The 103,899-nt window shown below is 70.8% G+C and carries 87 protein-coding genes and 3 pseudogenes; 52 read left to right on the forward strand and 38 right to left on the reverse strand.

All coding sequences use genetic code 11. The features are described from left to right. The 4 genes from ACWDZ7_RS32385 to ACWDZ7_RS32400 form a co-directional block, all read right to left on the reverse strand. Nucleotides 1–285, reverse strand: a 285-nt coding sequence (locus ACWDZ7_RS32385; RefSeq protein ID WP_451801948.1) for a DUF742 domain-containing protein, incomplete at its 3' end; no start/stop codon positions are given. Then, a complete protein-coding gene (locus ACWDZ7_RS32390; protein ID WP_447041694.1) occupies nucleotides 285–689 on the reverse strand; it encodes a roadblock/LC7 domain-containing protein in 405 nt (134 codons plus the stop codon). The genes ACWDZ7_RS32385 and ACWDZ7_RS32390, both read right to left, overlap by 1 nt. Then, nucleotides 686–2,914 carry a sensor histidine kinase gene (locus tag ACWDZ7_RS32395; RefSeq protein ID WP_451801950.1) on the reverse strand — a complete coding sequence of 743 codons (2,229 nt, stop codon included), beginning with the start codon at nucleotides 2,912–2,914 and terminating at the stop codon, nucleotides 686–688. Before ACWDZ7_RS32395 ends, ACWDZ7_RS32390 begins: the two co-directional genes overlap by 4 nt. A gap of 404 nt (nucleotides 2,915–3,318) precedes the next feature. Next, a complete protein-coding gene (locus ACWDZ7_RS32400) occupies nucleotides 3,319–3,528 on the reverse strand; it encodes a DUF6243 family protein (protein WP_370266555.1) in 210 nt (69 codons plus the stop codon). A gap of 693 nt (nucleotides 3,529–4,221) precedes the next feature. Here ACWDZ7_RS32400 and ACWDZ7_RS32405 point away from each other — a divergent pair. The 21 genes from ACWDZ7_RS32405 to ACWDZ7_RS32505 all read left to right on the forward strand — a co-directional run bounded on the left by ACWDZ7_RS32405 (nucleotide 4,222) and on the right by ACWDZ7_RS32505 (nucleotide 32,015). After that, a complete protein-coding gene (locus ACWDZ7_RS32405; RefSeq protein ID WP_451801952.1) occupies nucleotides 4,222–5,700 on the forward strand; it encodes a sugar transferase in 1,479 nt (492 codons plus the stop codon). A gap of 70 nt (nucleotides 5,701–5,770) precedes the next feature. Further along, complete coding sequence (locus ACWDZ7_RS32410; RefSeq protein WP_451801954.1) at nucleotides 5,771–7,090, forward strand: nucleotide sugar dehydrogenase; 1,320 nt, start codon at nucleotides 5,771–5,773, stop codon at nucleotides 7,088–7,090. Next, the gene (locus tag ACWDZ7_RS32415; protein ID WP_451801955.1) at nucleotides 7,080–8,357 is read left to right on the forward strand and encodes a glycosyltransferase family 4 protein; all 1,278 of its coding nucleotides are present in this window, start codon (nucleotides 7,080–7,082) and stop codon (nucleotides 8,355–8,357) included. The genes ACWDZ7_RS32410 and ACWDZ7_RS32415 overlap by 11 nt, the downstream gene beginning before the upstream one ends. Continuing rightward, nucleotides 8,354–9,781, forward strand: coding sequence for a Wzz/FepE/Etk N-terminal domain-containing protein (locus ACWDZ7_RS32420; RefSeq protein WP_451801956.1), 1,428 nt, complete (start codon nucleotides 8,354–8,356; stop codon nucleotides 9,779–9,781). The genes ACWDZ7_RS32415 and ACWDZ7_RS32420 overlap by 4 nt, the downstream gene beginning before the upstream one ends. Next, a complete protein-coding gene (locus tag ACWDZ7_RS32425; protein WP_451801958.1) occupies nucleotides 9,778–11,415 on the forward strand; it encodes a Wzz/FepE/Etk N-terminal domain-containing protein in 1,638 nt (545 codons plus the stop codon). Before ACWDZ7_RS32420 ends, ACWDZ7_RS32425 begins: the two co-directional genes overlap by 4 nt. A 3-nt stretch (nucleotides 11,416–11,418) precedes the next feature. Further along, on the forward strand, nucleotides 11,419–13,347 hold the full coding sequence (asnB, locus tag ACWDZ7_RS32430; protein ID WP_451801959.1) for an asparagine synthase (glutamine-hydrolyzing): 1,929 nt from the start codon (nucleotides 11,419–11,421) through the stop codon (nucleotides 13,345–13,347). Nucleotides 13,348–13,403: 56 nt separating this feature from the next. Then, nucleotides 13,404–15,590 (forward strand): bi-domain-containing oxidoreductase, encoded by a 2,187-nt coding sequence (locus tag ACWDZ7_RS32435; protein WP_451801960.1) that lies wholly within the window; start codon nucleotides 13,404–13,406, stop codon nucleotides 15,588–15,590. A gap of 2 nt (nucleotides 15,591–15,592) precedes the next feature. Further along, the gene (locus ACWDZ7_RS32440) at nucleotides 15,593–17,575 is read left to right on the forward strand and encodes an alginate lyase family protein (protein WP_451802072.1); all 1,983 of its coding nucleotides are present in this window, start codon (nucleotides 15,593–15,595) and stop codon (nucleotides 17,573–17,575) included. Between the two features lie 12 nt (nucleotides 17,576–17,587). Beyond that, a complete protein-coding gene (locus ACWDZ7_RS32445; RefSeq protein WP_451801962.1) occupies nucleotides 17,588–19,114 on the forward strand; it encodes a right-handed parallel beta-helix repeat-containing protein in 1,527 nt (508 codons plus the stop codon). A gap of 1 nt (nucleotide 19,115) precedes the next feature. Continuing rightward, the gene (locus tag ACWDZ7_RS32450) at nucleotides 19,116–20,414 is read left to right on the forward strand and encodes an O-antigen ligase domain-containing protein (protein WP_451802074.1); all 1,299 of its coding nucleotides are present in this window, start codon (nucleotides 19,116–19,118) and stop codon (nucleotides 20,412–20,414) included. 8 nt (nucleotides 20,415–20,422) lie between these two features. Further along, nucleotides 20,423–21,643: a glycosyltransferase gene (locus ACWDZ7_RS32455; RefSeq protein ID WP_451802075.1), complete on the forward strand. Its 1,221-nt coding sequence runs from the start codon at nucleotides 20,423–20,425 to the stop codon at nucleotides 21,641–21,643. Continuing rightward, the gene (locus ACWDZ7_RS32460; protein WP_451801963.1) at nucleotides 21,640–22,893 is read left to right on the forward strand and encodes a class I SAM-dependent methyltransferase; all 1,254 of its coding nucleotides are present in this window, start codon (nucleotides 21,640–21,642) and stop codon (nucleotides 22,891–22,893) included. The genes ACWDZ7_RS32455 and ACWDZ7_RS32460 overlap by 4 nt, the downstream gene beginning before the upstream one ends. Before the next feature lie 28 nt (nucleotides 22,894–22,921). Next, nucleotides 22,922–23,719, forward strand: a complete 798-nt coding sequence (locus ACWDZ7_RS32465; RefSeq protein WP_451518472.1) for a glucose-1-phosphate cytidylyltransferase — start codon at nucleotides 22,922–22,924, stop codon at nucleotides 23,717–23,719. After that, entirely contained in the window at nucleotides 23,716–24,381 is a 666-nt protein-coding gene (locus ACWDZ7_RS32470) for a PIG-L deacetylase family protein (protein ID WP_451801965.1), read from the forward strand. The genes ACWDZ7_RS32465 and ACWDZ7_RS32470 overlap by 4 nt, the downstream gene beginning before the upstream one ends. A 3-nt stretch (nucleotides 24,382–24,384) precedes the next feature. Next, on the forward strand, nucleotides 24,385–25,410 hold the full coding sequence (locus tag ACWDZ7_RS32475; RefSeq protein ID WP_451801967.1) for an NAD-dependent epimerase/dehydratase family protein: 1,026 nt from the start codon (nucleotides 24,385–24,387) through the stop codon (nucleotides 25,408–25,410). Beyond that, nucleotides 25,398–26,681 (forward strand): DUF4910 domain-containing protein, encoded by a 1,284-nt coding sequence (locus ACWDZ7_RS32480; protein ID WP_451801968.1) that lies wholly within the window; start codon nucleotides 25,398–25,400, stop codon nucleotides 26,679–26,681. Before ACWDZ7_RS32475 ends, ACWDZ7_RS32480 begins: the two co-directional genes overlap by 13 nt. Then, a complete protein-coding gene (locus tag ACWDZ7_RS32485; protein WP_451801969.1) occupies nucleotides 26,678–27,970 on the forward strand; it encodes a hypothetical protein in 1,293 nt (430 codons plus the stop codon). Before ACWDZ7_RS32480 ends, ACWDZ7_RS32485 begins: the two co-directional genes overlap by 4 nt. Further along, a complete protein-coding gene (locus ACWDZ7_RS32490) occupies nucleotides 27,967–28,941 on the forward strand; it encodes a glycosyltransferase family 2 protein (RefSeq protein WP_451801971.1) in 975 nt (324 codons plus the stop codon). The genes ACWDZ7_RS32485 and ACWDZ7_RS32490 overlap by 4 nt, the downstream gene beginning before the upstream one ends. After that, complete coding sequence (locus ACWDZ7_RS32495) at nucleotides 28,938–30,134, forward strand: polysaccharide pyruvyl transferase family protein (RefSeq protein ID WP_451801973.1); 1,197 nt, start codon at nucleotides 28,938–28,940, stop codon at nucleotides 30,132–30,134. The genes ACWDZ7_RS32490 and ACWDZ7_RS32495 overlap by 4 nt, the downstream gene beginning before the upstream one ends. Next, nucleotides 30,131–30,682: a dTDP-4-dehydrorhamnose 3,5-epimerase gene (gene rfbC, locus ACWDZ7_RS32500; protein WP_451801975.1), complete on the forward strand. Its 552-nt coding sequence runs from the start codon at nucleotides 30,131–30,133 to the stop codon at nucleotides 30,680–30,682. The genes ACWDZ7_RS32495 and rfbC overlap by 4 nt, the downstream gene beginning before the upstream one ends. 7 nt (nucleotides 30,683–30,689) lie before the next feature. Next, on the forward strand, nucleotides 30,690–32,015 hold the full coding sequence (locus ACWDZ7_RS32505; protein ID WP_451801976.1) for a glutamate-1-semialdehyde 2,1-aminomutase: 1,326 nt from the start codon (nucleotides 30,690–30,692) through the stop codon (nucleotides 32,013–32,015). A 17-nt stretch (nucleotides 32,016–32,032) separates the two neighbouring features. Here ACWDZ7_RS32505 and ACWDZ7_RS32510 read toward each other — a convergent pair whose 3' ends face one another. Next, a complete protein-coding gene (locus ACWDZ7_RS32510) occupies nucleotides 32,033–32,695 on the reverse strand; it encodes a phosphatase PAP2 family protein (protein ID WP_451801977.1) in 663 nt (220 codons plus the stop codon). 382 nt (nucleotides 32,696–33,077) lie between these two features. Here ACWDZ7_RS32510 and ACWDZ7_RS32515 point away from each other — a divergent pair, with 382 nt between their 5' ends. The 4 genes from ACWDZ7_RS32515 to ACWDZ7_RS32530 all read left to right on the forward strand — a co-directional run bounded on the left by ACWDZ7_RS32515 (nucleotide 33,078) and on the right by ACWDZ7_RS32530 (nucleotide 37,326). Further along, the gene (locus ACWDZ7_RS32515; RefSeq protein ID WP_451801979.1) at nucleotides 33,078–34,217 is read left to right on the forward strand and encodes a cytochrome P450; all 1,140 of its coding nucleotides are present in this window, start codon (nucleotides 33,078–33,080) and stop codon (nucleotides 34,215–34,217) included. 21 nt (nucleotides 34,218–34,238) lie between these two features. Then, nucleotides 34,239–35,732 (forward strand): tryptophan 7-halogenase, encoded by a 1,494-nt coding sequence (locus ACWDZ7_RS32520; protein ID WP_451801981.1) that lies wholly within the window; start codon nucleotides 34,239–34,241, stop codon nucleotides 35,730–35,732. Between the two features lie 158 nt (nucleotides 35,733–35,890). Continuing rightward, entirely contained in the window at nucleotides 35,891–36,196 is a 306-nt protein-coding gene (locus ACWDZ7_RS32525) for a hypothetical protein (RefSeq protein ID WP_451801983.1), read from the forward strand. Between the two features lie 20 nt (nucleotides 36,197–36,216). After that, the gene (locus ACWDZ7_RS32530) at nucleotides 36,217–37,326 is read left to right on the forward strand and encodes a hypothetical protein (protein ID WP_451801985.1); all 1,110 of its coding nucleotides are present in this window, start codon (nucleotides 36,217–36,219) and stop codon (nucleotides 37,324–37,326) included. On the opposite strand, the gene ACWDZ7_RS32535 is transcribed toward ACWDZ7_RS32530, so the two are convergent. After that, nucleotides 37,292–38,101: a GNAT family N-acetyltransferase gene (locus tag ACWDZ7_RS32535; protein WP_451801987.1), complete on the reverse strand. Its 810-nt coding sequence runs from the start codon at nucleotides 38,099–38,101 to the stop codon at nucleotides 37,292–37,294. The two genes, ACWDZ7_RS32530 and ACWDZ7_RS32535, sit on opposite strands and share 35 nt — an antisense overlap. A gap of 16 nt (nucleotides 38,102–38,117) precedes the next feature. Beyond that, the gene (locus ACWDZ7_RS32540; RefSeq protein ID WP_451801988.1) at nucleotides 38,118–38,984 is read right to left on the reverse strand and encodes a class I SAM-dependent methyltransferase; all 867 of its coding nucleotides are present in this window, start codon (nucleotides 38,982–38,984) and stop codon (nucleotides 38,118–38,120) included. A 189-nt stretch (nucleotides 38,985–39,173) separates the two neighbouring features. Here ACWDZ7_RS32540 and ACWDZ7_RS32545 point away from each other — a divergent pair, with 189 nt between their 5' ends. Further along, nucleotides 39,174–40,652, forward strand: coding sequence for a N,N-dimethylformamidase beta subunit family domain-containing protein (locus ACWDZ7_RS32545; RefSeq protein WP_451801989.1), 1,479 nt, complete (start codon nucleotides 39,174–39,176; stop codon nucleotides 40,650–40,652). On the opposite strand, the gene ACWDZ7_RS32550 is transcribed toward ACWDZ7_RS32545, so the two are convergent. Beyond that, nucleotides 40,600–41,337, reverse strand: coding sequence for an HAD family hydrolase (locus ACWDZ7_RS32550; RefSeq protein ID WP_451801991.1), 738 nt, complete (start codon nucleotides 41,335–41,337; stop codon nucleotides 40,600–40,602). The genes ACWDZ7_RS32545 and ACWDZ7_RS32550 overlap by 53 nt on opposite strands. 5 nt (nucleotides 41,338–41,342) lie before the next feature. Then, nucleotides 41,343–42,506 (reverse strand): serine/threonine protein kinase, encoded by a 1,164-nt coding sequence (locus ACWDZ7_RS32555; RefSeq protein WP_451801993.1) that lies wholly within the window; start codon nucleotides 42,504–42,506, stop codon nucleotides 41,343–41,345. 239 nt (nucleotides 42,507–42,745) lie between these two features. Here ACWDZ7_RS32555 and ACWDZ7_RS32560 point away from each other — a divergent pair, with 239 nt between their 5' ends. The 4 genes from ACWDZ7_RS32560 (at nucleotide 42,746) to ACWDZ7_RS32575 (ending at nucleotide 47,004) form a co-directional block, all read left to right on the forward strand. Beyond that, entirely contained in the window at nucleotides 42,746–44,026 is a 1,281-nt protein-coding gene (locus ACWDZ7_RS32560; RefSeq protein ID WP_451801994.1) for an extracellular solute-binding protein, read from the forward strand. Next, entirely contained in the window at nucleotides 44,016–45,008 is a 993-nt protein-coding gene (locus ACWDZ7_RS32565) for a carbohydrate ABC transporter permease (RefSeq protein WP_451801996.1), read from the forward strand. The genes ACWDZ7_RS32560 and ACWDZ7_RS32565 overlap by 11 nt, the downstream gene beginning before the upstream one ends. After that, a complete protein-coding gene (locus ACWDZ7_RS32570) occupies nucleotides 45,005–45,841 on the forward strand; it encodes a carbohydrate ABC transporter permease (RefSeq protein ID WP_451801998.1) in 837 nt (278 codons plus the stop codon). Before ACWDZ7_RS32565 ends, ACWDZ7_RS32570 begins: the two co-directional genes overlap by 4 nt. A 65-nt stretch (nucleotides 45,842–45,906) precedes the next feature. Beyond that, a complete protein-coding gene (locus tag ACWDZ7_RS32575; protein ID WP_451802000.1) occupies nucleotides 45,907–47,004 on the forward strand; it encodes a radical SAM protein in 1,098 nt (365 codons plus the stop codon). Between the two features lie 47 nt (nucleotides 47,005–47,051). Here ACWDZ7_RS32575 and ACWDZ7_RS32580 read toward each other — a convergent pair whose 3' ends face one another. From ACWDZ7_RS32580 to ACWDZ7_RS32590, 3 genes are read right to left on the reverse strand one after another with little or no spacing between them, the layout of a single operon-like run. Continuing rightward, nucleotides 47,052–48,023 (reverse strand): mevalonate kinase family protein, encoded by a 972-nt coding sequence (locus ACWDZ7_RS32580; RefSeq protein WP_451802002.1) that lies wholly within the window; start codon nucleotides 48,021–48,023, stop codon nucleotides 47,052–47,054. Further along, nucleotides 48,020–48,514: an NUDIX domain-containing protein gene (locus ACWDZ7_RS32585; RefSeq protein ID WP_451802004.1), complete on the reverse strand. Its 495-nt coding sequence runs from the start codon at nucleotides 48,512–48,514 to the stop codon at nucleotides 48,020–48,022. The genes ACWDZ7_RS32580 and ACWDZ7_RS32585 overlap by 4 nt, the downstream gene beginning before the upstream one ends. 49 nt (nucleotides 48,515–48,563) lie before the next feature. Further along, entirely contained in the window at nucleotides 48,564–49,637 is a 1,074-nt protein-coding gene (locus tag ACWDZ7_RS32590) for an NAD-dependent epimerase/dehydratase family protein (protein ID WP_451802006.1), read from the reverse strand. Between the two features lie 191 nt (nucleotides 49,638–49,828). Here ACWDZ7_RS32590 and ACWDZ7_RS32595 point away from each other — a divergent pair, with 191 nt between their 5' ends. The 3 genes and pseudogenes from ACWDZ7_RS32595 to ACWDZ7_RS32605 all read left to right on the forward strand — a co-directional run. Continuing rightward, nucleotides 49,829–51,649 carry a hypothetical protein gene (locus tag ACWDZ7_RS32595; protein ID WP_451802008.1) on the forward strand — a complete coding sequence of 607 codons (1,821 nt, stop codon included), beginning with the start codon at nucleotides 49,829–49,831 and terminating at the stop codon, nucleotides 51,647–51,649. Nucleotides 51,650–51,828: 179 nt separating this feature from the next. Next, on the forward strand, nucleotides 51,829–52,524 hold the full coding sequence (locus ACWDZ7_RS32600; RefSeq protein WP_451802010.1) for a DUF4142 domain-containing protein: 696 nt from the start codon (nucleotides 51,829–51,831) through the stop codon (nucleotides 52,522–52,524). A 3-nt stretch (nucleotides 52,525–52,527) separates the two neighbouring features. Next, nucleotides 52,528–53,112: pseudogene (locus ACWDZ7_RS32605) on the forward strand (class F sortase); the annotation flags it as partial. Nucleotides 53,113–53,149: 37 nt separating this feature from the next. Here ACWDZ7_RS32605 and ACWDZ7_RS32610 read toward each other — a convergent pair. The 3 genes from ACWDZ7_RS32610 to ACWDZ7_RS32620 all read right to left on the reverse strand — a co-directional run bounded on the left by ACWDZ7_RS32610 (nucleotide 53,150) and on the right by ACWDZ7_RS32620 (nucleotide 56,373). Next, on the reverse strand, nucleotides 53,150–54,559 hold the full coding sequence (locus tag ACWDZ7_RS32610) for an FAD-dependent oxidoreductase (RefSeq protein ID WP_451802012.1): 1,410 nt from the start codon (nucleotides 54,557–54,559) through the stop codon (nucleotides 53,150–53,152). Then, a complete protein-coding gene (locus ACWDZ7_RS32615) occupies nucleotides 54,547–55,701 on the reverse strand; it encodes a polysaccharide pyruvyl transferase family protein (protein ID WP_451802014.1) in 1,155 nt (384 codons plus the stop codon). Before ACWDZ7_RS32615 ends, ACWDZ7_RS32610 begins: the two co-directional genes overlap by 13 nt. A 150-nt stretch (nucleotides 55,702–55,851) precedes the next feature. Next, entirely contained in the window at nucleotides 55,852–56,373 is a 522-nt protein-coding gene (locus ACWDZ7_RS32620; protein WP_451802015.1) for a hypothetical protein, read from the reverse strand. 181 nt (nucleotides 56,374–56,554) lie between these two features. Between ACWDZ7_RS32620 and ACWDZ7_RS32625 the strand changes: the two genes are divergently transcribed. Beyond that, nucleotides 56,555–57,511, forward strand: a complete 957-nt coding sequence (locus tag ACWDZ7_RS32625; RefSeq protein ID WP_451802017.1) for an ornithine cyclodeaminase family protein — start codon at nucleotides 56,555–56,557, stop codon at nucleotides 57,509–57,511. A gap of 39 nt (nucleotides 57,512–57,550) precedes the next feature. Here the strand turns inward: ACWDZ7_RS32625 and ACWDZ7_RS32630 are convergent, their stop codons facing one another. The 7 genes from ACWDZ7_RS32630 to ACWDZ7_RS32660 all read right to left on the reverse strand — a co-directional run bounded on the left by ACWDZ7_RS32630 (nucleotide 57,551) and on the right by ACWDZ7_RS32660 (nucleotide 64,277). Further along, entirely contained in the window at nucleotides 57,551–58,150 is a 600-nt protein-coding gene (locus tag ACWDZ7_RS32630) for a sugar kinase (RefSeq protein WP_451802019.1), read from the reverse strand. Beyond that, nucleotides 58,151–59,308 carry an ROK family glucokinase gene (locus tag ACWDZ7_RS32635; RefSeq protein ID WP_451519678.1) on the reverse strand — a complete coding sequence of 386 codons (1,158 nt, stop codon included), beginning with the start codon at nucleotides 59,306–59,308 and terminating at the stop codon, nucleotides 58,151–58,153. It abuts the gene before it with no gap. A gap of 99 nt (nucleotides 59,309–59,407) precedes the next feature. Continuing rightward, nucleotides 59,408–60,238, reverse strand: a complete 831-nt coding sequence (locus tag ACWDZ7_RS32640) for an ATP-binding cassette domain-containing protein (protein WP_451802021.1) — start codon at nucleotides 60,236–60,238, stop codon at nucleotides 59,408–59,410. Then, complete coding sequence (locus ACWDZ7_RS32645) at nucleotides 60,235–61,290, reverse strand: ABC transporter permease (RefSeq protein WP_451802023.1); 1,056 nt, start codon at nucleotides 61,288–61,290, stop codon at nucleotides 60,235–60,237. Before ACWDZ7_RS32645 ends, ACWDZ7_RS32640 begins: the two co-directional genes overlap by 4 nt. Beyond that, nucleotides 61,287–62,300, reverse strand: coding sequence for a sugar ABC transporter substrate-binding protein (locus ACWDZ7_RS32650; protein ID WP_451802025.1), 1,014 nt, complete (start codon nucleotides 62,298–62,300; stop codon nucleotides 61,287–61,289). Before ACWDZ7_RS32650 ends, ACWDZ7_RS32645 begins: the two co-directional genes overlap by 4 nt. 95 nt (nucleotides 62,301–62,395) lie before the next feature. Beyond that, on the reverse strand, nucleotides 62,396–63,412 hold the full coding sequence (locus ACWDZ7_RS32655) for a sugar ABC transporter substrate-binding protein (RefSeq protein ID WP_451802026.1): 1,017 nt from the start codon (nucleotides 63,410–63,412) through the stop codon (nucleotides 62,396–62,398). Between the two features lie 127 nt (nucleotides 63,413–63,539). Then, nucleotides 63,540–64,277, reverse strand: coding sequence for a GntR family transcriptional regulator (locus ACWDZ7_RS32660; RefSeq protein WP_451802076.1), 738 nt, complete (start codon nucleotides 64,275–64,277; stop codon nucleotides 63,540–63,542). A 188-nt stretch (nucleotides 64,278–64,465) separates the two neighbouring features. Here ACWDZ7_RS32660 and ACWDZ7_RS32665 point away from each other — a divergent pair, with 188 nt between their 5' ends. Beyond that, nucleotides 64,466–65,470 (forward strand): Gfo/Idh/MocA family protein, encoded by a 1,005-nt coding sequence (locus ACWDZ7_RS32665; protein WP_451802027.1) that lies wholly within the window; start codon nucleotides 64,466–64,468, stop codon nucleotides 65,468–65,470. Between the two features lie 32 nt (nucleotides 65,471–65,502). On the opposite strand, the gene ACWDZ7_RS32670 is transcribed toward ACWDZ7_RS32665, so the two are convergent. The 3 genes from ACWDZ7_RS32670 to ACWDZ7_RS32680 all read right to left on the reverse strand — a co-directional run bounded on the left by ACWDZ7_RS32670 (nucleotide 65,503) and on the right by ACWDZ7_RS32680 (nucleotide 68,698). Continuing rightward, complete coding sequence (locus ACWDZ7_RS32670; protein WP_451802029.1) at nucleotides 65,503–66,651, reverse strand: hypothetical protein; 1,149 nt, start codon at nucleotides 66,649–66,651, stop codon at nucleotides 65,503–65,505. Nucleotides 66,652–66,788: 137 nt separating this feature from the next. After that, on the reverse strand, nucleotides 66,789–67,466 hold the full coding sequence (locus ACWDZ7_RS32675) for a response regulator (protein ID WP_451802031.1): 678 nt from the start codon (nucleotides 67,464–67,466) through the stop codon (nucleotides 66,789–66,791). Beyond that, nucleotides 67,463–68,698, reverse strand: a complete 1,236-nt coding sequence (locus ACWDZ7_RS32680; protein ID WP_451802032.1) for a sensor histidine kinase — start codon at nucleotides 68,696–68,698, stop codon at nucleotides 67,463–67,465. The genes ACWDZ7_RS32675 and ACWDZ7_RS32680 overlap by 4 nt, the downstream gene beginning before the upstream one ends. 169 nt (nucleotides 68,699–68,867) lie before the next feature. Between ACWDZ7_RS32680 and ACWDZ7_RS32685 the strand changes: the two genes are divergently transcribed. After that, on the forward strand, nucleotides 68,868–69,089 hold the full coding sequence (locus ACWDZ7_RS32685; protein WP_451802034.1) for a hypothetical protein: 222 nt from the start codon (nucleotides 68,868–68,870) through the stop codon (nucleotides 69,087–69,089). 141 nt (nucleotides 69,090–69,230) lie between these two features. Further along, nucleotides 69,231–69,971 carry an SDR family oxidoreductase gene (locus ACWDZ7_RS32690; protein ID WP_451802036.1) on the forward strand — a complete coding sequence of 247 codons (741 nt, stop codon included), beginning with the start codon at nucleotides 69,231–69,233 and terminating at the stop codon, nucleotides 69,969–69,971. A 78-nt stretch (nucleotides 69,972–70,049) separates the two neighbouring features. Here ACWDZ7_RS32690 and alc read toward each other — a convergent pair whose 3' ends face one another. Beyond that, nucleotides 70,050–71,183 (reverse strand): allantoicase, encoded by a 1,134-nt coding sequence (gene alc / locus ACWDZ7_RS32695; RefSeq protein ID WP_451802038.1) that lies wholly within the window; start codon nucleotides 71,181–71,183, stop codon nucleotides 70,050–70,052. Nucleotides 71,184–71,187: 4 nt separating this feature from the next. Beyond that, on the reverse strand, nucleotides 71,188–72,516 hold the full coding sequence (gene allB / locus ACWDZ7_RS32700; protein WP_451802077.1) for an allantoinase AllB: 1,329 nt from the start codon (nucleotides 72,514–72,516) through the stop codon (nucleotides 71,188–71,190). Between the two features lie 388 nt (nucleotides 72,517–72,904). On the opposite strand from allB, the gene ACWDZ7_RS32705 reads away from it, so the two are divergent. Then, nucleotides 72,905–73,720, forward strand: coding sequence for an IclR family transcriptional regulator (locus ACWDZ7_RS32705; RefSeq protein WP_451519666.1), 816 nt, complete (start codon nucleotides 72,905–72,907; stop codon nucleotides 73,718–73,720). A 74-nt stretch (nucleotides 73,721–73,794) separates the two neighbouring features. Here ACWDZ7_RS32705 and ACWDZ7_RS32710 read toward each other — a convergent pair whose 3' ends face one another. From ACWDZ7_RS32710 to ACWDZ7_RS32720, 3 genes are read right to left on the reverse strand one after another with little or no spacing between them, the layout of a single operon-like run. Further along, on the reverse strand, nucleotides 73,795–74,505 hold the full coding sequence (locus ACWDZ7_RS32710) for a response regulator (protein ID WP_451802040.1): 711 nt from the start codon (nucleotides 74,503–74,505) through the stop codon (nucleotides 73,795–73,797). Continuing rightward, nucleotides 74,502–74,864, reverse strand: a complete 363-nt coding sequence (locus ACWDZ7_RS32715) for a sensor histidine kinase (RefSeq protein ID WP_451802041.1) — start codon at nucleotides 74,862–74,864, stop codon at nucleotides 74,502–74,504. The genes ACWDZ7_RS32710 and ACWDZ7_RS32715 overlap by 4 nt, the downstream gene beginning before the upstream one ends. Beyond that, nucleotides 74,824–75,765 (reverse strand): histidine kinase, encoded by a 942-nt coding sequence (locus ACWDZ7_RS32720; RefSeq protein ID WP_451802043.1) that lies wholly within the window; start codon nucleotides 75,763–75,765, stop codon nucleotides 74,824–74,826. Before ACWDZ7_RS32720 ends, ACWDZ7_RS32715 begins: the two co-directional genes overlap by 41 nt. A 309-nt stretch (nucleotides 75,766–76,074) precedes the next feature. On the opposite strand from ACWDZ7_RS32720, the gene ACWDZ7_RS32725 reads away from it, so the two are divergent. Next, nucleotides 76,075–78,282 (forward strand): MMPL family transporter, encoded by a 2,208-nt coding sequence (locus ACWDZ7_RS32725; RefSeq protein WP_451802045.1) that lies wholly within the window; start codon nucleotides 76,075–76,077, stop codon nucleotides 78,280–78,282. Nucleotides 78,283–78,317: 35 nt separating this feature from the next. Here ACWDZ7_RS32725 and ACWDZ7_RS32730 read toward each other — a convergent pair whose 3' ends face one another. Further along, the gene (locus tag ACWDZ7_RS32730; RefSeq protein WP_451802047.1) at nucleotides 78,318–79,061 is read right to left on the reverse strand and encodes an ABC transporter ATP-binding protein; all 744 of its coding nucleotides are present in this window, start codon (nucleotides 79,059–79,061) and stop codon (nucleotides 78,318–78,320) included. After that, complete coding sequence (locus tag ACWDZ7_RS32735) at nucleotides 79,058–80,158, reverse strand: ABC transporter permease (protein ID WP_451802048.1); 1,101 nt, start codon at nucleotides 80,156–80,158, stop codon at nucleotides 79,058–79,060. The genes ACWDZ7_RS32730 and ACWDZ7_RS32735 overlap by 4 nt, the downstream gene beginning before the upstream one ends. A gap of 184 nt (nucleotides 80,159–80,342) precedes the next feature. Here ACWDZ7_RS32735 and ACWDZ7_RS32740 point away from each other — a divergent pair, with 184 nt between their 5' ends. Then, on the forward strand, nucleotides 80,343–81,656 hold the full coding sequence (locus tag ACWDZ7_RS32740; protein ID WP_451802050.1) for a sensor histidine kinase: 1,314 nt from the start codon (nucleotides 80,343–80,345) through the stop codon (nucleotides 81,654–81,656). After that, nucleotides 81,653–82,321 (forward strand): response regulator, encoded by a 669-nt coding sequence (locus ACWDZ7_RS32745; protein ID WP_451802052.1) that lies wholly within the window; start codon nucleotides 81,653–81,655, stop codon nucleotides 82,319–82,321. The genes ACWDZ7_RS32740 and ACWDZ7_RS32745 overlap by 4 nt, the downstream gene beginning before the upstream one ends. 51 nt (nucleotides 82,322–82,372) lie before the next feature. On the opposite strand, the gene ACWDZ7_RS32750 is transcribed toward ACWDZ7_RS32745, so the two are convergent. Next, entirely contained in the window at nucleotides 82,373–82,879 is a 507-nt protein-coding gene (locus ACWDZ7_RS32750; RefSeq protein WP_451802053.1) for a universal stress protein, read from the reverse strand. Nucleotides 82,880–82,988: 109 nt separating this feature from the next. On the opposite strand from ACWDZ7_RS32750, the gene yczR reads away from it, so the two are divergent. Next, nucleotides 82,989–84,458: a MocR-like transcription factor YczR gene (gene yczR, locus ACWDZ7_RS32755; protein WP_451802054.1), complete on the forward strand. Its 1,470-nt coding sequence runs from the start codon at nucleotides 82,989–82,991 to the stop codon at nucleotides 84,456–84,458. Between the two features lie 325 nt (nucleotides 84,459–84,783). On the opposite strand, the gene ACWDZ7_RS32760 is transcribed toward yczR, so the two are convergent. Next, nucleotides 84,784–85,098 (reverse strand): DUF5955 family protein, encoded by a 315-nt coding sequence (locus tag ACWDZ7_RS32760; protein ID WP_451517631.1) that lies wholly within the window; start codon nucleotides 85,096–85,098, stop codon nucleotides 84,784–84,786. Between the two features lie 155 nt (nucleotides 85,099–85,253). On the opposite strand from ACWDZ7_RS32760, the gene ACWDZ7_RS32765 reads away from it, so the two are divergent. Together ACWDZ7_RS32765 and aceB are read left to right on the forward strand one after the other, a co-directional pair. After that, nucleotides 85,254–85,850 carry a nucleotidyltransferase family protein gene (locus tag ACWDZ7_RS32765; RefSeq protein ID WP_451802056.1) on the forward strand — a complete coding sequence of 199 codons (597 nt, stop codon included), beginning with the start codon at nucleotides 85,254–85,256 and terminating at the stop codon, nucleotides 85,848–85,850. 226 nt (nucleotides 85,851–86,076) lie between these two features. Then, complete coding sequence (gene aceB / locus ACWDZ7_RS32770) at nucleotides 86,077–87,696, forward strand: malate synthase A (protein WP_451802057.1); 1,620 nt, start codon at nucleotides 86,077–86,079, stop codon at nucleotides 87,694–87,696. A 179-nt stretch (nucleotides 87,697–87,875) separates the two neighbouring features. Here the strand turns inward: aceB and ACWDZ7_RS32775 are convergent, their stop codons facing one another. Next, nucleotides 87,876–88,781 carry a HipA family kinase gene (locus ACWDZ7_RS32775; RefSeq protein WP_451802058.1) on the reverse strand — a complete coding sequence of 302 codons (906 nt, stop codon included), beginning with the start codon at nucleotides 88,779–88,781 and terminating at the stop codon, nucleotides 87,876–87,878. A 388-nt stretch (nucleotides 88,782–89,169) separates the two neighbouring features. Here ACWDZ7_RS32775 and ACWDZ7_RS32780 point away from each other — a divergent pair, with 388 nt between their 5' ends. From ACWDZ7_RS32780 to ACWDZ7_RS32815, 8 genes and pseudogenes are all read left to right on the forward strand, one after another. Beyond that, nucleotides 89,170–90,924: an alpha-keto acid decarboxylase family protein gene (locus ACWDZ7_RS32780; protein WP_451802059.1), complete on the forward strand. Its 1,755-nt coding sequence runs from the start codon at nucleotides 89,170–89,172 to the stop codon at nucleotides 90,922–90,924. 279 nt (nucleotides 90,925–91,203) lie between these two features. Next, nucleotides 91,204–92,805 carry a PHA/PHB synthase family protein gene (locus ACWDZ7_RS32785; RefSeq protein WP_451802060.1) on the forward strand — a complete coding sequence of 534 codons (1,602 nt, stop codon included), beginning with the start codon at nucleotides 91,204–91,206 and terminating at the stop codon, nucleotides 92,803–92,805. A 144-nt stretch (nucleotides 92,806–92,949) separates the two neighbouring features. Further along, complete coding sequence (locus tag ACWDZ7_RS32790; RefSeq protein ID WP_451802061.1) at nucleotides 92,950–93,894, forward strand: aldo/keto reductase; 945 nt, start codon at nucleotides 92,950–92,952, stop codon at nucleotides 93,892–93,894. Between the two features lie 90 nt (nucleotides 93,895–93,984). Next, nucleotides 93,985–95,118, forward strand: a complete 1,134-nt coding sequence (locus ACWDZ7_RS32795) for a Leu/Phe/Val dehydrogenase (protein WP_451802063.1) — start codon at nucleotides 93,985–93,987, stop codon at nucleotides 95,116–95,118. Between the two features lie 326 nt (nucleotides 95,119–95,444). Beyond that, nucleotides 95,445–96,881: a 3-isopropylmalate dehydratase large subunit gene (gene leuC / locus ACWDZ7_RS32800; RefSeq protein ID WP_451802064.1), complete on the forward strand. Its 1,437-nt coding sequence runs from the start codon at nucleotides 95,445–95,447 to the stop codon at nucleotides 96,879–96,881. Nucleotides 96,882–96,940: 59 nt separating this feature from the next. Further along, nucleotides 96,941–97,540 carry a 3-isopropylmalate dehydratase small subunit gene (gene leuD, locus ACWDZ7_RS32805; protein WP_451802066.1) on the forward strand — a complete coding sequence of 200 codons (600 nt, stop codon included), beginning with the start codon at nucleotides 96,941–96,943 and terminating at the stop codon, nucleotides 97,538–97,540. A gap of 198 nt (nucleotides 97,541–97,738) precedes the next feature. Continuing rightward, the gene (locus ACWDZ7_RS32810) at nucleotides 97,739–98,764 is read left to right on the forward strand and encodes an isocitrate/isopropylmalate dehydrogenase family protein (protein WP_451802068.1); all 1,026 of its coding nucleotides are present in this window, start codon (nucleotides 97,739–97,741) and stop codon (nucleotides 98,762–98,764) included. Nucleotides 98,765–98,835: 71 nt separating this feature from the next. Then, nucleotides 98,836–99,271, forward strand: a pseudogene (locus ACWDZ7_RS32815) (IS110 family transposase); the annotation flags it as partial. A 37-nt stretch (nucleotides 99,272–99,308) separates the two neighbouring features. On the opposite strand, the gene ACWDZ7_RS32820 reads toward ACWDZ7_RS32815, so the two are convergent. From ACWDZ7_RS32820 to ACWDZ7_RS32830, 3 genes and pseudogenes are all read right to left on the reverse strand, one after another. Then, a complete protein-coding gene (locus ACWDZ7_RS32820) occupies nucleotides 99,309–100,679 on the reverse strand; it encodes a transcriptional regulator (RefSeq protein ID WP_451802069.1) in 1,371 nt (456 codons plus the stop codon). Nucleotides 100,680–101,862: 1,183 nt separating this feature from the next. Further along, the gene (locus ACWDZ7_RS32825) at nucleotides 101,863–103,578 is read right to left on the reverse strand and encodes a long-chain-fatty-acid--CoA ligase (RefSeq protein WP_451802070.1); all 1,716 of its coding nucleotides are present in this window, start codon (nucleotides 103,576–103,578) and stop codon (nucleotides 101,863–101,865) included. A gap of 210 nt (nucleotides 103,579–103,788) precedes the next feature. Beyond that, nucleotides 103,789–103,899: pseudogene (locus tag ACWDZ7_RS32830) on the reverse strand (3-isopropylmalate dehydratase small subunit); the annotation flags it as partial.

Genomic DNA, 103,899 nt, shown 5'->3' on the forward strand with positions numbered 1-103,899 from the left:
CAGCCCCCGATCGGCGAGTTCGCCGAGCAGCAGCGTCATGGGAGTGAGACGGATGCGCATGCGCGCCGCGATCTCGGCGACCGCCCGGCCGCCCGGAGGCGCGCACATCGCGAGGATGGCCTGCCACTCGCTGGGCAGGCCGCGGTGGCCGTCCGCGACGGCCACCGCCGTGATCGTGGTGTCCATGGTGAGGGCGGTGTGTGCAGCCGCCGTACGTCCATCAGTCAGCGCGTACAGCCGCGTCCGGCGGCGGCCTCCCTCTCGCGGCACGGGCTCGTCCGTCATTACGACGGCTGCGCCTGGCCGCGATCAGGCGTGCTCAGCCACTCACCGAGCGCCTGGGCGGTGCGCACGGCTTCACCGCCCAGCTCCCCAAGGCGTGCCTTGCGGGAGGTCACCACGATGAGCGTGCTGCCCTCACCGCACCCGACGATGCAGAGATAGCAGTCGTCCATCTCGACCAGCTGGCGGATCACCCGGCCGCCGTCGACCTCCCTGGATATCGCCTTCATCGTGGAAGCGATGCCGGAGGACGCGGCGGCTATGCGCTCCGCCTGGTCCCGTTCCAGCTCGTACGAGCTGAGCTTGATCCCGTCGTTGGACAGGAGTACGGCTCCCTGGATGCCGGCGATCCTGCTCAGGTTGTTGTCCAGGACGCTGTAGATCATGTCGTTCGTTGTCGTCGTCATGGCTGATCCTGTCGGAGTTCTGCTTCCACTGTCTGAGTCCCGTGTTCGTAGTCCGCCCAGGCGTCGGCCACTTCTTCGGGTGTCGCCGCGTCCTGATCGACGGCAGTCCCCGGTGCGCGAGGTGCGCGTGGCGCGCGGAGCTGCTCGGCGATGTGAGCCTGCGGGACCCGCTCGGGGAGGGCCGGCTTCGCGTCACCGTCCCGTGTCACGGAAGGGGCTTGCGGCTTGCTCTCCACCGGCCGCTCGGGGGAGCGCTCCGGCGTCCTACGGTCGGCCGGCCCGGTCTTCGCGTGCAGGACAAGCTCGGGCTTGCGTTCGTCGAGCGGCCCCGGTGCCGGGGCGGGCGTCGCCGCCGCACGCAGCGCTTCCTTTCCTGCCGAGGCCGGTTCGGTCGGCACAAGGAGCTCCCCGGGAAGGATCACCACGGCCGACGTCCCCCCGTACACCGAGCGGCGCAACGTCACTGTGGCGCCGAGCTGTTCGGCGATGTGACCGACCACGAAGAGTCCGAGCCGGTGCGCGTTCTGTGCCAGGACGGAGTACGGCGGGGCCGACTGCAGACGCCCGTTCATCTCCTCGTAGGTCGCGGCGGTCACCCGAGGCCCGCGGTCCTCGATGTCGACCAACAGCCCGTCCGTCACCAGTTCGGCACGGACGACCACCTTGGACTGCGGCGGGGAGAACCGGGTGGCGTTGTCGAGGAGTTCCGCCAGGAGGTGGCTGATCTCGCTGATCACCCGCGGTACGACGCTGATCTCGTCCAGGGCCTGGCGCTCGATCCGCCGGAAGTCCTCGACTTCCGCGGCGGCTTCGCGCAGCAGGTCGGCGACGCGCATGGGCTCGGTGTGCGGATCGGGGATCTCCCCACCTGCCAGGATGAGCAGGTTCTCGATCTGCCGGCGCATACCCACCGTCAGCTGGTCGGATCGCATCAACCCGGCGAGAAGCTCCTCGTCGTGACCGAAGGCGTCCTGCAGTTCGTCGGTGAGGCTCAACTGGCGGCTGACCAGGTTTCCGGTGCGCGAGGCGATGCCCGCGGCGAACATGCCGAAGCCCTGACGCTCGGCCGCCAGCCGTGCGTGCCCGTCGACGGATACGGAGACGACCCGGGCGAACGCGTCGCTGATACGTCCGACCTCGTCCTGGTCCCCGCTCACCGCGGGCAGCGCGTCGTCGCCGACGGGCTGCCCGCGCTGGAGCCGCGCGACGACATCCGGCAGCGTGTCCTCAGCCATGGCCACCGTACGTCGGTGCAGACCGCGCAGGCGGCGGAGCACGGACCGCGTGGTGAGCACGATGACGGCCGCGACGGCGAGGACGGCTGCGCCGTTTGCGGCGATCAGCCAGATGACCTCGTTCTCCAGCTGTGTGGCCTTGGCGTCGGCGTGCACGAGCAGTGCTCGCCCCTGTTCCGCGTCGAGCGCGGCAACGCGCCCCGCGAACTTGTCATACGCGGCCCGCCAGGCGTCGGCCTCCTTGGGCAGCTCGATGCCGGAGGCGGTGTTCCGGTGGTCGGAGATGACCGCGTCCTCGATGCGGACCTTCGTCTTCCAGCCGTCCGAGGCGAAGACACGGTCGTAGGCCGCTCTGTCCTCGGCCGTCAGATAGGGGGCGACCCACTCGTCGTACTGGTACCGCTGGGAGCCGACGGAGTTGACGAATTCGGCGAACGCGGAGGGGCTCAGACGCCTGGACGGCCCGGCCGTGGCGAGAATGGTGGTCTCGCGTGCCACCATCTCGGACACCGTGAACACCGTGACGACCACGCCGCTCTCCTGGATGAGCTCGGCGTCTTCCGCATGGCTGAACTCGTTCTGGTACACGCGGATGATGCGGTCGACGAGGTCGGAGTAGTAGCCGATCGTCCGATCCGCGCCCCCGCTGCGGGCGTCCGCGCGCTTGCGGTACGCGGCCAGATCCGCGAGGCCGTCCTTCAGCTCCGCGACGTAGTGTTCGTCCTCGCGCCCGTTCGCCGCCAGAGCTGCCTCCGCCGACCGGCGGAACTCGTCCGCGGCCCGGTCCGTGGCCGCGCGCCGCTCGCGCAGCTCTTTCTCGGACACGGAGCCGCCCGCCCACCGTGTGGCGGTCGTCGTCCGCTCCGCCTGCACTTTGGCCATCAGCCTGGTCAGGGGTACGTCGATCCGCTCACCGACCGCCACATCGGCGCGCAGTTGTTCCGACTGGTGCGCCAGCCGCTGTGCGGTCATGACCACTTGGGCGCTCATCGCCAGAATAGGCACGATTGCCAGCCAGATGAGCAGCGTACGCAGGCGCAGGGTACGCCGCCGACGTCTCGTCAACTGCCGTCGTGTGCCTTCGGGTTCTATGGGAGACATCAGTCCTCGGAGAGCGGGGAAACAGTGGGGACGGCTCAACAGCCGCGACCGGACGCAGTCCTGGGTTCAGGGCTGGGGGAAGTCCGGTTCGGCTCTGACGCGATGTGGGGGTGCCGATCATAACCAGCCGCACCGGAGAAACGGAGAGATGACTTCCGTTAACCACATGTGGTAGGAGCGACGGCTCGACTACCACGCACCCGCCCGATGCGCCCGGTACGGCAGCAGGGCCAGGACCGCGCGTCGCGGTCCTGGCCCTGCCCCATGCGGTGCCGCCCTGCGGCGGCGGTGCGTCAGCTCTGTGCGGTGTCGTCGCCCGTCTGTCCGGCGCCCTCGGCCGCGCCTGCCTTCTCGCGCATCTTGCGCACCAGCTCCGCCTTCTGGTCGGCGGCACCCTGGCGGTCGAGGTTGCGGTGCGGACCGTTGTTCTGGCGTTCGGCGCGGGACAGCTTCTTGCGCTTGCCGCCGCCCATGCCCACGGGGTTGTTGATGTTCTTGCTCATGGGTTCTCCCGGAATGGTGTGAAGTGATCTACGGATTCATCGGTGGGGGACGGGCGCGGCGACGTCGCAGGACGTCAGCAGGGGCCCATCACGCTCTCACTCGTAAATCGGCGTCTGGAAGAACATGACCTACACGTTACCCGGTTCCGTCGGCCCCGCACACCAAGTTTCCCGCCGCCCCGGCGTCGGCCGGGCCTTCGGCGAGCGCCCGGGGGGACGGTGCGGCGGGAACAGGCCGGCGTGCTGACGGACCGGAATTGAAGATCGAAATTATTGAAAATCGAATCGGCCGGCTCGTCCGTCGGGATACTGGTGATCATGGACCGGTGATCAGGACACCGATCGTTGAATTCCGTCTCAAAGCCTGTGCACAAGTTCCTCACATCCTCTCTTCATACCGGCCCCCATGGTCTAGATTGACCGTGCTTCAGCAGTTCGGGCACGAGGCGACCAATAATGATCTATGGGTCCGACGCTATGGGCAGTCGGCAGTCGCGTCCTCCGCGCCAGACGTGGGGGTGATCAATTCTTGGCCCGGGGGGCCTTGGGTGCGGGGAGCACCCGGGGTTTCGACGGGATTCCCGCGCACCAGCGCCGGAACAGCGGGATGTCATGTGCGGGGGGCGGGGGCCTTCCGGGGGGAGGGGCAGTGTTGGGCGAGCACGTCGAATCACTGGGGACCTGGGGGGTTCTGTGCGGCAGGGGGGATTAGTCAGCCCGTTTCCGTCGGCGCGCGGGCGTCTGGCGGACGGGGTAATCAGACGGCCCGCGATCGACTGGGAGCAGCGGTACCGCCGTACCGTGATCATTAGCGATACCGTGGCCACCGCTTTCGTGGTGGCGGCGATCGGCATCTTCTTCGGGGCCCGGGACGCGGCCAACTGGCACGAGAAGTGGGGAATTCTCGCATTCGGCACCGAGCTGCTGGTGCTGGGAGCGCTTGCGGTGAGCCGGGCGTGGGCTCCGGCCGTGCTCGGCGAGGGCGCCGAGGAATTCCGCCGGCTCGGACGGTCACTGTTCACGGCGGTCGTCGTACTGGCGCTCGGCGGGATCGCCCTCACCTCGCGCAATATCAAACTGTGGATCTTTGTCGCGATTCCCGCGATCACGCTCGTCACCATGACCGCGCGGTATCTGCTGCGCCTGTGGCTGCACAGACAGCGGAAAGAAGGACGGTGCCTGCGGCCGGTGCTCGCCGCCGGGAGCCTGGCCACCGTGCAGGACCTGATCACCCGGGCCCGTAAGTTCCCGCACCTCGGCTGGCGGGTGGACGCGGTGTGCACGACGGACGGTCTCGGGCTCGACGGTGACCAACTGGACGGCGTGCCGGTCGTCGGCCGGCTCTCGGACGTCGCGGGCCACGTCCGCCGCGACGGCTACCGTGTCGTCGCGATCACACCCGACCCGCACTGGTCACCGGACCGGTTGCAGCGGCTGGCCTGGAACCTCGAAGGCTGTGATGCCGAGATGGTCGTGGCCCCCGTGCTGATGGAGGTGGCGGGACCGCGGCTGCACGTCGACGCGGTGCTCGGGATTCCGCTGCTGCGGGTCAGCATGCCGACGTTCACCGGGGGCCGCCGGGCGGTCAAAGGGGTCGTCGACCGGCTGGGCGCGGTGATCCTGCTGATGCTGTTCGCGCCGCTGATGGTGCTCGTCGGGCTGCTCGTACTGATGGACAGTCGGGGTGGGGCGTTCTACCGCCAGCGCAGGGTCGGCAAGGACGGCCGCGAGTTCACCATCTTCAAGTTCCGCACCATGGTCGCCGGGGCCGACGGGGCGCGTGCCGAGCTGGCCGACCGCAACGAAGGCGCCGGCCTGCTGTTCAAGCTCCGCCGGGATCCAAGGGTGACCCGGGTGGGCGCGGTGCTGCGCCGGTACTCGATCGACGAGCTGCCGCAGCTGTTCAACGTACTCACCGGATCGATGTCGCTCGTCGGTCCGCGGCCTCCTCTGCCGGAGGAGTCCGCCGCGTACGGCCCGGACATCCGGCGGCGTCTCCTTGTCAAGCCCGGGCTCACCGGTCTGTGGCAGATCAGCGGACGCAGCGACCTGCCGTGGGAGGAGGCGGTCCGCCTCGACCTGCGGTACGTGGAGGACTGGTCGCTCGCCCTGGACACAGTGATCTTGTGGAAGACGCTGCGCGCGGTGGTCCATGGGCAGGGGGCCTACTGATGCGCGGGAGTCGGATACCGGCCGACGCGCGGACCGCGGGCCCAAAGGGCCCGCCTTGGGGGGACGGGTCATGAGGGTCAGCGTTTTCGGGCTCGGCTACGTGGGCTGCGTGTCGGCCGCGTGCCTGGCCGACATGGGTCACGAGGTCATCGGGGTGGACGTGAACCAGGTGAAGGTCGACCTGGTCAACCACGGCAAGGCCCCGGTGGTCGAGGAGCGGATCGGCGAGCTCATCGCCGAGGTCGTGCGGACCGGAGCGTTACGCGCCACCGGCGACGTCCGCGAGGCGATCATGGGCAGTGAGGTGTCGCTGGTCTGCGTGGGCACGCCGTCGGAGCCCAACGGCAGTCTGTGCACCACGTACCTGGAGCGGGTCACCGAGCAGATCGGTGCCGTGCTGGCCGAGCGGGGCGGGTGGCAGACCGTCGTGTTCCGCAGCACCATGCTCCCGGGCACCTGCCTGAACCTGCTGGTGCCGATCCTGGAGAAGTCCGTCGGCGGCACGGCCGGGGTGGAGTTCGGGGTCGCGGTCAACCCGGAGTTCCTGCGCGAGGGCACGAGCGTGCGGGACTTCTTCGACCCGCCCAAGACCGTCATCGGCGAGTTCGACGCGGCGAGCGGCGACGCGGTGACGGCGCTGTACGGCAGCCTGCCCGGCGAGGTGTTCCGGGTGCCGGTGCCGACGGCCGAGGCGATCAAGTACGCGGACAACGCGTTCCATGGCCTCAAGATCGGCTTCGCGAACGAGCTGGGCGCGGTGTGCCAGGCGCTCGGGGTGGACTCGCACCAGGTGATGGACGTGTTCCTGGCCGACCGCAAGCTCAACATCAGCCCCGCCTATCTGCGGCCCGGCTTCGCCTTCGGCGGCTCCTGCCTGCCCAAGGACCTGCGCAGCCTGGTCCACGCGGCGCAGCGGGCCGACGTCTCGGTGCCCATCCTCGCCCACGTGCTGCCCTCCAACTCCGCACATCTGCAACGCGCGGTGGAGCTGGTCGAGCGCACCGGCAAGCGCCGGGTGGGTCTCTTCGGGCTGTCCTTCAAATCCGGCACCGACGACCTCCGCGAGAGCCCGCTCGTCGAGCTGGCGGAGAGGCTCCACGGCAAGGGTTACGACCTGCGGATCCACGACGCCAACGTGAGCCTCTCCCGGCTCCTCGGCGCGAACCGCGAGTACATCGAGACCCGGCTGCCGCACCTCGCACATCTGCTCGCCGACTCCGTCGACGAAGTGCTCGACCACGCCGACGTGCTGCTGGTCGGGACCAGCGACCCGGCCGTGCTCGCGGCGCTGCCCCGTGGCGGCGACGGCCCGGTGCTGATCGATCTCGTCCACCTTCCCGACGCCGACGCGCGCCGGGCCGAACCGGGGTACGTGGGCCTTGCTTGGTGACACAACGTTCGATGACACGGTCGGCGGCGACCGGCCGGGCCGGCGCGCGCTGATCCTGGTGGAGAACCTGTCGGTGCCGTTCGACCGGCGGGTGTGGCAGGAGTGCACGACGCTGCGCGACGCGGGCTGGCGGGTGGACGTCATCTGTCCCCGTGGGAGTACGCGGGACACGGAGCCGGAGGCGGAGATCGACGGGGTGCGGATCCACCGCTACCCGTTGCGCGCGGCCACCGGCGGTCCTGCCGGGTACCTGCGGGAGTACGGCTCGGCGTTGTGGCACACGGCCCGCCTCGCCCGCAAGGTCGGCCCGGTCGACGTGGTCCACGCCTGCAACCCGCCCGACCTGCTGTTCCTGCCGGCACTGTGGCTGAAGCGGCGCGGCGCGCGGTTCGTCTTCGACCAGCACGACCTCGTACCGGAGCTGTACCTCTCCCGGTTCGACCGCGGCGAGGATCTGCTCTACCGCGCCGTGTGCGCGCTGGAGCGGCTGACGTACCGGGCCGCGGACGTCGTGCTCGCCACGAACGAGAGCTACCGGGACGTCGCGATACACCGTGGCGGTCAACGCCCCGCGGACGTCTTCGTGGTGCGCAGCGCGCCCCAGACGGACCGGTTCCAACCGGTGCCGCCGGAGCCGGAGCTGAAGCGCGGCAAGCCTCATCTGCTGTGCTACCTCGGCGTCATGGGCCCTCAGGACGGCGTCGACTACGCCCTACGGGCCCTCGCGAAGCTGCGCGACGAGCTGGGGCGGACCGACTGGCATGCGGTGTTCGTCGGTTCCGGCGACGCCTTCGACGCGATGGTGGAGCTGTCCCGGCGGCTCGGGCTCGATGAGCAGGTGCAGTTCACCGGGCGCGTCCCGGACGCCGACCTGGTGCGCTACCTGTCCACCGCGGACGTGTGCCTCTCCCCCGACCCGCGCAATCCGCTCAACGACGTGTCGACCATGAACAAGGTCCTGGAGTACATGGCGATGGGCCGGCCGATCGTCTCGTTCGACCTCCGGGAGGCGCGCGTCTCCGCCGGTGACGCCGCCGTCTACGCGCCCGCCGACGACGAGGCCGAATTCGCCAAGCTCATCACGGTGTTGCTCGACGATCCTGAGCAGCGGGCCCGGATGGGCGAGATCGGCCGGGAGCGGATCAGCGGGCGGCTCTCCTGGCGGAACTCGCAGGCGTCGCTGCTCGCCGCCTACGCCGCCGCCTGCCGTGACCACACTCCGGTGTCGGGCGGACCGGCCCGGGCAGGGAAGAGGCCGCGCCGTTGAGCGATGACCCGATACGCCTGGTCACGGTCGGGCGGATCCTCCGTCGGCGTTGGCGTCTTCTCGCCGTCCTCACCGTGGTGGGCGCGCTCGTCGGCTACGGCGCCTCGGTGCTCTTTCCGCCGCGCTACACGGCGTCGGCGTCGGTCCTGCTGCCGGGGCAGTGGGAGGAGCGCGAGCTGCTGACGCAGGTGGACATCGCGACGAGTTCGGCGGTGGTCGACCGCGCGGCCGCCAAGCTCGGCCGGCCGGGCGGCGGCGAGCTGCGGGACCGAGTGAGCGCCAAGGCCGCAGACGGGAACATCATCAAGATCTCCGGTACGGCCGAAACGCCGGAGCGCGCACAGCGGCTCTCCGACCGGATGGCCAAGGAGTTCGTCACCTTCGCCGCGCGGATCGCGGGCGACGGCACCGAGCCGGAAGCCGCCACGGGGCCCGAGGCACTGCGGGAGAAGGTCAGGGAGACCGACCGCCGCATCACCGAGCTGGCCGACGCGTCCGATCCGGGGCGGACCGTGGAGAGCGTGCAGGCCCGCACCTCGCTGGAGAAGCTGCGCACCGCGCTGGAGGAGGCCATGAAGAAGCTGGACCAGGCCGACCCGGCGTCCGACAAGGCCGGCATGGTCGTCATGGGTCCGGCGGCCCGGCCGACCGGCGAGGCGCCGCCGACGAGGACGCAGCTCGTCGGCGGCGGGGCGCTGCTGTTCCTCCTGCTCGCGATCGTCGGCCATCTGGCCGCCGCACGGATGAATCGCCGGCCGCGCACCGAACCGGAGATCGCCGCGGCGCTGGGCTCGACGCTCCTCGGCACCGTCGAAGTGCCTGGTGAACAGCGCGCCCACCGGCCGAAAGGCCATGGCCCGCGGGCCAGGATCCGCCGGCTCCTGGGCCTCGACACCCGGTGGGACATCCCGACCCCGCAGGCATCCGGCGACGAGGCCGGCAGGCGGATCCGCTACCGGCGGGTGTGCGCTCGCCTCCGGGACCGGCTGCCGACCCACCGGCGGCTGCTGGTCGTCGTACCGGACGGCGACGAGATCGCCCGCCGGGCCGCCGGGCAGCTCGTCGCCGAGGCCGGGAGCGGTCCTTCCCCGTCCTCTTCGAGTTCCCCGCCCTCTTCGAGTTCCCCGTCCCCGGCGAGCAGGAGATACCCCGTGCTGCGGGTGGTGGAAGTCCCGGTGTCCCGGCCGATGGTGCCGGACCGCGACACCGAGTCCGGTGCCCTGGTCGTGCTCAGCGCGGGCAGCTGGACCGCGGAGGAGCTCGCCGGTATCGCCGGGGCGTGTGCGGACGCCGGGCACGAGGTCGTCGGCGTCGTCGTCGCCGGCCCGGTCCGGGCCCGTCCGACGCGGTCCGCCGGCCGCCCTCCTGAGAACGCCACCCCGGCGCTCGCGGTCCGCGGCCACGCGACGGGAGGTTCGGTGTGACGACGAGCACGACTGCGGAGTCGCCGGCAGCCACTCCGCTCCTCGACCTTCAGGCGCTGGTGGTGGCGGTGCGCAGGCGCCGTCGCCTCTGGTGCTCCCTGGCGCTCCTGGGGCTGCTGGTCGGCGTGGCGGTGGCGGTGCTGCTGCCGCCACCACCGACCGCGGTGGCCAAGGTCCTTGTCGTACACAAGGAGGACCAGCCGAACGACACCGGAACGCTGATCCGCACCGACGTCGCACTCCTCGGTACCACCCGGATCGCCGGCGAGGCCCTGCGGTCCCTCGACTCCACGGAGAGCCCGGAAGACTTCATGCGGGACTACCGGGGCACCGGCTTGACCAACAACCTGCTGCGGATCGATGTGACAGGTGCCAGCGACGCGGAGGCGGTGGCTCGGGCCGAGGCGCTCGCCGACGCGTTCGTCGCGGACCATGTGCGGCGGATGCGGGAGACCGCGAAGGCCGAGGCCAAGGCGCTGCTCGACCAGCGTGACCGCATGCGTGAAGAGCTGGCCCAGGTCAACAAGGCGATCGGCGACCGGTCGCCGGAAAGCGACCCGAAAGCGTCGGCGAGCATCGAGTCGCTCTTCGCCCGCCGGGCCGAGCTGAACTCGCGGATCGCCGACTTCGACGAGCGCGCCGCGGAGGCGCGCACCGGCACGCCCAAGCTCGTCGCCGGCACACAGATCGTGGACGCCCCGCGCGCGGTGCGGCACTCCCTGCCCAGGGCCGCCGCCACCAACGCCGGGATCGGGCTCGTCCTCGGGCTCGTCCTCGGACTCGTGCTTGCCGCGGTCGGCTCGGTGGTGGCGGACCGGCCCGTGCTGCGCCGGGAGATCGCGGCGAACCTGGGCTCCTCGGTCATCGCGGAGCTGCGCAGCACGCCCCGCCTGTCGACCGGGCCGTGGCAGCGCCGACGGACCCGGGCGGCACGGACGAGGCTCACCGCGACTCTGGCCCGCACCGTGCGCGGCTCCGCGGAACCGGTGTCGCTCCTCGAACTGGGCTGTGCGCGCAGCACGAGCGTGATCGCCCTTGACGTCGCCGGGGCGCTGGCGGCGGAGGGGCCGGTGGTCGTCATCGACGGTCTGCCAGGACCGCAGCTCGCCGACAGCCGCCGGATACCGGAAGGCGTGACCGTGGTCGGCGACGAGCGTGCCGCGGCCGTGGCGCGTCAGGGGCGCCGGCTCGGCGTCGGCTCGGTCGCGCCCGGCACGGCGTGGACCGACCTTCGGTACCTCGGTGGCCGGACCGTGCTCGTCGTACGCGCCGGGCACGGCAGTGCCGCATGGCTGCACACCGTGGCGCGGCAGCTCGCGGACCAGCGCATCGCGGTGATCGGTGTGGTGCTGATCGACCCCGATCCGCGTGACCGGACCGACGGCACGCTGTGGGACGGGCCGCACACCGCGCCGCGCGGCCCTCACGAGCGGTCGGCCCGGCAGAGCGGTGGGGGTACCTCCCACGCCGTTGAGGCAGCGGGGGAGGGCCGGCCGCGCACGGAGCGGCTGCCCCGGCAGAACGGTGGGGGCACCTCCCACGCCGTTGAGGCAGCGGGGGAGGGCCGGCCGCGGACGGAACGGCCCTCGATGCCGGCCGCACGGGTCCCGGACAGCGACCAGGAGGCGCAGTAGAACATGTGTGGCATCGCAGGCACTTACCGATGGCCGGACGGGAAGGTCGTGACCGACCGGCTCACCGATGTCCTCGCCCACCGCGGCCCGGACGGGGCGGGCCGGTACGGCCACTCCGTCGGTGACGGCGAAGTACAGCTCGGGCACCGGCGCCTCGCCATCATCGACCTGTCCGGGACCGGCGCCCAGCCGATGGTCTCGGGCGGCCTCGCCCTGACGTACAACGGCGAGCTGTACAACGCGCCGGAACTCCGCGCCGAGCTGGCGGCCGCCGGGGTGCGCTTCCGCGGGACCTCCGACACCGAGGTGCTCCTTGAGGCCTGGCGGCGCTGGGGCACGGACTGCCTGCCCCGGCTGCGCGGCATGTTCGCGTTCGCGGTCTTCGACGAGCGGACCGGTGACCTGGTGCTCGCCCGCGACCAGCTCGGCATCAAGCCGCTGTTCTTCCTCCGGCGGGGCACGGGCCTGATGTTCGCCTCCGAACTCAAGGCGCTCGCCGCCGTGGCCGACGGGTCGCTGGAGGTGGACCAGGGGGCGCTGGTGGCCTCGCTGCTGTACTACTGGGTGCCCGACTCACGCTGCGCGTTCCGCGAAGCGGAGAAGCTGCCGCCGGGGAGCTGGCTGAGATGCCGGGCCGACGGCCGGGTGGAGCGCGGCCGGTACTGGAACCTGAAGGACGTCGCCGCCGAGGGCCATGAGCGGGCCCTGAGCGGCGAACAACCGGACCTGGCCGCCATCGTCGAGGAGTCGACGCGGCGCCACCTGCTCTCCGACGTACCCGTGGCGACCTTCCTCTCCGGCGGTCTCGACTCCAGCTACCTGACCGCGCTCGCGGCCCGCGACCGGCCTGGGATCTCCGCCTACACGATCGGTTTCCGCGCCGAGGACGCCAGGTTCGAGGCGATGCCGGACGACCTGCGCTATGCCCGGCAGGTGGCCGAGCGGTTCGGCGTCGACCTGCATGAGATCGAGATCGCTCCGAACGTGCTCGACCTGCTGCCGCGGATGACGTACCACCTGGACGAGCCGATCGGCGACCCCGCCGCGATCAACACGTTCCTGATCTGTGAGGCCGCCCGGGAGGCCGGGGTCAAGGTGATGCTGTCGGGGATGGGTGCCGACGAGCTGTTCGCCGGGTACCGCAAGCACCTGGCCAACCTGCTCGCGCTGCGCTACCAGCGCGTCCCGCGGCCCCTGCGGCGCGGTCTGTCCAGTGCCGTGGACCGGCTGCCGGTCGCCACGGCCCGCCGGGGGTACCGGTCGGTGCGCTTCGCGAAGCGGTTCCTCTCCTTCGCCGATCTGCCGGAGGAGACCGCGTTCCGGCGCAGCTACACCATGTACGACCAGGACGAGTTGCTCGCCCTGGTCAACCCGGACCTGGCCGGGACGGTCGACGACGTGCTGACCGAGCACGCGGACATCTACGAGGACAACGAACTCGACGACTTCGTGAACCGCATGTGCCTGGGTGATGCCCGGATGTTCCTGCCGGGCCTGAACCTCGCCTACACGGACCGCTCCAGCATGGCCGCGTCGACCGAGGTGCGGGTGCCGTACGTGGACGTCGAGGTGGTCAAGGCGGCGTTCGCCGTGCCCGGCGACCGCAAGATCGTCGGACGGCAGGGCAAGGCCGTCCTCAAGGAGGCGGCCACCTCCATCCTGCCCCGGGAGATCGCGTACCGGCCCAAGGGCCTGTTCAGCGCCCCGCTGCGGGCCTGGATGAGCCGGGATCTGGCACCGCTGGTGCGCGAGGTGGTGAACGACGGCGTGCTCGTCGGTTCCGGGATCCTGCGCCGCGACGCGCTGGCGCGGATGGTCGCCGAGGACGCCGCCGGGCAGCGGGACTTCTCCAAGCATCTGTGGCACGTACTGACCCTTGAGTACTGGTATCGCGAGGCGACCTCCGGCTCCGGCCGGAGCCAGGCGGCTTGACGTCAGGTGACTTGTCGGCTCGACGGCTTGACTGCGTAGAAACAAGAGGAGCTCGGGTGAAACAGGTTGTGCAGAACTACAAGAGTGGCGAGCTGGCGCTGCTCGACGTGCCGGTGCCGGGATGCAAGCCGGACGGCGTGCTTGTCCGCAGCGCCTACTCGCTGATCTCCACCGGGACCGAGCTGATGAAGGTGTCCGAGGCGGGCATGTCGATGGTGGGCAAGGCCCGCTCCCGGCCGGACCAGGTGGCCAAGGTCATGCAGAGCGTGGCCACCAACGGGGTGCCCGCCACCTACCGCAAGGTGATGGGCAAGCTGGACTCCTACACGCCGCTGGGCTACTCGCTGTGCGGGGTGGTCGAGCAGGTCGGCGCCGGGATCGACGATGTGGCGGTCGGTGACGTCGTGGCCTGCGCCGGCAATGAGCACGCGCTGCACGCCGAGTTGAACTGGGTGCCGAAGAACCTCTACGCCCGGGTGCCGGACGGCCTCGCGCCGCGGCACGCGGCCTTCGGCACCGTCGGGTCGATCGCGATGCAGGGCGTCCGCCGCGGCGAACCGCAGCTCGGCGACGTGGCGCTGGTCATCGGCCTCGGTCTGATCGGGCAGCTGGTGGTGCAGCTCCTCACCGCCTCGGGGGTCCGTGTCGTCGGGGCCGACCCCGACCCGGTGCGCTGCGAGCTGGCCGAGGGCCTGGGCGCCGCGGCCTGCGGCGATCCCGCGTCCGCGGCCGTGGAGGCCGCCGTCGCCGAACTCACCGGCGGTCACGGTGTGGACCAGGTGTACCTGGCCGCCGGCGGCGGCAGCAACCAGCCCGTGGAGCTGGCCGCCCGGCTGAGCCGGGACCGCGGCCGGGTCGTCGACATCGGCAAGTGCCGCCTGGACCTGCCGTGGAACGCGTACTACGAGAAGGAGCTGGACGTACGGTTCTCCCGCAGTTACGGCCCTGGGCGCTACGACCCGGCGTACGAGCTGGAGGGGCGCGATTACCCGATCGGCTACGTGCGCTGGACCGAGCGTCGCAACCTGGCGTGTTTCCTCGATCTTGTCGCCCGCGGCCGCGTCGACGTGGAACCCCTCATATCCCACATCGCCGACTTCGATGACGCCGTCAAGACGTACGAGCGTCTGAAGGACGGCGAGCTGAAGGCCGTGGCGGTGCTGTTCCGGTACCCCGAACAGGCCGCGGAGGCGGAGGCCCCGGCGGTGGCCGTGCCCGCGGTGAACGTGCGGCGGGGTCCGGCGCGGGCCGCCACGACGCCGGTGCGGCTCGCGTTCGTCGGCGCGGGGAACTACGCGACGTCGATGCTGTTGCCGCACCTGGCGCGGCGCGACGGCGTCGAGTTGTCCACGGTCGTCACCACGACGGCGCTGTCCGCCGCCAACGCGAAGCGGAAGTTCGGCTTCGCCGAGGCGAGCACCGATCTCGACGCCGTGCTCGGCGACAAGTCCATCGACGCGGTGTTCGTGGTCACGCGGCACAGCTCGCACGCCGAACTCACCCGGAGGGCCCTGCTCGCCGGCAAGGCGGTGTTCGTGGAGAAGCCCCTGGCGCTCACCGAGGACGACCTGGCAGGCGTGCTCGCGGCGGTGGAGGAGTCCGGCAACGACCGGCTCCAGGTGGGCTTCAACCGCCGGTTCGCGCCGCTGCTCCAGGAGGCCAGGAAGCGGTTCGGCGCCCGGACCGGCCCGGCGAACGTCCGCTACCTGGTCAACGCGGGCCGCCTCGCGCACGGCAGCTGGTACCTCCAACAGGGCAGCGAGGGCTCACGGTTCGCCGGTGAGGGCGGGCACTTCATCGACACGGTGAGCTGGCTGCTCGCCGCCGACCCCGTCTCGGTGTACGCGACCGCCGCGCCCGGCAACGAGGACCTGCAGGTCGTGCTGCGCTACCCGGACGGGTCCACCGCCACCATCAGCTACGTCACCACCGGCCCGGCCTCCTTCCCCAAGGAGACGCTGGACATGGTCGCGGACGGCCGCGCGCTGCGGCTCGACGACTTCGTCCGTGCCTCGGTGTTCTCGAACGGCACGGCCGGCAGCAAGCGGTGGGTCAGTTCGCGGCTGCCCAAGGCCCGGGACAAGGGCCAGTCCGCCGAGCTGGCCGCGTTCGTCAAGGCCGTGCGGACCGGCGGGCCGATGCCGGTGCCGCTGTCGTCCCTTGTCGCCACCACGGCGGCCACGCTCGCCGTGCGGACCGGCCTGGCCGGTGGCGCGCCGGTGACGCTGACGAGCGCGCGGTGACCATGAACGCGGGCTGGTACCTGCGGCGGCTGTCCCGGATGGGGCCGCGGGAGGTCGGCGGCCGGGTGGGCGACGCGGTGCGCAGGCGGCGGTGGCGGTCGGCGCGGCCGGAGTGCCCCAGCGTGACCGGCGCCCGGTTCACCGCGGTGCTGCCCGCCGGGACGATCGCCGCGGTGCCACCGGACGCCGCGAAACGTCTCGTCGCCGAGGCGGACCGGCTGATGGCCGGGCACGTCGAGTACTTCGGGGTGGTCCGCGACGACCTGGCCGACCCGGACTGGTGGTACGACCCGAAGACCGGGCGGCGGGCTCCGTGGGGCTACGCCTTCGACGTGCCGTACCGGAACGAGGACGCGGTCGGCGACATCAAGCAGATCTGGGAGCTGTCCCGGCATCAGTACCTCACCGTGCTCGCCGCCGCCTACGCGATCACCGGGAACGAGCGGTACGCCGAGCGCGTGGCCGCCCACCTGCGGTCCTGGTGGGCGGCCAACCCACCGCTGCGCGGCGTGCACTGGATCAGCGGCATCGAGCTGGGGATCCGGCTGCTGTCCTGGGTGTGGATACGCCGACTGCTCGACGGCTGGCCGGGCGCGGCCGGGCTTTTCGAGGGCAACCCGGTGGCGCGCCGTCAGATCTGGCACCACCAGCGCTGGCTGGCCGCCTTCCCCAGCCGGGGGTCCTCGGCGAACAACCACGCCATCGCCGAGGCCGCCGGGCAAGCCGCCGCGGCCTGCGCGTTCGGGTGGTTCCCCTCCTCGGCGCGTTGGCGGGCCGACGCGCTGCGGTCGCTGGAGCGGCATCTGCGAAGCAATACCTTCGGCTCCGGTCTCAACCGCGAGCTGGCCACCGAGTACCACGGACTCGTGCTTGAGCTGGGCCTTGCCGCGGTGGCCGAGGCGGACGCCGCCGGCGTGCCGGTCCCCGCGTCGACGAGGCTGGTGCTGCTGCGCATGACCGACGCGCTGGCGGCCATCGTGGACAACCGGCTGCGGCCGCCGCGCCAGGGGGACGCGGACGACGGGCACGGCCTGGTCGTGGACGGCGCGGGCACCGACCGCTGGGCCTCGCTCCTCGCCACCGGCGACGCCGTGTTCGGCCGGCTCGCCTGGTGGCCGACGGTGACCGGCACCGATGTGCGCACCCCGCTCCTTGCCGCGCTCATCCGGCCGTACGCGAAGGAAGGAACCGCGCCGGCCGTGACCCGCCCGCCGAGCCGACCGGCTCACTTCGCCGACGCGGGCATGACCATCCTGCGCGGTCCGGCGGAGATCTGGTGCCGCTGCGACGGTGGTCCGCACGGCTTCCTGTCCATCGCCGCGCATGCCCACGCGGACGCGCTGTCCGTGGAGGTCCGGCACGACGGGGTCGACGTGCTCGCCGACCCGGGGACGTTCTGCTACCACGGGCAGCCCGAGTGGCGGCGGTACTTCCGGTCGACCCTCGGCCACAACACCCTGCAACTGGACGGCGTTGACCAGTCCGTCTCCGGCGGCCCGTTCCTGTGGACCCGGCAGGCCCGCAGCCGCGTCCTGGTCGCGGACACAACCGACGGGAGCGTGACCCGCTGGTGCGCCGAACACGACGGCTACCAGCGCTCCGTGCACCGCCGCCGGGTGGAGCTGACCGCCGCGAGCCAGGAGCTGCGCGTGATCGACGAGGTGCGTGGCCCGCGCCGGGCCGCGCGCCTGGCGTTCCACCTCGGCCCGGCGATCGCCGCCGACCTGGTGGGCAACCGGGCGGTGCTCACCTGGACCCGGGACGGCGAGGACCGCTCCGCGGTACTCGAACTGCCCGGGCAGCTGAGCTGGCGGGCGCATCGCGGCGAGACCGGCCCTTCCGCAAGCTCTTCGAGCAGGGGATATCCCATGCTGGGCTGGTACTCCCCCGGCTTCGGACGCAAGGAACCCACCACATCGCTGATCGGCACCGGCTTCGCCGACGGCGTGGAGGGGTTCACCACCGTACTCAGGTTCCACGGCTAGGGAGGGGGACGCGTGGGGATCAAGTGGCGGAACTGGGCGGTGCCGGTGGCGGTGCCGGTCCTGCTGACGACCGGCTGTGTCAGCACGCCGGGCACCCCGGCGGCGGAACCGACCGTCGCGCCGTCCACGTCCGCGGCCCGTTCCGTGGCCCGCGTGTGCGCCAAGCCCGCGGCCGGTCCCGCGAAGGCACCGAAGGGCGCGGTGACGGTCGACCCCGCGGTGGTAGGCGACCTGGCCGCGAAGACCAAGAAGAGCCCCGCGAACACCACGTTCTGGCTCCGGCCGGGCAAGCACAGGCTCACACCGGACCGCTACGCCCAGGTCATCCCCAAGAAGGGGAACCGCTACCTCGGCGCGCCGGGCGCGGTGCTCGACGGCCGGAAGACCAACCAGTACGCGTTCGGTGGCGGTGCCCGCGACGTCACCGTCCGCCATCTGACCGTGCAGCGCTTCGTGGCACCGCCGGACGAGGGCGTGGTCAACCATGACTCGGCCGACGGGTGGGTGATCGAGCACGCGAAGATCCAGCACAACTCCGGTGCCGGGCTGATGGCCGGTGCCCGCCAGCGGGTCCGCGCCAGCTGCCTGCGCGGCAACGGCCAGTACGGCATGAACGCGTACAAGGCCAAGGGCCGTATCCGCGGCCTGGTGGTCGAGGGCAACGAGATCGTGGGCAACAACACCGACGACTGGGAGCGGCGGCGGAAGGGCTGCGGCTGCACCGGGGGCGTCAAGTTCTGGGCCGTCGACGGCGCCGACGTACGCGGCAACTGGGTGCACGACAACCGCGGAACCGGGTTGTGGGCGGACACCAACAACAACGACTTCCGCATCGAGGACAACGTCCTCGAAGCCAACGACGGTGCCGCGCTGATCTACGAGACCAGCTACAACGCGGTCATCCGGAAGAACACGATCCGGCGGAACAACTGGGTCGAGGGCCGCAGGTACGCCGACCGCGGCGACAGCTTCCCGTTCGCGACCGTCTACCTGTCCGAGTCCGGCGGCGAACCACGGGTCCGGGCCCGCACGGACAAGATCGAGGTCTACCGGAACGTGCTGGAGAACAACTGGTCCGGGATCACCCTGTGGGAGAACGCCGACCGGTTCTGCAACAGCCCGGCCAACACCTCGTCCGGTGACTGCACGTTGCTGGTGCGGGACACCGACCGCTGCGCGCGGCCGGCGATCGCCACCGCGCCGCTCCACGCCGACTGCCGGTGGAAGACCCAGCGGGTGGACATCCACGGCAACCGCTTCGTCCTGGACAAGTCCGTCGTCAAGTGCTCGGTGAAGTGCGACCGCATGGCGGTCCTCGCCAACTACGGCACCTATCCGGACTGGTCGCCGTACAAGGGCGAGCGGGTGGCCGAGGCGATCACCCACAAGCAGCACAACCGCTGGCACGACAACGTCTACGTCGGACCGTGGAAGTTCGTCGCCCACGACCCGAGCCGGGTGCTCGACTCCGGGCAGTGGCAGGGCATGCCGTACGAGCAGGACGCGGGCAGCACCTTCGACCCACGGGCCGGTGGTTGAGATGGGCGGGGAGCTGCGGCGCGGTGGGCTGCCGGGCGGAGCGGTCACGGAGGGGACGCGGTCCGGCGCCGGACCGCGCCCGGCCGGCACACCGAAGGTCGTCGGGGTCGTCTGGGGGCTGCTGATCCTCAACACGCTCGGCTCCGCCGGGGCGAAGACCATCATCCCGCTGCCGCGCTCCCTCATCCAGCTGGTCACCATGGGCGCGCTGGTCGCCGCGTTCACGCTGGCGCTCGCGGTCAATCTCCGGCTGCGCATCCGGGCCAGCGCCTTCGTGCTCCTGCTCACCCTGCTCCTTGTGCCGAGCATCATCTCCAGCGTGCAACTGGAGTCGGGGTTCGGCGCGTTGTTCCGCTGTGCTCGGCTGGCTCTCTTCGTCGGCACGCTGTGGCTGCTCAGCCGCTGGTGGGACGGCGGCCTCGGCTTCGTGCGGCACCACATCCGGATGTACTTCGCGGTGCTCGGGTCGGTCGCCGCGGGCGCGGTCATCTCACCGGGCGCTGCCATGCCCGAGCTGTACGGCGGACGCCTGGTCGGCGCGCTGTGGCCGCTCACCCCGCCGCAGATCGGACAGTACGCCGCGGTGATCATCGGGCTCACCGTGCTGCTGGTACTGGGCCGCCGGACCGACAGGACCAGTGCCGCGGTCGTCATCGTGCCCTCACTCGTCCTGCTCGCGCTGACCCATACCCGGACGGCCACGCTCGGTCTGCTCATCGGGTCGGCGCTGGCGATCGGCTCGCTCGTCCTGACCAGTGCCGCCGCCCGCCGGTTCTTCACCTGGGCGGTGCTGTGCGCCGCGGTGGCCGCGGTGGGTTTCGCCCCCGCGCTACGGGCGTGGTTCCTGCGCGGACAGAGCCAGGAGCACCTCACCAGCCTCACCGGCCGGGCCAAGGTCTGGGACGCCCTGCTCGCGGCGCCCCGGACGACCGGGGAGAAGCTGTTCGGCATGGGCCTGGGCGACAAGTCGTTCGGTGGGCTGCCGATCGACAACAGCTGGCTGGCCGTCTACCACGAGCAGGGCTGGACCGGCGTCACCCTCGTGGCGGCCATCATCACCGTCCTCGCCGGTGTCGCGCTGCTGCGGCCGCCGTCACTGGCGAGGGCCTGCGCGATCTTCCTGATCAGCTACTGCGTGATCGCGTCGTACACCGAGGCCGGTCTCGGCGACGCCTCGCCGTATCTGCTGCATCTGGCCCTGGCCGCCTCGCTCCTCGCGGCACCCGCCGCGGCCACGCCCCTCGCGGCGCCCGAAGCGCCCCAACGACATGTCCCGCGATGGGCCAGGGATCGGAAGTGACCTCAAACATGCACGTCCTCGTGGTGCACAACCGCTACTCCTCGGCGCAGCCGAGCGGGGAGAACAACGTCGTCGACCAAGAGGTGGGGCTGCTGCGCGCGGCGGGCCACCGGGTCGAGGTGTTCGAGCGGCGCAGCGACGACATCGCCGCCCGGTCCCTCCTCGCCAAGGCCGCGGTGCCGCTGCTCGTGCCGTGGAACCCGGCGGTCCGCACGGAGCTGGCCGCCCGGCTCCGCGCCGAGCGGCCGGACGTGGTGCACGTCCACAACGTCTTCCCGCTCCTGTCTCCCGCGGTCCTCGCCGCCTGTGCCGACGCCGGCGTGCCCGCCGTCGCCACACTGCACAACTACACCCAGGTCTGCCCGCCCGGCACACTGCAGCGGGACGGTCGGCCGTGCACCGAGTGCGTCGGGTCGACGCCGCTGCCCGCCGTCCGGCACGGCTGCTACCGGAACTCCCGGCTCGCGACGGTGCCGCTGGCGGTCGGTCTCCTCGTCAACCGGCGGCGGTGGTGGTCCGGCGTGGAGCGGTTCTTCTGCATCTCCGCGGCGCAGCGCGACGTCCTGGTGCGGTCCGGCATGCCGGCCGAACGCCTCGCGGTGAAGCACAACTTCGTGCCGGACCCGGACGTCCGCCGCTCGGGCGCCGGCGAGCATCTGCTCTATCTCGGCCGCCTCGCGGAGGCCAAGGGCGTACGGCTGCTCATGGCCGCGTGGGACGAGATCGCCGCGGGCGGCGGTGTGGGCGTGCCGCTCGTGATCGCCGGCGCGGGGCCGCTGGAGCGGGAGGTGACGGCCTGGGCGGCGGGCCGGGGCGACGTGCGCCATGTCGGCCTGTACGACGCGGCGCAGTGCCGGCGGGCCATCGCGCGGTCGGTCGCCGTGGTGGCTCCCTCGACGTGGCTCGAGGCGTTCGGCCTGGTGGTCGTGGAGGCGATGGCGGCGGGGGTCCCGGCCGTCGCCGCGGGTCACGGCGCCTTCGTCGAACTCGTCGAGGACGGGGTGGCCGGGCTGCTTCACCGGCCGGGTGAGCCCGCCTCGCTCGCGTCCTGCCTGCGCCGGATCACGGCCGAGCCCGCCCGCAACCAGGAGATGGGCCAGGCGGCCCGGCGCCGTTACGAGCGGGATTTCAGCCCGGCCGTCGGTCTGGAGCGCCTGGTGGAGGGGTACCGCACCGCGATCGCGGGTCGGACGGAATCAATGGGGGGCACTATGGGGGGCAATACATGACACGCTGCCGACTCTGCGGCTCGGAGGCGATGGCGAGCGTCGTCGATCTCGGGGCGACGCCACCGTGTGAGAGCTTTCTCGCCGCGGACCAACTGGACCAACCGGAGCCGGCGTACCCGCTGCACCTGCGGGTGTGCACCGACTGCTGGCTCGCGCAGATCCCTCCGCTGATCACGCCGGAGGAGACGTTCAAGGAGTACGCGTACTTCTCCTCGTACTCGACCTCCTGGGTGGAGCACGCGCGCACGTTCGTCGCCGACGCCGTACAGCGGGTGGGTCTCGGCTCCGATGGCTCCGACAGCTCCGAGGCCTTCGTGGTCGAAGTCGCGAGCAACGACGGGTACTTGCTGAAGCACGTGGTGGACCGGGGCATCCGCTGCCTCGGCATCGAGCCGTCGGTGAACGTCGGCACCGTGGCGCGCGACGCGGGCGTGCCCACGCTCACCGAGTTCCTGAGCCCGGACACCGGCGCCGCCGTCCGCGCCGAGCACGGCCCGGCGGACCTGGTCGTGGCCAACAACGTGTACGCGCACATCCCCGACGTGGTCGGGTTCACCGAGGGGCTGCGCGCCCTGGTCGCCGACGACGGCTGGGTCTCCATCGAGGTGCAGCACCTGCTGACCCTGATCGAGGAGAACCAGTACGACACGATCTACCACGAGCACTTCCAGTACTACACGGTCGCGTCGGCGGCCCGAGCCCTGGCGAGCGGCGGACTCGCGCTCGTGGACGTCGAGTTGCTGCCCACGCACGGCGGTTCCATCCGGCTGTGGGCGCGGCCTGCCGAGGTGGCCGGCGAGCCGTCCCGGCGGGTGGCGGACGTACTGGACCAGGAGAAGGCCGCCGGGCTCCAGGAGCTGTCCGGGTACACCGAGTTCTCCGCCCGGGTGGCCAAGGTGCGCCGGGACCTCCTGCGGTTCCTCGTCGAGGCGGCCGAGCGCGGCGAGACGGTCGTCGGCTACGGCGCGCCGGGCAAGGGCAACACGCTGCTCAACCACTGCGGCATCCGGCCCGACCTGCTCCCGTACACGGTCGACCGCAACCCCTACAAGCACGGCAGGTTCACCCCGGGCACCCGCATCCCGATCCTGTCGCCCGAGCGGATAGCCGCCGACCGGCCGGACTACGTGCTCGTCCTGCCCTGGAACCTGCGGGCCGAGCTGGTCGAGCAGCTGTCCTTCGTGCACGCCTGGGGCGGCCGCCTGGTCTTTCCCATCCCGGAACTGAGCATTGTCGAGGCCACGTCATGAAAGAGGCCGTCATGAAAGAGGTCGCGGCATGAAGGTCGTACTGTTCTGCGGCGGTTATGGACTGCGCATGCGCGCCGGAGCGTCCGACGACATACCCAAGCCGATGGCGATGGTCGGCCCGCGGCCGCTGATCTGGCACGTCATGCGCTACTACGCGCACTTCGGGCACACCGAGTTCATCCTGTGCCTCGGGTACGGGGCCCACCACATCAAGGACTTCTTCCTCAACTACGAGGAGACGACGTCCAACGACTTCGTGCTGCGGGGCGGGCAGACCGAGCTGCTCTCCACCGACATCGCCTCCTGGACGATCACGTTCGTGCAGACCGGCATCGAGTCACCGATCGGGGAACGCCTTCGCCGGGTGCGACACCACCTGGACGGCGACGAGATGTTCCTCGCCAACTACGCCGACGTGCTCACCGACGCCCCGCTGCCGGAGATGATCGACCGGTTCGCCCGGCGCGACGCCGGTGCGTCGATGATGGTGGTGCCGCCGCAATCGTCGTTCCACTGCGTGGAGTTGGGCGAGGACGGCCTGGTGGGAGGCATCACCGCGGTGAGCGAACTGCCGCTGTGGGAGAACGGCGGCTACTTCGTGCTCCGTCAGGAGGTCTTCGACCACATCCCGGAGAACGGGGACCTGGTCGCCGACGGATGCGCCCAGCTGGCCAAGCGCGGCCGGTTGGCGGCGTACCAGCACCGCGGCTTCTGGAAGCCGACCGACACCGTGAAGGAGCGGGCCGCGCTCGACGACGCCTACACCCGGGGCGACCGCCCGTGGGCCGTGTGGGAGCGGGACGGCGCGGGGGTGGGGACCGCGTGATCCGGCTCGGGGCCGGGCGGCGCCTGGGCCGGCTCGTCGCGGTGGGCGCGCACTGCGACGACATCGCCATCGGCGCGGGCGGCACGCTGCTGACGATGTGCCTCGCGCACCCGGGCATCCGCGTCGACGCGCTGGTGCTCTCCGGTGGTGGCAGTGAACGGGAGCAGGAGGAGCAGGCCGCGCTCGCCGCCTTCTGCCCGGGCGCCGACCTGCGGCTCACCGTGCTCAAGCTGGCGGACGGCCGGCTGCCGGCACAGTGGGACGAGGCCAAGGCCGCGGTCGAGGAGCTGCGCGAGCGGACCGAGCCGGATCTGGTCCTCGCCCCGCGCACCGATGACGCCCACCAGGACCACCGCGGCCTGGCGAAACTGCTGACCACCGCGTTCCGCGACCACCTCGTACTCGGCTACGAGATCGTCAAGTGGGACGGCGATCTCGGCCGTCCGGCGGCGTACCAGCCGCTGTCGCCGGAGACCGCCGAACGGAAGGTGCGGCTGCTGCAGGAGCACTACCCCTCGCAGCGGCACCGGCCCTGGTACGACCGGGAGGCCTTCCTCGGCCTCGCACGGATCCGCGGCATCGAATGCCACGCGCGCTACGCCGAGGCGTTCGCCGTCACCAAACTCACGCTCGATCTGGGCACTTTCGATCTGGGGGAATGAACCTTGCGCGTACTGCTCACCGGACACCAGGGCTATCTGGGCACCGTGATGGCTCCGGTTCTCAGCTCCGCCGGGCACGAGGTCGTCGGTCTCGACTCCGGCCTGTTCGCCGACTGCGTGCTCGGCCCGCCGCCCGCGGATCCACCGGGGCACCGGGTGGACCTGCGCGACGTCACGGCCGAACACGTGGCCGGGGTGGACGCCGTGATCCACCTGGCCGCGCTCTCCAACGACCCGCTGGGGTCGCTGGCACCGGACCTCACCTACGACATCAACCACCACGCGTCCGTACGCCTTGCCCGGCTGGCCCGCGACGCGGGAGTGCGGCGCTTCCTGTACGCGTCGACCTGCTCGGTCTACGGCGCCGCCGGCGGCGAAGGACTGGTGGGGGAGGACGCCCCGCTGCGGCCGGTGACGCCGTACGCGGAGTCCAAGGTGCGGGTGGAGGACGACCTGCACGCGCTGGCCGACGGCGACTTCAGCCCGGTGTTCATGCGCAACGCCACCGCCTTCGGCCACTCGCCCCGGCTGCGCGCCGACATCGTGCTGAACAACCTGGTGGGCCACGCGCTCCTGTCCGGCGAGGTGCTCGTACTCTCCGACGGCACGCCCTGGCGCCCGCTGGTGCACGCCGCCGACATCGCACGGGCCTTCGCGGCCGCGCTGACCGCGCCGCGGGAGGCGGTGCACGACCGGGCGTTCAACATCGGCAGCGAGGTCAACAACGTCACGGTCGCCGAGATCGCCGGGCAGGTCGCCGAGGCGGTGTCCGGCGCGAAGGTGCGGATCACCGGCGAGAACGGCGCCGATCCGCGGTCCTACCGGGTGGACTTCTCCCGGTTCCGCGCCGCGATCCCCGGCTTCGACTGCGAGTGGACGGTGAAGCGGGGCGCGCTCGAACTCGCCGACGCCTACCGCGAGTTCGGGCTGACCCGGGAGGACTTCGAGCGGCGCTTCACCCGCCTCGCCGTGCTGCGCGCGGCGTCCGACGCCGGTGCCGTCGACGACACCCTGCGGTGGCGCCGGTGAGCGCGGCCGGCGAGGAGATGCACGCGCTGGTGGAGCGGCTGTACCCGCTGTGCCGGAGCATCACAGGCGACGGTGTGCGCGCCACCCTGGAGATCGTCGACGAGTACGTTCCGCTGCGGACGCACGAGGTGCCGACCGGGACGCAGGTGCTCGACTGGACGGTGCCTCAGGAGTGGAACATCCGGGACGCGTACATCGCCGATGCCACCGGCAAGCGGGTCGTCGACTTCGCCGCGTCGAGCCTGCATGTGCTCGGCTACAGCGTGCCGGTGTCGACGACCATGCCGCTGGCCGAACTGCGCGCGCATCTGCACACCCTCCCCGACCACCCGACGTGGGTGCCGTACCGCACCAGCTACTACCAGCCACAATGGGGGTTCTGTCTCGCCCAGGAGACCTTGGACGCGCTGCCGGACGGCGAGTACGAGGTGTGCGTCGACTCGACCCTCACCGATGGCCACCTCACCTACGCCGAGCACGTCGTCCCCGGGCAGGTCCCCGACGAGGTGATCGTCTCCTGTCACGTCTGCCACCCGTCGCTGGCCAACGACAACCTGGCCGGCATCGCGGTGGCGACGTTCCTGGCCCGGGCGCTGGCGGAGCAGACGCCGTACTACACCTACCGGTTCCTCTTCGCGCCCGGCACCATCGGGGCGATCACCTGGCTGGCCCGCAACAAGGAGCGGATCGAGCGGGTCAAGCACGGGCTCGTGCTGGCCTGCGCGGGCGACCGGGGCCAACTGACGTACAAGCAGAGCAGGCGCGGCGACGCGGAGATCGACCGGGTGATGCGGCACGTGCTCACCGCCTCCGAACGCCCGCACCAGGTAACCGAGTTCACTCCTTACGGCTACGACGAGCGGCAGTTCTGCTCACCCGGGTTCGATCTCGGCGTGGGCTCGCTCAGCCGGACCCCGTACGCCGGTTACCCCGAGTACCACACCTCGGCGGACAACCCGGACTTCGTCTCCCCGGAGGCGATGGCGGACACGCTCGCCGTCTGCCGCGAGGCGTTCGCCGTCCTCGACCGCGACCGGCGGTACCTCAACCTCAGCCCCTACGGCGAACCACAGCTGGGCCGACGCGGGCTGTACGACTCGCTCGGCGGCCGCAGCGACGCGAAGCAGGCGCAGATGGCCATGCTGTGGGTGCTCAACCTCTCCGACGGCGAGCACGGTCTGCTGGACGTCGCCGAGCGGTCCGGGCTGCCGTTCGACACCGTCGCCGCCGCGGCCGGCGCCCTGCACGGTGCCGGGCTGCTCAAGGCATGACGCCGATGACCACCGGAGGGGAGAAGACGGCCCGGCCCACCGCCAGGCGGGCCGTCGTCGGCCGGCTGTCCTGGGGCCTCGCCGACCAGGCGGCCTCCAGCATGTCCAACTTCGTGGTGGGGATCTACGTGGCACGCTCGCTGGGGCTCGCCGCTTTCGGCGTGTTCAGCCTGGCCTGGGTGACCTACGGCGTGGTGCTCAGCGTCTCCCGCGGCCTCGCCACCGACCCGCTCGTGGTGCGCTTCAGCGGCGTGCCGGACGCGTCCTGGCGCGGGGCGGTGGCCCGGTCGTCGGGTACCGCGCTCGGTGTCGGTGCCGCCATCGGCGCGGTGAGCCTCGTGGTCGGCCTCGCCCTCGGCGGCCGTGTGGGGACCGCGTTCGCCGGCCTCGGCGTCATGCTGCCGGGGCTGCTGCTGCAGGACGCCTGGCGGTACGCGTTCTTCGCCGCCGGGGCCGGGCGCAAAGCGTTCGTCAACGACCTCGTGTGGGGCGTCGCGCTCGTCCCGGCCATGGTGGTGGCGGCCCGCGTGGGCAGTGTGGCCGCGTACGTGCTCGCCTGGGGCGCGTCCGCCGCGGTGGCCGCCGTGTACGGCTGCCTCCAGTCCGGCATCCGGCCCCGGCTGACCGGCGCGCGCGAGTGGATTCGCGAGCACCACGACCTCGGCTACCGGTACCTGGTCGAGAACACCTGCGTCAGCGGCGCGAGCCAGCTGCGGGCGTACGGGCTCGGCGCGATCGTCGGGGTCAGCGCGGTGGGTGTCATCCGGGGCGCCGAACTCCTGCTCGGCCCGTTCCTCGCCGTGCTGATGGGTCTGTCGCTGGTCACCGTCGCGGAGGCGGCACGGGTGGTGCGGCGGGCACCGCACCGGCTCGGCACGTTCTGTCTGCTCCTCGGCGGCGCGCAGGCCGTCGCCGCGCTGCTCTGGGGCGGGGCGCTGCTCCTTGTGCCGGACCGGCTCGGCGAGTTCGTGCTCGGCGGCGTCTGGAGCGCCGCCTCGGACCTCATCGTGCCGGCCGCGCTCGGCGTCGCGGGCGCCGGGCTCGGCACCGGCGCGGCGGCCGGGCTTCGCGCGCTCGGCGCGGCCCGGCGCAGCCTGCGCAGCCAGCTGTACGCCTCCGCCTGCTATGTCGGCGGCGGGCTCGGCGGAGCGGCCGCGGCCGGCACGGTCGGTTCGGCCTGGGGCGTCGCCGCCGCGACCGTCGGCGGCTCGGCCGTGTGGTGGCTGCAGCTGCGGTCCGCCCTGCGCGAGCGCCACCGCAACTCCATCCCCGAAGTGAGGACCTCATGACCGCGCAACCCAGGCTGAGCATCGGCCTGCCCGTCTACAACGGCGAGGAGTACCTCGCCGAGGCGCTCGACGCCCTGCTCGGCCAGACCTACGAGGACTTCGAGCTGGTCGTCTCCGACAACGCCTCGGCCGACGGGACCCAGGACATCTGCCGCCGGTACGCCGCCCGGGACTCACGTATCCGGTACATCCGGCTGCCCCGGAACATCGGCGCCGCGCCGAACCACAACTACGTGTTCACCGAGTGCCGCGGCGAGCTGTTCAAGTGGGCCTCGCACGACGACCTGTACGCCCGGGACCTGCTGCGGCGCTGCGTATCGGCCCTTGACGAGCGGCCGGACGTGGTCCTCGCGCACTCCGGGCAGGCGGTCATCGACGGCGAAGGCCAGGTGAAGGTCCCGTACGAGTACGGGCTCGCCACCGACTCGCCGCACGCGCCGGAGCGCTTCCGCAGTCTGCTGTTCGAGCCCGGTGGCGACGACTTCTACGGGGTGATGCGGGCCGACGTGCTGCGCCGGGTGAGGCCGCACGACAGCTACCACCACGCGGACCGCACGTTCGTCGCCGAGATCGTCCTGCACGGGCCCTTCCACCAGGTGCCGGAGCTGCTGTACTTCCGCCGCGACCACCCCACCCGCGCCGAGCGCGCGAACCCGGGCAAGCGCTCCCGGTGCGTCAACCTGGACCCGCGCCGGGCAGGCCCGCTGCACCCGACGCCCCGGCTGCTCGCCGAGTACGTCTGGGGCTTCGTCGCGGCGATCCGGCGGGCGCCGCTGTCCACGGCCGACCGGCGCGCGTGCTACCGCCATCTGGCCGCGTGGATGACCAGCCGGGTCCGGCCCGGCGCCGGTGAGCGGGTCGAGGACCGCGCCCCGGCCGACCCGGCCCAGCTCACGGTCTCCGTCGACGCCCTCGTGGCCGGGCGTGGAAGCCGTGAAGGCCGTGGAGGCCGTGAAGGGGGGCAGGCGTGACCGCTGTCCGCGTCGGGGTGTTCGGCCTGCTCGGCTCCGGCAACCTCGGCAACGACGGGTCGCTCGAGGCCGTGCTCGGCTACCTCCGCGCCGAGCACCCGGAGGCGGTCGTGGACGCGCTGTGCGGCGGACCCGAGGCCGTCGCGGCACGGTACCGGATCCCCGCGACGCGGCTGCACTGGTACCGCGGGGAGTACCGGACCGCGTCACGGGCCGGCGCGATCGCGGGCAAGGGCCTTGGCAAACTCGTCGACGCCTTCCGCACCGCTGCCTGGGTGCGCCGGCACGACGTGGTGATCGTGCCGGGCATGGGCGTCCTGGAGGCCACGCTGCCGTTGCGGCCGTGGGGCTTCCCGTACTCGCTGTTCCTGCTCTGCGCGAGCGGCCGGCTGTTCGGCACCCGGGTCGCGCTGGTCGGTGTCGGCGCCGCCGCGATCGGCGACCGGCCCACCCGGGCCCTGGTGCGCTGGTCGGCGCGGCTCGCCACGTACCGGTCGTACCGGGACGACCTGTCCCGCGACGCGATACGGGCGATGGGCGTGGACACCGCCCGCGACGAGGTCTACCCGGACCTCGCGTTCGCCCTGCCCGCACCTGCTGCCGCCGCGTCCCCGGGCACGGTCTGCGTCGGTGTCATGGACTTCCACGGCGGCAACGACGACCGCGCCCGGGCCGAGGAGATCCACCGCCGCTACCTGGCCGGGACGACCGCCTTCGTGCGCGCCCTGGTCGAGGACGGCAGGACGGTCCGGCTGCTCACCGGCGACGCGTGCGACGCACCGGTGGCCGAGGCCATCCTCGCCGCGGTGGACTCGCCACTGGTCACCGCCGCCGAAGTGGGCTCGCTCGCGGACCTGTTGAAGGAGACGTCGGCCGCCGACACCGTCGTCGCGACCCGTTACCACAATCTGGTCTGCGCGCTGAAGACCGGCACCCCGACGCTCGCCGTCAGCTATGCGGCGAAGAGCGACGCGCTCATGGACCGCATGGGCCTCGGCGCGTACTGCCATCCGGCCCGCGAGGTCGACGCCGACCGGCTGCTCGAACAGTTCCGGGCCCTGGAGAAACACGCGGCGGAGCTGCGCCGGACCCTCACCGAACGCAACGAGGCCGCCGCCCGGCAACTCGCCCGCCAGTTCGCCGCGTTGACCACGGCCCTGTTCCCGTCGACCGCCCCGCAGGAGAGCCGATGAAAGCGACCGAAGTCCCGGCGATCGCCGGGGCATACCTGTTCGAGCCGACGCCGTACGCCGACGAACGCGGCTTCTTCTGCCGCACCTTCGACGCCGACGTGGTCCGCTCGGTGGGCCTCGACCCGGGCTCCTTCGTCCAGGACAGCCTGTCCCGCTCGGTCCGGGGCGTGCTGCGCGGCCTGCACCTGCGCTCCGGGGCCGGCGAGGCCAAGCTGGTGCGGTGCGCGTACGGGGAGATCTTCGACGTCGTCGTGGACCTGCGGACGGACTCACCGACGTACCGCGACCGCGCCTTCTTCGAGCTGTCCGGCGAGACACAGACGACCCTGTACATCCCGGCGGGGTGCGCGCACGGCTTCCAGGCGCTGACCGAGACCGCCGACATCTCGTACCGGATCGACCGCCCGCACGATCCGGCCGAGGACGTGACGATCGCCTTCGACGACCCGGAGCTGGCCATTCCCTGGCCGCTGCCGGTCACATCGATGTCCCAGCGGGACCGGGAGGCGCCCGGCCTCGCCGAAGTCCTGAAGCAGAGAGAGAGCTGAAGTCGGCGTGGAAACTGAGGAGTTCCTCCTGCCCCGGTCGCGGCTGGCCAACGAGCGGCTGCACGCCATGGTCCCCGGGGGCGCGCACACCTACGCCAAGGGCGACGACCAGTACCCCGAGAACCTGGCCCCGGTCATCAGCCACGGCCGCGGCGCCCACGTGTGGGACATCGACGGCAACCGCTACATCGAGTACGGCTCCGGTCTGCGGTCGGTCAGCCTCGGCCACGCCCACCCACGCGTGCTGGAGGCGGTACGGCGGGAACTCGACCGCGGCTCCAACTTCGTCCGGCCGTCCATCGTGGAGGTCGAGGCCGCGGAACGCTTCCTCGCCACCGTGCCGACCGCCGAGATGGTGAAGTTCGCGAAGAACGGCTCCGACGTCACCACCGCCGCGGTGCGCCTGGCCCGCGCCGTCACCGGGCGTCCGCGGGTGGCGGTCTGCGGCGACCATCCGTTCTTCTCCGTCGACGACTGGTTCATCGGCACCACGCCGATGTCCGCCGGTATCCCGGCGGCGACCACCGAACTCACGGTGTCGTTCCCTTACGGGGATCTGGCCGCCACGGAGGAGCTGCTCACCCGGTACCAGGACGAGATCGCCTGCCTGATCCTCGAACCCGCCGCCCACACCGAGCCCCCGCCCGGATATCTCATGGGCCTGCGCGAGCTGGCCGACCGGCACGGCTGCGTACTGGTCTTCGATGAGATGATCACCGGCCTCCGCTGGTCGGAGGCGGGTGCCCAGGGTCTGTACGGCGTCGTCCCCGACCTCTCCACGTTCGGCAAGGCGCTGGGCAACGGGTTCGCCGTCTCCGCGCTGGCCGGGCGCCGCGAGCTGATGGAGCGGGGCGGGCTGCGCCACTCCGGCGACCGGGTGTTCCTGCTGTCCACCACGCACGGCGCGGAAACGCACTCGCTGGCGGCCGCGATGGCCGTGCAGACCACCTACGTCGAGGAGGGCGTCACCGCGCGGCTGCACGCCCTCGGCGAGCGGTTGGCCGCCGGTGTCCGCTCCGCCGCGGCGAGCATGGGCGTCGGCGACCACATCGTCGTCCGGGGCCGGGCCAGCAATCTGGTCTTCGCCACCCTCGACGAGAACCGGCAGCCGTCGCAGCGGTACCGCACCCTGTTCCTGCGGCGGCTCCTCGCGGGCGGGGTACTGGCTCCGTCGTTCGTGGTGAGCAGCGCGCTCGACGACGCCGACATCGACCGCACCGTCGACGTGGTGGCCCAGGCATGTGCGGTGTACCGGAAGGCGCTGGACGCCGGCGACCCCACCCCCTGGCTGGCCGGGCGACCGGTGAAGCCCGCGTTCCGCCGCCTGGCGTGACGTGAGTCGACTTGGTGTCAGCGGTCCTGCGGCAGACGGGCCCGTGCCATCCGGTCGACCAGCCACGCCGTCGCCGGAACCACCGCCAGCGCGGTGCACCAGCCGCCGAGGACGTCGGTCGGGTAGTGCGCGCCCAGCGCGACCTGCGCCCAGCCCATGGCGGCGCCGGCGACCAGCGCCGCGGCGAGCACGAGTAACGCGCCGGCCGTCCTGCCGAGGCCGAGCCGGCCGGTCGCGAGCAGCGCCACGACGAGGGCGAGCGCGGTGAGGAAAGCAGTGTGCCCGCTCGGATAGGACAGGTTGCCGTCGCCGTGGATGGTCCGTCCCACCAGGGACTTGAGCAGCGTCGTCGTCCCCACGGTCAGGCCGGTCCCGGCAACGACGAGCACCACCGCGCGAGGATGCCGAAGCAGCAGGCAGTACGTCACGGCGGCCAGGACCAGCATCGCCGCTCCCGCGGGCTCCGCCAGGAAGTCCGTGGCCAGAGCGGCGTTCCGCCACGGCGGCCGCACGCTGTCCGCCGTCGGCCGGATGATCCACCTGTCCGCCCTGCCGGGCTCGCTGTGACCGGCGTACAGGACCCCGAGCGCGACGACCATCAGCGTGGCGAGGGCCGCGACCGGCCCGAGCCACGCGCGTAGCGGTGGGGGCAGCACCGCGGGCGCCGGCCTGCCGGTCACACGCCCACCGCACTCGGCCGGCCTGCGGTAGCTGATGCGATGCACCTCCCCGTAGCTGCCCCAACGTAGGGGCTGCCTCAGGGTAGTTGGCTTCGGGGACGCCAGGAAACGGGATGCGGCGGGGGCACCCCACGGATGCGCGGTCGCACCCCCGCGCGGCCCCCGCGCGGCCGCCGCGCACCCGGTTCGTCAGCATCGGTGGTTTGCGCGCGGCATCAGATCGGTGTGCGGCGCCAGGGGTATGCAGGAAGCCATCACCACGTGTGTCGCCGAGGAGCGTGGAAGGATGCCGTGCCCATCTGACCTGCCTTGTCCGGACCCCGAGCCTTGTCCGGACCCCGAGGAAGCCGTTCGGCCCTTTCCGTCTCCTCCGCCAGGCAGCATGGGCCCGCCCACGGAGTACCGGCTTCTGCGCCAGGGATGCCCCGTCGCCAAGGTCATGACGCCCTTCGGCGCCCCGGCGTGGTACGTGACTTGTTACGAGGACGTGCGCGACCTGCTGGCGGACAGCCGGTTCATCCGGCCGACCATCGAGGACTGGCCCGCGACCGCGGACACGACAGGCGCTCCCGGCCTCGTCACCATGATGGAGCTGGAAGGACCGCGGCACACGGCCTTGCGGCAAGCCCTGGCCACTTCGCTCAGCGTCCGCTCCGTGCGGCGGACGCGGCCTGCCGTACGCGCCACCGCCGACCGGTTGCTGGCGGACCTCGCCGCCCCGGGGCCGCCCGGCGACCTGGTGGACGGCTTCTGTGAACCCTTCCCCCTGCTGGTGATGTGCGAACTCGTGGGCATCCCCTTCGAGGACCGCGACTTCTTCCTCCCCTTGGCGGACGACGCCCTCGGCGCACTGATCACCGTCGAAGAGGGCCGCCGGGCCGCCCACTTGCTGCGTGCCTACATGACGGACCTGATGGGGCGCCTTCGGCGCGGGCGCGCCCCCGGCCACGGGATTCTCTCCCAGCTGCTCCGTGCCCAGGAGAGCGGGGAGTTGGAGGAGGAGAGCGTCCTGGCCTTCGGCCTGTCGATGCTCGTCGCCGGCTACCGCACCACAACGATGTTCCTGGCCAACGCCGTGCTGACCCTCCTGGCCGAACCGGACCGTTACACGCGGCTCCTGCGCGACCGGTCGGCCCTGCCCGTCGCGGTCGAGGAGCTGCTGCGCTTTCTCCCCGTACAGAACGGTGTCGTCGTACTACAGGCCACGGAGGACATCACCCTCCACGGTCGCGCCATCCGCGCCGGAGAGGCCGTGCTGCCCGTGCTGGCCGCGGCCAACCGGGACGAGCACGTCTTCGCGGAGCCGGACCGGCTGCTCCTGGACCGCGCCGACAACCCGCATCTGGCGTTCGGCCGGGGCCCGCACAACTGCGTCGCCGCGCACCTCGCACGCACCCAGATGAACGTCGCTCTGGAAGCACTGCTCGACCACTTCCCCGGCCTCCACCTGACCGGACAGCCCCCCACGTGGGACGACGACTCGCCCATCAGGTCACCGCTCAGCCTGCCGGTGGCCTGGTGACCTCCCAGAGAGAAGGTCTCCATGACGAATACCGCGCGCAGCGAACAGTTCGATGTCGCCGTGGTCGGCGGCGGCCCCGGAGGTTCCACGGCCGCCGCACTGATCGCCAAGGCGGGACACGACGTACTGCTCCTCGAACGCGAGCACTTCCCGCGCTACCAGATCGGGGAATCCCTCCTGCCGGCGACCGTGCACGGCATCGGCCGCCTGCTCGGAGTGGAAGACGCGCTCCACGCGGCGGGCTTCGTCCGCAAGCACGGCGGAACGTTCCGTTGGGGAAGGGCACCGGAACCGTGGACGTTCTCCTTCGCGGACTCGCCCGGCCTCGGTCCCGAGAAGGGTTACGCCTACCAGGTCGAGCGCACCAAGTTCGACGCGCTGCTGCTCGACCACGCCCGCCACGTCGGAGCGCGGGTTCGGGAAGGCTGCACCGTGCGCCGTCTCGGCCGCGACGAGAACGGCCGCGTCAACGGTCTTACGTACCAGACGCCGGACGGCCAGGACCGGCACATCCGTGCCCGCTGGGTCGTCAACGCCTCCGGCAACACCGGACGGCTCCATGCCGCGGCCGGCGGCGAGCGGGTGTTCTCCCCTCTCTTCCGCAACGTCGCGGTGTTCGGCTACTTCGAAGGGGGCCGCCGGCTGCCGCCACCGAACCGGGGGAACATCCTGTGCGCCGCCTTCGACGCCGGATGGCTCTGGTACATCCCCCTCAGCGACCGGCTCACCAGCGTCGGCGCCGTCATCCGCCGCGAACACGCCACCCGGGTCCAGGGGGACCCCGAACAGGCCCTGGCCCGGCTGGTCACCCAGTGCCCACCCGTACGGGACATGCTGGTCGACGCCCGCCGCGTCACGGAGGGAACGTACGGGAAGGTGCGCGTCCGCAAGGACTATTCCTACTGCAACACCCGGTTCTGGGCGCCCGGAGTGGCGCTCGTCGGTGACGCCGGGTGCTTCATCGACCCCGTCTTCTCCTCCGGGGTCCACCTGGCGACCTACTCGGCCATGCTGGCGGCCCGGTCGGTCAACAGCGTGCTCGGAGACGGGATGGACGAGCGGCGCGCCTTCGAGGAATTCGAGATCCGCTACCGGCGCGAGTACTCCGTCTTCCATGATTTCCTCGCCGCCTTCTACAACATGGAGGCCGAGAAGGACGGCTACTTCTGGCAGGCCCACAAGGTGACCGGCGGTCAGGCGGACGCCACGGTCTCGTTCGTCAACCTGGTGGGAGGCGTGGCGTCGAAGGACCGCGTGCTCATCGACTCCGAAGCCTTCGCCGACCGCCTCGGGACGGCTGCCCGCGTGCTCGACGCGACAACCCACGACTACCAGGCGAACCCCGACGGTGACCCGTGGGACGAATGCCCCATGCTGGGCGACACCTTCGCCGAGAGCGACTTGCTCGCCGAGCGGGGAGTCGCGGGAGGCGACTTCGCGGAGAGCGGTCCGCTGCGTCCGGGCGGCCTGGTGGCCACCGCTGACGGGATCCACTGGGCGGAGCCCGGCGAGTAGACGCGGGGCGTCTTCCGTCGGATGCGGGCGTCTTCCGTCGGATGCGGGCGTCTTCCGTCGGATGCGGGCGTCTTCCGTCGGATGCGGGCGTCTTCCGTGAGCCGACGGCTCTCCCTATCCTCGATGCAGGCGGCACGCGTCGTGACGATGGGTGGCATATGGGACGAGCCCGGCCGGTCTTGCTGCTCGCGCTCGCTCTGCTGCTCTCCGCTCTGGGTGTGACGGCCGTTCACCGGGTCTTCGACTCCCCTTTCGTGGTCCGGGTCCTGGTCGACGCCGTCGTGGGGCTCTGTTGGCTGAGCGCCGCTCCGTTTCTCTTCCTGCGGGCGCTCCGGCAGTCCGATGAGAGGCCGCATGAACCCCGCTCACCCGCCGATCTCACCGAAAATCAAGCCGCTGTCCAGTTCCGGACCGACTCGGACGCCATCGCCAGGTCCCGCTGGCGCTCCAAGGGCCGGCCGTGACATCCGAAAACAGGAGCTCAATGGTGTCCGTGTCCGCAGTACGCATCAGCTCGGCCGTCATGACCCACCCTGTGCGCAAGGACCAGGCGGAGGAGCTGGCCGACCGCCTGGGGCTCGGGGGGCTGGCCCTGGACCCGGATCCGGACGGCACCCCGTCGGCGCTGCGGACGGCACTGGTGGCGTGGGCGGCGGCTGATTCCGGGGCGACCCACCATCTGGTGGTGCAGGACGATGTCGCCGCACCACCGGGACTGCTGGACCTCGTCGCCCACTGCGTGGCCCGGTTTCCCGGCGAGGCCCTGGTGTTCTACACCAACTGGCACGCACGCAACGGTGCCGCGTCGCGGCTCGCCGCACTGGCCGGAGCCGCCTGGGTACGCGCCGTCCCGGAGGAGTTCACTCCGTCCCTGGCCATCTGTCTGCCGACGGACGAAGCCGCGGAGTTCCGCCGGTTCGCCCGGGACAGCTCGGAGCGCCACGACGACGAGATGCTGTCCGTCTTCTTCCGCGCTCGCGGCCGGATGGGCCTCCTCGCGGTCCCCAACGTGGTGGAGCACATCGGTACCAGCAGCATCAACGGGCATGCGGCACAAGGCATACGACTGGCCGCCTGCCCTATGGACGCCGCCGGCGCCGAGGGGATGCTGCGCGGCGGGTGGGTCCTGGAGGAGCCGGGCCTGCTGCCTTACATGCGGTACGGCGAGGGCTATCTGCGGCCGGCCTGTCAGGAGGCCGCGGCGGACGGCCGGCGCGAACACGTGCGGTGGCGTGACGCGTTGCCCGTGGCCGGGCTGACGCAGGAGCGCGTCCGGGACGTGGTCGACGTAGAGATGCCGTCCGATCTGACCGCCGGTGTGGCCCGGCTCTTCGGTGCCCTCTTCGCGGAGGAGCTGTGGACCCACTGTCTGCTCCTCGGCCGCCAGGCAGCGGACGCCGCTCGTCGGCACGCGCCCCCGGGCGGCGCGGACACCGCGGCCCTCACCAGGCTGAGGCAGGCCGCCGTGTGCACCGTCGGGCCCGCCGGTCTGCCCGCCGAACGCCGCCCCGAGGCCGGGCCGGCGCAGAGGCGGCTGATGGCGGAGTTCGCCTGGACCGCTATCCGGTGCGGGGAACGGCTCCTGGACGACTGACGTCGTGGATGACGTCGTGGGTGGCCGCGTGGGTGACGTCGTGGGTGATCCACACGCCCGGCTCCCAGTAAGTGCCGAGATCCCGCCCGCGGTCGACGGTCAGGGTGGCGAGGCCACCGGGGAAGACGTACTCACCGTCGCCCGGGAGCGGCATCCCCGTCCAGCTCTCCCACTCGCCGACCGTCCCGGTGATCCGCGACGAGCGCGCGGAGGCAGCGGCGACGGCGCCCCCGGCACCGACCTGCGTACGGATCCATGGGTCGAAGGGAGACCCGTCGCCGCGGGTCCAGGCGGCGTAGCGCTCGATCGGTATGAGGGGGTACCGCTCCTTCCAGGTGGGCCGCACCGGCACGATCACCGTGCCGAGCGCCGCGCCGCGCGCGGTCGCCGCCATCTGGTCCAGGAGCACCTTCGACAGGCCCTTTCCCTGATGGGCCGCCGCGACCTCGATTCCCAGGGCGCACAGCACGTCCGGGTCGCGCCCGGCGTCACGCTCCTCGAAGGCCAGCGCGATGGAGTGGTCGAGACCGGGTCCGAGCCCTTCTGCCGTGCCGTCCCAGGTACGGGGCAGGGAGCGGCCCGCGCCGACGATCTCGTCGCTCCCGTCGTCGTACAGAACGAACTGGTAGTCGCCGAAGTCCTCGAACAGGCGGTTCCAGTAGTCGCCGTTGATGTCGCCGTGAAGGTTGTACTCCGGTACGACCCCGGCGAACTGTGCAGGGATGCGGTCCCACAGTTCCGGTCGTTCCGAGTGACGCACCACAACGAGGGGCATGGGGGCCGGACTCCTCTCAGGCCGGAACGGCCGCTTCCCAGACGATGACCAAAGGGATGCCGTCCCAGGCGGCGCGGGCCGCGTCGGCGATGTGCTCCTCGTATCCGCCGGGGGCCAGCCGTCCGTTGAAGAGGGGCTCCTCACAGCCGAGCACGGTCAGGCCGGACCGCCTGAAGGCCGCCAGGTAGCGGCTCGGCAGATGAACGTGGTTGCGGACGAACGCCAGGCGCTCGGGGCCGTGGACGAACAGACACTGCCCCTGGAGCGAGATGACGAAGGGGTGCATGTCGGAGATGACGATCCGCCCGCCCGGCCGGACGACGCGCGCCAGTTCGGAGATACCCGCGGAGAGGTCCGGAAGGTGCGTCATCGCCAGCGAGCACACGGCGAGATCGACGGAGTCGTCGTCGAGGGGGAGGTTCTCCAGATGCCCGACGCGGTACTCGGCGTCGGGCGCGTGGCCGCGGGCCTTCTCCAGCATCTGCGGCGACTGGTCCACGCCGATGGTGCGGTAGCCGCGCGAGGTCAGGGCCAGCGTCTGCCGGCCGGTGCCGCAGGCGGCGTCGAGCGCGGTGCCGCGCGCCCCGCCCGCCCCGCCTGCCCGGCCCTGGTCGAGGAGGGCGTGCACCACCGGCTCCTCCACCTCGATGTAGGAGCTGGGGAGGGAGTCGTAGACGGCGGACCAGGCCGCGTATCCGTCCGCCGCGTCCAGTTCCCCGACGGCCGCCCCGCCGTCCGGCAGCGGCTCGTCGCCGACGGCGAACCGGCGGATGTCCTCGACCCGCTCGCGCAGGAACTTCTCGTCCCCGTCGATGGCGTGGCGCAGCAGCGCCAGGCCCTCAATTCCCAGAACCAGCTCCCGTACGCGGAATTCACCGCTCATTCGGCTGCCCCTCACTGATCAGTGGAAGGTTCTGCGTCGGCCTCCGCACTACCCCACCGGTGGATAACAGAGTCGACCGGCCGGGTCTTGTGTCCAGAACGGGCCCAGGAGTGGCCGGTTCGCGCCGTGTCGTTGTCGAACCATCGGCGGCCGCCTAATATGACGGGCCGACGCGATCCAGGGGGCAGTGTGATAGAAGGCTATGTCGGCCGCGAAAGCGTCACCGCAGGCGATTGTCTGTTCCTTCACGTCTCGACGGACGCCCCTCTTTTCCGGGTGCGTTTTTACCGGCTCGGAAAGGAGCTGGACTTCGTCGGAGAATCGGCGTGGAAGCCTGGAACGCTTCATTCACCTCCGGTCCACCCCGATGGGCATCCCGGGAGGGCTTCCCCCGCAGTCGACTGGGACTGGCCCGCCGTCTCCTTCCCCATCCCGGACGATTGGAATACGGGCATCTATCTCGTCCAGTTCATCGAGGGAGGGCCGGGTGGAGAGGAGTACGCGGAGTACGCGCCTCGTCTGGATTCCGACAGCATCGAGGGGTTCGAGCGGGAATTCTTCGTGGTCCGGCCACGGCATCCGGGCCGGCGCGCACGCATCCTCTACAAGAAATCCACTCTCACCCGGCACGCGTACAACAGGTCGGACCGGCGGGGCGAGGAGCGGGCCGCCAGCCTGTACGACAATCCGGTGTACCAGCGGGGCGGCGACGGCGCACCGCGCGGTCACAAGGTCAGCCTGCACCGGCCGGGCGGCGTCATCGACCTCGCGTACTGGGACGCCCCCTTCATCTCATGGCTCGAACGCAACGACTACGCCGTCGAATACTGCACGGACCTCGACCTGCACGAAGATCCCGAATTCCTGGCGCCCTACGATCTACTGCTCAGCGTCGGGCATGACGAATACTGGAGCGCGGCGATGCGCGCCCACGTGGAACAGTTCGTGCGCGACCGTGGAAACGTCGCCTTCCTGAGCGCCAACACCTGCTGGTGGCGTGTCCATCCGACCGAGGGAAACACCGCCTTCGTATCGGACACCGACCACCATGTGGGCGACATGTATCCCCATCTGCCCGCCACCGACCTTTGGTGGCGTCCCCGCCCCGAAGGTGTCGGAGATCCGGAGAACGGACTCACCGGAGTCAGCTTCCGCAACGGTGGAATGTGGCCGAGCAGCGAATGGCCGGGAGACCGGCCACGTGCCGGATACACCGTGCAGCACGCCGATCACTGGATCTATGAGGGCACCGGGCTGCGCGACGGCTCCGACGGGGGGATTCCCGACGCGCTCGGTGCCGGAACTCCCCTCATCGGTTACGAGTGCGACGGTGCCGCGTTCGCCTACGACAGCGACGGAATCGCGTGGGCGACAGGAATCGACGGAAGTCCGGAATCCTTCCTCATTCTCGGTATCCATGTCCTCGACCCCGTCCACGAGGATTTCCACCATTTCAAGTGGGGGCACTGGAACGGCGCGGTGCGCGAGCCCGCGATCACGAGTCCGCGCGCCGCCACCATGGGCCTGTACACCGCGGGTGGCACGGTGTTCACCGCCGGTACCACCGACTGGCCCGTCGTCTGCGGCCGGGAACAGGACCCGGGCGTCGTGCGCGTCACCCGCAACCTGCTGGACCGGCTGACGCACCGGTCACCAGCGGAGCCGTGAGATGCCGCAGGCCGGTGATCCGCGCCGCCCCCGGCGGGAGGGGCGGCGCCACGCCTTCCACCGCGCGGTCCGGCCGCCACAGGTGCACGGCGCGCATGCCCGCGGCCAGGGGCCCCTCCACATCGGGCCCCCAGACGTCACCGACGAACAGGGCCTGCTCCGGCCGCAGGCCGCAGCGGTCGAGCACCGCCCGGTAGGCCAGGGGGTGCGGCTTGCGCGCCCCGGCCCGCGCCGAGCTGACCGCCACATCGACCAGCCCGGCCAGGCCCACCTCGTCGAGGCACCGGTCGAGATCCCAGAACCAGTTGGAGCAGACGGCGACCAGCAATCCCCGGCCGCGGAGCTGGGCCAGCACGTCGGGCACATCGTCGAAGAGCGCGAGCCGGATGTCCTTCATCGCCCGGTCCAACTCCGCGACGAGCCCGGCCAGTTCGCGCTCGGGCACCCCGCAGGCGCGCGCCCTGCGTCGGAGCCGCTCCCGCTCCCAGGCCGTGTACGCCTCCTCGCTGACGGAGTGGGCCATGTGCTCCTCGCCCTCGCGCGGCCCCACCGCCCACTGGTCCCCCCACCGTTCGCCCTGCTCCCTCAGGCCTCTGCGGGCGAAAATCGCCCGGTGGCTGGGCGGCAGCGGCGGGACCATCCGCACGAGAGTGCCGTAGAAGTCGAAGATCACTGCCCGGATCACGTCGTTCAGAACCGTCCGTACCGGCGCGGGAAGTAGTCCTCCAGCGTCCCCTCGCGCTCGATGTCGACCGTCGAGCAGTGCAGGCCGCCGCCGAACGGGCCCACCGCGCGGAACGGCACCGGGACGATCTCGAACCCGTACGACGAGAGCTGGTCGGCCAGGCGCACCTCGTTCTCCTCGACGCACAGGGTGTCGTGGTCGAGGTTGAGCATGTTCGCCGCCAGCCAGGGGCTGCAGAAGGAGAGCTTCGGCGGGTGGTCCCAGCTGGCCGGCTGGACCGCTTCGACGACCTCCCAGTCGTTGAGCTTGAAGAACTCCATCAGTTCGGCGTCGGCGAGCCGCTCACCGCAGTGCAGGACGAGGCCGGGGCGCAGCGGCACCCAGGTGGAGTCGATGTGCAGCGGATGGGTGTTGGTCGAGGTCACCGCGTGCACCCGGTGGTCGGGGAAGTGCCGCCTGAGCCAGTCGTACCCGCCGCGGTTGGTGACGAACGACAGCTGGACGAACAGGTCCTTGCCGAAGCGCGCCACGTCGGCGGCGTCGAACAGCGGCTCGGCCTCGGTGAGCACCAGGTCGTAGTCGCGCACTCGCGCGAGCTGTTCCTCGGTCGTCAGTTCGTTGAACGTGTCCCAGAAGCCGGGCTTGTAGGAGGCGTCCGTCAGCCGCGGTTTGGGCGCCGCCTCCCAGCGCATCCTCGCGTCACCGTCGAACAGTCGTTGCAGCACCGGCCGGTAGCAGAGGTACTCGAACCAGCGGCTGCGGTACGACATGGTCGCTTCCAGGACCTCGTTGCCCACGGTCAGCAGGAGGTCCCTGGGAGGCATGCAGCCGAACATCGAGTCGTGCGTCCACTCGGGCGTCGACACGGCCCGCGTGAAGTCGACGGGCGTCGGGCGGTCCACGCGGATGCCCCGCCGTTCCAGCAGCGCGGCGAAGTCGTCGAGCTGTTCGTCGGCTTCGGCCACCATGTCCGGCGGCATGGGCCCGTACGTGCCGAGGGGGAAACCGTCGTCCGGGTAGTCGCGTCGTACCGCGTGCTCGGGTGCCTGCACCACGGTGCCTTCGGCCCGCCCGACGATGACATGCCGAAGCGGGTCCCAGCCGTTCCAGGAGTTGACCCGTAAGGGCCGGGTGCCGGAATCGGTGGAAGTCGTCCTCTGCTCGGTCACGTACTCACCCTTCGATGGGGGGCATGAGCGGATGGGGAGCATGAGCGTCAGGAGCAAACGTGGGGCAGCGGACCGTCACCGTCAAGAGCCGCTTTGTCACACGCCGCTCCCTCTGACTCAAAGCGGCTGCCCCTCCGGGGGCTGCCGGTGTCTTCAAGCCGAAACGGGGTGGCACCGTGCAGAAGCCCCGTCCGGTCGGGTAGTTACTGACTCTCCCGACGACCGCCACGGAGGAAACCATGGCACTGCGACGGCTCCGCTGGCCCGTGTTGCTCGGCAGTCTCCTGCTGCTCGCGCAGGCGGGGTGTACGTCCGGTGGCCGGGACGCGCGTGGCGAGGGAGAGCTGACGGTGTGGCTCACGGTCGACGCCCGGGAGAGCTGGCCCGAGCTGGTGGCCTCGGCCAACGCCCGCTTCGCCGAGAAGCACCCCGGAACCGAGGTGAAGGTCCAGTACCAGCAGTGGACCAGCAAGAACCAGAAGCTCGACGCCGTACTCGCCGGCCGGGACGTCCCCGACGTGGTGGAGATGGGCAACAGCGAGACCACCAACTACATCGTCAACGGCGCCTTCGCCCCGCTCGACCCGAAGCGGTTCGACCGGTCACGGCAGTGGCTCGGCGCGCTGGCGGACGCGTGCCGGATGGACGGCAAGACCTACTGCGTGCCGTACTACGCGGGCGCCCGCGTGGGCATCTACCGGACCGACTACTTCAAGCGGGCCGGCGTCAGCCGGGCGCCCCGCACCTACCCGGAGCTGCTCGCGGCCCTCGACGACCTGAAGAAGGAGTACGGGAAGGACCGCAACTTCTCCGCCTTCTACATGCCCGGCCGGTACTGGTACGCGGCCATGGCGTTCGTGAAGGACGCGGGCGGCGAGATGGCCGTCGAGAGCGACGGCCGCTGGCGGGGCGCCCTGTCCTCGCCCCGGTCCGTCGAAGGACTGACCGCCTGGCACAAGCTGCTCGACACCTATTACGTCGGCGACCGCGCCAAGGACAACGGGGACCAGCCGGCCGTCGTGGGACAGGGGCGCGTGGGCGTCTTCTACGGCAACACCTGGGAGGCCGGGGCCGCCGCCGACAGCCGCTCCGGCGGGGACCCGGCGCTGCGCGGCCGGTTCGCCACGTTCCCCTTCCCCGGCCCGTCCGGGAAGCTGCTGCCTCCCTTCCTCGGCGGGTCGACCCTGGCCGTCCCGGTGAAGTCCGGGAACCAGGAGCTGGCCGCGGAGTGGATCCGCGTCTTCACCGACCGCACCTCACAGCGCCGGCTGATCGCCGCCGACACGCTTCCCAACAACACGGTCCAGCTGCGTGATGTCGCGTCCGGCGGCATCAACGGCCCCGCCGCGCGGGCCGCCGAGCGGGGGTGGGTGACGCCCCTGGCACCCGGATGGACCGCTGTGGAGAAGTCGAACATCCTCCCGGAGATGCTGGAGACCATCGCCACCGGCAAGAAGTCGGTACGGGCCGCCGCCCTGGAGGCGGACCGCAGGATCGACGCCGTGATCAATGAGCACTGAGGCGACGAAGCCGCCGCCGGCCCGGCAGGCACCGGCCCCGGAGCCCCGCGGTGCGCGCCCGGCCGGACACCGCGGACGGCGGGCACCCGGCGGGCGCCACCGTCTGATGCCCTATCTGCTGATCGCCCCGACCGTGCTCTCCCTGGCCGTCGTGCTCGGCTATCCGCTGGTCGACATGGTCCTGCTGTCGTTCCAGGACATGACGCGCAAGGAGCTGTTCAGCGGCGCGGCCCCGCCCTGGGTGGGGTTCGACCAGTTCCGGACGGTCTTCGGCGACAGCTTCTTCTGGACCGTCGTGGCCCGCACCGCGCTCTTCACCGTCGTCTGTGTCGTCCTCACCATGCTGCTCGGTCTGTTCACCGCACTTCTGATGCGCAGGGTCTCGACGTGGGTGCGGCTGATCATGGTCTCGGTGCTGATCGCCGTATGGGCCATGCCCGTCATGGTCGCCGCGTCGGTCTTCCGCTGGCTGTTCGACGCGGACTACGGAGTCGTCAACTGGCTGCTCGGCCGGCTGCCCCTGGTGGACTTCACCAAGCACAACTGGTTCACCGACCCCTGGCAGGGATTCGCGGTCATCACCGGAGTCGTCGTCTGGGGAGCCGTACCCTTCGCGGCGGTCACCCTCCACGCCGCGCTCACCCAGGTTCCGCCGGAGCTGGAGGAGGCGGCGCTCCTCGACGGCGCACGGCCCACGCAACTGTTCCGGCACGTCACCTTCCCCGTCATCAAACCGGCCTTCGTCATGGTCACGACGTTGATGGCCATCTGGGACTTCGGCGTGTTCGGCCAGATCTGGCTGATGCGCGGCGGCCAGCCCGAGCGGGAGTACTACCTGCTGGGCGTCTACTCCTTCATCGAGTCCTTCGCCGTCAACCGCTACAGCACGGGGGCCGCGATCGCCCTGGTCACCGTGGTGCTCCTGCTCGCCGGGTCCGTCGTGTACCTACGTCAGATGCTGAAGATGGGGGAAGTCGAGTGAGCCGTCCGCTGAACCGTCGTCCGCGGCGCGGATACGACCTGCTCGGGCTGCTGGTGACGGCCGTGGCCGGATTCCCCGTCTTCTGGATGCTCCTCACGGCGTTCCGGCCCGCCTCCGAGATCCTGCGGTACCCGCCGAGCTTCTGGCCCGGCGAGCTGACCCTGGGGAACTTCACCCGGGCCATGGGGACGGAGACCTTCTGGGCCAACGCCCGGTCCAGCGCCCTCATCGGCCTGGGCACCGTCGTCGTCTCCCTCCTGATCGGCACGCTGGCCGCGTTCGCCCTCGCCCGGTTCCGCTTCGCCGGACGCAAGGCGTTCGTCCTGGTGATCCTCGGTATCCAGATGGTCCCGCTCGCCGCCCTGGTGATCCCGCTCTATCTGCTCCTCAACGAGGTCGGCCTGACGGACACCCTGAGCGGGGTGGTCCTCACGTACCTCGTCTTCATGCTGCCGTTCACCGTGTGGATGCTGCGCGGGTTCATCGCCGGTATCCCCGTGGAGCTGGAGGAGGCCGCGATGGTCGACGGGTGCGGCCGGTTCGGTGCCTTCCGGCGGATCGTCCTGCCGCTGCTCGGGCCGGGTCTCGTCGCCACGTCCGTGTACGCCATGGTCCAGGCCTGGAACGAGTACGTCCTGGTCTACGTGCTGCTGTCCAGTACGGAGAAGCAGACCCTCAGCATCTGGCTGGTCTCCTTCCAGACCGGCTTCGGCACCGACTACGGCGGACTGATGGCCGGTGCGACGCTCACCGCCCTCCCCGTCGTCGTCTTCTTCCTGATCGTCCAGCGCAAGATCGCCGCGGGACTCGCCAGCGGCGCGGTCAAGGGGTAGCCGCGGTACGGGAGCCGCGGGCCACGCCGACCGATTCCCTCGTCCACGACCATGAGGAGATCGCCATGCCGTCAGACCGTCTTGACCTGGTGTCGAAGCTGTACCAGCCCAGGGACTGGCCACGGATCCTGGAAGTCGCGTCCGGCGCCCCCTCCGCCGCCCCCCTTGTCGTGGACCTCGACCCGACGACCTTCTGCGACCTGGCCTGCCCCGAGTGCATCAGCGGCAAGCTGCTCAACCAGGGCCGCTTCACGCCCGAGAGGCTCGCCGCGCTCGCCGAGGAGCTCGTGGCCATGTCCGTACGGGCGGTGGTGCTCATCGGCGGCGGCGAACCGCTGGCCCACCGCGGCACGCGCGGGGTCCTGCGCATCCTGGGCGAGGCGGGGCTCGCTGTCGGCGTCGTCACGAACGGCACCATGATCAAGCAGAACCTGGCGGAGCTGGCGGAGTACGCCGCCTGGGTACGCGTCTCCGTCGACGCCGGTACCAGTGAGACGTACGGCGTGTTCCGCCCGGACCGCAAGGGCGGCAGCGTCTTCGACAAGGTGATCGCGAACATGCGGCTCCTTGCCGATGCCAAGCGGGGCGCCCTCGGCTACTCCTTCCTCGTGATGTCGCGGCAGCTGAAGGACGGCAGCACGGTGAGCAACCACCACGAGGTGCTCCAGGCCGCGGAGCTGGCCCACGGCATCGGATGCGACTACTTCGAGACGAAGGCCATGTTCGACGACGACCACCACGTCATCGATGTGCCACAGCAGTTGCTCGACTCCGTCGACCGTCAGCTGGAGAAGGCCGCCGGGCTGGAGAGCGAAACGTTCCAGCTCGTCAACTCCTCCACCCTGACGTCCCTCAGGACCCACGTGGGCCCGGTCCAGCCGAAGGACTACCACCGCTGCCCCGTGGCCGAATTACGCACCCTCGTCACACCGTCGGGCGTCTATGTGTGCGCGTACCACCGCGGCAACCCGCTCGCCCGGATCGGCGACGCCGTGACGGACGACCTGGCCGACATCTGGCGGGACTCCGACCGCGGCATGGTGGACCCGAGCAGGGACTGCCGCTTCCACTGCGCACGCCATCGCTCGAACCTCGAACTGGAGGAGATCGCGAAGGGCGGCGGCAGGCCCTTGCTCGCCGACGACTACGACCCGTTCATCTAGGCGCGTTCATCCAGGTAGGTCATCCAGGCGCGTTCATCCAGGCGGGTTCATCCGGCCGAGGCCGACCCGGCCGCCGCGCGGGCGGGGATCACCCGGGCCCGCGGGTGGGCCGGGCGCAGCGCGCGGCGGACCGCCTCGACGACCTCCGGCTGGTCGGCCGCCGGGCAGACGCCGACCAGCGCGCCGCCTCCGCCGGCCCCGCTCAGCTTGAGCGGCAGACCGGCGGAGCGCAGAGCCAGGTCCCGCAGCTCCTCCAGCAGAGGCGTCGACATTCCCTGGAAGTCGCGCATGGCCTCGTGTGCCCGGCTCATCGCGGCACCGACCGCGATGTGGTCGCCCGCTCCCAGCGCTTCCCACACCGCCTTCGACGCCTCGTCGGCGCGGGCCAGGTACGCGGCCAGATCCGCGTCTCCGGCGGCGAGCTGCGCCCGCACGGAGCGGATGTGCCCTCCGGTGTCCTTGCGGCTGCCGGAGTCCACGACGACGACGGCCAGGGCCTCCGGGAACTCCATGCGCTCCCGTATCGCCGGGAGCCCGCTCGCCCTGCCCTCCAGCAGCAGCGCGCCCCCTTCGACGACGGCGAGATGGTCCATGCCGCCGCCGTTGAACACCGCGAACTCGAATTCGTACGCCCACTGGGTCAGGGTGCGCACCGATATGGGCACGTCCGGCCCGCACGCGTCGGCGAAGGCGCGGAAGAGCGCCACGATCAGCGCGGTGGACGACGAGAGGCCGCTCGCGGCGGGCGCGTCGCTGCGCACCGAGACAGCCGGGGGCCGCGGGGCGAGCCCCGGCAGCCTCTCCCGCAGGAACGCCCACACCTCCGTCGGCCAACTCCCGGCGGGCTGGGGGCTCTTGGCTCCCGTGTCCGAAGGCGGCTGCTCCGGCGGGCGAACCTCCACGGTGGTCGTCAGGTCCAGTGCCAGACTCACCGCCCGGCCGCCCAGCCAGTCCAGGTCCTCGCCCGACAGACAGGCCCGGCACGGCACGACGGCGCGCACCGCCTGCTGCGCGCTCATCGGGCCTGGAACCTTCCCGTGGAGCGGAACGCGTCCAGCATGTCCAACGCCACCGCGGTCGGCGGGTGCAGAGGCCGCGGAGCGTCCCCCGGGAGGCGGAACTCCGCCTGCCGCACCTCGTCCGCGCCCGGGGACAGCTCACCGGACCAGCGCGTGGCCATGAAGCACAGGGCAAAGCAGTGGGTGACGTCCCCGTTGGGATAGGTGAGCGTGTGCACCTTCGGGTCGGAGATCGAACCGAAGGCGACCAGGTCCGCCCGTTCGACTTCAAGACCGGTCTCCTCCGCGAGTTCCCGCACGGCCGCGTCGGCGAAGTCACCGCCCTCCTCGCACGCCCCCGCCGGCAGTTCCCACACGCCGGAGTCGGCGCGCTGCTGGAACAGCACCCGCCCGGCGTCGTCGAGGAGCAGGACCTGGACGCCGGGTACGAGCAGTGGTCTGCCGCCCACCAGTTGACGCAACGACCAGATGTAGGAACCGACATAGCTCATCGCGTGTCGCCTTTCGCGTCGCCGTGACCACTCGTCAGCGAGGAGGCTGTCACGCGACCGACTCGGTCAGCCAGTCGGGGACCACGTGCGGAGTGGCGGTCAGCCACCGGACGTACCGCTCCACGCCCTCGCGCACCCCGATGCGCGCCTGCCAGCCCAGCAGGTCGCGGCAGCGCGCCGTGGAGGCGTACCCGCCGAGCGGATCGCCCTTCGGCCGCGGGGTGGTGACGCACCGGGAACCGGGGAAGTGCGGGGCGATGAGCTGGGCCACGTCACGTACGGATGTCGGCACGCCGGTGCCCACGTTGACGGTCTGTCCCGCCATCCGGTCCTCGACCAGGGCCAGGGCCGTGGCCGCGGCGACGTCGTCGACATGGACGAGGTCCCGCACCTGCGAGCCGCCCCCGTTGAGCCGCATCGGCAGTCCCGCCCGGGCGTGCATGGCCAGCCAGGGCACCATCCACGAGTGGCTGCCCGGCTTGGGGACCTGCGGGTCGCCGTAGACGGAGAAGTACCGCACCACCGCGTACTCGGTCCCGGACGAGCCGCCGAGCATCAGCCGCGTCTGGTGCTCGGCCCACAGCTTGGAGTTGGCGTACACGGACAGCGGGAACAGCTGCTGGTCCTCGTGGAACTCCTGCGGGCCCCGGGCGTCGCGCGGGCCGTCCCCGTACACCGACGCCGACGAGACGAGCACCAGTCGACGGACCCGGGAGGCGGCGGCCTGCTCCAGGACCACCTGGGTGCCCTGCACGTTCGCGCGGAAGGCGATGTCGGGCCGCTTGGTGCACGCGGCGACATCGGCGTAGGCGGCGGCGTGCACCACGTAGTCCGCGGCCCGGCACAGACGGCGCACCGCGTCCGGGTCGCAGACGTCGCCGATCACCGTCCGGGTTCCGCGCCGGGCCAGTGCGAACATCTCGTGAGTGGGTTGCGGGTAGGCGTCCATCCGGTCCAGCACGGTCACCTCGGCGCCCGCCCTGTGCAGCAGGAACACGAGACGGCTGCCGACGAGGCCACCGCCGCCGGTGACGAGCACGCGCGCGTCGCGCAGCTTCTCCAGCCGGGGTGCTGCGGGTGCCTCGGAGGCGGCGGCCGCCGTTCCGTCCAGCCCTGTGGTCATGGGTATCCCCTCGTGCGTCCGGTGTGTGCTCGGGTGCGTCCTGGGGTGCGTCCGGCCAGCATCCGTGCCGCCCGACGGCCGGTACCAGAGGGCCTTTTCGGCGCTCTTGCGGGGCCCGGGGCCTCGCCGTAATGTCCGGATCCGGCTGCGGCACCCAGGCACGGGGGACCCCCGGGACACGTGGAGGGCGCGTGACGCGTTATCGGTTGAGCGGTGTGGTGATGACCCACCCGAAGCGACGTGAAGCCGCAGAGAGACTGGCGTCGGGGGCACCGCCGGGGGCGCTCCGGGTCGTCATGGACCCCGACCCCGGAGGCACGCCCTCCGTGCTCCGTACGGCGCTGGCCGCCTGGTCCGCCATCGACGAGGGGGCCACCCACCAACTGGTCGTTCAGGACGACATGGTGCTGTCCGAATCCCTCTTCGAGCGGGCCCGGCTGGCGATCGAGGAGATGCCCGACGCGGCGCTCGCCCTGTTCGCGCTCTGGGACTCGCGCAATGGAGCCGCCGTGCGCTTGGGAGCCATGGCGGGGGCCCGGTGGGTGGGAGCGGTCAACGAGTACTTCCCGTGCGTGGCCATCATCCTGCCGCGTCGCGTCGCCGACGGGTTCGTGGAGTACGGCAGGAGCCGCCTCGGAGGCTGGCCCGACGACATCCTCATGTACCGCTACCTGCGTGGACAGGGCGTCCCCCGCTATGTCTCGGTGCCGAACCTGGCCGAGCACGAGGACCGGGGCAGCATCTCCGGCAACGCGTTCCGGGGGCCGCGCCGGTCCGTGTGCTTCCTGCCGTCGGACCGCCCCGGCAGGGAGGGCCTGCGGCTGACCGGCGTGAACGTGATCCCGTTCTTCAAGCACGGCGTCGCGCAGTGCGCCGTCCGTGTCACCGCCCCCGGTCCGCGTCGCTGGCTGCACCTCGACTGCGAGCGCTACCTCGAAGGCGCGGGCGTCCCGGCGGGCCTGCTCCGTCCGTCGCCCGGCCGGGCGGGCGCGGGCGCGGAGGCGAGCAGCGTACGAGGGACCTGGCTCACCGCCTTCACCATGGGATGGGTGGACCGGCGGGACGGACACCGGCCCGCCCCCCACGGACCGGGCGTCTCACCGGACCCCGCGGTCCTCGCCGAAGCGCTGGCGACCATCGGTCCGGGCGGCATCAGCCACACGCGGACCGAGGAGCAGATCGCGGCACGCAGGGAAGAGCTCTCTCATGTCGCCCGGGACGGCATGGAGGCGGGCCGGGAAGCAGCCGAACGCGTCTCGGCGCCGCGGACGAGCCGCCGGACGCCTCCCCAGGTGCCGTCTCGGGTGCTGTCCCGGACGCCGTCTCCGGCGGGCCGGGTCGCGGTGCTCGGAGCGGCGACTCCCCTCGGCGAACACGTCGTACGCGGGCTCGCGGACCGCGGCCACCCGGTGACGGCCGTCGCCTCGGTCCGCCCGTTCGACGAGCCCGGGTGGGGCGCCGTCGTCGACCTGAAGGGGCTCGAACCGGGCCCGCGGGGCGCCGCCGCCCGCCTGACCGTCCGGCTCCGGACCGGCCCCGACGGCACACCGCCGGCCGGCCCCGTCATGTACGTCCTCCATCCGGGCGATGTGTACGGCCCCGGCTGCTCCCGGGACACTCCGATCGGCCGCATGGTGTGGGACGCGCTGCGCAGCCGCCCCGTGGTTGTCGACGAGGATCCGGACAGCCCGCTGCACCCGCTGCATGTCGGTGATCTCACGGAAGCCGTGTCGCTGGTCCTGCGCACGCCCCCCGCCGCGCATGCCGGGCGCGTGCTCACCCTCGCCGGGCCGAAGCCGTGCACGGTCGCCGACATGGCGGAAGCGGTGTGCGGAGCGGTCCGCCCCGTGGGGATCGAGACGGTGCCCATCCGTGCGGTGGGGCCCCGTCGGCCGCTGCCCGCCGACGGGGCCCCACCGGACGGGTGGGCACCGACGACCGGCCTCCACCGCGGACTCCACAGCTTCGCCCAGTGGTTGGCCTACGAAGGAACCCAACTCGTACCGGACTGAGGGGCGGGAGCCCGGCGGTGACGGCGGCGCGTCGGCTGTCCGGGTGAACGGCACGCCGTGGCCGGGAAGGCGGGAGCCGCCGTGGAAGACATAGGTCTGGGCGCTGTCCATGCGCCCGTATTCCGATCACCGGCCGGCGTGCGGGGCGTTCCTGGGCCGGTTCGAAGGGAGCAGTACCGATGCGCAGACGACTGCTGTCCGCCGCCGCCGTGGCGGTGGCGCTGTCCGGTATATCCGCGCCGTACGCGTTCGCCGCCGGGGTGGGCGCACAGGACGAGATGTTCACGAAACGGGCCCATCAGGGCAATCTCGCGGAGATCGCGGCAGGACAGGACGCCGGGAGGAACGCCACCACCGAGTGCGTGAAACACGCCGGCGGTGTCCTGGTGCGGGACCACTCCAAGCTGGACGCGGACCTGAAGACGCTCGCCGGCAAGCTGAACGTGACGCTGCCGGGCTCCCCCTCCCCGCAGCAGAAGAAGGAGCTGGCCGCCGTACAGGCGAAAGCCGGCGGCCCGGCGTACGACGCGGCGTGGCTCACCGCCCAGGACGCCGCGCACCGCAAGACGCTCGCGCTGATCGACCAGGAGCTAAAGGCGGGCAGGAACGCCGAGGTCAAGGCCGCCGCCCGCGCCGCCCGCCCGGTCGTGGCGATGCACCTGGACATGGTCAGCGGCGGCACCTGCCACGCGGCCAAGAACGCCGGAACGGTCCGGGCCGGTGGTGGAGGCCACCTGGCCGCCGCCGAGGTCGCCCTGGCCGGCGAGGGCTCCCTGGCCGCGGCCGGGGTGCTCAGCGTGGCCGGCGGCCTCCTCGCCGCCGGAGGGGCCGCCTGGTCCTGGCGCACCCGTCACCGCTCGGCGCAGCGGCGCTGAACCATGGCACGCCACCGGTCGGCCGCCTTGCTCACGGCCGCATGCGGGCTGAGCGCGGTGGCCGTCGGGTGGCTGCTCCCGGGCACGCCGCGGACGGGCCCGCAGGACGCGGGTCCACTGCCCGCCGGCGTACAGAGCGCGGCCACCGGCACCAGTACGCCGGCCGCCTCGCCCCCGACCCACGTCCACGGGCCGAAGGGCCTCGACGCCGCCGTCGTACCGGTCGCGGCCGCGGGTGACGGGGCCCTGGCCCTGCCGGAGGGCGTGCGTACCGGCGGATGGTGGGCGCTGGGGGCCGCCGCCGGTTCCTCGAACGGCACCGTGCTGATCGCCGGACACGTCGACACCCGCGAGGACGGACTCGGGCCCTTCGCCGCTCTGCACCGGATGCCGCTGGGCGCCCGTATCGACGTGACGGGGGCCGACGACCGGGTGCGCGCGTACCGGGTCACGGCGCGGCGCACGTACCGTCAGGAACGGCTCCCCGCTGATCTCTTCACCGCCGACGGCCCCCACCGGCTGGCGCTGGTCACCTGCGCCGGGCCCTACGACAGGGCGCTCGGCCGGTACGAGCGCAATCTCGTCCTGTACACCACGCCTGTGGCCCGGACCCGAAAGCCGGTCCTCAGTGCAGGCTGGCGCCCTGCGAGCGCAGTTCACGCTGTACCGCGCTCGCCGGGACATCGCGGGGCCGTCTGCCCTGGGCGGCGGCCAGCGCCGCGCAGACGCCCGCCGCCTGGCCGGTGGCCATCGAGATCGGCATGACGCGGTACGAGGAGTGGGCGACGTGGTCGCCGGAGATGCAGCGGCCGGCCACCAGGACGCGGTCCACGTCGCGGGGGAAGAGGCAGCGCAGAGGGATGTCGTAGGACTCGCCGCGCGGGAGCCGCTTCAGTGTGGTTCCGCGGCCGCTCGGGTTGTGGATGTCCACCGGGTACGCGCCGCGGGCGATGGCGTCGTCGAACTTGCGGGCGGTCAGCACGTCGTCGCCCGTCAGCAGGTACTCACCGGTGATCCGGCGCGTCTCGCGGACGCCGACCTGGACGCCGCTCTGCACGACGTAGGAGTCGGCGAAGCCCGGTACCCGCTCCCGCAGGAAGCGGCCGATCTGCGCCATCTGGCGGTGGGCGGCGAACTCGGCGCGGGTGAGGTCCCAGACGCTGGTGCCGAGCACTTCGGTGACGCGGGTGGAGTTGACCGCGATCTCGCCGGTGTTGGGCGTGGCGAAGAAGAGGATGTCCTCGCGCGGCAGGTCCAGTTCACCGGCGTCGGTGGCGGCGCGCACCAGGTCCCACAGCCCGTGCACGCCCTTCCACTGGTCGGGGTTGGCGCGGGCGTAAGCGGTGAACTCCTCGTGGTCGAAGCGCACCATGCGGAACATCAGGGTCATGGGCTGTGTCCAGCCGTCCTCCGGCCGGCCGATGTCGTACGGGGCGCCGGCCGCCGCGGCGATGTCGCCGTCCCCGGTGCAGTCGACGATCACGTCCGCGTCCATGACCACCGGCCCCGACTTCGTCTCGAACACCGCCCGCGCGCGGTCGGGCAGGGTGAGGACGCCGGAGGCGAAGGCGTGCAGCAGCGTGCGGACCTCGTGGGTCTCCAGCAGCTCGTACACGACCAGCTTGAACAGCTCCGCGTCGAAGGGCACCGTGTAGCCGGTTTCGAGCGAGGGGCGGATCGCGGCTCCCGCGCGCACCAGTTGTTCGAGCAGGGTCCACAGCACGCCGCCGACGACCGGTTCGCCCTCGCCGTGGTCGGGCGGCAGCAGGCGTGCGGCGTCACCGGCGACGGCCTGTTTGACCTCGTTGTGGAAGCTCATCAGGGGCATGACGAGCGCCGCGGTGGCGTTGCCGCCGAGGAATCCGTACCGCTCCACGAGGACCACCTCGGCGCCCGCGTTCGCGGCCCCGATGGCCGCCCCGATACCGGCCGGCCCACCGCCGATCACCAGCACCTGGGTGGTACCCGCGTGCAGAGCCTGGCGCGGGGGAAGCTCCACGCTCCGGGGAACGCGGGGCGGCATCAGATGGGACACGGTTCCTCCCTGAGGGGACCGGGTGCGGTGCTGTCGAGGTAGGCGAGGAACCGGTCGGCGGTCCGGGCGGCCCGCAGCCGCAGCGTCTGCGTCCGGGCGGACATGTGCGCCATGCGGGCGGGCCGCTCGTCCCACAGCCGGTCGACCTCCGCCAGGAGCTGGCCCGTGTTCTCCCTGACCACGCCGCGCAGGGCGGGCGCGCCGACCTGCTGGGCGAAGTCGAAGACCTTGCCCGCGTAGGGCAGGGGCAGCAGGGGGATGTCGGCGAGCGCGGCGAAGATCAGGAAGTGCAGCCTCATGCCGATGGCCAGGTCAAGGCGCGCGACGATGTCGAGCACCTGCTGCGGGCGGTAGTTCCCGTGCAGCACCGTGCAGCGGTCGGCGTCCGCCATGTGGGAGACCACCGCGTGGGCGTGCCGGATGTCGTCGCGTTCCATCGGGACGAAGACGACGTGCGCGTCCAGCCTGCGTACGAGGAAGTCGCCCACGTTGGCGAGCAGCTGGTGGTAGCCCTCCTCGTCGAGGTGCTCGGCGGCACGGCCGGGCTCCCGCACGCTCATCCCCGCGAGACGCACTCCGGGGGGAACCGCCTCGGCGCGCAGGAGTTCTCCGCCGCCGCCTCCCGGTTCGAGCAGCAGCGCCGGGTCGGCGGTGACCGAGACCGGCCGGGAGAGCCCGGCCTCCTCCAGCACGAGCTTGGACTCCTCGTCGCGCACCGTGACCTCGGCCGCGTCGCAGAGCGTCGTACGGACCCACGCGCAGTCCGCCTCGTCGGTGAGCGGCCCGGCGCCCACGGCGTAGGTGAAGACCGGGACGCCGAGGTCCTGGGCGGTCCTGGCCAGCCGCAGATAGCGGCGCGCCTCGGTGTCGTAGAGGATTCCGCCGCCGCCGAGCACGAGCACGCTGAGGCGGCGCAGGTGCTCGGAGATCCACTCCCGGCACACGCCTTCCCAGCCGACGACCTCGACGTCCGGGTGGGCGACGCGGCTGTACTCGGGGGTGCGCGAGAAGAGCACGACATCGACGTCCGGACGCCCGGCGCGGATGCGGTCGAGCATGGCGGTGAGGATCGCCTCGTCCCCCACGTTCCGCCCGCCGTAGGATCCGAGCACCCCTACGGTCACAGAGTTTCGGTCACCCATGATCGGCCCCTAGCGTGATTCAGCGGGCTCTAGACCATTTCACCGGATAGGTGACATTTACGCCTCTCCAGAGCGCGGAATGCCCGGCCGGCCTGCTGGCGCCCCAGCAGGCGGACCGGGCATTCGCTCACGCCCGTACCGGGCGTACGGTCAGTCGTCGAGCAGGATGCGGAACCGGGTGAGGTCGCCGTGCGTGGTGACCTCGGCCTGGCCCTCGGCCTCGCGGTACTTGCCCGTGCCGCCGGTGACCTTCGAGAGCCCGCCGTGCGGAGCGGGACCGACGTGGTCGATGGTGTCGCTCAGGCTGATGCCGCCCTTGTCGGTCCGCAGCACCCGCTGGCACATGGCGACGTACCCGTGGCGCCGCACGTCGACCACGCTGCACTGGGCCGAGGCGTCGCCGATCTTCTTTCCGGGCCGTCCGTGGTGGTTGGTGTACAGGTGGGAGTGGACGGTCCAGTCGACGCCGACGTGCGGATGGTCCGGCCTGCTGTCCGACTGCTTGACCGCCAGCCAGTCGAGCACCTGCACGCTCTCCTTGGAGCTTTCCTTGGGCTCGGGCCGGGGGGCCGCCTCGGCGGCGCAGGTCAGGGCGGTGCCTGCCAGCACCGCGGAAGCGGCGGTGAGCACGCCGGCGCGGAGCAGCCGGGTGCGAGAACGGGTACGCGACAAGGGGAACCTCCAGGGTGTGAGGGAGTTGGAACCAGCTCACCTCAACTCCGTGGGCGGCCGCAGGCAACGACACAGGACCGGGGAGTCACCCGCCTGGTCGCGCGGTGTCACCCTGTCAGCAGGCGGCGGCCGGTCGGATGGGCGGGCGCGGAGTGGGCAGGCCGTCCACGTGAGGAACCACATGAGCGACCGCAGACCACCGTCCCCCGCCACACCCCACCTCGACGCCGCGGCCATGGCCCGCCTCGTCCCGATGTCCGCCGCGATCGACGCGCTGGAAGCGGTCCTCGCGTCGGGCCTCGACCCGGAAGCGGAGCCCGCGCGCGGTGTCGTGGAGGTGCCCGGCGGCCAGCTGCTCCTGATGCCGTCGGCCACCGCCTCGTACACCGGCGTCAAGATCGCCACGGTCATACCGGCCAACCCCGGCCGTGGCCTGCCCCGCGTCCAGGGCCTGTACGTCCTGCTGGACGGGGCGACGCACGCGCCCCTGGCGCTGCTGGACGGCATCGCGCTGACCTCGCTGCGCACCCCCGCGGTGTCCGGGGTCGCGATCAGGCACCTGGCGGTCCCCCGGGCGCGCCGGCTGCTGGTCTTCGGGACGGGGCCGCAGGCGTGGGGTCATGTGGAGGCGGTGCGCGCGGTGCGGCCCTCCCTGCTCCACGTCGACGTGGTCGGCCGGGACGCGGACCGGGTGGCCGCCTTCGTCGACCGCTGCCGCGCCGCGGGCCTGACGACGGCCGCCGCGGGCCCCGAGGACGTGGCTCACGCGGACGTGGTCTGCTGCTGCACCACGGCGCGCACCCCGCTCTTCGACAGCGCCCTGCTTCCCGAGCACGCGACGGTCGCAGCGGTCGGCTCCCACGAACCCGGCGCCCGCGAGGTCGACGCCTCTCTCGTGGGCCGTGCCACGGTGGTGGCGGAGTCCCGCGAGGTGGCGGCGCGGGAGTGCGGCGACCTGATCCTCGCGGCCGCCGAAGGCACCTGCGACCTGGCCTCGCCGCACACGCTGGCGGCCCTCGTCCGGGGCGCGGTGAAGCCCCGTGAGGGACGGCCGCGGCTGTTCAAGTCGGCGGGGATGGCCTGGGAGGACCTGGGGGTCGCGGCCGCCGTGTACGAAAGGTGGGTCGCCACCGGGTGAGCCGGGTCCCGCGCGGCGGGGTGCGGGGCGGTGCGGTCGTCAGGGCGTCGTCGTCGAGACCAAGTACACCATCGGGTGCTCGGGGTTCGCGCGGTCCACCACGATGTCCTGCGTCGGCCTCGGGTCCTTGCGTTCATGGGTGAGGCCCGACCACGGGCCCCGGCCCGTGAACTCCCAGCCGACGACGTTCCGGTCGCGCTTGCTGATGGTGAGGTCGTTCGGCTTGAGCGCGCTCGTCGTCGTGCCGATCTGCTTGAGGAACTTGTCCAGGCCCTTGTTGCTCGTGAGGAACTGGACGTACAGGCGGCTGGTGCGCCAGTTGTTCGTCTCGTAGTAGGCGACCTCCGCCGAGTACGGCGGGACCGGCACGTCGTACAGGCGGCGCTGCACCCTGGAGGGCCAGCCTTCGGTGAGGCCGGTCGCGGAGTACTTGTCCTCCTTGTCGCGGCCGCTGTTGCGGCTCTGGTTCGCGGAGATCACGAGGTACCCGGCGGGGACGCCGATCAGCAGCACGATGATCGTCGCTGTCAGCCAGCGGCGGCGGATCATGTGGCGGCGGTCCTCGGTCCTGTCTCCGTCGCGGCCCGGCTCGGGCGCGCCGGGGAACTCCGGGGACGAGGGCTGGCGGGGGACGGTCATCTACGGGGTTCCCTGCGAAGTGCGGTCGTTGGAGCGGCGGGCCTCGACGTAACGCTCGTAGCGTTCGTAGCGCTCCACGCGGCGGCGGTTGGCGCGGCGGAAGCGGCGGGCGACCAGGCGGGCCAGGTCGGCGGCGCCCACCATGCCCGCCTCGGGGCCCAGCTGGGCGCGGGCGATGCGGGCCTCGGGGCGGTAGCCGCGGCCGGTGAGGTGGCGGCGGAACGCGTCGCGGGCCGGGCCGATCAGGAGGTCGTCGGCCGCGCTGACGCCGCCGCCGATCACGAAGCAGGAGGGGTCGAGGGCGGCGGCGAGGTTGGCGATGCCGACGCCGAGCCACTGGCCGATGTCCTGGAGCAGCTCGACGCACATCGCGTCGCCCTCGCGGGCCAGCTCCGTGATGAGCGGCCCGGTGATGTCCGGGACGTTGCCCTTGACGCGTTCGATGATGCTGTACGCCACCGGGGAGTCGGCGGCGGCCAGCTCGCGGGCCTCGCGGACCAGCGCGTTGCCCGAGCTGTACTGCTCCCAGCAGCCGCGGTTGCCGCACGGGCAGCGGTGGCCGCCGGGGACGACCTGCATATGGCCGAACTCGCCGGCGACGCCGAACTTGCCGCGCTTGACCTGGCCGTCCTCCAGGATCGCGCCGCCGATGCCGGTGCCCAGCGTGATCATGACCAGGTGGTCCTCGCCGCGGGCCGCGCCGAAGCGCCACTCCGCCCACGCGGCGGTGTTCGCGTCGTTGTCGACGAGCACGGGGACCGCGAGGCGGCCCGAGATGCGGTCGCGGAGCGGTTCGTTGCGCCAGGACAGGTGCGGGGCGAACAGGACGCGGTTGCGCTCCGCGTCCACCCAGCCCGCCGCGCCGATGCCGACCGCGTGGACGTCGTGGCGGTCGGAGAGGTCCAGGACCAGCTCGACGATGGTGTCCTCGACGACGCGCGGGCTCTTCGACTTGTCCGGGGTCTCCGTGCGGAGCGTCTCCAGGATGTTGCCGTCGGCGTCGACGACGCCCGCCATCACCTTCGTGCCCCCGATGTCGATGCCGACGGTGGGGACGCGGGGCGCCGTCAGATGGGACCGGCGCTCCCGCGTGCCCACGGTTCGCAGGACGGTGGCTCGGGCGGAGCCGCGGTGCGCGAGGTCGCGGTAGGTGCTCATTGCGGCGATTCTGCCTCACGCTCGCGGGGGCGCGCACAACGGGGACCCGCGGCTCGGGTGCCCCGCAGCTCGGCGCGCCCCGCAGCTCGGCGCGCCCCGCTACGGGGTGCGGTCCGTCTCCAGTTCGTGGCGGAGGTCGTCCAGTTCGCTGCCGCCCGCCATCTGGCGGGTCAGTTCGTCGAGGGTGATCTCGTCGCGGGCGTAGCTGCCGGACATCGCGCCCCTCTTGAGGAGGACGAAGCGGTTGCCGACCAGGTACGCGTGGTGCGGGTTGTGGGTGATCAAGACCACTCCGAGGCCCGCGTCCCGCGCCGCGGCGACGTACTTCAGGACGACGCCCGACTGCTTGACGCCGAGCGCCGCCGTCGGCTCGTCAAGGACGAGGACCTTCGCGCCGAAGTAAACGGCGCGCGCGATCGCCACGCACTGGCGTTCGCCGCCCGACAGCGTGCCGATGGGCTGGTCCACGTCGCGCAGGTCGATGCCCATGCGGAGCAGCTCCGCGCGGGTCGTCTCGCGCATGAGGTCGACGTCCATGCGCTTGAAGGGGCCGACGCCCTTCGTCGGCTCGGAGCCGAGGAAGAAGTTCCGCCAGACCGGCATCAGCGGGACCACGGCGAGGTCCTGGTAGACCGTGGCGATGCCGCGGTCCAGTGCCTCGCGCGGCGAGCCGAGCCGCGCGTCCTCACCCTCGATGCGGAAGCCGCCCGTGTCGTGCTGGTGCAGACCCGCGATGATCTTGATGAGGGTGGACTTGCCCGCGCCGTTGTCGCCGAGCACGCAGGAGATCTCCCCGGCGTGGACCACGAGGGACACGCCTTCGAGGGCGCGGACGTTGCCGTAGTACTTGCTGACGTCGTCGAGTTCGACGAGCGGGTCGCGCTCCCCCGCCGCCGGTGCCGCGTCCGCCTTGGTCGTGTCCGTGGTCACTTCGTCGCCTCCGCGCGCTTGCGGACCCAGTGGTTGAGCAGGGTGGCCAGGAGCAGCATCACTCCGAGGAAGAACTTGAACCAGTCGGAGTTCCACTCGGCGAACACGATGCCCTTGCTGACCATGCCGAAGATCAGCGCGCCGACGGCCGCGCCGACCGCGGAGCCGTAGCCGCCGGTGATCAGGCAGCCGCCGATGACGGCCGCGACGATGTAGATCAGTTCGTTGCCGACGCCCTCGCCGGACTGCACGGTGTCGTACGAGAACAGCAGGTGCTGGCCGGAGATCCAGGCGCCGAAGGCGACGCCCATATAGAGGCCGATCTTGGTCGCGGCGACCGGGACGCCGACCGCGCGGGCCGCGTCCTCGCCGCCGCCGACCGCGAAGATCCAGTTGCCGACGCGCGTACGCAGCAGGACCCAGGTGGCGACCGCGATCAGGGCGAGCCACCAGACGATGGTGATCTTGTAGTCGACGCCGCCGATGGAGATCGTCGAGGCGAAGACCTCCTTCGCGGAGGAGAAGCCCTCCATGTCGGCGATCGACTTGGTGGAGACCGTGCCGCTGATCAGCTTGGTGAAGCCGAGGTTCATGCCGGTCAGCATCAGGAACGTACCGAGCGTGATGATGAAGCTCGGCGGGTCGGTGCGGGTGAGCATGACGCCGTTGAAGACGCCGAACGCGAGGGTGGCGACGAGGGAGACGAGCACGCCGACCCAGACGTTCGCCGTCATCTGGTAGCTGAACATCGAGGAGATCAGCGCGGAGGTCGTCACCATGACGCCCGCCGACAGGTCGAACTCGCCGCCGATCATCAGGAGCGCGACGGGCACCGCCATGATGCCGATGGTCGAGCCGGCGTACAGCACCGTGGCGAGGCTGTTGGCCTGCAGGAAGCTGTCCGCGACGACGGCGAAGAAGACGAAGACGGCGATGGCGCCGACGACCGAGCCCAGCTCGGGGCGGCCCATCAGCTTCTTCAGCGGCGAGGTCTTCAGGAGGCGCTCGTCGCTCTTGGTCCGCGGAGCCGGCGCCGGGGCTGTGGCGGTCATCGGGTCCCTCGCTTCGCGTATTCCTCGAGTTCGGCGGCCTGGTCCTTGGTGACGATCTGGGGTCCGGTCAGGACCGGCTTGCCGCCGCCGAGCACGTCGGCGTTGTACTTGTACAGCCAGAGCAGGTCCACGGCCTGGTAGCCCTGGAGGTAGGGCTGCTGGTCGACGGCGAAGCCGAGGGAGCCGGACTTCAGACCGGCGGCGACCTTCTCGTTCAGGTCGAACGTGTCGATCTCCGCCTTGCTGCCCGCGCCCTCCTTCGCCTTCACGGCGGTGTCCGCGAAGGGCGCGCCGAGCGTGACGACCGCGTCGATCGACTTGTCGGTCTGGAGGCGGGCCTCGATGGAGGACTGCACGTCGGGCATGTTGGTGCCGGTCACGTACAGGTTCTGCAGTTTGCCGTCGAAGGTCTTCTTGGCGCCGTCGCAGCGCTGCTCATGGCCGACGTTGCCCTGCTCGTGCAGGATGCACAGCGCCTTCTTCCTGCCGCGCCTGTTGAGCTCCTCGCCGACAGCCTCGCCCGCGATCGTCTCGTCCTGGCCTACGTGGGTGAGCGCGCCGAACTCCTTGGACTCCGCGGAGCCGGAGTTCACCGTGATCACCGGGATGCCGGCCTTCCGGGCGCGGGCCAGGGCGCCCTTCATCGCGTCGGGCTTGGCCAGCGTGACGATGATCCCGTCGACCTTCTTGTCGATGTAGGAGTCCACGAGCTGGGCCTGCTGCTGGGCCTCGTCGTCATGGGCGTACAGGAACTTGATGTTGTCCTTGACGGCCGCCTGCTCGGCGCCGCTCTGGACGATGTCCCAGAACGTGTCGCCGTCGCCCGAGTGCGTCACCATGCCGAAGGTCCAGCGCGGCGTGTCCACCGCCGCCTTCCCCTGGGCCGTCGCCGCCTTGCGGGCGTCCTCGGCGCGCTTGCCGCCCGTGCTGCTGCACCCCACGAGGGACGCTCCGAGCACCGCCACCAGCACGGCGCCCACCGCGCGTACCCCTGTCTGAACCCTTGCCACGACGCCGTGCCCTTCTTGTTCTGCTCCTCGGTGCGGCCGGTCCGGATCCCCGGCCCCAGCCGCCCAAGTATCGACCACTCGGATCACGCATGCGTTCATCGGGTACCGCGGGCCGTGTACTTCTCCAGCTTCGGCACGTCCTTCGCGGTGACGATCGCGGGGCCGGTGAGGACGGGTTTGCCGCCGCCGAGGACGTTGGCGTTGTACTTGTAGAGCCAGAGCAGGTCCACGGCCTGGTAGCCCTGGAGGTAGGGCTGCTGGTCGACGGCGAACCCGACCTCCTTGACCTTGAGGCGCTTGACGACCTCGGCGTTCAGGTCGAACGTGACGACCTCCGCCTTCCCGGCCGCGTCCCCGGCGTCCTCCTTGGCCTTCACCGAGACGGCGGCGATGGGCGCGCCGAGCGTGACGACGGCGTCGATGTCCTTGGTGGCCTGGAGCTTCGCGCTGACGGACGACTGGGCGCCGGGCGCGTTGGTGCCCTCGACGTTCAGGTTCTCGACCGAGCCCTCGAAGGTCTTCTTGACGCCCGCGCAGCGCTGTTCGAGGGAGACGTTGCCCTGTTCGTGGATGACGCAGAGCGCCTTCTCCTTGCCGCGCCTGTTCAGCTCCTCGCCGACGGCCTCGCCGGCCACGGACTCGTCCTGTCCGATATGGCCGAGCGCGCCGGACTTCGCCGAGAACTCGCCCCCGGAGTTGATGGTGACGACCGGTATCCCCGCGTCCGCCGCCTTGGCGAGCACGCTCTTCATCGCCTCGGGCTTGGCCAGGGTCACGACGATCCCGTCGACCTTCTTGTCGACGAACGACTGGACCAGTTCGGCCTGGCCCTTGGCCTCTTTGTCGTTGGCGTAGAGGAACTCGACGTTGTCCTTGTGCGCTGCCTGCTCGGCGCCGCTCTGGACGATGTCCCAGAACGTGTCGCCCTCACCGGAGTGGGTGACCATGGCGATCTTGAGGCGGGGCGTGCCGACGCCCTTGCCGCCGCCCGAGCCGTCCCCCGACTTGTCCTCGTCGTCCTTGCCGCCGGAGCTGCTGCACCCCGCGAGCGCGATCACCGCGGTCGCGATGAGGGCCGCGGCCGTACGGGGTGCTGTACGGGCTGTGCGCATGGGACCACCTCTTCTCCCGGCCGCCCGAATGCGGCTGGGGGAGTTCTAGCGGCGGGCGCGCGGCAGCGTCAATGGCTTTGTCAGAACATTCTGACGACCGTGAGCGGACTTGGGACCTGCGGCGGACCTACGGCCGTACGAGGAGCTGGAACTCGAAGGAGTAGCGCGAGGCCCGGTACACGTGCGCGCCGAGCTCGACCGGGCGCCCCGTGTCGTCGAAGGTCGTGCGCCGCATCGTGAGCAGCGGGGCTCCGGCGGGTTCGGCGAGGCGCTCCCCCTCGTCGGCGGTGGCGGCGCGGGCGCCGACGGACTGGCGGGCGCTGTGCAGGGTGAGACCCGTGGCGCGCATGAGGCGGTAGAGCCCGGTGGCCTCAAGGCGCTCGGTGTCGAGGTCGAGGAGGCCCACCGGAAGGTGGTTGGTGAGGTACGCCATCGGCTCGCCGTGGGCCAGGCGCAGCCGCTCGACGCGGTGCACCTCGTCGCCCTCGGCGACGCCGAGCGCGGCCGCCACCTCGGCGGACGCGGGCTCCAGGGCGTTGTGCAGGACGCGGGTCCCGGGGCGCTGGCCCGCCGCCTCCAGGTCGTCGTAGAGGCTGCTGAGCTCCAGGGGGCGCTTGACCTGGCTGTGCACGACCTGCGTACCGACGCCCCTGCGCCGCACGAGCAGGCCCTTGTCGACGAGGGACTGGATGGCCTGGCGGACGGTGGGCCGGGAGAGGCCGAGCCGTCCGGCGAGCTGGATCTCGTTGCCGAGGAGGCTGCCGGGGGTGAGGGCGCCGCGCTCGATCGCCGCCTCCAGCTGCTGGGCCAGCTGGAAGTAGAGCGGGACCGGGCTGCTGCGGTCGACGCCGAGCCGGAGGGTCAGGGCGGGGTCGTCGACCCGCTTGTCCTGAGCTGGTTTGGCGACTGGTTTGGACACGGCCCGAGCGTAGTGCCGGGAGATGATGACGGGAAGTTGTGAAGTCCTGTTGTCCGGACAGCGTGGTTGTCGGCCAGTACCTTTGTCCGGACAAAGGATTGACACCGTGGGGTGGGCATGGCGAGGGTGGGTCCATGCGCATCGGACTGATCGGAACGGGCCGTATCGGCACATTTCACTCGGCGGCCCTGAGTCGTCACCCCGACGTGACGTCGCTCGTCGTCGCCGACGCGGACCCGGTGCGGGCCGCCGACCTCGCGGCGCGGACGGGGGCGGTGCCCGCGCCCTCGGTGGACGACGTCTTCACCATCGGGGTGGACGCCGTGGTGGTCACGGCGGCGACCTCGGCACACGCCGAACTCATCGGCAGGGCGGCGCGGGCCGGGCTCCCGGTCTTCTGCGAGAAGCCCATCGCGCTCGGCCTGCCGGGCACGCTGGCCGCGCTCGCCGAGGTGGAGGCCGCGGGCACGGTGCTGCAACTGGGCTTCCAGCGGCGCTTCGACGCGGGGTACTCGGCGGCGCGCGATGCCGTGCGGGCCGGCCGGCTCGGGCGGCTGCACACCGTGCGCGCGATGACCTCGGACCCGGCGCCGCCCCCGGCCGCGTATCTGCCGCTGTCCGGCGGGCTCTACCGCGACTGCCTGGTCCACGACTTCGACGTGCTGCGGTGGGTGACGGGGCGCGAGGTCACCGAGGTGTACGCGACCGGGTCCGACGCGGGCCCCGCGATGTTCCGCGAGGCGGGCGACGTCGGCACGGCGGCGGCGGTCCTCACCCTCGACGACGGCACGCTCGCCACGGCGACGGCGACCCGCTGCAACGGCGCGGGCTACGACGTACGCATGGAACTGGCCGGGGAACGGGACCAGTTGGCGGTCGGCCTGGACGACCGCACGCCCCTCACCTCGACAGAACCGGCCGGTCCGCCCGCGCCCGTCAAGCCCTGGCCCGGCTTCCTGGAGCGCTTCGCCCCCGCGTACGAGGCGGAGCTAGCGGCGTTCGTCGAGGTCGTACGAGGGGAGCGGGAGAACCCCTGCGACGGCCGTGAGGCGCTGCACGCGCTGCGGATCGCGGAGGCGTGCGAACTGTCGCGGCGGGAGCGGCGGTTGGTGCGGATGTCCGAGATCCCCGCGGGCTGATGCGCCCCGCCAGGGCGGACCGCCCGGTGGCGTCAGGTGTCGAGGCGTTCCGTATACGCCTCGGTCGACGGGAGGGCGGCGGGGCTCGTCATGCCCGCCGACCAGAATCCGCCGGTGCCGGGAACGGCCGTCACATCGTTGAGGTAGGGAGCCGTCGCCGGGCCCGCCGGGCCTCGGACGACGGTCCAGCCGTCGCCGTCGCGGCGCAGATACGTACTGCGGCTCTGGTCCTGGTAATTCCACCCCGATATCCAGGCGGCGCGGCCCCGCGCGTCACCCGCGATCCCGGACAGCGATCCGAGGGTGAAGCCCGCCTCGGCCCGGGTCCACGCCGTGCCGTCCCAGTGGGCCAGGGCGGGATTGCCGGGACGTCCCGGTGGTCCCCCGACACCGGCCTCGGTGCCCACGGCCCATACGTCGTCCGCGGCGGCCGCGTGCAGGTCGCCGATGCCGAGGCGGCCGCCCGCGATCGGGGGCAGGACCGTCCAGGACCCGTTCCAGCGGGCCACGAGCCCCCTCCAGCCGCCGCCGTACGCCTGGTCACCGCTCACCCAGACCTCGTCCGCTGTGCGCACGACGACCCGGTACAGGTTGGCGCTCGCGACGGGCAGCGGGTCCAGCCACCGCCACCGCCGCCCGTCCCCCATCAGCAGCCGGACCGCGCCGCCCCGGCTGCCGCAGATCCACACCCGCCGGTCGGGGCCGACCGCCACCGCTTCCAGCCTGACGCCCGGCTCGCCCCTGCCCGGGAACGTGGCCTCGCGCCAGGTGGTTCGGTCCCAGCGCAGCAGCGGGCTCGCGTTCCCCGCGGGCAGACCCACGCTCCACGCCGCGGTGGAGCAGACGCCCGCGACGTCGCTCAGCCGGCCCGTGTAGTCCAGGCGCGACAGGTCGGTCTTCGACCAGGAGCTGCCGTTCCAGAACATGGCCAGTGCCCGCGCCTGCGACGACACGGTGAGGTTCTCCTCGCCGACGGCCCAGGCCAGTTCCGGCCCGGCCGCGGCGATGCCGCGCAGCTGTGCGGCCGGGGTGCTGCCGGGCGTCGGGACGGCCCGCCACTCCTGCGCGCCTCGCCCGGCCCCGGACCGGGGCGCCGGCGCGTCGGCCCGGACAGGGCCCGAACCGAGGGTGACCCCTGAGAGTGCGCCGATCGTCCCCGCCACAAATCCTCTTCGTCTCACCGCTGGTCCCTTCCACTCGGGTGGGCACTCGGGTAGTTCTCAGCCAGGAGGAACCACCGTGAACCAGCGAGGCGCGGAGGACTAGCCACACACGTGACAAACACGGAGGACACGCAGGACGCGCAGGACGCGGGTGCTCAACCTTCCCTGTCCTCGTCCAGCAGCCCCGCGTCATGCGCCAACAGGGCGATCTGCACACGGTTGTTGAGGTCCAGCTTCGTCAGGATGCGGGACACGTGCGCCTTCACCGTGGCCACGCTCAGGAACAGCTGCGCCGCGATGTCCGCGTTCGAGCCGCCCCGGCCCACCGCCACGGCGACCTCGCGTTCGCGCTCGCCGAGCGTGTCGAGCCGGGACAGCGCGCGGCGCCTGCGGTCCAGTTGGGGGTTGTCGCCCGTCACTCGGGTGATCAGCTGCTGGGTCACCGACGGGGAGAGGACGGGCTCACCCGCGGCGACCGCGCGGACCGCCGCGACGATCTCCGAGGGCGCCGTGTCCTTCAGGACGAACCCGGCCGCGCCCGCCCGCAGGGCCCGTAGGACCTGTTCGTCGGCGTGGAACGTGGTGAGGACGATGACCTCGGGCGCGTCGGGGCGCTTGCGCAGCGCCTCCGTGGCGGCGAGGCCGTCCATCGTGGGCATGCGGATGTCCATCAGGACGACGTGCGGCCGGACTTCACCGACCAGCGGGGCGACCTCGGTGCCGTCGCCCGCCTCGCCGACGATCTCGATGTCGTCCGCGCCGCCGAGCATGAAGGAGAGCCCGGCGCGCACCAGCGGGTCGTCGTCGACGAGCAGCAGCCTGATCGGTTTCATGACGCCCACGGTAGCCAGGCCTCCAGGTGGAATCCGCCGTCGGGCCCGGGTCCGTGGGCGAGGCTGCCGCCCGCGAGGTGGGCGCGTTCGGTGAGTCCGATCAGGCCCTGCCCGGAGCCGGGCACCTTCGGTACGTCGCCGGGCGGCGCGGGGTTGCGTACGGCGATCGTCAGGCCCTCGCCGGGCGCGCCCGCGACGCTGACGGTGACCTCGGCGCCGGGGGCGTGCTTGCGGGCGTTGGTCAGGGCTTCCTGCGCGATGCGGTACGCGGTGCGGCCGAGGGCTGCGGGCACGGCCTCGGGGTCCGTGACGCGGCTGTCGAGGACGACCTTCATGCCCGCCTCGCGGGACTCGGCGACCAGCGCGTCCAGGGCGGCGAGCGTGGGCTGCGGGCGGCCCGGGGCGTCCGCGTCGCCGCCGCGCAGGACGCCGATCACCTGGCGCAGGTCCTGGAGGGCCTCGTGGGCGCTCTCCCGGATGACGCCCGCGGCGCGGACGATCTCCGCGCGGGGCGCGTCGGGGCGGAACTCCAGGGCACCCGCGTGGACGCTGAGCAGGGTGAGGCGGTGCGCGAGCACGTCGTGCATCTCGCGGGCGATGGCCTCGCGGGCGAGCCGCTGGGCCTGTTCGGCGCGGAGCGCGGCCTCGTTCTCGGCGCGGACGGCGCGGTCGCGCAGGCTGAGCAGGAGCTCGCGGCGGGAGCGCACGAACATGCCCCAGCCGATGACCGCCACGGTGATCAGCACCCCGAAGGCGATGGAGACCGCGTACGGCATGTCGGCATCGGGCCGCATCCAGTACGCGAAGGGGATCACCGCGATCGAGGCCCCGCCGATCCACGCGACGTAGCGGAAGGGACGGTGCACGGCGAGGGTGAAGATGGCGACGGCCGCCGCGCCGCCCGCCGTGTCCGAGGCCATGCCGACCGGCACCATCGCGACGGCGAAGCCGACCGGCCAGCGTCTGCGCAGCCAGACGGCGGCGCAGGCGAGGGCCCCGAGGACCTGGTCGAACTCCGCGAGGCCCTGGGAGATGTGCGGGTTGGCGCTGATCGCGTCGGCGCCGGTCATCCCGATGAGGACGGCCGCGGCGAAGCAGGTGAAGTCGGCGAACCAGTCGCGCACGGTCCGCCGCGGCCTGCGCCCCGCCCGGCCCGGGTCGAACCCCGGGTCGAACTCCCGCGCGATGGCGGAGGGCAACGCCCACGGCCGTGTGTCCTCAGTACCGCTCATGGTCGACAAATCTACGCACCGGTGGCGGCCCGGGACGGCCCTGGACGGCCCGCGCACCTGATCGTCTACGAAAGTCGCGCGGGCCCTCGACTTTCGGACCTGCCCGCCGAGCACATCCTCGTCCCGCGGCGGATGTGCGCGCAGAGGGCGCGGGGCGAGGATCTCCCCCATGAAACGGCTACTGGAATTTCTCGGTGTCATCCTGCTGATCCAGGGCGCCGGTGGCGTGGTCCACGAAGTCACCGACGAGCGGCACGGCTGGGGCCTGCTGCGGCGCTTCGGCCTCCTCGACGACTACGGGCTCTACGCGAGCATCGCGATGATCGTGCTGGCGATCGCGCTGTTCGCCGCCGCGGAGAGCCGCGGAGCGGTCAGCGGTCGCGGTCGGTGACTGCCGTACGTCCTTGACGACCGCGTCCGTTTACCGCCAGCCCCCGCCCTCGCGAACGTCTTTCATTGAACCCGCAAGCACTTACCGCCCAGAGCGGCGGATATGCGGATATCCCGATAAAGACGCGGAAGAGGTACGGACATGTCTACTCTCACCGGCAGGACGGCCCTGGTCACCGGCGGCAGCCGCGGCATGGGCGCGGCGATCGCGCTGCGCCTGGCCCAGGAGGGCGCGGACGTGGCGATCACCTACGTCCACAGTGAGGCGGCGGCCCACGAGGTCGTCGCGAAGATCGAGTCCATGGGGCGGCGCGGCATCGCCGTCCGGGCGGACGCGGCCGACCCGGGGGACGCCGCGGGCGCGGTGGAGCGCGCGGCCGACGACCTGGGCGGCCTGGACATCCTGGTGAACAACGCGGGCATCGGAGTCCTCGGCCCCATCGGCGACTTGACGCTCGCCGATGTCGACCGGGTTCTGGCGGTCAACGTACGAGGGGTCTTCCTGGCCTCCCAGGCGGCGGCCGGACGGCTCCGCGACGGCGGCCGGATCATCACCATCGGCAGCTGCATGGCGCAGCGGGTGCCGGGCCCCGGCGGCACGCTCTACGCGACGAGCAAGGCGGCGCTGATCGGCCTCAACAAGGCGCTGGCGAGGGAGTTGGGCGGGCGCCGGATCACGGCGAACCTGGTCCAGCCGGGTCCGATCGACACGGACATGAACCCGGCGGGCGGCCCCTTCGCCGACGGGCAGAGCGCCATGACGGCGCTCGGCCGCTTCGGCTCCGCCGACGAGGTGGCGTCCCTGGTCGGCTATCTCGCCGGGGACGACGCCGCGTACGTCACCGGTACCGAGCTGTCGGTCGACGGCGGCCACGCCGCCTGACGTGCCCGGGACATGGGTGCGGGGCGCACCGGGGCTGTCCACCCGGTGCGCCCCGCGTTCAGCGGGAGCGGGGGCCGGTCAGCCGCCCAGCTCCTGGTGGCGGGCCGCCAGCTTGGCCGCGCCGTCCTCGGTCAGCGAACCGAACAGGCGCAGGCGGGAGATGCCGCCGTCCGGGAAGATGTCGACGCGCACATGCGTGCCGACGACCGGGGCGTCAAGGACGAAGCGGTGGTTGGTGTCGGGCTGCAGCCGGGTGCGGGGCAGCGCCTCGACCCACTCGCCGTCCTCTCCCCCGTCGCGTACGGAGAGGGAGGCCCAGCCCGCCGAGTTGCCCTTGAGGTAGGCGGTGTCGATCTCGACGGCGCGGATCTCGGACCGCTGGACGAGCTGGTAGCGGATCCAGTCGTTGCCGTTGTCGCGGCGGCGGCGGGTCTCCCAGCCGTCGTCCATCTTGCGGGAGCGGCCCGGCTGGATGGTGTTGGTGGCCGGGGAGTAGAAGCGGTCGGAGGCGTCCTCGACCTGGCCGCCGTTCTCCAGGGCGACGACGTCGAACGTGCCGAGCGCGGCGAGCCACTTGGGGTCGGCGGCGACCTCGCCGTACACGCGGAGGCGGGCGATGCCGCCGTCCGGGTGCTGGTTGACGCGCAGGTGCGTGAAGCGCTGCTCGACGTCGACGGCGAAGCCGTTGGCGGCGTGCCCGCCGACGGGCGTACGCGGGACGAGCGTCGTCCACTTCACGTCGTCGCCGCAGAGCTCCTCCGGCGTCGGCGAACCCTCGACGCTGGTGCCCTCGACGGACACGGCCTGGGGGTAGTTGCCGCGGAAGTGGGCGGTGTCGATGACGATGCCGCGGATGACGCCGGGGGCGCCGAGGCGTACGAGCGCCCAGTCGTGGTCGTCCTCGGTGGGCCACGGGTGCTCGCCCGACACACCGCGCCGGCGGCGGGTCTCCCAGCCGTCCATGACCTTGCCCTTGTGCCCGAAGTGCTCGGGGTCGAACACGGCGGGGTGCGGGAGCAGCAGGTTCTCGCGCATCGCGAAGAACTCGTCGTTGGCGGCGATCACACCGGCCCCGAGCTGCCGGTCGGCGAGGTTGGCGTACTGGGTGAAGGGGAAGTCGGCCGTGCGGTAGTCGGCGTAGGGCTCGCCGCCGCCGTAGGGGCTCGCGTCGCCGGTGAAAGTGGCCACAGGGGTTGTGTGCTGCGCCGTCACTGTTTCAGTTGTTCCTTTCCAGAAGTCGGCCTGCGGGTTCGCTGAACTCGCCGCCGTGCAGGATGCGTTCGCCGCGCAGCCAGGTGGACTTCACGACGCCGCTGAGGGTCTTGCCCGCGTACGCCGTGACTCGGTTCCGGTGCTGGAGCTCCGCGGGATCCACGGTGAAGGTCTCGTCGGGCGCGAGGACCGCGAAGTCGGCGTCGCGGCCGGCCTCGATGGCGCCCTTCTGGTCGAGTCCGACCAGCTGCGCGGTGCGCGTGGACATCCAGCGCACCACGTCCTCAAGGCCGTGTCCCCGCTTGCGGGCCTCGGTCCAGACCGCGGGCAGGCTCAGCTGGAGCCCGGAGATGCCGCCCCACGCGGTCGCGAAGTCGTCGGTCTTCAGGTCGGCGGTGGAGGGCGAGTGGTCCGTGACGACACAGTCGATGGTGCCGTCGGCCAGCGCTTCCCACAGCAGGTCCTGGTTGCCCGCCTCCCGGATGGGCGGGCAGCACTTGAACTCGCTCGCCCCGTCGGGGACTTCCTCGGCGGTCAGCGTCAGATAGTGCGGGCAGGTCTCCACCGTCAGCTTGACGCCCTCGCGCTTGGCGGCGGCGATCAGCGGCAGCGCGTCCGACGACGACAGGTGCAGTACGTGGATCCGGGCGCCGATCCGCTTCGCGACGGCGATGAGGCCCTCGATGGCGGTGTCCTCGGAGACACGGGGCCGCGTCTGGAGGTAGTCGGCGTACTTGGGGCCGCTCTTGTGCGGGGCGGCGTCCAGCTCGTGCGGGTCCTCGGCGTGCACGATGAGGAGCCCGCCGAACCCGGCGATCTCGGCCATGGAGGTGGCGAGCTGGTCCTGGTTCAGCTCGGGGAACTCGTCGACGCCGGAGGGCGAGAGGAAGCACTTGAAGCCGTAGACGCCCGCGTCGTACAGGGGCTTGAGGTCCGCCACGTTGTCCGGCAGGGCGCCGCCCCAGAAGCCGACGTCGATGTGCGCCTTGGGGCGGGCGACGTCCTGCTTGGTCCGCAGGTTGTCCACCGTGGTCGTCGGCGGCAGGGAGTTGAGGGGCATGTCGACGAGGGTGGTGATGCCGCCGGCCGCGGCGGCGCGGGTGGCGGTCCAGAAGCCCTCCCACTCCGTGCGGCCGGGGTCGTTCACATGGACGTGCGTGTCGACGAGGCCGGGCAGCAGGACGTCGTCGCCGAAGTCCTCCAGGCGTGCGCCGTCCGGTACCGCGGCGTCGTACGCGCCGACGGTCACGATCTTCCCGCCGGAGACGGCGACCGAGGCGGCGCGGGTCCCTTCCGGGGTGACGACGCGGGTGGAGCGCAGCACCAGCTCCACATGTGCGCCGACGCCTGCGTCCACGTCCACGCCGTCCACGTCGTTCACGTCCTTCTCGGACACCCGCGTCCCCTCTCTTCTGTTCCGCTTCACAGACCTTTTGTTTCCGCTTAACGGAATTCAACGTTCTGTTGAAGGAGTTTTCACGCTCCGCCCCGTGGCGTCAAGAGCGGACTTCCCCACTGGACGTTTCCACAACGTGGAATTAGAATTCCGCTTGCCAGAACGTAGCTACCCACAACGGCAGCGTCACGGATCACGGGACAACCCTGCGGAGAACCGGGCAAAACCCATCTGACCGGGGATGACGCCCCCTCGCGCGAGAGCCCCCGGGAAGAACCGCCCGGTAGGCTGCTTCCTTGCCCGCCAGCACCGAAAGGAACGCGCCGTGCCGACGTCAAGCGCCAACGACGCCCCTGCTGAAGTCGCCGTCTCGAAGCCCCCCGCCGCGAGCGGCGGCGTGCAGTCACTCGAGCGCGCCTTCGATCTGCTCGAACGGATGGCGGACGCGGGGGGCGAGGTCGGTCTCAGCGAACTCTCCGCCAGCAGCGGCCTTCCCCTCCCGACGATCCACCGCCTCATGCGCACGCTGGTCGCCTGCGGCTACGTACGCCAGCAGGCCAACCGCCGCTACTCGCTGGGCCCGCGCCTGATCCGCCTCGGCGAATCGGCCTCGCGTCTGCTCGGCACCTGGGCCCGGCCCTACCTCGCCCGCCTCGTCGAGGAGACCGGCGAGACGGCCAACATGGCGCTGCTCGACGGCGACGAGATCGTGTACGTCGCACAGGTGCCGTCCAAGCACTCCATGCGGATGTTCACCGAGGTCGGCCGGCGGGTCCTGCCGCACTCCACGGGCGTCGGCAAGGCGCTGCTCGCGTACACGCCGCCGGAGGAGGTCCGGGCGCTGCTCGCGCGCACCGGGATGCCGGCGGCCACGGAGAAGACGATCACCACGCCGGACGGGTTCCTCGACGCGCTCGACGAGGTCCGCCGCGCGGGGTACGCCGTCGACGACAACGAGCAGGAGATCGGCGTGCGGTGCCTCGCCGTGCCGGTGCCCAACTCACCCACGGCGGCGGCCATTTCCATCTCCGGCCCGGCGGGTCGGGTCACCGAGGCGGCCACGGAGAAGATCGTGCCGGTGTTGCAGCAGGTGGCTGTGGAGCTGTCTTCGGCACTGACCAACGCGGGGGCTGGCTCCTGAGCCCTGGGTCGGATTTTTTTCCCACCCACCCGCCCGTTTGCCCCGCGTTTGAGGGGTGGGCGTAGGGGCCTTCGTCAGTCGGTGTCGGCGTCTGTTGTTGGGTCGCGGGGTTTGACCAGGCCCGATTCGTACGCCGCTATGACCGCCTGGGCCCGGTCACGGGCGGGCAGCTTGTCGAAGATGCTGGTGATGTAGTTCTTGACCGTGGACAGGCTGATGTCCAGGGCGCGGGAGATCTCGGTGTTGTCGAGGCCGGTGGCCATCAGACGCCACACCTCCACCTCCCGGGGAGTGAGTTCGCCGAGGCGGGTGGCGGGCGCCGGCCGCGCGTCGCGGGGCGCCCGTACGAACGTGGAGATCAGCCGGGTGAGCAGCCGCGGCGCGACCGCGGCCTCGCCGGCGTGGACGGTGCGGATCGCCGCGCTCAGATCCTCCGGGGAGCTGTCCTTGGGCAGGAATCCATAGGCCCCGGCACGCAGGGCGCCCACGACGTACTCGTCGAGGTCGAAGGTGCTGAGCGCGAGGACCCGGCAGCCGGGCACGGTGGCGGCGAGTTCCGCGGTCGCGCCGACCCCGTCGAGGACGGGCATCCGGATGTCCATCACCACGACGTCCGGGCGCAGTCGGCCGGCCAGGGTCACGGCCCGCGCGCCGTCCTCGGCCTCTCCCACCACCTCGAAGGACGGGTCGGGCGAGAGGATCAGCGACAGGCCGCGCCGCACCAGCGGCTGGTCGTCCACGATGAGCACCCTGATTCTCGGCGGCGTCGGCCCGTTCCCGGTCATCGGCGCGCCCCCTCGTGCTCGCCGGCCACCTCGTCCGTCTCGTACGTCTTGTCCGCCTCGTTCGTCTTGTCCGCCTCATCCGGGGGCAGTGGCAGGTCGGCCAGCACGGTGAATCCTCCGTCGGCCCGCGGGCCGACCGTGAGGGTGCCGCCGTGCAGGGCGACGCGCTCGCGCATGCCGATGAGGCCGTAACCGCCCGAGCCCGCGGCCGACGTCCCCTCCCGCGGCGGCGCGCCCCCGCCGTCGTCGCGGACCTCGATGGTGACCCGTTCCTGGCCGTACGTCAGCTGTACGGAGGCGCGGGCGGCCCCCGCGTACTTACGGATGTTGGTGAGCGCCTCCTGGGCGATCCTGAACACCGTGAGGCCGACGGTCGGCGGCAGTGGGCGCCGCGGTCCGCGGACGACGAACTCCGTCGGCAGTCCGGCGAGGCGTGACTCGGCCACCAGGCGGCCGAGATCCTCGACGCCGGGCTGGGGCAGCGACGGCGCGGCCTCCGGTTCGTCGCCGGCCCGCAGCACGTCGAGGAGCTGGCGCATCTCGCGCAGGGCGAGCCGCCCGGAGGACTCCAGGGGTGACCAGGGCGTCCCGGACCACCTCCGGCTGCGCGAGGTTGGCGCGGGCTCCGCCGGCCATCAGCTGCATGGTGGTGATGTGGTGGGCCACGATGTCGTGCAACTCCCGTGCGATGCGGCGGCGTTCGTCGGCCACCGCGCGGTCGGCGAGGAGTTCGCGGTTGGCCGCCACCTCGCGCTGCCAGCGGTTGACCGCCAGTGCGGTGCCGACGACGATCAGGGTGGTGAGGGGCGAGGCGAGGGCGTCCTGCCAGGGCGGGATCCGGCCGCCGCTCTGGCTCAGCAGCGTCAGCGACACCGTCGCGAACGCCGCGGCCGCCGTCACCCGGCCCGGGCAGGCCCTGGCGACCGAGTACAGGGCGACCACCAGGACGGCGCCGAAGTGCCGGGGCAGCGGCACGGTCAGGGCGGCCGTCGCGTCGAGTGCCAGTACGGCGGCGAGCGCCGCCACCGGGTGCTCTCGCCGGGCGAGCAGCGGCATGGCCGCCAGCGCGACGAGGAGGAAGCCGGGCACGCTCACGACGTGCCGGCCGTCCGGATCGTTGAAGAACACGTAGCTGAGCAGGTTCAGCGCACAGGCCCCGCCGGTCACGAGTGCGTCGTTACGGGACCACGGCGGCTCGGCGCCGTCGGTGCGCAGCGGCTCCCGGGCATCGCCGTCCCCGGCGTATCGGCTCCTGGACATATCCGTTGTTCCCCCTGTGCCCCCTGCGTCCGGCCTCACGGCCCACCGGACAGGGTTGCACAGCGCCCGTCGTGGCAGCACCGGCGGCAGCGGGCCCTGGCGACCGTCCCGGTCGCGGACCCGCGTCGTGACCAGGACCAGGACCAGGACCAGGACCAGGGTCCTGGTCACGGGCCGCGACGGGACCCAGGGCCCCGGTCCGGATCATCCGCTGCCACGACGCCCGGTGGCACCTGCCGGTGATGGTCTGGGGACATGCCGGGAGCCCCCGGCAGACGTCCGACTCAAGTCCGTCCGCCGGAGGACATTTTGATCCGCGCCCTGACCGGATACTCCACCGGAAACCCGTGGAAGGTCATCGCTCTCTGGGTGGTGCTGGGTGTCGTGCTGAGCGCCCTGACGCCCGTACTGACCGCCCGTGTCACGCAGCACCGGACCGGGGACTTCCTGCCCCGCGGCTACGACTCGGCCGCCGCGCTGCACATCGCCCAGGAGCAGTTCGGCGACGACCCCGACGCCACCACGGTGACGGTGCTGGTCGCCCGCTCCGACGGCGAGACCCTCGACGCCGCCGACCGTAAGCGGATCGCGGGCGAGGCGAGGAAGCTGGCCGAGCGCCGGGTGGTCATGCCCAGGGAGGACGACCGCCCGGACTTCATGGTTCCGGACCGCTCCCAGACGCCTCGGATCGCCCCGGGGGTGACGGCGCCCGACCGAAGTTTCGAACTGCTCTCCGTACAGCTGACCGGGAACCCCTCGGACAAGGGCGTCCAGGACGTCTACCGGACCTTCCGGGACTCCGCCCGGACGCAGTTCTCCGAGGCGGGGATGCGCACCGGTTTCACCGGGAGCCTCGCCGACACCGTCGACACCACCGATGCCCACGAGACCGCCTCGAAGGTCGGGGGCGCCCTCGTCATGGGGTTCATCGTGCTGCTCAACGTGCTGGTGTTCCGCAGTGTGCTGGCGGCCCTGCTGCCGCTGCTCGCGGTCGCCGTCATCGGCGGCACGGCGGCGGGCGCCGTCGCGGGCGCCGCGCTGCTCACCGGGCGCAAGCTCGACGCGGGCACCCCGGACCTGATCAACGTGGTCCTGCTCGGCATCGGCATCGACTACCTGCTGTTCCTGCTCTTCCGCTTCCGCGAGCAGTTGCGCGACCGGCCCGGGCAGCCCGCCCGTGAGGCGGCCGAGCAGGTCTCCGGCCGGGTGGGCACCGCGATCACCTCGGCGGCGCTGACCATCGTGGCCGCGTTCGCCACGCTGGGCGTGGCGACCTTCGGGCAGTTCCGCTCGCTGGGTCCCGCGATCGCCGTCGCGGTCCTGGTGATGCTGCTCGGCAGCCTCACCCTGCTGCCCGCGCTGCTCGCGGCCGCCGGGCGCAAGATGTTCTGGCCCTCCAAGACCCTGCGCCACAAGACCGGCGAAGGCCGTGCCGCCCGCCTCGGCGCGCTGGTCACGCGACGGCCGCTGACGATGCTGGCCGCCTCCGTCGCCCTGCTCGCCGCGCTGGCAGCCGGACTGACCGGCATCCGCATGGACTACGGCCGGGCGGACTCCGGTGACCGGACCCCCGCGGCGGCCACCGCGGCCGAGATCTCCCGCGCGCTGCCGGCCGGTGTCTCCGACCCTACGAGCGTCTTCGTCACCGCCAAGGACGGCGGCACGCTCACCGTCGGCCGACTGGACGGCCTCTCCCGGGCGCTCATCCGCGTCAAGGGCGTGGGCAAGGTCGCGGAGACCGTCCTGAACAAGGACCGCCGTGCCGCCCGCATCGACCTCTACCTGACCGCCGACGCGCAAACCCAGCGAGCCCGCGACGTGGCCTCGGGACCGGTCCGGAACGCGGTCGCCCGGCACGCGCCCGCCGGGACGGCGGCACACGTGGGCGGGACGGCGGCGGTCTTCGCCGACATCTCCACCGCCGTCGACCACGACCTGAAGATCGTGTTCCCGGTCGCGGCCGCGCTGATCGCGCTGATCCTGCTGCTGCTCCTGCGCAGCCTGCTCGCGCCGCTGGCCCTGATGCTCTCCGTCGGGCTCGGCTTCGCCGCCACCCTCGGCGCGGCCACGCTGCTCTTCCAGCACGGCCTCGGCGAGCCGGGCGTCAGCTTCACCCTCCCGCTGGTGCTGTTCCTGTTCGTCGTGGCACTCGGCACCGACTACAACATCCTGATCGCCGACCGGATCCGCGAGGAGATGCGGCGACCGGGCCCGGCGCGGGCCGCGGTGGCCCGCGCGGTCCAGCACACGGCGCCGGCCATCGCGACGGCCGGGCTGGTCCTGGCCGGCTCCTTCGCCACGCTCGCCACGAGCCCCGGTCAGGAACAGGTCGCCTTCGCGATGGCGCTCGGCATCATGCTCTCCGCACTCGTCCTCTCGCTGGTCCTGGTCCCCGCCGTCGCCGCGCTCCTCGGCCGCTCCCTGTGGTGGCCGACCCGGCCTCGGCCCGCCGGGGGCGACCGAGCGGAGTCTGCGCCTGGGCCTGCGCCTGCGCCTGACAGGATGAGGACGTACTGAGGCTCTGGGGGGCGCGCAGGGACCTGGGCGCCCCCCTACGCCCCCCGCGCCACCCCCAGCCTCCCGTCCACCATCGACACCACCCGGTCCGCGACAGCGAGCCCCGCCCTGTCATGGGTGACCAGCACCGTCGCCGTCCCCCGTTCCCGCGTAAGCCCCGCCAACAGGGCAAGGACCGCGGCCCCCCGCTCGTGATCCAGCGCACTGGTCGGCTCATCGACCAGCAACACCGCGGGCCCGTTCATCAGCGCCCGCGCGATCCCGACCCGCTGCCGCTGCCCTCCGGACAGCTGATGCGGACGCCGCCCCGCCTCCCCCGCGAGCCCCACCGCGTCCAGCAACTCCCGCGCACGCCCCCGCACTTGTGCCGCCCCGGAGCGCCGCCGCCGCCCGTCCACATGCGCCATCAGCTCCAACTGCTCCACCGCCGTCAGCGAGGCCAGCAGGTTCGGCTGCTGGAAGACGATGCCCAGGCGGCGGCGCCGCAGCTCCGCCTTCTCGGACCGGCCCAGCGTCGCCGTGTCCACGCCGTCGACCACGACCCGCCCCCGCTCGGGCGTGACCAGCGTCGCCGCGACGGCGAGCAGGCTGGACTTGCCGGACCCGGAGGGCCCCACGACCGCGGTCATGGTGCCGGCGGGCACGTCGAGCCCGACGCCGTCCAGCGCGGTCAGCCGCCCCGCGCCGTCGGGATACGTGAGCGTGACGTCCTCCAGCAGCAACGACTGATGCATCTGCTTCGTCTGCTTCGTCTGCTTCGTCTGCTTCATCTGCTTCATCGAGCACTCCCCAGCGCGACCAGCGGATCGACGGCGGTGATCCGCCGCACGGAAAGACCGGCCCCGACCGTGCCCAGCGCGATCATCACCCCGGCGGGCCACAGCACGGTCGACGGTTCCAGGACGAACGGCACGTCACCGCCGCTGATGGCCCCGCCGACCGCCGCGGCGGTCCCGGTCCCCACCGCCGTACCGGCGACGAGCATCGCCACGGCCTGCCCCAGCGCGTCCCGCAGCAGATAGGGCGTGGAGGCGCCCAACGCCTTCAGGACGGCGATGTCGGCGCCCCGCTGGATCGTCCAGACGGTGAAGAACGCCCCTATGACCAGCGCGGAGATCACGAACAGGAAGCCCCGCATCAACTGCAGGGACCCGTTCTCGGCCTCGTACGAACCGATGGCGGAGAGCGCGCCGTCGAGCGACTCCGTCTCCGTCCCCGCGGCCTCGTCCCCGGCGGCGAGGTCGACGCCACCCGTCGTCCGCAGCGCGATCACCGTCGCCTCCCGCTCGTCCGCGGACGTCCCCCGGTCCCCGGACCTGTGCCCGAGCCGCTGCCACCTGTCAAGGGAGATCCACACCACGGGCGTATGGCTGTACGAGGCGTCGGACGCGACCCGCGCGACCCGTTCCCGCAGGGCCCCGCCCCCGAGCCGGACGCGGTCGCCCACGCGGGCGCCGAGATCCTCGGCGGCCTTCTCGGAGAGCACCGCCTGCCCCGGAGCGACGCCGTCCGGGGCGATCCCGGAGTCCGGCTCGACCCCGAAGACGGAGACCGCGGCCGACCGGCCGCCCGTGGTGGCGCTGAGGGTGCTGATGCCGATGGGCTGCGCGGACGTCACTCCGGGGCGCTCGGCCCACGTATCCCAGGCGCGCTGTTCGACCAGCGAGTCGGTGAAGGAGACGGACTGGCCGTCCGGTGGCGCGGCGAACGCCAGGTGGTCGGCGGGCAGCCCGGTGATGGCCGAGGTGTTCTCCCTGGCGAGCCCGGCGGTCAGCCCGGACAGCAGGCCCACGAGCAGGGTGATCAGCACGACGACGGCTCCCATCAGGGCGAACCGCCCCTTGGCGAACCGTAGGTCTCTCCATGCGACGAACATGCCCCCACCCTGCGGTGACGGTCGGGGGCCCGGCATCGCGCCACAGCACGGTTCACCCGAATCGAAGGAGGGAGGCGCGTTTCAACCTTTTGGTTGACGGGGGTGAGGGTTGCCGCCCGTACGGTGGAAGAGGCAGACCACCGGCCGCGCCACCGAGACTTGGACGAGACCCGACGCCCTTCCCATGCCGCGAACTCAAACCCACCCCCAGGCCCGCACCCGCACCCGCACCGGGAGCCGCACCCGCGTCCCCACCCCCGTAACCCTCGCCCTCCGCCTCTGCCTGCACGCCCTCCTCGCGGGGCTGCTGGCGCTCGCCGCGGTCAAGGCGCTGACGGGCGGTGGCCCCGACGGGGCGCACCCCGCCGGGGTCGTCGCGGCGGCGCTGCTCATGGCCGCCGTGTACGCGGCGGGCACGCTGAGCCCCGCCGTGGCCGGGTCGCGGCGCGCGGCGGCATGCTGGCTGGCGGCGCTGGGCGTGGCCTGGCTGGCGCTGCTGGCCCTCTCGCCGGACGGGCTGTGGGCGGCGTTCCCGCTGTACTTCCTGCAACTGCACCTGCTGCCGATCCGCTGGTCGCTGCCCGCGGTCCTCGCGACGGCGGGGGCCGCCATCGGAAGCTTCCTGGTGCACAGTTCGCAGGTCACGCCGGGCAGTTTCATCGGGCCGCTGCTCGGCGCGGCGGTGGCCGTGGCCACGGTTCTCGGGTACGAGGCGCTGTACCGGGAGAGCGAGCACCGCCGCGAGCTGATCGACGAGCTGATGGCCACGCGGGCCGAACTGGCCGCCGCGGAGCGGACCGCGGGCACGCTGGCCGAGCGTGAGCGGCTGGCGCGGGAGATCCACGACACGCTCGCGCAGGGCCTGTCGTCGATCCAGTTGCTGCTGCGGGCCGCGCAGCGGGCGCTGCCGGACGGCTCCCCGGCCGCCCCGCACATCGAGCGGGCGCGGACGGCCGCGCAGGACAATCTGGCCGAGGCCCGCCGTTTCGTACGCGCGCTCTCGCCGCCCGACCTGGAGCGCGGTTCGCTCGCCGGGGCCCTGGAGCGGCTGAGCGCGTCGAGCGCGGGGCCGCGTGTGCGGTTCTCGCTCAGCGGTACGCCGGTACAGCTGCCCACGCCGTACGAAGTGGCGCTGCTGCGCGTCGCGCAGTCCGCCCTGGCGAACACGGTGCGCCACGCGGACGCCGCCCGCGCCGAGATCACCCTGACGTTCATGGAGGGTTCGGTCACGCTGGACGTGGTGGACGACGGCCACGGCTTCACCCCGACGGCCGCCGGGACGCCGGCTGGTACGGGCCCGGACGGTGCGACCCCGGGCAACGCGGGCCCGGATGACGACCGCCGTCCAGGTGACAGCGGTGGCTTCGGGATTCCCGCGATGCGGGCCCGGGCCCGGTCGCTGGGCGGTACCTTCACCGTCGAGTCCGGGCCGGGGCAGGGCACGGCCGTGGCGATCTCGCTGCCGCTGCCCGCGCCGGCGAAGGAGGCCGCCGCGTGACGCGGGCGCCCGGGGCGACGGTACGGCTGCTGCTCGCCGACGACCATCCCGTCGTACGCGCCGGTCTGCGCGCGGTCCTCGACGCGGAGCCGGACTTCGAGATCGTCGCGGAGGCGGCGACGGCCGAGGCGGCGGTGGAACAGGCCGCGGCGACGGGACCGGACGGCGTCGCCATGGTCGACGTGGTCCTTATGGACCTCCAGTTCGGCGCCGGGATGCACGGCGCCGCCGCGACCGCCGCGATCACCGCGCGCGAGGGGGCGCCGCGGGTCCTGGTCCTCACCACGTACGACACGGACGCGGACATCCTCGCGGCGGTGGAGGCGGGCGCGGCGGGATATCTCCTGAAGGACGCTCCGCCCGAGGAGTTGGCCGCGGCGGTCCGCACCGCGGCGTCGGGCCGGTCGGCTCTCGCGCCCGCGATCGCGCACCGCCTGATGGACCGCATGCGGGCACCCGCGCAGGCGCTGAGCCGCCGGGAGCTGGAGGTGCTGCGCCTGGTGAAGGACGGCCTGTCGAACCAGCAGATCAGCAGGGAACTCTTCCTGAGCCAGGCCACGGTCAAGTCCCACCTGGTGCACATCTACGCCAAGCTCGGCGTGGACTCCCGCACGGCGGCGGTCGCGACGGCCACGACCCGCGGCCTGATCCGCAGCGGCCCCTGACTCCACCGCCTGGTACGCGACACCCCTATGCGCGCCCTATGCCTCCGAGCCTCACTCCCCCACCAACGCGAAGTCCTCCGCCCTCACCCTGCGCAGCGCCCGCCGCAGGCGTCTCGGCACCCGCGGGGACGGGACGACGAGGATCGGGCACGTGGTGCGGGCGCGGGCGTGGCGGTGGGTTCTGGTGGGGCGGGATCCGGTGGGGCGGGTGCCGAGGACGAGGAGGTCGTCCGGGCGGGAGGCCACTTCGCTCAGGGCGCTGCCCGGGCGGGCCCGGACCACGCGGCGCTCGGACTCGACGCCGGGCGGCGCACCGCCGAAGACCTCGTCGAAGGCGCGGTCGAGGCGGGCCCCGGCCTCGGCCTGCCAGTGCCGTGCCCACGCCCGGTCGGGGTGGCGCAGGTACAGCGCCTCGCCCTCCGGCGGCTCCCAGGCGATCACCGCGACGAGTACGCGCCGGCCGCGCCGCGCCTCCTCCGCGGCGACCCGCAGCGCGGCGAGGCTCGCGAGCGACCCGCTCACCCCCACGACGACGCGTCCGCTCTCCGTCCTTGCCATCCGCACCCCTCCTGGGCCAAAAAGTGGAAACCCGGCTGGCTGAAACCGGCTGAGAGGGAGTCTGTACGCTCATTGGCCTGGAGAGCAGGGCCAATACGCGGGAGTTGGCATGGCAGAGGCACGGGTGGTCCACACGGTGGACAGGAGGCTGGGCAGCCGTCAGCTGGCCGCCCTGCTGACCGGGACGGCCGGCGAGCATCCCGGCTACCGCGCGCTCGCCCACGGCGTACGCACCCTCCTGCTGGAGGGCCGTATCCCCCTGCACACCCGGCTGCCCGCCGAGCGCGAGCTGGCCGCGGCCCTCTCGGTGAGCCGGGCCACGGTCACGGCGGCGTACGACGTACTGCGCGAGGGCGGGTACGCGCGCAGCCGCCGCGGCGCGGGCACCTGGACGGAGCTGCCGGACGGGCGGCGGCCGTCCAGCGTGGCCGTGTTCGAGGCGGGTGACGGCGTGCTCGACCTCGCGGTGGCGGCGCCCGGCGCCCCGGAGGCGGAGCTGACCGCGGCGCTCGGCTCGGCGGCCGCGATGCTGGCCGAGCACGCGCCGACGCCGGGCTACCACCCGTACGGCATACCGGAGTTGAGAGCGGCCGTCGCCGAGCGTTTCACGCGGCGCGGACTGCCCACGCTCCCGGAGCAGATCCTGATCACCACGGGTGCCCAGCACGCGCTCTCGCTGACCCTCTCGCTCCTCGGCAGCCAGGGCGACCGGGTCCTGGTCGAGAACCCCTCGTACCCCAACGCCCTGGACGCGATACGCCGCGCGGGCCTGCGCGTGGTGCCCGTGCCGGTCACGGACGACGGCTGGGACAGCGGGCTCGTCGAGTCGTCGCTGCGGCAGGCGGCGCCCCGTATCGCGTACCTCGTGCCGGACTTCCAGAATCCGACCGGTGCTCTGATGCCGCGCGAGCAGCGCGTACGCATCCTGGAGACGGCCCGCGCCACGGGCACCTGGCTGCTGATCGACGAGACGATCGCCGACATCGCGCTCGACGGCCCGCCGCCCGCGCCGTTCGCGTCACTGGCGCCGCACGGCGCGGGCGAACAGGTCGTCACCGTCGGATCGTTGAGCAAGTCGCACTGGGGCGGGCTGCGCATCGGCTGGGTGCGTGCGGGCTCGAAGCTGATCACTGAACTGGCGATGGCGCGGGTGCCGGTCGACATGGCGACGCCGGTCATCGAGCAGCTGGTGGCGCTGCATCTGCTGCGGGGCATGGACGACGTGCTGCGCGCGCGGCTGCCGAGGCTGCGGGCGCAGCGGGACGCCCTCGCGGCGTCGCTGGCCCGTCATCTGCCGGAGTGGCGCTGGCGGTTGCCGCCGGGCGGGCTCTCCCTCTGGGTGGACCTGGGCCGCCCCGTCGCGTCCTCGCTGGCCCGCGCGGCGCTCGCGCACGGCGTACGGATCGAGGGCGGCTCACGCTTCGGGGCGGACCCCGGAACCCACGAACACCGCCTCCGCGTTCCGTACACCCTGCCGCCCGACCTGTCGGAACAGGCGGCGCTCCGCCTGGCGGCAGCACTGGCCGGCGACCTCCGGACACCCAACGCCGACGCGGGCCGCCGCCACTGGGTGGCATAACGACACGGACCCAACCGCCTACGTACGCGGGATATGCGGGTACGCCCTGTACGCCAGGTATGCCCCGTACGCCAGGTACGCCCGTACGCCCCGCACCACCAGGTACGCCCGTACGCCCCCCCACCACCAGGCACGCCCATACGCCACACAGCACGCACTCGGCCACCCGTGGCAGGCCGACGGCCGCCCTTGGCCCGCCCACGGCGCACCCATGGCCACCCACGGCACGCCCACCTGCCCGCAGACCCGGAACGCGCACTTCAGCACCCGCCCCGCACCCTCACCACCCGCCCCTCACACCTCACCACCCACCCCTCCCCATGCCTCAGCGCCCGCCCTGCTCCCCGAACATCTCCACCGCGCCCCGTACCGCCGCGAGCCCCGTCGCCAGCGCGCTGACGGAGCCGATCGCGCCCGCGACGAGCAGCAGGGACCGCCGCAGGCGGGGGATCTCGGGGGTGCCGCCGGACGCCATGGCCGCGAGCGCGGCCAGTTCTTCCTCGGCGATGCCCCGGTCGGCGAATTCCGCCGGATGCGCGGCGAGTTCGCGGCGCAGCCGGGCCACCGCGGCGCGCAGTTCCGCCACCCGTGGGTCCTCGTCGCCGCCCGTCACTCGCCTCTGCCCCATACTCCGCAACACAGCTCTCCCCCTCGCACGCCGCTGTACGCCGCCGTGCGCTTGTTCTCGTGCGTTTCACGCGACCCCATGCGGCGCTGGTCAGGCACCGGAGGGTCGTGGATCAGTAAACCGCTCCCGGCGCGGGATGCGCCACTTTCCGGGTGTATCCAGGAGTCATGACGACAGAGACTGAGATCGCCGGACTGCTGCTGGCCGCCGGCGGCGGCCGCCGCCTGGGCGGCCGGCCGAAGGCACTCCTGGAGCACCGGGGCCGCCCCTTGGTGGAACACGCCGTACGGGTGCTGCGCGACGCGGGCTGCACGCGCGTGCACGTGGTCCTCGGCGCCTCCTCCGACGCCGTACGCGCGCGTGCCTCGCTCCCCGGCTGCGTACTGGTCGACAACCCGGACTGGACGCAGGGCATGGGTTCCTCCCTCAGGGCCGGCCTGGCCTCGCTCCAGGACACGGACGCGACCGCCGCACTGGTCTCGCTCGTCGACCAGCCGGGGATCGGCGCGGCGGCGACGGCACGGGTGCGTGCCGCGTACCGGTCGCCGTCGACGCTCGCGGCGGCCGCGTACGAGGGGCAGCGCGGCCACCCGGTCCTCTTCGGCCGCGACCACTGGGCCGGGATCGGGACGACTGCGGTCGGCGACCGAGGGGCACGCGACTATCTGCGGGCGCACGCCGACGCGGTCACGCTGATCGAGTGCGGGGAGGTGGCGGACGCGTACGACATCGACACGGCGGAGGACTTGATCCACCTGGAGTGACCGGGGTGGCACTCAGCGCCACGTTCTGTCGATGAAAAGAATCTCGACATCAACAAACGATTGAACTTCCACCATGAGGAAACTAGTATCCACTGACCAGAAGGCCCGTTTCCTCGGACGGGGCCCCGCAGCCGTACCCCGGCTCCTGTGGCACTCAGTGCCATCGTGTCTGCCCGGCGGCTCGCCCGGCACCGTCCGCGCAGCTCTCTGAAGGAAGTGACAGCTCATGTCCGCACTAGCGCCGTCGCCGCTGGCCATCGTCGACGCAGAGCCCCTGCCCCGGCAGGAAGAGGTGCTCACCGACGCGGCCCTCGCCTTTGTGGCCGAGCTGCACCGGTTGTTCACGCCCCGGCGTGACGAACTCCTCGCACGGCGGGCCGAGCGCCGCGCCGAGATCGCCGCCACCTCCACGCTGGACTTCCTGCCGGAGACCGCCGCGATCCGCGAGGACGACTCCTGGAAGGTAGCCCCGGCCCCGGCCGCGCTGAACGACCGGCGCGTGGAGATCACGGGCCCGACCGACCGCAAGATGACCATCAACGCCCTGAACTCGGGCGCCAAGGTCTGGCTCGCCGACTTCGAGGACGCCTCCGCGCCCACCTGGGAGAACGTGGTCCTCGGCCAGCTCAACCTCACCGACGCCTACGAGCGCCGCATCGACTTCACCGACGAGCGCACGGGCAAGTCGTACGCCCTCAAGGACGCCGACGAGCTCGCCACGGTCGTCATGCGCCCGCGCGGCTGGCACCTGGACGAGCGCCACCTCCAGTTCGAGGGCCGCGCCGTCCCCGGCGCGCTCGTCGACTTCGGCCTGTACTTCTTCCACAACGCCAAGCGGCTCATCGAGCTCGGCAAGGGCCCGTACTTCTACCTCCCGAAGACGGAGTCGTACCTGGAGGCGCGCCTCTGGAACGACATCTTCGTCTTCGCCCAGGACTACGTCGGCATCCCGCAGGGCACGGTCCGCGCGACCGTCCTCATCGAGACGATCACCGCCGCGTACCAGATGGAGGAGATCCTCTACGAGTTGCGCGACCACGCCTCGGGCCTGAACGCCGGCCGCTGGGACTACCTCTTCTCCATCGTCAAGAACTTCCGCGACGGCGGCGAGAAGTTCGTCCTGCCGGACCGCAATCTGGTGACGATGACCGCCCCGTTCATGCGCGCGTACACCGAACTCCTCGTCCGCACCTGCCACAAGCGCGGCGCGCACGCGATCGGCGGCATGGCGGCGTTCATCCCGTCCCGCAAGGACGCGGAGGTCAACAAGGTCGCGTTCGAGAAGGTCAAGAACGACAAGGACCGCGAGGCCGGCGACGGCTTCGACGGCTCGTGGGTGGCGCACCCGGACCTGGTCCCGATCGCCATGAAGTCCTTCGACGCGGTCCTGGGCGACAAGCCGAACCAGAAGGACCGCCTGCGCGAGGACGTGCGGGTCGCGCCCGAGGACCTGATCGCCATCGACTCCCTCGACGCGAAGCCCACGTACGACGGCCTGGTCAACGCCGTCCAGGTCGGCATCCGTTACATCGAGGCGTGGCTGCGGGGCCTCGGCGCCGTCGCCATCTTCAACCTCATGGAGGACGCCGCCACCGCCGAGATCTCGCGCTCGCAGATCTGGCAGTGGATCAACGCGGGCGTCGTCTTCGAGAACGGCCGGCGGGCGACCGCCGACCTCGCCCGCGAGGTGGCGGCGCGGGAACTGGACGCGATCCGCGCCGAGATCGGCGACGAGGCGTTCGCGGCGGGCAAGTGGCAGCAGGCCCACGACCTCCTCCTCCAGGTCTCCCTGGACGAGGACTACGCGGACTTCCTCACCCTCCCGGCGTACGAGCGGCTGCGCTGACTTTCTTCGCACGTACGTTCATGACAAGGCCCCCGGCACCGCACAGCGCCGGGGGCTTCGTCCGTGTCGGAGAGGCGCCCCGTCAGAGGCGCGCCCCTCAGGGGCGCGGGGAACTGCGCGACCAGCCACGGCCGACCCGCACGACCCGGAACACACAGGCGGCAGCGGCGGCGGCGCGGTCAGCCAAGATGCGCCGACCAGTCCTGCGCAGCCGAAGGCTTCCCGTGCAGATCGGGAACGCGCTTGAGCCAATCAGGCCGCCCCTTCTCCGTGGCGGCGGCCCGCCGCGCGTCGGCCGCCGCCAGCTCCCCCCGGCTGGGGAAGTCGGTCGGCAGCCAGACCGCCGAGGACCGCGCGCGGGCCAGCAGATAGCCGACGTACGCCTCACGCACCTCGTCCGGCGAGGCGAACCCGGGCTCGTCGGCGAGCCAGGCGTCGGGCACGAGGGCGACGATCTCGCGGAGCACGGACTCCGTGACGAGCGGCGCCAGTTCCGCGTCGGCGGCGACCGTGTCGGGGCCGTAGCCGCCGAGGGCGTGGTGGCGGAAGTCGTACGTCTTGTCGGGTGCGGACGCGCCCCAGCGGTGGTGGAAGACGAGGGCCGCGCCGTGGTCGATGAGCCACAGTTTCGGCGGCCGGGTGCCGAAGGTGGGCCAGACCATGAGGTTCGAACTGTGCACCGTACGGTCGACGTTGGCCGTGAGCGCGTCGAGCCAGACGATCTTGCCGGCCTCCAGCGGTTCCACATCGACGGCGTCCGGCGTGAAGTCCTTCGCCCCCGGCAGGAGATCCATGCCGAGATTGAGCCCCGCGCTGGCGTGCAGCAGGTCCCGCACCTCCTGGTGCGGCTCGTCGACGGCGACCGCGGGGTCGAAATGAACGAGAACCAGCTCGGGAAAGCGCAGCCCGAGCCGCCGCGCCAACTCCCCGACAACGATCTCGGCGACCAGAGCCTTGCGCCCCTGGGCGGACCCGGTGAACTTCACGACGTACGTACCGAGATCGTCGGCCTCGACGACACCGGGGACGGAGCCGCCGGTGCGCAGGGGCTCGATGTAGCGGGTCGCGGTGACCTCTCTCAGCATTTTCTCAGGCCACCCACTTCATCGCGCCTCCGGCATGGAAGTGAGCATAGTAACCGGGGTGATCGCAGCGAGGTGGCGAGCAACAAGGAGCCCTTCCTCTCCAACGGCGGTGATGGAACCGTCACGCGGGTCGACGAACTCGCCGTGCAGCCTCCGGCCGCGCCACGAGCAGGCGTGCACTACATGTCGCGCGCTCACTTCCGATGCCCTTCCCGCACGCCTGCCGACAGCGGTCGGCAGGCGCTTACGGTGAGGGCCGACCGAACGCTGTGACGGCGAGAAGCCGGTAGGCGCCCGATGCCCACACGAGTTGCGCGTCTCATCGAAACTCTTCTGCTGCACAGCTGGAAGCCTTCTCCACAGGGCGCCGCACAGAAGGAAGACCCATATGGCAAGCTCGCCCGAAACAACCTTCACCGTCATGGACCACATCTTGAACCGCCTGCGCGGTCTGGGAGTGCGGCACCTGTTCGGCATGGCGGGTGACTACAACCTCGCGGTGCTCGACCGTGTGCTCGCTCACCCGGGCGTGGACTGGGTAGGATCCGCGAGCGAACTTGGCGCGGCCTACGCGGCTGACGGTTACGGACGCACCCGTGGCTTCGGTGCGCTGCTCACCACATTCGGTGTGGGTGAACTGAGCGCGATAAACGGTGTGGCCGGCAGTTATGCCGAGCGTGTTCCGGTATTGCACATCGCTGTCGGACCCACTCAGGCCACCGAGCGAGCCGGTTCCTTGGTCCATCACACCATGATGGACGGCGACTTCGATCGGTTCGCCCGCGCGCACCGGCATGTGGTGTGTGCTGACGCCGTGCTGCGACCGGACAACGCCGTGGCCGAGATCGACCGAGTACTGACTACCTGTCTTCGTGAGAGCCGCCCCGGTTATGTCAGGCTGCCCCGCGATGTTGCCCTGGGCCCAGCATCACCGCACGTGGCGCCGCTTCTCCCCGATGAACCGACCGCCGCACAGGACAGCTTGGAGGCCTTCCGTGCCGCAGCTCGGGCGCGGCTCGCAGCAGCGGACAAGGTGGCGGTACTGGCCGACTTTCTCGTCGACCGGTTCAAGGCCCGTACCGAACTCGCTCGTCTCCTCGCGGCCGGTTCCTTCCCCCACGCGACTCTGGCGTCGGGAAAAACCGTCGTCGATGAAAGTTCTCCCCACTTCCTGGGTGTGTACGGCGGGGCTATGAGCGAACCCCAGGTTCGGGATGTCATCGACGGCGCCGACCTGCTGATCCGCGCGGGAGTGTTGCTCACCGACCTCACCACGGGCAAGTTCACGCATCGCTTCGACCCTGAGGAAGGCATCGACCTCGGTATCACGGTCGCGAAAGTGGACGGGACGGCTTTCCCGGACGTGTCACTGGCTACGGCACTGAACGCGCTCACGGAGTTGGTCGGCGACCGCCCGCCGTCCCCGGAGCCCCCGGTCGGTTCTGCATGCCAACCGCTGGCTTCGCTGGCGCATTTGGCGGACGACGCCTCGACCATGGTCAAAGAGACAGCCACCGCCCTCACACGAAAGTTATGCCCGCCGAGCTTCGTGCCGCTGACCCAGTCCTATCTGTGGAAGGCGGTAGGTGCCGCCGTTCAGCCTGGCTACACCGTGATCGCCGATGACGGTACGTGCCTTCTGGGCATCATCGCCCGTCGCTTCCCTTCGGGCGCCCGGTTTATCGGGCAGCCGTTGTGGGCCTCCATCGGCTACTCCCTCCCCGCGCTGCTGGGGGCACAGCTCGCTGATCCCTCACGGCGCGGGCTACTGCTCATCGGCGACGGTGCGGCGCAGCTCACCGTGCAGGAACTGGGCACTATCGGCCGCCATCGCCTCAACCCGATCGTGGTGCTGGTCGACAACGACGGCTACACCATTGAGCGGATCACCCATGGTCTGCGGGCTGAGTACAACGAGATCGCCAACTGGCGCTGGTCCCAGATTCCGGCGGCCCTCGGCGTGCCCCATCCACTCGTGTTGAGCGCTCGTACGCCGGCCGATCTCGACCGCGCGCTTTCCCAGGCCAAGGCCACCACCGACCGTCTCGTCCTGATTGAGGCGTTCACCGGTAAGGACGACGTCCCTCAGGCCATCAAGAACATAATCGTCAACAGACCTGACAGGGCGCGGTGGGTGCCCTGAGGAAGCCATTGAGCAGCCGCCCACCGGCCATCCCAAAACTCCACAGGAGATGTAACCGGTTCATCGCAACGGCGGCGGTCTGATAGGGGCCGGTCCGGATGTGCGCGCCTGCTGCACGGCGACCTGTACCCGGTCGGCCCTTCCAGACCGAGAATGCGCGTGTCGGCACACCCGCTCCTTTGGACACCGACCTGCCACGAACCGAGACCGGTCCGCACCATTTCGGACCACGACGGCGAAGACCGGCATGAGCGCCGACCGGACGAGGAGACAGATCCGATGAGTCAGTGTGGCAGCGAGCCCTACGCCTATGATGACGAGGACTCGGATTCCGGCACCTCCTGGCCGGCCCAGGTGCTGCGGCGCAGCTGCCCGGCGTGGCTCCACCATCTGCTCTCTGGAGACCAGTGGGCCCCAGGTCCTGGCGACACACGCTTTGACGATCCGGTCTGGAGGTCCAACCCGTATTACCGGGGCCTGCACCGCACTTACTGGGCATGGCAGCAACTGGCCTTGGGCGCAGCCGAAACCCCGTACTTGCCGGCATGGCGTCGCCAGCAGGTGCAGTTCCTCGCCCAGTTGTTTACCGATGCCCTGGCTCCCGCAAATTTTCTGCCGGGGAATCCGGTTGTGCTCCGCCGTGCCGTGGAAACCCATGGCGCAAGCCTGGTTCGCGGCGCGGGTAACTTCCTGGACGACCTGGTACATCGTCGAGGACGCCCGACCAAGACGCTGCCCGGCACCTACCGCCTGGGCAAAGACCTGGCCGCCACTCCCGGCAGGGTCGTATACCGCAACGACCTGATGGAAGTGCTCCAGTACGAGCCTCAGACCACTGAGGTCCACCAGGTGCCTTTGCTGCTGGTCCCTGCATGGGTGAACAAGTTCTACATATTTGACTTGGCCCCCGACCGCAGTATTGCCGAGTGGGCGGTACGCAAAGGCTTCACGGTGTTCGCCGTCAGTTTCCGCGACCCAGGGCCCGAGCAAGCCGGCTTCGGACTTGACGATTACTTCCTGCGTGCCCCGCTGCGCGCCTTGGATATCGTGCAGGAGATCACAACGGCGCCCAAGGTTCACCTGGTGGGAGCATGCGCCGGCGGGATACTCACGGCGGCGACGGCGGCCTGGTGTGCGCTGGAAGGCGAGGAAAGGGTGGCATCGCTGACCTTTCTCATGTCCGCCCTGGATTTTACGGCCGGGGCCGGAAACGAGAAGTCACCGGCCGCGGAGATCGGCCTCATGGCTCGCTTCCTCTCCGACAGCAAGGGGATCGTCGAGGGCGAGAAGATCGGTCTCATGTTCGATCTGCTGCGCTCCACGGACAACATATGGAAACCCCTCGTATCTGGTTGGCTGATGGGCGAGAGACCGCCCCCCTTCGACATCTGGGCGTGGAGCGAAGATGGAATCGGCGTGCCCCGCGTGTTGCTGGAGCAGACGGTGAACATCGCGGCAGATAACACACTGGCTCGCGCCCTACTACGAATTGACGAGAGAACCATTGACATTTCCACAGTCACACAGGATTCCTTTGTCGTGGCTGGCATGCGCGACCACATCATTCCCTGGGAGACGGTGTACAAGAGTGCCCAGCTGCTCGGTGGTGACGTCGCATTCCACCTGGTCCCGTCGGGGCACGCGGGAAGCATCATCAGTCCGCCGCGCCCCAGAGCCGCATACCGCACCAGCCAGGGTGAATTGCCCGCGGACCCCCAGGAATGGTTGGCCGGTTCCGCACCGCGGCACGAGTCCTGGTGGTCGGCGTGGTCCCGGTGGCTCGCTCCCCGTTCAGGCCCGCGCATCCCCAGCCGGACGATGGGCAGCGACCAGCACCCGGCTGAGGCGTCGGCACCCGGTCGCTACGTGCGGTCTCGGTGATCGTGGCAGGGGCGGCGTCCCGACCCGCCGAGCGCCCTCCGACGCGGCTTCCCACCGCTGTCCGACCGTCCGTACCGTTCCGGCCTGTCGTCTCCCGCGACGGGTACATGCCGACGGTCCATCCGTCCGAGGCAGGAGGACGCCATGCACCTTCACACCACAAAGAACGTCGGCGCACTGCGCGTGTCATCTCTCGCGTTAGGAGGCAACGTATTCGGCTGGACGGCCGACGAAGCCCAGTCCTTCGAGGTCCTCGACGCGTACGTGGCGGCCGGAGGTAACTTCATCGACACTGCCGATGTCTATTCCGCTTGGGCGAAGGGGCACGTCGGAGGCGAATCAGAGAGCATCATCGGCAGGTGGATGACCGTTCGCAGGAATCGGTCGCAGATCGTTGTCGCTTCCAAGGTGGGAGCCCATCCGCGGCTCGAGGGACTGTCCGCCGCCACCATCAGCAAGGCGGTGGAGGCATCACTCAAACGCTTGCGCACCGATTACCTCGACCTGTACTACACCCATGTCGATGACGAGACGGTCGACGTGAGTGAGTTCATGACCGCGTTGCACAGCCTGGTGAAGGCCGGGAAGGTGCGTGAGCTAGGCGCCTCCAACATGTCCCCTTCTCGGCTCAAGGAGGCGTTGGCGTTCTGTGCACACGGAGATATTGCAGGCTTTTCCGTGATTCAACCGCACTACAACCTGATGGTCCGGGAGCATTACGAGGGCAGGCTGGCTGACGTGGTTTCCCAGCATGGCTTGGTCGTTGTACCGTACTTTGCCCTCGCCAAGGGGTTCCTGACCGGCAAGTACCGGCGTGGAGAACGCGTCGAAAGCATTCGGAGTCGACAGGCTGCCCGATACCTCGACACCTCCAGGGGCCAGAGGGTACTCGCCGCTCTCGACGACATCGCCGCTGCCCATCACGTGGGTCAAGCCGCCGTCGCGCTTGCCTGGCTGGCCGCTCAGCCGACCGTTGTTGCACCACTGGCCAGCGCCCGGACTGTCGAACAGCTTCAGGCTCAACTGCGCTTCGCACAGCTCGCTTTGACCAGGGGCGAGCTGGACGCCCTGACGGCGGCATCGGCCTGAAAGTCAGTTACTTCGGCTCGTTCCCGTCGTGGTGGCCGGCCGGCAGCAGCGGCACGGGCCGGTCACAACATCGCCTTGAGGAGAAGCAGCATGACTGCTTTCACTGTCAGGACGCCGATCATCGCCTCCGACTCGACTTCTCTCAAGCACGAGCAGGTCATGCTCGTGCAAGATGCCGCCTCGGGCTTGAAGGCCGTTATCGCTATTCACTCCACATCGCCGGGTCCGGCCCTGGGAGGTACACGTTTCAAGGTGTACGGCAGCGACGAAGAGGCCGTCCGGGACGCGTTGAATCTGTCTCGCGGGATGTCGTACAAGAACGCCCTGGCAGGCTTGGACTTCGGCGGCGGCAAGGCCGTCATCATCGGGGATCCGGCGAAGGCCAGATCAGAGGAGCTGCTACTGGCCTACGGAAGGTTCGTAGCCTCCCTGGGCGGCCGGTACATAACCGCCTGCGACGTTGGCACTTCCGTAGCAGACATGGATGTGATCGCGCGGGTGTGCCGGTGGACGATAAGTCGCTCACCGGAGATCGGCGGCGCGGGAGACCCCTCGGTCCCCACGGCCGTGGGTGTGCTCCAAGGGATGCGGGCGGCTGCTCTCCATCGGTGGGGAACTCCCAGCCTCCGAGGCCGGACGGTTGGCATCGCCGGGGTGGGAAAAGTTGGCTACCTTCTCGCGCAGCACCTCTTTGAGGAGGGAGCCCGCTTGGTCGTCACCGATGTACGGAAGGGTCCGATACGTCGTGTGGTCGAGAAATTCCCTTACATCACTGTCGTGGACGACACCGAATCGCTGATTCGATTCAAAGGGCTGGATGTCTATGCTCCCTGCGCGCTGGGCGGAGTCCTGGACGAAGCTGTCGTCCCAGTGATCACGGCCGAGGTGGTGTGTGGGTCGGCCAATAACCAGCTAACCCATTCAAAGGTGGAGCAACGTCTGGCGGACCGTGGAATTCTGTACGTTCCAGATTACGTCGTCAACGCCGGCGGCGTGATACAGGCCGCCGGGGAACTGTATGGGCTCACGTCCCGCGAGAGCGCGATGAAGGTGGAACGCGTCTTCGACACCACACTGACGGTCTTGCAACAGGCCGAGGCAGACGGCGTCCTGCCGGGCGTCGCCGCCGACCTCATCGCGGAACGACGCATCATCGCCTCGGCGAACGCACGGGCGGAGAACCGGAAGTCGGCTGAGCCGTCCAGAACCACCTATGGGCCATAACGAGCATCCAGGGAGGATGAGACGCAAGTGTGGAAAATCCCAGAAAACGGTGAGCCGACTGGCTTTTTATGGCAGAAGGAAAATCCCTTCCTACGTGAAATAGAATGGCCGTCACACGTTTCCGTATCAGGCACAGAACTGCGTGTCGAAGGGCACACGCTTGGAAGCAATACACCGCAGGAGCGGAAGGTCGATGGCACGTCGGCCGTTGCAGGCTTTGAAGCCAATGTCATCGGGACCGGGTGTCCCGGCTCGCCACACGCCGTCTCCAGCGCTACCGGTGTCGACGTCGGGACAGAGACCAGTGCCGTCGCGGAGGTGACCGTATGACCGCTCGACCGAGGACCCTGATCGACAAGGTCTGGGACAACAAGGTCGTGCAGTCTGTTCCCGGTGAGCCGGATCTGCTGTACGTCGACCTCCATCTCATCCACGAGGCCAGCTCCCCACAGGCGTTCGACGGCCTCCGCATCGCGGGACGTGCCGTCCGCCGGCCTGCCCTGACGCTCGCCCTGGAGGACCACAACGTCCCCACCGACTCGTTGGTGATCGCTGACGAGTTGAGTCGCAGGCAGATCGAGAAGCTGCGGGAAAACTGCACGGAGACAGGAATCCGGCTCTTCCGCCTCGGCGACCGCGGGCAGGGCATCGTGCATGTGGTCGGTCCCCAGTACGGCTTCGTGCAGCCCGGAATGTCAGTGGTGTGCGGCGACAGTCATACCTCCACGCACGGCGCGTTCGGAGCGCTGGCGTTCGGCGTCGGCACCAGCGACGTGGAGCACGTACTCGCCACTCAGACACTGCCTTTGCCACGGCCTAAGACCATGTCGGTGGAGATCGCTGGTGATGTGCCACCCGATGTCAGCGCGAAGGACATCATTCTGGCCCTCATAGCCAGGATCGGAGCCAACGGTGCCACTGGTCATGTGATCGAGTACCGCGGCGCACCGTTGACCCGGATGTCGATGGAAGGCCGGATGACCATGTGCAACATGAGCATCGAGGCGGGTGCGCGGGCTGGCCTGATCGCTCCGGACCAGGTCACCTTCGACTATCTGACCGATCTGCCCGCCTCCCCGACGGGCAACATGTGGGACGAAGCTGTGGCGTACTGGAAGACGCTCGGCACCGACCCCGGCGCCCGGTTCGACCGTGAGGTGACAGTGGACGTCACCGAATTGTCGCCTTATGTGACGTGGGGCACCAACCCAGGCCAGGCTGTTGCCCTCGGGGACCGGGTGCCCGAGCCCGCAGCCTTCGCCGACCTGAGGCAACGGGCCGCCGCCGAACGGGCCCTCGCCTACATGGGATTGGTACCGGGTACGCGCATGGATACCATCGAGATCGACACGGTGTTCATCGGTTCGTGCACCAACGGCCGGATCGAGGATCTGCGCGCGGCGGCCGAGGTCCTGCGAGGCCGAAAGGTCGCCGACAGCGTGAACATGCTGGTCGTCCCGGGTTCGATGGCTGTCCACCGCCAGGCCGAAGAGGAGGGCCTGCATGAGGTGTTCACTGCTTCGGGCGCGCAGTGGCGGCTCTCTGGCTGCTCGATGTGTCTCGGTATGAATCCGGACCGGCTGATCGGTGTCAGGCGCTGCGCGTCCACCTCCAACCGCAACTACGAGGGCCGTCAGGGTGCGCAGGCGCGCACCCACCTGGTCTCTCCGGCCGTTGCGGCCGCCACTGCGGTGGCCGGGCGGCTGGCCGCGCCGAGCAGTCTCCCCCAGGCGGTGTCCCGCCGCGGCCCGACGGCATCGTGAACGACACCGGGCCCGCCACGGTCTGCACGACGTCACCGGACACAGAACTGGAGCCCCGTATGGAACCGCTGACCCTGCACACAGGTCGGGCCATCTCACTGCGCCGCAACGATGTGGACACCGATCAGATCATTCCCGCCGAGTTCTGCAAACGGCTCACGAAGAGCGGCTTCGAAGACGCGTTGTTCGCTGCCTGGAAAGCAGATCCCTCCTTCCCGCTGAACGATCCACTGCGGCAGGACGCGACAGTGCTGGTCGCTGCCCACAACTTCGGCACGGGGAGCTCCCGGGAGCATGCGGTATGGGCGCTGCGCGACTGGGGTTTTCGGGCCGTCGTCGCGAGTAGCTTCGGTGACATCTTCCGCAGCAACGCCCTCAAGAATGGAGTCCTGGCCGTGGAACTACCGGCGCGGACAGTTGAGGATCTCGCCTCACGGGTCGAAGCGGACCCGGGGTTCGAAATCACGGTGGACCTTGAGGCATGCGAACTGCGCGCCGTCGACCACAGTCATCCCTTCACCGTGGACCAACGAGCCCGGTGGCTCCTGCTCAACGGCTACGACGACATCGCGGTCAGTCTGGGCCGCCACGCAGCCATTTCTCTCTACGAGGCCGCGCGGCCCGGCTGGTTGCCCCGAACCGACACGGTCGCGATATGAGCGCTCGGCCGGCGACCGACTACTGACCTTTCAGGATTGTTGTCGGCCGGCTGCTGACCTCGAGCCCGGTGCCGGCCTTCACCGGACAAGCACGATCGGGGCACCGAGCTGTTACCGGGTCTTGCGCACGAGGGTGTGGGCCCGCGCACGACAGCAATCCCGAAAGGTCAGTAACCCAGAGAGGGAAGGACCAGGAGCATGACTTCATTAGCGGTGATTCCCGGCGACGGAATAGGCCCCGAGGTGATCGACCAGGCGTTGAAGACCTTGGATGCGCTCGGTGCCGGCCTGGACATCGATCTGCTTGACCATATCAACGCCGACCGGTACCTGGCGGATGGAGTGGGCCTCAGTGATGTGGACCTCGACCGGATCCGTTCGAGTGACAGCGTCCTGCTGGGCGCCGTCGGCGACGCCCGGGTGGCGCATACCGACTATGTGCGCAGTGTGCTGCTGCGGCTGCGCTTCGAACTGGACCTGTACGTGAACCATCGGCCGGCGAAACTGCTGGGCGACTGGCTGAGCCCGCTGCGCGACGAGACGAAACGGGCCGTGGACTGTGTGGTCGTACGGGAGAACACGGAGGGTCTGTACGCTGGGGTAGGCGGAACACTGCGGCCACAAACGCCGTTCGAGGTGTCGATGGACGCTGAGATCAACACTCATTACGGCGTCTCCCGAATCATCGACTACGCGTTCTCCGTCGCCCGTTCGTCGGTATGCATGATCGACAAGTCCAACGCGGTGCCGTTCGGTGGCCAGTTGTGGCAGCGCTATTGGCGGGAGGCAGCCGATCGCCATCCGGACATCGAAACGTCACATCTTTACGTGGACGCAGCGGTGATGAAGTTGGTGGAGGACCCGACCCGCTACGACGTCATCGTCGCCAACAATTCACACGGTGACGTTCTCAGTGACCTGACCGCCCAGCTGGCAGGCGGTCTGGGCACAGCGGCCTCGGCGAACATCAACCCGGTAAGCAACTTCGGACTGTACGAGCCGGTGCACGGTACAGCTCCGGACATCGCCGGGCAGGGACTGGCCAACCCGATCGGGGCCATTCTCAGCGCGGCTCTGATGCTCGACCGGTTCGGGCACGACAAGTGGGCCCAAGCCGTTCGCAGGGCGGTCACCACAGTGATCGAGCACCGCCGGGTCACCCCGGACCTCGGGGGCACGCTGTGCACCGAGGACGCTGGAGCAGCCATCAGGGCAGCTCTGTGAGCTGAGGGCTGGCCGACACCCTCCTGTAGGAATGCCGGACAATTCGCGGGCGGCAGGCATGCATAACGTGGATGCGCGCGTACGACACCACTGTCGTCTCGGACGTCGGCAAGATGGCTCACCGCGGCCATGGGCTCATCCCGGCCGGCAAGAAGGTTCTGGACAAGCAGTTGCCCAACAGCGAGACCCGGCACACGGCAAGTCCCGGCAGGTAGGCGACCTTGCAGCCCGCGTGATCGCCACCCTGTATCCCGGCGGGGCGAAGACCGACGCGAAGGACGCCGCGATGATCGCAGACGCCACCCGGACCATGCCGCACACCCTGCACTCGCTGGAGCTGACCCACGAGATCACCGCCGAGCTGACCGACTCGTCGAAGCCATCCGCCCCAAGGCCCCACGCGAGGCTGCCCGGCTGATCGACGACATCTTCCACGCACTCGACGAGCAGACCGTCATCGTTCCGGGGACTGGCACCCTCGACACCGTGATCCCCTCCCTGGCTGCCGTCCAGGTCGGCTCGGGGCGAAGAGGGAAACGGCTGGTCAGTCCCGCTCCTCGGGACGGAGCAGTGCCCTTGCTTCCTTCTCATTCCCCAGTTCCTTCAGACGATCGAAGAAGGCATCCAGAGCAGCACTGCACTGCCCCGAGCGCACTTCCTTGAGTGCCTCCAGCGCCTGACTTGCGGTACCACGAGCCTCCTCGACCTGCTCTTGTTGAAGTTGGATCGAGGCCAGGAGCAACAGCCTGAGGGCGCGGCGCCGTGTCCACCCGGGTGAACACCCCCGCAGCGCTTCCTGTGCCCACTGGGTCGCTTTCGTGAACTGCTTCAGGTCTTGGTGACAGCGGGCCAGTTCCTCCGCCAGGTAGGCGCGATCGATGTGGGCCGCCCAATCCGGTCTCTCGCCGTGATCGCTGCGTTCCAACGCCTCGACCGCGTGCTCAGTGGCCTTCTCGCACGCCCGAGTGTCACCCAGGAGGGCACGGCCACGGGCTTCAGTTGCGTAGGAGATCGCCTGTACGTGATCGGCGCTCGGTCCTCGCACTCCCTCTCGCGCTACGCGGGCGAGTTGAACGGCTTCGCGCGGGTTGCCGAGCGTGAGGGCCACGTGGGCCATTCCTGAGGCCAGCATGTACCCGCCGAAGTCACGATCGGACGCTGCCTGGGCAAGACGCAGAGCCTGTATGTAGTAGCGCTGGGCAAGCCCTGGCTGGTTGATGTCCACTGCCATATAACCGGCGAGTTCCGTCAGGCGCGCCGCGGCGCCGAGCACTTGCCGGCCGAGGGAGTCGTCGTACGAGCCCTCCAGGAGTTCGGTGACGACAGTGCTGAGATGGCAGACAGCGGCGGGACGTATCCGCCCACTGCCGAACCGGTGATCGAGGTCGGCAAGCGCGGCAGTGGTCGCCCGCACAGGCATGACATCGGCCGGACCGACCTCGACGTGTCCGTTGCCTCTGATGGCGGGGTCGGGATCGGCTATCAACCAGTCACGACTGGCCTGGACCAGCACAGAAGTCGCAAGCGATTCCCCGGGCGTCCAACCGTTGCGGTGAGCGTCGCTGTACCACAATGCGCTCACCTGCTGGAGGGCTCCCTCCACGGTTGGCTCGAACCGCAGCCCCGTGGCGATATCCACACGGGGGGCAGGCCTCATACCTATCTCATCCACCGTGACCGTACGCCCAAGTTTTCGCCCTAACGCCTCGGCGATGATGGCAGGTACGCGACCGCGGGGTTGCTGTCCCTGAAGCCAGCGAGCCACCGACGTCTTGTCGTAGTGCAGGTCCAGACCGTGCTCAGCGCCACAGCTGTTGACTCGCCGAGCCAGTCCGGTGTTCGAGCAGCCTGCTTCTTCTATCACGACTTGCAGGCTTTCGTTCGTCCTGCGGGCGGCACGCGGTCGCGCGATCATAGCCACGAATCTCCGTTCCAACTTCGAATCAGCCGCTTCATGTCTCTGCTCGGGAGACAAAACCAGCGGGTCTTATCAGTCTGTTGACATGACGAAGGACCTATTGGGTGTCCGGCAGCACAGCCCGGCGCTTACCCCTCCCTGTATCCCTGAGGGTCCAGTTGACCTAAAATTGCTATACGTCGAGGAGTGTCGCACTCTGCAGCAGCGGTCATAGTCGGCGCATGCGAGAGCAACCCAACAGCGGTTGACTCTGCATGCCGCTGGCGCGCTGTGTGCTCCTTCGAGTGAGTGTCAAACCGGCGGGGGAGCTGCGCAGTTCAGCTGTTTCCTGCCCTGGTTAAATGATCTGAAGGTTCGATGCACTCAACCCACCTAAGCATTTGAGAAGCGCTCGCCCCGTCCGATTTCTGCGGTGATGCCGACAGCACCATTACGGAGCTCCAGCGGCACACCGTCTCTCCCTCTTCGCCGGCCTGGCGCTTCGAGTCTGGCCTAACGGCTATCACATTGCCATGGAAGTCTGACGAATGGCTGATTGTTACTTCAGAAAGAAGCGGGAATTGTTGCGTTCGACGCCCATGCCTCACGCACAGCGCGTACTGTATGAAAAGCGCAAGTTGCATGGCGAGGCGCACTACATCACGTAAGGCGCACATTCCGTCATGTCTGGCTTACGCTGAAGAAGTGAAGCGCAAGACGGCTCAGTGACGCACACGTAATCCCAGACGGCGTGAAGAGGGTAAAGTGCGCGCCCTTGTCCACTGACGTATGTCAGTAGCTCGCCTGAACGTGCGTCGTACCGATGGGGCCGGCTGAGCGGGGCACTGACGAGAATGCAGGAGGGGATCTTCGAGCCTCAGATCTCAGAGTTTGCCGGTACGCCGTGCATCACGATGACGGGTTGCCCGCAAGATGGGCGGTGACCTGACCGCCCGCCCCGGCCTCAGCGATCGATCAGGGCCTTGACCGTCGGGCAGGTGCGCATCGGAGACGTCGACGGCCAGGGACAGACCGGTCCGCCCGGTGACCAAGTGGGGCTTTCGAGCCGCACTTACAGCGGGACCGGTCCAGCTCGCCGCGGGCACCCGACGATTCGAACAAAGCGGACGGCAACTGCCGCCAGGTGCACAAACCATCCCCATCCCGGCAGGCTGTCGAAAACCCCGAACGGGGCGACCCGTTATCCGAGTTGCCTGGTGCTGCGGCTCCTACCGGCACGCCTGTCGAGGCGTACGACATCGAGTCGTCCCTGCTCGTACTGATCCCGCACGCTCCGCTTGTCGTACTTGCCCATCGACGTCTTGGGAACCGCCCTTACGATCGCCCAGTATTCGGGCAGCATCCATGCGTCGAATTGCTCGGCCAGGAAGTCGCGCAGTTCCGCTGCCTCGACGCTGCTGCCCCGGCGAAGTGACACGGCGGCGAGAGGGCGTTCGCCCCAGTGCTCGTCGGCTACTGCTACTACGACGGCCTCTGCCACGGCGGAGTGTCCCATTAAGGCGTTTTCCAATTGCACGCTGGAAATGTATTCGCCTCCGGACTTGATGGCGTCCTTGATCCGGTCGGTGAGCTTGAGATACCCGTTCGGGGAGATCCTTCCGATGTCCCCGGTCCTCAGCCAGCCGTCCGAGGTGAAGCACCCTGCCGGTTGTACCGGAGGGGAATCGTCGCCACTATGGTATCCACTGGTGATCTCCGGGCCACGTAGTTGCAGCTCGCCGACGGTCAGGTCATCGTGTGGCACTGGAATGCCGTGTGAGTCGATGAGCCGGAACTCGACGGAGGGCGAGAACCTTCCCTGGCTGACGCGGTGGGCCCATTCGGTGCCGGCGTCCGCCCCTGCTGGAGGTATGGCCGCGCTCACCATCCCCAATGTTTCGGTCATTCCATAGCCCTGCAAGAGCTCGATGGAGTGACGGTCCCGGTAATCGGCGATCAGGGAGGCAGGGCACGCGAATCCTCCCACGAACACCCGCCGCAGGCTTTTAGTGTCATAGGCGTGGGTGTCGAGTTCTTCCAAGAGGGAGGACCACACGGTGGGTATCGCGGCACTGAAAGTCGGCCGCCCGCGCTCAATCATGCGGGCGAGCGATGCCGCCGAGGAGGAGCCGTCGGGCAGTAACAGGCCGGCGCCGGTGAAAAACGCCGCGTGCGGGAGCCCCCAGCCGTTCACATGGAACATGGGGACGACGGGAAAGAGAACGTCACTCGGGCTCAGGTTGAACTGGCTTGGTATGGCTACATGGGCGCAGTGCAGGTATATCGACCGGTGACTGTAGACCACGCCTTTGGGATTTCCCGTGGTGCCAGAGGTATAGCACATGGCCGCGGCAGTGTGCTCGTCCAGCTGGTCTTCCCACGGGTAGTCGATGGACTGCCCGGCGATCAGTTCTTCGTAGTCGTGCACTTGACCGGCGAATCCGGACAGCGCCTCACGGCTACCACGGCCGGCAACGACGATATGCTTCACCGTGCCCGTTAAGTGGGGCAGCGCGGAAGCGAGAGTTGCGACTAGGGCACCGTCTACGACGATCACCTCATCACCGGCGTGATCGATGGTGTAGGCCAACTGCTCGGCCGCCATCCGTACGTTGAGAGTGTGAAGGACCGCACCCATCGCGGGAACCGCCAGGAAGAGCTCCAGGTGCCGGGTGTTGTTCCACATGAAGGTACCGATGACGCTCTGCCTGCTTTGCGGATTGGTTCCTGGCCGCACGCCCAGCCGGTCGCGCAGTGCGTGCGCCAGACGAGCGGCACGCTCGCCCACCTCCGCGTAGCTCCTGCGGTCGAATTCTTCTCCGTTCCAGGTGGCAACGCTTGATGTGCCGTGGACTGTGGAGCCGTGCCGCAGCAGACGGGCGACCGTGAGCTGGACGTCGGGCATGGTGCTGTACATGGCGATCCCTTCAGCGCGGTGTCGGCTGGCGTGCTGCCTCGCGTCTCGGTACTTCCCGCTTCTTCCTGCATACCGGGGAGACGGAGGAAGGCATGCGACCCAGCGGTAACGCCGTTCGCGGCCAATCCGCCGCCCGTGTATCCCTCACCCAGCACTGACAGACAGGTCGTCCTGACTGCCCTCTCCGGCATCGCTGGGAAGCCCGTTGCTCAATCGGAGCGTCCGTGGCTTGTAGGCGGGGCGCTCGGTCTCATAGGCGGCGATGTCGGGCTCGTTCCGCAGTGTGATGCTGATGTCGTCCAGGCCGTTCAGGAGCCGCCA

The sequence above is a fragment of the Streptomyces sp. NPDC003032 genome (assembly GCF_053591415.1).

What these genes read in the sequence shown, in the direction of transcription:
- ACWDZ7_RS32390 (WP_447041694.1), bottom strand. Translation starts at nt 689, where the DNA reads ATGACGACGACAACGAACGACATGATCTACAGCGTCCTGGACAACAAC.
- ACWDZ7_RS32395 (WP_451801950.1), bottom strand. Translation starts at nt 2,914, where the DNA reads ATGAGCGCCCAAGTGGTCATGACCGCACAGCGGCTGGCGCACCAGTCG.
- ACWDZ7_RS32400 (WP_370266555.1), bottom strand. Translation starts at nt 3,528, where the DNA reads ATGAGCAAGAACATCAACAACCCCGTGGGCATGGGCGGCGGCAAGCGC.
- ACWDZ7_RS32410 (WP_451801954.1), top strand. Translation starts at nt 5,771, where the DNA reads ATGAGGGTCAGCGTTTTCGGGCTCGGCTACGTGGGCTGCGTGTCGGCC.
- asnB (WP_451801959.1), top strand. Translation starts at nt 11,419, where the DNA reads ATGTGTGGCATCGCAGGCACTTACCGATGGCCGGACGGGAAGGTCGTG.
- ACWDZ7_RS32440 (WP_451802072.1), top strand. Translation starts at nt 15,593, where the DNA reads ATGAACGCGGGCTGGTACCTGCGGCGGCTGTCCCGGATGGGGCCGCGG.
- ACWDZ7_RS32450 (WP_451802074.1), top strand. Translation starts at nt 19,116, where the DNA reads ATGGGCGGGGAGCTGCGGCGCGGTGGGCTGCCGGGCGGAGCGGTCACG.
- ACWDZ7_RS32455 (WP_451802075.1), top strand. Translation starts at nt 20,423, where the DNA reads ATGCACGTCCTCGTGGTGCACAACCGCTACTCCTCGGCGCAGCCGAGC.
- ACWDZ7_RS32460 (WP_451801963.1), top strand. Translation starts at nt 21,640, where the DNA reads ATGACACGCTGCCGACTCTGCGGCTCGGAGGCGATGGCGAGCGTCGTC.
- ACWDZ7_RS32465 (WP_451518472.1), top strand. Translation starts at nt 22,922, where the DNA reads ATGAAGGTCGTACTGTTCTGCGGCGGTTATGGACTGCGCATGCGCGCC.
- ACWDZ7_RS32485 (WP_451801969.1), top strand. Translation starts at nt 26,678, where the DNA reads ATGACGCCGATGACCACCGGAGGGGAGAAGACGGCCCGGCCCACCGCC.
- ACWDZ7_RS32490 (WP_451801971.1), top strand. Translation starts at nt 27,967, where the DNA reads ATGACCGCGCAACCCAGGCTGAGCATCGGCCTGCCCGTCTACAACGGC.
- rfbC (WP_451801975.1), top strand. Translation starts at nt 30,131, where the DNA reads ATGAAAGCGACCGAAGTCCCGGCGATCGCCGGGGCATACCTGTTCGAG.
- ACWDZ7_RS32515 (WP_451801979.1), top strand. Translation starts at nt 33,078, where the DNA reads ATGGGCCCGCCCACGGAGTACCGGCTTCTGCGCCAGGGATGCCCCGTC.
- ACWDZ7_RS32520 (WP_451801981.1), top strand. Translation starts at nt 34,239, where the DNA reads ATGACGAATACCGCGCGCAGCGAACAGTTCGATGTCGCCGTGGTCGGC.
- ACWDZ7_RS32525 (WP_451801983.1), top strand. Translation starts at nt 35,891, where the DNA reads ATGGGACGAGCCCGGCCGGTCTTGCTGCTCGCGCTCGCTCTGCTGCTC.
- ACWDZ7_RS32530 (WP_451801985.1), top strand. Translation starts at nt 36,217, where the DNA reads ATGGTGTCCGTGTCCGCAGTACGCATCAGCTCGGCCGTCATGACCCAC.
- ACWDZ7_RS32535 (WP_451801987.1), bottom strand. Translation starts at nt 38,101, where the DNA reads ATGCCCCTCGTTGTGGTGCGTCACTCGGAACGACCGGAACTGTGGGAC.
- ACWDZ7_RS32540 (WP_451801988.1), bottom strand. Translation starts at nt 38,984, where the DNA reads ATGAGCGGTGAATTCCGCGTACGGGAGCTGGTTCTGGGAATTGAGGGC.
- ACWDZ7_RS32560 (WP_451801994.1), top strand. Translation starts at nt 42,746, where the DNA reads ATGGCACTGCGACGGCTCCGCTGGCCCGTGTTGCTCGGCAGTCTCCTG.
- ACWDZ7_RS32565 (WP_451801996.1), top strand. Translation starts at nt 44,016, where the DNA reads ATGAGCACTGAGGCGACGAAGCCGCCGCCGGCCCGGCAGGCACCGGCC.
- ACWDZ7_RS32575 (WP_451802000.1), top strand. Translation starts at nt 45,907, where the DNA reads ATGCCGTCAGACCGTCTTGACCTGGTGTCGAAGCTGTACCAGCCCAGG.
- ACWDZ7_RS32580 (WP_451802002.1), bottom strand. Translation starts at nt 48,023, where the DNA reads ATGAGCGCGCAGCAGGCGGTGCGCGCCGTCGTGCCGTGCCGGGCCTGT.
- ACWDZ7_RS32585 (WP_451802004.1), bottom strand. Translation starts at nt 48,514, where the DNA reads ATGAGCTATGTCGGTTCCTACATCTGGTCGTTGCGTCAACTGGTGGGC.
- ACWDZ7_RS32590 (WP_451802006.1), bottom strand. Translation starts at nt 49,637, where the DNA reads ATGACCACAGGGCTGGACGGAACGGCGGCCGCCGCCTCCGAGGCACCC.
- ACWDZ7_RS32600 (WP_451802010.1), top strand. Translation starts at nt 51,829, where the DNA reads ATGCGCAGACGACTGCTGTCCGCCGCCGCCGTGGCGGTGGCGCTGTCC.
- ACWDZ7_RS32615 (WP_451802014.1), bottom strand. Translation starts at nt 55,701, where the DNA reads ATGGGTGACCGAAACTCTGTGACCGTAGGGGTGCTCGGATCCTACGGC.
- ACWDZ7_RS32625 (WP_451802017.1), top strand. Translation starts at nt 56,555, where the DNA reads ATGAGCGACCGCAGACCACCGTCCCCCGCCACACCCCACCTCGACGCC.
- ACWDZ7_RS32630 (WP_451802019.1), bottom strand. Translation starts at nt 58,150, where the DNA reads ATGACCGTCCCCCGCCAGCCCTCGTCCCCGGAGTTCCCCGGCGCGCCC.
- ACWDZ7_RS32635 (WP_451519678.1), bottom strand. Translation starts at nt 59,308, where the DNA reads ATGAGCACCTACCGCGACCTCGCGCACCGCGGCTCCGCCCGAGCCACC.
- ACWDZ7_RS32645 (WP_451802023.1), bottom strand. Translation starts at nt 61,290, where the DNA reads ATGACCGCCACAGCCCCGGCGCCGGCTCCGCGGACCAAGAGCGACGAG.
- ACWDZ7_RS32655 (WP_451802026.1), bottom strand. Translation starts at nt 63,412, where the DNA reads ATGCGCACAGCCCGTACAGCACCCCGTACGGCCGCGGCCCTCATCGCG.
- ACWDZ7_RS32665 (WP_451802027.1), top strand. Translation starts at nt 64,466, where the DNA reads ATGCGCATCGGACTGATCGGAACGGGCCGTATCGGCACATTTCACTCG.
- ACWDZ7_RS32675 (WP_451802031.1), bottom strand. Translation starts at nt 67,466, where the DNA reads ATGAAACCGATCAGGCTGCTGCTCGTCGACGACGACCCGCTGGTGCGC.
- ACWDZ7_RS32680 (WP_451802032.1), bottom strand. Translation starts at nt 68,698, where the DNA reads ATGAGCGGTACTGAGGACACACGGCCGTGGGCGTTGCCCTCCGCCATC.
- ACWDZ7_RS32685 (WP_451802034.1), top strand. Translation starts at nt 68,868, where the DNA reads ATGAAACGGCTACTGGAATTTCTCGGTGTCATCCTGCTGATCCAGGGC.
- ACWDZ7_RS32690 (WP_451802036.1), top strand. Translation starts at nt 69,231, where the DNA reads ATGTCTACTCTCACCGGCAGGACGGCCCTGGTCACCGGCGGCAGCCGC.
- ACWDZ7_RS32710 (WP_451802040.1), bottom strand. Translation starts at nt 74,505, where the DNA reads ATGACCGGGAACGGGCCGACGCCGCCGAGAATCAGGGTGCTCATCGTG.
- ACWDZ7_RS32720 (WP_451802043.1), bottom strand. Translation starts at nt 75,765, where the DNA reads ATGTCCAGGAGCCGATACGCCGGGGACGGCGATGCCCGGGAGCCGCTG.
- ACWDZ7_RS32730 (WP_451802047.1), bottom strand. Translation starts at nt 79,061, where the DNA reads ATGAAGCAGATGAAGCAGACGAAGCAGACGAAGCAGACGAAGCAGATG.
- ACWDZ7_RS32735 (WP_451802048.1), bottom strand. Translation starts at nt 80,158, where the DNA reads ATGTTCGTCGCATGGAGAGACCTACGGTTCGCCAAGGGGCGGTTCGCC.
- ACWDZ7_RS32740 (WP_451802050.1), top strand. Translation starts at nt 80,343, where the DNA reads ATGCCGCGAACTCAAACCCACCCCCAGGCCCGCACCCGCACCCGCACC.
- ACWDZ7_RS32750 (WP_451802053.1), bottom strand. Translation starts at nt 82,879, where the DNA reads ATGGCAAGGACGGAGAGCGGACGCGTCGTCGTGGGGGTGAGCGGGTCG.
- yczR (WP_451802054.1), top strand. Translation starts at nt 82,989, where the DNA reads ATGGCAGAGGCACGGGTGGTCCACACGGTGGACAGGAGGCTGGGCAGC.
- ACWDZ7_RS32765 (WP_451802056.1), top strand. Translation starts at nt 85,254, where the DNA reads ATGACGACAGAGACTGAGATCGCCGGACTGCTGCTGGCCGCCGGCGGC.
- aceB (WP_451802057.1), top strand. Translation starts at nt 86,077, where the DNA reads ATGTCCGCACTAGCGCCGTCGCCGCTGGCCATCGTCGACGCAGAGCCC.
- ACWDZ7_RS32775 (WP_451802058.1), bottom strand. Translation starts at nt 88,781, where the DNA reads ATGCTGAGAGAGGTCACCGCGACCCGCTACATCGAGCCCCTGCGCACC.
- ACWDZ7_RS32780 (WP_451802059.1), top strand. Translation starts at nt 89,170, where the DNA reads ATGGCAAGCTCGCCCGAAACAACCTTCACCGTCATGGACCACATCTTG.
- ACWDZ7_RS32785 (WP_451802060.1), top strand. Translation starts at nt 91,204, where the DNA reads ATGAGTCAGTGTGGCAGCGAGCCCTACGCCTATGATGACGAGGACTCG.
- ACWDZ7_RS32790 (WP_451802061.1), top strand. Translation starts at nt 92,950, where the DNA reads ATGCACCTTCACACCACAAAGAACGTCGGCGCACTGCGCGTGTCATCT.
- ACWDZ7_RS32795 (WP_451802063.1), top strand. Translation starts at nt 93,985, where the DNA reads ATGACTGCTTTCACTGTCAGGACGCCGATCATCGCCTCCGACTCGACT.
- leuC (WP_451802064.1), top strand. Translation starts at nt 95,445, where the DNA reads ATGACCGCTCGACCGAGGACCCTGATCGACAAGGTCTGGGACAACAAG.
- leuD (WP_451802066.1), top strand. Translation starts at nt 96,941, where the DNA reads ATGGAACCGCTGACCCTGCACACAGGTCGGGCCATCTCACTGCGCCGC.
- ACWDZ7_RS32810 (WP_451802068.1), top strand. Translation starts at nt 97,739, where the DNA reads ATGACTTCATTAGCGGTGATTCCCGGCGACGGAATAGGCCCCGAGGTG.
- ACWDZ7_RS32820 (WP_451802069.1), bottom strand. Translation starts at nt 100,679, where the DNA reads ATGATCGCGCGACCGCGTGCCGCCCGCAGGACGAACGAAAGCCTGCAA.
- ACWDZ7_RS32825 (WP_451802070.1), bottom strand. Translation starts at nt 103,578, where the DNA reads ATGTACAGCACCATGCCCGACGTCCAGCTCACGGTCGCCCGTCTGCTG.